Here is a 105,458-nt window from a genome sequence, read left to right as displayed (position 1 = left end):
ATGCAACATGCTGCTCTGCCATCCCATGCACCCTCGTTGGAATGCCAAGGATGGCCGATCATCGTTACCTGAGAGTTAATCTGCCAAAGTAGTGCGAGACTCAGGACTCACGACTGGGTAGCCAGAAGAGGATAATCGCGGCGAGGGTGATGGCGCCCGTGAAGGTGTGGGCGAAGCGATCGTAGCGGGTGGATGTGGCGCCAGTCCTTGAGCCTGCTGAACATGATCTCAATCTTATGGCGTTGGCGGTAGAGCTGTCCTGAGCCTAAAGTTTCGGTCGTGGCTTTTGTCGGCACTTTTCATATCCGCCGCGCTGCCCCATTATGCTGCTTCGCTCTCAGCAAACCGCGGCCCTCAATGGATTCGATCCTTTTCCCGACACCAGACAATCCCGCTCCGGACAACCGCACCGAGGGCTATTTCGAGACCCATGACGGGCTGAAGCTGCGCTACGCCGTCTTCCGTTGTGCCCAGCCGGTCGCCAAGGGAACGGTCGTCATTCTTCAGGGGCGCAACGAGTTCATCGAGAAATATTTCGAGACGATCCGCGATCTGAACGCGAAAGGCCTGTGGGTTGCCACCTTCGACCTACGCGGCCAAGGTGGCTCGACACGGCTGCATCGTGACGGCAAACGCGGCCACGTCCGGCGCTTCTCCGACTACGAGCGCGACCTGGACACCTTCCTCAAGCAGATCGTCCTGCCGGATACACGCCTGCCCTTCTATCTCCTGGGGCATTCCACCGGCGCCCTGATTGCGCTCTCGGCCGCGCCGCGATTGACGAGCCGCATCGAGCGCATGGTGCTGTTGGCTCCCTTTGTCGGCCTCACGGGACAGGCCTTCTCGCTGAACGCCATCAGCTGGCTTTCCGGCAGCGCCTGCAGGACCGGTCTCGGCACCATGCAATTCACCAAGAAATTCAAGGAAGTGCCGTTTTCGGAAAATCCCCTGACGACGGACGAGCGACGCTATAGACGCAACGAAGCGATCTACAAGGCTCATCCGGAGCTCGGGCTGGGGCCGCCGACCGCCCGCTGGCTGCACGAAGCGATCCTCACCATCCGCGGCGCCTCCACTCCGGACCATCTGTTTTCGATCACCATCCCGACGGTGCTGATCGCGCCGACGCGCGACGGGGTGGTGCCCTATGCAGACCAGGAAAGGCTGTCGCGCTATTTCCGCGCGGCGCAGCTGGTGCCTGTGCCAGGCGCCAAGCATGAGGTGCTGCAGGAAAGGGACAGCTATCGCGCGGCAGCCCTTGCCGCCATCCACGCCTTCATCCCCGGCAGCGATGCTGAAGCCAGCACTGAGGTCGTCGGAGCCGGCGCTTAAGCTTAAATTTGCGATGCCGCTTGTCAGCGAGACAGGATCGCCATTGCCTGTTCATGCACGGCGCGGCTGCCCGCGGCGATGACCGATCCGCCCATTTCGGGGCGACCGCCGTCCCAGGTGGTGATGATGCCGCCCGCCTGCTCGATCACAGGGATGATTCCGCCGACATCATAGGGCTTCAGCACCGTTTCCACCACGAGATCGACGTGGCCGGCAGCCAGCAGCGCATAGGCGTAGCAATCGGTGCCGTATCGGAAGAGCCTGACCTGGCTTTCGATCTCGCGATATTTCGCCACCTCGTCGCCGACGAACAGATGTGGAGAGGTGGTAAACAGGATCGCCTTCGACAGGTCGCCGCAATCGCGCACCTTGAGCGTCCTCTCCCCATCCGGCCCGACATAGCTCGAGCTCTTGCCGTCGGCGAAATAGCGCTCGCCGGTAAATGGCTGGTCGATCAGGCCCATGATCGCTCGGCCGTTCCTGTGCAGGCCGATCAGCGTGCCCCAGACGGGTACCCCGGATATGAAGGCGCGCGTGCCGTCGATCGGATCGATCACCCAGACATATTCGCGGTCGAGACCGACATTGCCGTGTTCTTCGCCGAGAATGCCGTGGTCGGGAAATTCCGCCTCGATGAGCGCCCGGATCGCCGCCTCTGCGGCACGATCGCCCTCGGTGACGGGATCGAAGCCGCCGGCCTCCTTGTTGACCACGTCGAGCCCCGAGCGGAAGCGTGGCAGCGTCTCGGCCTTGGCCGCTTCGGCGAGCCGATGAAAGAACGAGCGGTCAGGAAGCATGGTCGATCCGATCCTTGGTTTGGACGCGATGTCATAGCCTAAAAGCCAACAGCTGCAAATGGATAAGGCAGGAAACCGGCAGTTGCCTAAATTTGATGCAATGCAAAAAGATGCTTGACATTTGTGCAACGCAATAATAGTGTTTCCCTACAGTCTTCTGACTGTAAATACCCTCCTTGGGTGTTTCCTCCCTAGACTTAGCCGCGCCGCAGGCGCGGTTCTTTTTTTGGGGATCCGGTCAACCGGCTGCCTGCAAAGCTTTTCCGAAACCCGTCTTGCCTGAATTCCCCACCGTTCTATGATTCAGCGGTGTGGTGGGGATGATGTCAATGCGATTCGTGATAGCGGCCTTGTATGCCTGCGGCTGCGTCGACCTGTCGGAACCTCCCGGCTGGGTCGCGGCCGACGACTATATCAACACCGCGGTCGAGTGCCGCCAAACCGCCGATCCGGGCGCCTGCGAGAGAATACGCACGGCCTGGGACAGGAATTATACTGATGCCCTGTCCGGCTCCTACGACGCCCAGCGCACGATTTCCTTTTGCCTCAGCACAGGCTGCGAGCAGGCGATCCGCGAGGACCGCACCCTTGGCTGCGCCTGGCGGTTGGTCATATCGGGATCGGGCCATCCGGAAGCCGGCGAAACCGACACGGCGGACCGAGCGCATTTCTGCGGCCCCGACATGCTGGACCAGCAGGCCCGGACGGAGGCACAAGCGCAATCGGAAACTTTGCTGAAGATGCTGCGAAAAACCAGCTGATCGCTATTCGGCAGCGAGCGCCGTGTCGCCCGCGAATTTATCGACATAATCCGCCATCTGCCGCATGAACGAGGTCATCGCAGCCCTGACGGCGTTGAAATCCGGGCTCTTCTGCAGCGTGATCTCGTCGATATAGAGCGCGCGGTTAACCTCGATCTGCAAGGCATGCAGCCCTCGCGAGGGTCGCCCGTAATGCTCGGTAATGAAGCCGCCGGCATAGGGCTTGTTGCGCACGGCGGCAAAGCCCATTTCCTCGAGTATCTGCATGGCGGCGCGCGAAAGCTCGGCGGAGGCGCTGGTGCCGTAGCGGTCGCCGATGATGAAATCCGGGCGGACATGGCTGCCGGCGATGCGGATATTGCCGGGCATGGAGTGGCAGTCGATCAAAACGCCGAAACCGAACTTCACATGGGTCGCGGCGATCAGCCGCCGCAAGGCGGCATGATAGGGCTTGTAGATCGTCTCGATGCGCTTCAGCGCATCCTCGACCGGCACGCGGCGCGCATAGATTTCCATGTTTTCGGCAACGATGCGCGGAATGGTGCCGAGCCCGCCGGCAACCCGGATCGAGTTGATATTGGCATAGGGCGGCAGCGGCCCGTCGAACATGCGGGGATCGAGTTCATAGGGCTCGCGGTTCACGTCGATATAGGCGCGAGGAAAATTGGCAACCAGAAGCGGCGCCCCGAGGTCGCAGGCGGCCGAAAACAGCTCGTCTACATAGTGATCCTCCGAGCGGCGGATCGACATGCCCTGAAGACGGGACTGGGCGATGAAATCGGGGGGATAGATGCGGCCGCTATGCGGAGAGTTGTAGACAAAGGGAATTGACTGCGAAACGGGCTCCAATATCTCGAATATTTCGAAATCGCGCATTTCTGCAGGCATCAGACGTCTTTACCATGTCAACAAGTTGTGCACTGCCCATGTTGCCAGTTGCTTGCGCGCAAGTCCATACTAACATCAACTGAAATGATGGCCGTCGACATTGCTATTCATCGCTTCTTTACGGGCGACGGATAAGGTTAACGGCTGAATAGCCATGAGAGATGACATTGATTGACGGTCCTGTAATGACTCAGAAGATACTTCTTGCCGAAGATGACAACGACATGCGTCGCTTCCTCGTGAAAGCGCTTGAAAAGGCGGGCTACAAGGTCTCGTCCTTCGACAACGGCGCCAGCGCCTACGACCGTCTTCGCGAAGAGCCCTTCTCGCTGCTTTTGACCGATATCGTCATGCCCGAGATGGACGGCATCGAGCTGGCGCGCCGCGCCACCGAGCTCGATCCTGACCTTAAGGTCATGTTCATCACCGGCTTTGCCGCCGTTGCGCTGAACCCTGATTCGAAGGCACCGAAGGATGCAAAGGTCCTTTCCAAGCCTTTCCACCTGCGCGAACTGGTCGACGAGGTCAACAAACTCCTTGCCGCATAAGGCATTCCGGCGGCGCGTCACAAAACTTCAAAAAAGCCTATTGACGGCTCAAAGGGTTTTGTGATCTATGCGCCGCCATCGGATGGGCGTGTAGCTCAGCGGGAGAGCACTACGTTGACATCGTAGGGGTCACAGGTTCAATCCCTGTCACGCCCACCATCCGATCCCCTTGACCCATAAGGGACTTTCGCCAAGCCGCCGATTGGTGAGTTTAAGTCTTCAAAGCATTGCCTCTCCTCAAGCCTTCTGAGGGCTTTATTTTGTGCACGTAATCTACTTGGGACGTGCCGCTGTTGCCCTCCGGTAATGAGGCAAATTTATCGAGATAAGAAACCTCTTCGCCTGCTATCCCGCGCTGTACCTTTCTCCACTCGCAGCGTACGTTTCCAGCGGCTAAACCGATCCAGGGCGCATGGAAGACGCTACCGTTTATCGCTGGCGGAGATTTGAGGGGAAGACTCGCATGCTGAGACTTGTTCGGGCATTGATCGCGATTGGGGCAATCGTGGCCCTGGGGATCGTTCTCTGGTTTGCGACCAGGCCGCCGCCGCTGGTGGTCCAGGGAGAAGTTTCCGCGAATCGCGTCGATCTCAGCCCCCGCGTGTCCGGACGTGTTGCCAAGCTCAACGCCGATGTCGGGGATAATGTCACGGCGGGCTCGGTGATCGCTGAATTGGAAAGCCCGCAACTGGTCGCAAGCCTGCAAATGGCGAAAGCCGCACTTGCCGTCTCCGAGGCCGACCTCATCAGAGTCAACAGCACCCGTCCGGAGACAATCGAGGCTCGAAAGGCGGAGTTGGCCGCCGCCGATGCCGACGTCACCCTTTATCAGGAGAATTCGGCGCGCCAGGCAAAGCTCGTCACCTCGGGCTCATCGACGCAATCGATGGTCGACGAAGCGACCCGCAACCTCGAATCTGCAATCCGCAAGCGGGAATCGGCACAGGCCGCTTTGGATCTTGCTGTCGCCGGATCGAGCAAGGAAGAAAAGGCGCTCGCCGCCACCCAGGTCGAGCAGGCAAAGGCCTCGCTGGCGCAGACGCAAACGGATGTCGGCGAATTAACCATCCACACGCCGATCGATGGGCAAGTGACGACGCGCGTGGCCGAGCTTGGGGAAAATTTCAGTGCCGGCGCACCCCTCTTCTCCCTGATCGACATCAACCACCCTTGGTTCACCTTCAACCTGCGTGAGGATCTGCTCAAGGGACTTGCGATCGGCGACCGGTTCGAGGTGACGGTGCCTGCCCTCGATAACAGCAGGATCGAGGTGCGGGTCACCGTCATCAATGCGCAGGGGCAGTACGCCACATGGCGCGCGACCCGGGCGACCGGCGATTTCGATCTGCGCACTTTCGAAGTCCGCGCCGAACCGACCAGCCCGGTCAAGGGACTGCGCCCGGGAATGAGCGCGATCGCACTCTGGCCCAAGGCGGGGTCGTGACGTGCTCGGAAAGGGAGCGATCAGACCCGGCTTTGCTCTCGTCTTTCGGCGGGAGATCGATCATTTTCGCCGCCGCCCCTTCCTGCTTTTCCTGTCTACTCTTATGCCGCTGATATTGATGGGGCTTTTGGCAACCGTCTTCCACGAAGGCCTGGCAACCCGGTTGCCGATCGCCGTCCTCGACCTTGATGGCTCGGATCTTTCAAGAACCGTCATCCGCACCGTGGATGCCACGCCGGACACCGCCGTTGCCGTCCGGGTTGCCGATCTGGCCGAGGGCCGACATCTCATCCTGTCGGGAAAGGTGCACGGTCTGCTGTACCTTCCTCTCAATCTTGAGCGGGATACCCTCGCCGGCCGGCGTCCCGAGGTCGTTTTTTTCTATAACACCCAGACCCTGACGCCCGGCAACTTGACGCTTCGGGGGGTCAGCGCTGCCGTGCCGAGCGTGGCGGCGGCAATCCGGCTGGCGTTGCGAACCGAGAAGGGCGAGCCTGTCGACATCGCGCAGACAGACCTGCAGCCGATTCCGGTCCAGGTCCATCCGCTCTTCAATCCGACCCTCAACTACGCCTATTTTCTTCTTGCAGCCCTCTTACCGTCGGTCCTTCAGGTGGCCGTCATCACCACCATGGCCTATTGCGTCGGCCTTGATGTCGACCGGCCCTATCGTCTGCGGGTCCTTCGCAGGCTCGGAGGCGGCCTGTGGCGCGCGCTGTTCGGGAAGATCCTGCCTTATACGATCCTGTTTCTATTCGTGCTCGGCCTTTCCGATATCGTTCTTTTTTCCGTTCTCGAGATGCCGCTCAGAGGCGACAGGCTGCTTCTCGTTTGCGGCGGCATTCTCTTTGTGCTCGCCTGCCAGTTTCTGGGCACACTTTTTGCGCTTATCCTGCGCCCGACGGCAACAGCCATCAGCATCGGAGCCCTGTTCGCCGCCCCGGCATTCGGCTTCATGGGCATCGGCTTTCCCAGGCTTGGCATGAATTTCTTCGCCTATCACTGGGGCCAACTGCTGCCGGGGACCTGGTATCTGATGGTGCGCGTCGACCAGACCGTCCGGGGCACACCCGTCGACCTGTCGCTCCAGCCGCTGCTGTCCCTCCTCGCGCTGATGCTGATCCTGCTCCTCCTTGTGTTTCTCCGACTGACAGTCCTCGGCTTGCGCACCGATAGGATGCACGCAAGCAGACGACTAAGAAGGGAGGGCGGGACATGAGCGGCCTTCTCGCGGTCTATCGCATCGAACTGGAGCGCATCTTCAAGCTGCGGCCCGCCTTCTCGGTCCTGGTGATCGCCGTTCTCATCTATTCGGTCTTCTATCCCCAGCCCTATCGAAACGAGGCCTTGCGGAACGTACCGATCGCGCTCGTGGACCGCGACGATACCGACAGCAGCCGGGAGCTTGCGCGCCGATTGGAAGCGTCTTCGGATATCACAATCGCGGCTACCTTTCCGGACGAGGTTTCGGCCGAGCGCGCGATTTTCGCGAGGAACCTATTCGGGCTTGTCGTCATCCCAAAATATTTCGAGCGGGACCTGCTGCACGGTCGCGCGTCGCCGATCGCTCTTTATGCCGACGCCAGCTATTTCCTGGTCTATCAGCGCATCTCCGGCGCGGTGACAGCGGTTGCCCGAACCATGGGTGCCGAAATCGAGACCGCTCGCCTGATCGCCGCCCATGTGGATCCGGTGATTGCAGAGGCCGCCCCGGATCCGCTCCCTCTGACGGCGGTCACCCTCTTCAATCCTCAAGGCGGTTATGCGACCTATATTCTTCCCGCTGCCCTGGTGCTCATCCTGCAGCAGACCCTGCTGATCGGCGTCGGCCTGCTCGAGACGCATCCAAACCCGAAGCTGGAGGCATTGTCGCAGCAGCAGGCTGGTCCCTATGACAGGATATTGGGCAAATTGCTCGCCTATCTGACGATCGAGATATTCGCCGCCTCCTTCTACCTGATTGCCCTGCCCTATCTCTACGGCATTCCGAGGCTCGGATCGCCCGTCGCGATCGCGATCTTTGCCCTACCCTTCATCATCGCCGTATCGTCGCTTGGCATGGTCATCGCCAGGCTGTTGCGAAACCCGCTGGCGGTCCAGTTGCTGACGGCCGCTGTCGGCATACCGTTTCTGTTCCTTGCGGGATTTTCCTGGCCGGCGGAAGCAATCCCGAACTGGCTGAAAGACATAGCCCTCGTGCTGCCCAGCACTTCCGCGATTTTTGGGATGGTCGGTGTTGCGCAGTTGGGCGCGACCATCGCCGAGGTATCTCAGCAATTCCTCACGCTGTGGATATTGGCGGTCGTCTACACCGTTCTTGCGTTTTTTCTCGAAGCTCGAAGTCCCGCAAGCGCCTGAAGATGCGAGACGTGCCGCACCGGGCCCTCAACGCCCCGCAATTTTGCATGCCTGCATTGTCCATGACACTATTGTGACAATGCGATGACGCGCCTACATGCAGCGGCAGAAAAAAAGAAAAACAAGTGAGTTCGAAAATGCAAAACAAAAGAAACGCCATCAAAGGCGGCTTCATGCGCTTCCTCTTGTCGGCCAATTTTGTCGCCCGACGTCGCCGCAGATCAGAAGTCAAAACCCCCGCCATCCATCCTTCCGTATTGGACGGATTCTTCGGTTAATCGACAAGCGAAGGCTCAAGGCCGTAGCGCGCCTCGAGCCGATAGCCAGCCCGCTCCGACTCAATGCGGGCGGCCAGTCACCGGCTCTGCGCCGGAACCTTCCGTCACTGTTCGAATACATGCCCCCAGAACCAATTGGCCGGGTAGGAATGAACCCCCCGATCGACGAAGCTGTATCGATAGAGACAGCTGCGAAGTGCTAGAATATGCCACGTGTCGTAGGGGTATGGCGATCCGCGCTGCGGCAGGCTTGCCTCGCGATCGCAATAGGCTAGAACCCTGTTATAGTGGTTGAGAAGCCTGGGATCGGAATCGACGCGAACGCCGCCATAATAGGTTTCGTAGTTCGACGGCGCTTCCGCCGCTGAAATACATGCAAGGCTGAGTGCTATTCCTGCTGCCATCAACAATTTCATCGGACCCACCTCGAGCTATGGTTTAATCACGGAAATCGGGCGCATCGGCTTTTGTTCTCGCCCCGGATCGACTTTTCCGTCTCACCTTAAAGCGCATTTGCAACAAAGCTTTGCCGCAACCCTGCTGTAAAATATCATCACAGACGAATCGGAAGTTAGGAGCAGAATCGCCATGGGCAAGGTCAGCCGGATTTCATGTGCCCTCGCGGCATTTTTCTTAGTTGCGAGCGGCGCGATGGCGCAGAATTTTCCCGGTCCTCCCGGCCTTATCGCCCTGCCTGGCAAATGCTCGAAGCTGGTCGTCGGCAAGCTCGACGCGTCGAAAGGATGCAAGGGCGAATTGGCGACCGTGACCGGCCCTGACGGGACCGTGACCTTTATTTTCACGTCTGAAGGCAAAATGCTCGGCTTCGGTGGTGACGGACGAACCGTACGACCGACGACGCCCGGAAACGCGCGCCTGACGCTGAATATGGTCTCGACGGGTGTCGGTACGAAGATGACGGGCCAGGTCGAGGCATCAGGCTTCTGCACCTTCGGCAACCCCTATTCGGGCAAACCGACCACGATCGAATGCACGGCAAAATCCAAGGATTCCGCCTTCACGGGCAGTTTCAAGACGAATGGCAAAGCGCCGCCGGCAAATACCAAAGCTCCGAGCAAGAAATAACTCGAATGGCGCCGTAACGAGAGCCATGGCGGCGAGCTTGCCCATCTTTCGGTAGCTTGTCCGTTTCCCCTTAACGCCCGATCACAGGACAGCCGCGGACATTTGCAAAGTAGATGCGATCGGGACCGTGGTGGGTAAAGCCTTCCACGACAACGCGGCGCGGGTCGACATCGATGACATGCGGGCGGTGAAAGCCCATGTCACGGGCCTCGTCTTCGGCGTCATCGAGATTGCAGGCATGCGCATGGCGCGGCGGTGGCGGCGGGCCACCGTCGTCGTCATCGTATCCTTGTTGCGGCGGATAGCCGGGCGGCGGGCCGGTCTCCATGTCATAGTCCTGCGCTAGCGCCAGATGCGGGACGCTGACGACGCCAACGAAAAGCGCCAGCGCCACGGTGGTCAGACGGGAGATCATGTCTTCCTCCTGTATTTCCCCTTCCCCCTGCGTTACCGGCCCCTGTCTTGCCCGGCCCCTCATGTTCCTCAGGCGGATCTCGATGCACGGCGCAGCCGGACAAGAGCGATCAAGGAGCGATCATGGAACGCCCTTCGCAAACGGCTTGCCGGGTTGAAGGTTCCTCTTAAGGAGGGGCTTTGGGAAGTGTCAGGACATTATGAAACCCCGGGGCAGGCTCAGGACAGCGCTGCCACAACCCAGGGACTATGAAGCTGCAGTAGCCGCTTCGTCAGCAATTGTCGCCGTCCAGCTCGTAGGTCATCCCGACGATGCTGCCGTCACGCTCGTGAACCAGCTTCGGCGCATAGACCGGCTCGCAGTCCGGTGCCGCTGCCGCCGCCGGATCGATGGAGCCCGTCACCGTGCTGATGTCCACCTCGGGCGTTTGCGTTGAATAATCGATGACGCCCTCGAGCGCCGCCCATACTGGAGCTGCTGCAGCCATCAATAGCGCTGCTGCCGCTACGCATCTGAATGCCATCCGCCTATGCATGTTCGCCTCCAGCAGTAAAACCGCTGCCTATCAACTGTATTCGAGGCTCATTTGTTCCGCGCTTCAAGTAATGAATCCGGGCTTTTTGGGCGTAGCTCGTCGGCTATTCTATGCATTTTATGCAATTCTGAAATAATATAGGTCAGTATGTAGATTCGGCCTACGCCGACTGGCCAACGCCCAAAGGATGGATTCTTGATTAGACTCGTCCGAATCTGGAAAACTCTAACGAATAATGATTAGGCCCGACTAACCCGCGCCGGATGATCTGCGCTCAAATAACGGGCTCAGCCCTGCAAAATTGCCGTTGTGGAAAAACCTGCTTGACGAGGCTCATCGGCCTCCCTACGCCTCGAAGACACGCGTTCGCGCAAGGAGATGACCAGTGCCAATCCTCGTCTACATCGCGCATTTCGTTGGTGGCGTATTCCTGGCAAACGGTATTCCGCATTTTGTATCCGGCGTCTGCGGCAGACCGTTTCGCACGCCTTTCGTGCGCGTGCATGGCGGGGACGTCAGCTCGCCGACCATGAATGTCATCTGGGGCTGGCTGAACCTTTTGGTCGCCTACCTGCTCTTCATCGACGTCGGCCCGCTTTACCTGGGTTCGCTGGTCGATACTGTCGCCAGCGGTGCGGGCATGCTGCTGACCGGCATTGTGCTCTCAAGGATATTTGCAGGGGAACGGGCAATCTGAACGGTGGCCACGCGGCGGTTTTAATGATGCGCTTGCCGCCACAGGCGGTTGTGAACCTGCGCGCCGGCAATGGCGATCGCCAGTTCCATCGCCCTGTCCATGTCATTCTGGCTGGGTACGCTGCCTTCTAGCACGATCGTCGTTTCGACAACGGTCACGGTAATGTCGCTCGCGTCGATATCCTCGGCATACGCGAGAGCGCTCGCAATCGCGGATTTCAGCGCCGCGTGGCGATGGCCGAAATTTCCCTGCTCGAAACCGGAACCGCCGGAGAACGGCAGCTTGAACACCATGTCGATCGTCCCTTGCTGCGACGAATGGGTAACGCATGGGGATGTCTTTGGTTCGACCGGCTTTAGCGCGAGCGAATGTCCTTCTTGGTGGCGGCATTCGCATCAGCCGGCGCTTCCTTGGAAAGGTCGACACCTGTCACATGGGCCGGCACGTGAATATCGTCATGCGTGGCCGGCGGCAGCGTCAGGTCGACATTATGCGGCGGCAGTACCTGAGCGTGCCGCAAGGCGTTTGGCCGCGCTCGTTTGGAGCTCTTGGCCGGCGTCGGCGGCTTCTCCGAAGGATGGCGGAAATGGGGTGTCATGATAAAATCTCCTGGGTCTCGGATGACAGCACGGAGGTGCCCTGCATGTGTTTCGAACGTCGTTCGTTGCGTTTGGTTCCCGTAAAATTTGCACAGCAGTTGGAAGGAAGCGTGAAATCAATCAAAGGTTGCGCCCTACACCCTTGACGTCGCGGGCAACATCACTACTTTTAGGATGTCCTGCGGCCCCTGACATTGGCAGGACGAAAAACATTGGTGCCGGGCCCCTCTGGCGAGAGTTTGAACGGCGCTCTCGCGATGTCGGTACCGCCTGCAGATGAGCCGGCGGATTTTCTTTCGATGACAAACCCAACCATGCCTCGCCCGCATGCTGTTTTCGGCATGGCGCGCCTTTTTGCCTACCGGCATATGATCCTCAGAGCCGGAGGCCGGTCATGAAGCAGCCGATCACCCATCACAGCGCGCTCGGCTATTTCAAATGGGCCTTTATCGTCACTGCTGCGGGCCTCGTGCTCGGCGGCGTGCTCGGCTGGAACATGACGAATACGCTCGGCGGCGTAGCCACCGCCTTCTTCATCTGTGCGGTTCTGGCCGTTCTGGAGATTTCGCTCTCCTTCGACAACGCCATCGTCAATGCCAACAAGCTCAAGGAAATGACGCCTGTCTGGCAGAAGCGTTTCCTGACCTGGGGCATCGTCATTGCTGTCTTTGGCATGCGCATCGTCTTCCCGCTGGCGATCGTCGCCGTGGCGGCCCATATCGACCCCATAGAGGCGCTGAACCTGGCGGCAAGGCAGCCGGATAAATATGCCGAGATCATGCACGGCGCGCACCTGCCGATCGCGGCTTTCGGCGGCACCTTCCTGATGATGGTCGGCCTCACCTATTTCTTCAACCACGAGAAAGATGTCCACTGGATCGTGTTCCTCGAAAAGGCGATGTCGCGCTTTGCGACCATCAAGGGCATCGAGATCGCCTTCGTGCTGATTCTTGTGCTGATCTTTTCCTCGCAGTTGAAGGATGCTGGTGAAGCCACGACCTTCATCTATTCCGCCATCTATGGTCTCATCACTTTTCTGCTGCTGGAGGTGCTCGCGGGTTTTCTCGATGCTTCGCAGCGCGCGATGAGCGAGGCGGCAAAGGGCGGACTGGGCGCATTCCTCTACCTTGAAGTGCTGGATGCGAGCTTCTCCTTCGACGGCGTCATTGGCGCCTTCGCGCTGACGCAGAACCTTTTCATCATCGCCATCGGTCTCGGTATCGGCGCCATGTACGTGCGCTCGATGACGATCATGCTGGTGGAGAAGGGAACACTGATGCACTACCGCTATCTCGAGCACGGTGCCTTCTACGCGATCATCGCCCTTTCGTTCATCATGTATCTGCAGACGCTGGTACACATACCCGAGGTGATCACCGGGCTTGGCGGCGCCGGCCTGATCGGCATCTCGCTCTGGTCGTCCATCCGCTTCAACAGGAAAAACGGCATCGTCCATGAGCATTCAGGACGAAATGAAAAAGTAAGAGCCGGGTGAAAAACCGGAATCTCGGCGGCGGCCGAAAGTCCGCCGCCTTCGCTTTGCCCCTCCCCGCGCCGTGCCAAGCATCGGCAACCGCCTTGCTTTCTTTCGCTGCATTGCACACTATCCCATCCGGGAACAGCAACAGCCGCACAACGATGCGCGCCGGGCGAAGAGAAAAATGTCGATCAAAGCAAGCATTTATCACCTGACGCATTACAAATACGACAATCCGGTCATTCTCGGGCCTCAGATCATTCGTCTGAAGCCCGCATCACACTCCAAGACGAGGGTGCTCAGCCATTCGCTGAAGGTCACGCCCTCCAATCATTTCGTCAATTTGCAGCAGGACCCCTACGGCAATTATCTCGCCCGCTACGTCTTTCCCGAGCCGGTCACAGAGTTGAAGATCGAGGTCGATCTCGTCGCCGACATGACGGTCTACAATCCGTTCGACTTCTTCGTCGAGGAGGAAGCGACCAAGTGGCCCTTCGACTACCCCGAAACGATCCGCGAGGACCTGTCGATCTATCTCACGCCGGAAGAGCCCGGCCCGCTGCTTGCCGCCTTCCTTGAAACGATCGACCGTTCGAAGCAGAAGACCGTGGACATGGTCGTCGGCCTGAATGCCCGCCTGCAGCATGAGATCGGCTATGTCATCCGCATGGAGGCCGGCGTGCAAACGCCTGAGGAGACCTTGCAGATTGCCAAGGGCTCCTGTCGCGACACAAGCTGGCTGCTGGTGCAGATCCTGCGGCATCTCGGCCTCGCCGCCCGCTTCGTCTCCGGCTATCTCATCCAGCTCACCCCCGATCTCAAGGCGCTCGACGGCCCCTCCGGCACTGAATACGACTTCACCGACCTGCATGCGTGGTGCGAGGTCTACCTGCCCGGCGCAGGCTGGATCGGCCTTGACCCCACCTCGGGCCTCTTGACCGGCGAAAGCCATATCCCGCTCGCCGCCACGCCGCATTTTCGCAATGCAGCACCGATTTCCGGCGGCTACATCGGCAAGGCTGATACAGAATTCGACTTCGACATGAAGGTTGCCCGCGTCGCCGAGCATCCGCGCATCACCAAGCCCTTCTCGGACGAAAGCTGGGAAGCGCTGAACGCGCTCGGCGAGGAAGTCGACCGCGTTTTGAAAGAAGAGGACGTGCGCCTCACCATGGGCGGCGAACCGACCTTCGTGTCGATCGACGACTTCGAGTCTGAGGAATGGAACACCGGAGCCGTCGGCCCGACCAAGCGCGACAAAGCTGACAACCTGATCCGCCGTCTGCGCGAGCGCTTCGCTCCCGGCGGCTTCCTGCACTACGGCCAGGGCAAGTGGTATCCGGGCGAAAGCCTGCCACGCTGGACCTTCTCGCTCTATTGGCGCAGGGACGGCAAGCCGGTCTGGCAAAATCCTGATCTGATCGCGCTGGAAGGGGCACAGACGGGTGCGACATCCGAAGATGCGGAAAGGCTGTTGACCGCGGTCGCAAGCGAACTTGCAATTGCCCCCGACATGGTGCAGCCGGCCTACGAAGATCCGGCTGAATGGATCGTCAAGGAAGGCAGCCTTCCGGAAAACGTCGATCCCTCCAACTCGAAACTGAAGGACCCGGAAGAGCGCAGCCGCATCGCCCGCGTCTTCGAACGCGGCCTGACGGTTCCAACGGGCTATGTCCTGCCTGTACAGGCATGGAACGCGCGTGCGAACGGCCAGCGCTGGGTCAGCGAAAAATGGCGCACCCGTCGCGGCCGCATCTTCCTTGTGCCCGGCGACAGCCCGGTCGGTTTCCGCCTGCCGCTCGGCACCCTGCCCTACGTGCCGCCGGCGCGATATCCCTATATCCACACCGCCGACCCCTCGATCCCGCGCCAGCCATTGCCCGATGTCTTCGTGCCCACCGGCCGCGCCATGCCGGAAGCGTCCTTCCAGACGGATGACAGCGCGCAAGGCCGCGTCGAACAGACGATCGGCGAAATCGGCGGCGCTGTGCGCACTGCACTCTCCGTCGAACCGCGGGATGGCCGCCTTTGCGTTTTCATGCCGCCGGTCGAACGGATCGAGGACTATCTGGAACTGCTGGCTGCTGCCGAGAACGCCGCCGCCGCCATCGGGCTGCCGATCCACATCGAGGGCTATCCGCCGCCGCAGGATGAACGCATCAACGTCATCCGCGTCGCGCCCGACCCCGGCGTCATCGAGGTCAATATCCACCCCGCGGCAAGGTGGGGCGAGTGCGTCGACATCACGACTGTGATCTACGACGAAGCCCGCAAGACACGGCTCGGTGCCGACAAGTTCATGATAGACGGCCGCCACACCGGCACCGGCGGTGGAAACCACGTGGTCGTCGGCGGCCAGAACCCCAATGACAGCCCCTTCCTGCGCCGCCCGGACCTGTTGAAGAGCCTGGTGCTGCACTGGCAGCGCCATCCTTCGCTGTCCTACCTCTTCTCGGGCCTCTTCATCGGCCCGACCAGCCAGGCGCCGCGCATCGACGAGGCCCGCCACGACAGCCTTTACGAGCTGGAAATCGCCATGGCCCAGGTGCCGGCACCGGGCCATATCCAGCCCCTGCCCTGGCTGGTCGATCGCCTGTTCCGCAACATCCTCACCGACGTGACCGGCAACACCCATCGCGCCGAGATCTGCATCGACAAGCTGTTTTCGCCCGACGGCCCGACCGGCCGTCTCGGCCTCGTCGAGTTTCGCGGCTTCGAAATGCCCCCGAATGCCCGCATGAGCCTTGCCCAGCAACTCCTGGTGCGCGCGCTGATCGCCCGCCTCTGGCGCAACCCCATCGACGGCAAGTTCGTCCGCTGGGGCACGACCCTGCACGACCGTTTCATGCTGCCGCACTATATCTGGCAGGATTTCCTCGACGTGCTGGCCGACCTGAAGCAGAACGGTTTCGACCTGCGCTCAGAATGGTTCGAGGCCCAGCTCGAATTCCGCTTCCCCTTCTGCGGCGAGGTCGAATACGAGGGCAACAAGCTGGAACTGCGCCAGGCCTTGGAGCCGTGGCACGTCATGGGCGAGGAAGGGGCGGTCGGCGGAACGGTTCGCTATGTCGACAGCTCCGTCGAGCGGCTGCAGCTGCGCCTGGAAACCAACAATCCCTCGCGCTACGCCGTCACCTGCAACGGCCGTCGCGTCCCGCTGACACCGACCGGAGCCTCCGGCGTCTCGGTTGCCGGCGTCCGCTTCAAGGCCTGGCACCCGGCCTCCGGCCTGCATCCGGTGCTGCCGGTTAACACCCCGCTGACATTTGACATTTATGATACGTGGTCCAATCGTTCGATCGGCGGCTGCATCTACCATGTTGCCCATCCCGGCGGCCGGAACTATGAGACGTTCCCCGTCAATGGTAATGAAGCGGAAGCGCGCCGCCTTGCGCGATTCGAGCCTTGGGGGCACACGGCCGGCGGTTATATCCTGCGGTCCGAGCAGGCATCGCCGGAATTCCCGCTGACGCTTGATCTGCGACGTCCGCCGGGAATTTGAACCAGAGATAGAGATGAGCAAGAAACCGGCGACTGATTTGCGGGACGATGTGGAGGCTGAAGCCGGCGGCGCTCCGGCCTTTGCCTATTGCCCCCTGCCGGGTGTCGCAGACGAAATGGTGGACAACAACAACGCCGTCCGCCCCGTCTGGCAGAACCTGCTTGCCGCCCTTTCGCGCATGCCGGAAAAAGAGCTGCATGACCGCTTCGCCCGCGCCGACCGCTATTTGCGCGATGCCGGCGTCTTCTATCGCGCCTATGGCGCCAAGGGCGCCAGCGAGCGCAGCTGGCCGATCTCGCATATCCCCGTCCTGATCGACGAGCGCGAATGGCAGACGCTTTCCGAAGGTCTCGTCCAGCGCGCCGATCTCCTGGAGCAGATCATTGCCGACATCTACGGCGAGGGTCGGCTGGTCCAGGAAGGTTTCATTCCGCCGGCGCTGATCGCCTCCAATCCCGAATTCCTGAGACCGCTGGTCGGCGTGAAGCCGGCAGGCGGGCATTATCTGCATTTCCTTGCTTTCGAGGTCGGCCGCGGGCCTGATGGAAACTGGTGGGTGCTCGCCGACCGGTCCCAGGCTCCCTCCGGAGCCGGCTTTGCGCTTGAGACGCGAGTCGCGACCACCCGCGCATTTTCAGACATCTATGCCGAAACCCGCGTTCACCGTCTTGCGTCCTTTTTCGGCGCCTTCCGCAACACGCTGCAGAACATGAAGGAAGGCGGCGACGGCCGTATCGCCGTCCTCTCCCCCGGTCCGGCCAACGAGACCTATTACGAACACGCCTATATCGCCCGCTATCTCGGCCTCATGTTGCTGGAGGGCGAAGACCTTACCGTCGTCAACGACAAGGTGATGGTGCGAACCGTTGCAGGCTTGAAGCCCATCAGCGTTCTCTGGCGCCGCATGGACGCCGCCTATGCCGATCCGCTGGAGCTGGATCAGCATTCGCATATCGGCACCCCAGGCATGGTGCAGGCACTGCGTGCCCAGTCGGTGACAATCGTCAATGCGCTGGGCTCGGGCATTCTCGAGACAAGGGCACTGCTGGCCTTCATGCCGACCATCTGTCGGGAACTCCTCGGAGAGGAACTCAAGCTACCCTCGATCGCGACATGGTGGTGCGGGCAGGAAAGCGAGCGCAGCCAGGTCGCGCGCAATATCGAAAAAATGGTGATCGGCCCGGCCTATTCCCGCCTGCCTTTCTTCGACGACAACGGCCAGTCCGTGCTTGGCTCGACGCTACGCTCCACCGCCAAGGAATCGATTGCAGACTGGCTGCAGACGGATGGCCATAAGCTCGTCGGCCAGGAGGTCGTCACCTTGTCGACGACGCCGGCCTGGGTCGGCGGCAAGCTCGTGCCGCGGCCGATGAGCCTGCGCGTTTTTGCCGCCCGCACCGAAAAGGGCTGGCAGATCATGCCGGGCGGCTTTGCTCGCATCGGCAGCGGCGCCGACGTTGCCGCAATCGCCATGCAGTCGGGCGGTTCGGCAGCGGATGTCTGGATCGTCAGCGACAAGCCGGTTGAGCGTCACACCCTGCTGCCCGCCGAAGAAAGCTTCACCCGCAATATGCCGGGAAGCCTGCCCAGCCGCTCGGCCGACAATCTCTTCTGGCTCGGCCGCTATATCGAACGCGCCGAGGGTGCGTTGCGCATCCTTCGCGCGTGGCATGGCCGCTTTGCCGAATCCGCGGATCCGAGCGAACCGCTGCTTGCCGATGTTTCAGAGTATCTCGCAGCCGTCGATATCGACACGGAGGAGGCAGTCCCGGAAAGCCTGCTGCGCAACATCGACAGCGCCGTCTATTCGGCAAGCAATATCCGCGATCGATTCTCCCCCGACGGCTGGCTGGCGCTGAACGATCTCGCCAAGACGGCCCGCCGCTTCCGGGAAACGGTCAGCCCCGGCGACGATGCCAGCCATGCGATGACGATCCTCCTGCGCAAGCTTGCGGGCTTTGCCGGCCTCGTCCACGAAAACATGTACCGCTTCACCGGCTGGCGCTTCCTGTCGATCGGCCGCTATATCGAGCGTGGACTGCACATGACGCGGCTGCTCGGCCGCATGTCGGGACCGGAAGCGCCCGATGGCGCGCTCGACATGCTGCTGGAGATCGGCGACAGCGTCATGACCCACCGTCGCCGCTACAACGTCAATACAGCGCGCCTGACCGTGACAGACCTTCTCGCCCTCGATCCGCTCAACCCACGCTCGATCCTCTTCCAGATGAACGAGATCCACCGGGAGGTGGAGCAACTGCCAAAGGCTTTCGTCAACGGCCAGATGTCGCCCTTCTTCCGCGAGGCGATGCGCCTGCATTCGGGCCTCGCCGTCATGACACCCGAAGCGATGAATGAAGAGGTCTATCGCCGGCTGGAACAAGAGCTGGAACGCTTCTCCGATCTCCTGGCACAGACCTATCTCGGATAGAACATGCTCTACGATCTCTCGCTCCACATGGGCTACCTCTACGACGTCCCGGCCTCGGGCGCGCGCCACATCCTGCGCTTGCTGCCCCTGTCTCTGTCGGAACGCCAGCGGCTGATCGCCGGATCGCTGACGATCTCGCCGCAGCCGGAGGAGCGGGCCAGTTTCTTCGATTTCTTCCAGCACCCGACGACCTCGATCCTGTTGCGCAGCGCGCATGAGAAGCTCGACATCCGCATGCAGGCCCGCGTGCAGGTAGAAAGCCAGCCGGTCACCGCGGACTTTTCGCCGATACTGAAGAAGCTTCCGGAAGAGATTGCCGACTACTGGTCGCTCGACGCCTCCTCGCCGCATCATTTCCTCGGCACCAGCCCGCGCCTGCCCGAAACGCCCGAGATATCAGACTACGCCCGGCAATGGGCTTCGACAAATCTCACCGTGATGCAGATCGCCCACGCCATCTGTTCGCAAGTCCACAAGGATTTCGTCTACGACGCCAAGGCGACCACGGTCGATACCACGCCGAAGGAGGCCTTCCGCATCAAGCGCGGCGTCTGCCAGGATTTCGTGCATGTAATGATCATCGCGCTGAGAAGTCTCGGCATTCCGGCCGGCTATGTCAGCGGCTTCCTGCGGACCATCCCCCCACCGGGCAAGGCGCGGCTGGAAGGTGCTGACGCAATGCATGCCTGGGTGCGCATCTGGTGTGGCGAGATGGCGGGCTGGATCGAGCTCGATCCCACCAACAACATCCCCGCTGGCACCGACCACATCGTCGTTGCCTACGGCCGCGACTATTCCGATGTCGCCCCCGTCATCGGCATCCTCAAGAGCTACGGCAATCACAAGACGATACAGGCCGTGGATGTCATTCCGCTGAAATAGTCATCCCAAAACTGGAAAATATCGGCTGATCGCTACAAGTTGAGCGATTTTTGAAACCGGGAACTTACGGCTTTCCGGCAATGGTGCCCCCGGGTTCTAGGTCTTTTTCGGGGTGAGCATGATGGGCACCAAATTCAGTCGGCATGTGAGCCGCTTCCTACGCGATCGCGGTGGTAATTTCGCAATAATGACGGCGGTTGCCGTTCCTGTTCTCGCAGGAAGCGCCGGCGTAGCCATCGACGTATCCAATATGATGATGTCTCGGAGCGAGCTTCAGCAGGCGACCGACGCAGCGGCCCTTGCGGCGGCGACAGCAATGGTCAATGGCACCAGTTCGGCTGACGGACAAACGCTGGCGTCGAATTTCGTAAGCGGGCAGATGGCAAACTATCTGAGCAGCTCGGCAGGTTTGACCACGAACGCTCAGGTTACACAGACGACGACATCCAATGGGACGAACTATTCCGTTGTCGTCAACGCATCCTATTCGATGCCTGTGACGGGGATGACCCATCTGCTCGGCTTCAATACGATGAATATTTCGGCTTCCAGCTCATCGACCAGCGGGACTGCGATGTCTCCGAGCGCGCAGAGCGCGCTCTCGATGTATCTGGTGCTGGACCGCTCCGGATCGATGGCAGACCCGACGGATACGGTGAATGCCGAACAGCCGACGACAACCACGACGACCTGCACAAAGACCAAAAATGGGCAGTGCACTCAGACGAAGACGACGACATCGACCAACTACTACACGAAGATCGAATCGCTGAAGATCGCCGTCGGAAATCTCGCGGCGCAGCTGCAGAAGGCAGATCCCAATCTGCAGTACGTCCGCACGGGCGCCGACTCCTATAACAACAAGGCCGATGCCGCCTCGCCTCTTGCCTGGGGCGAGAGTGCCGCTCTGGCATACGTCAACAAGCTGTCGGCAAGCGGCACCACAGATTCCAGCGGCGCCTTTGCCAACGCCTACAACGCGCTGGTAGCGGCCAGCGAAAACCAGGCGCACATGAGCAAGAACGGCCAGGTTCCGACCAAGTATATTGTTTTCATGACGGACGGCGACAACAACCAGGCAAATGCTGATACGAACACCAAGATCAGTTGCGACGCCGCCCGCAAGGCAGGCATAAAGGTCTACACGATCGCCTTCATGGCGCCGGCAAACGGACAGGCATTGCTGAAATATTGCGCCACGACGGCGGCTGATTATTTCACGCCGCAGAATGCGAGCGATCTGTTCTCGGCTTTCCAGTCCATCGGCCAGCAGGCGTCCAAACAACTGACCTTGCTGACCAAATAACGAAAACAGTTCCCAAGAAATTGCTACCAAATAAGAAGCCGCTTCGGAACAATCCGGAGCGGCTTTTCGTTATTCGTCGATCCGCGGATAAAATCGGGAAAACCAATCGAAATCAAGTTCTTTTAGACAATGCGAGAAGCTATAGGCCAAATTTTGCATTTGCTCCGATCCCATATTGCAACTGCAGCATAAGGGTGCATAAACTGGCTGCTGAAATGTGAATGGCAAAACGATTTGATCAGATATAACCTTCTGAAAATAAAATCAAAATTGGCGAGAGACCCCATGAACACCCCGACCAAGGCCACACTCCCTACCCCGGCCCCTCGCAGTTCCCGCCCGGAAATTCTTGCGGAAGAAATCATTGAACGCCTGACATACCGTATCGGCAAGGATGCCAAGGTCGCAAAGCCCCATGACTGGCTGACCGCCACGATCCTCGTCATTCGTGACCGCATCATCGACAAGTGGATGGATTCGACGCGCAAGACCTATGCGACAGGTGCAAAGCGCGTTTACTACCTATCCCTCGAATTCCTCATCGGGCGCCTGATGCGCGACGCCGTTTCCAACCTCGGCCTGATGGAAGAGATCAGTGGCGCGCTCACTTCGCTCGGCGTCGATATCAACGTGATTGCCGGGCTGGAGCCGGACGCGGCACTCGGCAACGGTGGCCTTGGCCGTCTCGCCGCCTGTTTCATGGAGTCGATGGCGACGGTCGACGTGCCTGCCTACGGCTACGGCATCCGCTACGTCCATGGCCTCTTCCGCCAGCAGATGGCTGACGGCTGGCAGGTCGAGCTGCCGGAAACCTGGCTCGCCCATGGCAACCCTTGGGAATTCGAGCGCCGCGAAAGCGCCTATGAAATCGGCTTCGGCGGCTCCGTCGAGTTCGTCACCGGCCATGACGATCAGCCGCGCTACGTCTGGAAGCCGGCTGAGCGCGTTATCGCGGCCGCCTTCGACACGCCCGTAGTCGGCTGGCGCGGCAATCGCGTCAATACGCTGCGTCTCTGGTCGGCACAGCCAATCGACCCGATCCTGCTTGCCGCCTTCAACGCTGGCGATCACATCGGCGCGCTGCGCGAAAGCAACAAGGCAGAAAGCCTGACCCGCGTTCTCTATCCGGCCGATGCGACCCCTGCCGGCCAGGAACTGCGCCTGCGCCAGGAGTTCTTCTTCTCCTCCGCTTCGCTGCAGGACATCCTCCGCCGTCATCTGCAGCAGTATGACGACCTGACCTCGCTGCCCGACAAGGTCGCGATCCAGCTCAACGATACCCATCCGGCAATCTCGGTCATCGAGCTGATGCGTCTGCTCTGCGACGTTCACGGCATCGAGTTCGATGCCGCATGGGACCTGACCCGCCGCACCTTCTCCTACACCAACCACACGCTTCTGCCGGAAGCGCTCGAAAGCTGGCCCGTCCCGCTGCTGGAGCGCATGCTGCCGCGCCATGTGCAGATCATCTACGCGATCAACGCCAAGGTCCTGGTCGAGGCGCGCAAGGAGCGCAACTTCAACGACACCGAGGTCCGCTCGATCTCCCTGATCGACGAAGGTGGCGATCGCCGGGTGCGCATGGGCAACCTCGCCTTCGTCGGCTCGCACTCGATCAACGGCGTCTCCGCCCTGCACACCGACCTGATGAAGGTCACGGTCTTTGCCGACCTGCACCGCCTCTATCCCGATCGTATCAACAACAAGACGAACGGGATTACGCCGCGCCGCTGGCTGATGCAGTGCAACCCCGGCCTGACCGGCCTGATCCGCGAGACGATCGGCGACGATTTCCTCGATGATGCGGAAAAGCTGAAACCGCTCGACGCCTTTGCCCGCGACAGCGCCTTCCAGCAGAAGTTCGCGGCCGTCAAGCGCGACAACAAGGTGCGGCTCTCCAACCTCGTCGCACAGCGCATGGGCATCAAGCTCGATCCCAACGCGATGTTCGACATCCAGATCAAGCGTATCCACGAATACAAGCGCCAGCTTCTCAACATCATCGAGACTGTCGCGCTCTACGATCAGATCCGCTCGCGGCCCGAGCTGGACTGGCAGCCGCGCGTAAAGCTGTTCGCCGGCAAGGCGGCACCGAGCTACCACAACGCCAAGCTGATCATCAAACTGATCAACGACGTTGCCCGCGTGATCAACAACGACCCGTCGGTACGCGGCCTGCTGAAGGTGGTCTTCGTTCCGAACTACAATGTCTCGCTTGCCGAGGTTATGGTTCCGGCCGCCGATCTCTCCGAGCAGATTTCGACTGCCGGCATGGAAGCGTCAGGCACCGGCAACATGAAGTTTGCGCTGAACGGCGCGCTGACGATCGGCACGCTCGACGGCGCCAATGTCGAGATGCGTGACAATGTCGGCGCTGACAATATCGTCATCTTCGGCATGACGGCAGATGAAGTCGCGAAGGCCCGCAGCGACGGCCATGATCCTCGCAAGGTCATCGAGCAATCCCGCGAGCTTGCCCAGGCACTCGCCGCCATCAGCTCCGGCGTGTTCTCGCCCGACGACCGCAACCGCTTTACCGGCCTGATCGAGGGTATCTATGCCCACGACTGGTTCATGGTTGCGGCCGATTTCGATGCCTATGCGGCAGCTCAGCGCGACGTCGATGCGCTTTGGGCCAAGCCGTCGGAATGGTATTCGAAGACGATCTGCAACACGGCCCGCATGGGCTGGTTCTCTTCCGACCGTACGATCCGGCAATATGCCGATGAAATCTGGAGAGCGGGATGAAAAAGCAGAAGCCCGCCGGCGAAACAGACGTTTCCGAGAACATTTCGACAGAAGAGATCGCAAGCGTTCTCGCCGGCAGGCATTCCGATCCTTTTTCCATACTCGGCGTGCATCCCGCAAATGGCGGTTACATCGCGCGCTGCTTCATTCCCGGAGCGGAAGCGGTAACCGCCATGGCGCTGGACGGCTCGCCCCTCGGCGAGCTGGAGAGCCTTGATCCGGAAGGGTTCTTCGCTGGCAAGGTCTCCCTGTCGAAGCTTCAGCCGGTGCGCTACCGCGCCCGGCGTGGCGACGCGGAATGGGCGGTGACCGATCCCTACAGCTTCGGCCCGGTCCTTGGGCCCATGGACGACTATTACGCCCGGCAGGGATCGCATCTGCGGCTGTTCGACAAGATGGGCGCCCATCCCTTGAAGCACGAAGGCGTTCAGGGTTTCCATTTTGCGGTCTGGGCGCCGAACGCGCAGCGCGTTTCCGTCGTTGGCGACTTCAACAATTGGGACGGCCGGCGCCACGCCATGCGCTTCCGCTCCGATTCCGGCATATGGGAAATCTTCGCGCCGGATGTTCCGGCAGGCGTCACCTACAAGTTCGAGATCAGGGGCAAGGACGGCGTCGTGCTTCCCCTGAAGGCCGATCCCTTCGCCCGGCGCAGCGAATTGCGGCCGAAGAATGCTTCGGTTACGACCGGGGAATTGACGCAGGTATGGGAAGACGAGGCTCACCGCAAGCACTGGTCGCAGGTCGACCAGCGTCGTCAGCCGATTTCGATCTACGAAGTCCACGCCGCCTCCTGGCAGCGCCACGACGACGGCTCGATGCTGTCATGGGACGAGCTGGCTGCGCGGCTCATCCCCTACTGCACTGATATGGGCTTCACCCATATCGAGTTCATGCCGATCACGGAACATCCATACGATCCCTCTTGGGGTTACCAGACGACCGGTCTCTATGCACCGACGGCACGCTTTGGCGAACCTGAGGGCTTTGCCCGCTTCGTCAACGGCTGCCACAAGGTCGGCATCGGCGTCATCCTCGACTGGGTGCCGGCGCATTTCCCGACCGACGAGCATGGGCTCCGTTGGTTCGACGGCACGGCGCTCTACGAGCATGCCGATCCGCGCAAAGGCTTCCATCCGGACTGGAACACCGCGATCTACAATTTCGGCCGCACGGAAGTTGTGTCCTACCTGATGAACAATGCCCTCTACTGGGCGGAAAAGTTCCATCTCGACGGTCTGCGCGTCGATGCTGTGGCCTCGATGCTCTACCTCGACTATTCGCGCAAGCACGGCGAATGGATCCCGAACGAATATGGCGGCAACGAAAACCTCGAGGCCGTCCGCTTCCTGCAGGAAGTCAACACCCGCTTCTATGGCAACAACACGGGCGTCATGACCATTGCCGAAGAATCCACGTCCTGGCCGAAAGTTTCCGCACCGGTCCACGAAGGTGGGTTGGGCTTCGGCTTCAAGTGGAACATGGGCTTCATGCACGACACGCTGAGCTATCTCGCCCGTGAGCCCGTCTATCGCAAGTACCACCACAACGAGCTGACCTTCGGCCTGATCTACGCTTTCTCGGAAAATTTCGTCCTGCCGCTCTCCCATGACGAGGTCGTGCACGGCAAGGGATCGTTGATCGCCAAGATGTCCGGCGACGACTGGCAAAAGTTTGCGAACCTGCGCGCCTACTACGCCTATATGTGGGGCTATCCCGGCAAGAAGCTGCTCTTCATGGGCCAGGAATTTGCCCAGTGGAGCGAGTGGAACGAGGCAAGTTCGCTGGACTGGAACCTGCTGCAATACCGCATGCACGAAGGCATGCGCCGCCTCGTGCGCGACCTGAACTTCACTTACCGCAGCAAGCCTGCCATGCACGCCAGGGATTGCGAAGGCGACGGCTTCGAGTGGCTTGTCGTCGATGACGATCAGAACTCGGTTTTCGCATGGCTGCGCAAGGCGCCGGGCGAGAAGCCGGTGGCCGTCATCACCAATTTTACGCCCGTCTATCGGGAGAACTATGCTCTGCGCCTGCCGGCCGCCGGCCGCTGGCGCGAGATCTTGAATACCGATGCCGACATCTATGGCGGCAGCGGCAAAGGCAACGGCGGACGTGTGCAGGCCGTCAGCGCAGGCGGAGATATAATGGCGAACATAACGCTGCCGCCCCTGGCGACTATCATGCTGGAGCCGGAATTCTAAGACCAATCAGGGGAGGATGAAATGGTAGAAAAACGTATCCAACCGCTCGCCCGCGATGCGATGGCCTATGTTCTTGCCGGCGGTCGTGGCAGCCGCTTGAAGGAACTCACAGACAAGCGCGCCAAGCCCGCCGTCTACTTCGGTGGCAAGGCCCGCATCATCGACTTCGCCCTCTCCAACGCCCTCAACTCGGGCATCCGCCGCATCGGTGTCGCGACGCAGTACAAGGCGCATTCGCTGATCCGCCACATGCAGCGCGGCTGGAACTTCTTCCGCCCGGAACGAAACGAGAGCTTCGACATCCTGCCCGCCTCCCAGCGCGTCTCCGAGACGCAATGGTATGAAGGCACCGCGGATGCGGTCTATCAGAACATCGACATCATCGAGCCCTATGGTCCCGAATACATGGTCATCCTCGCCGGCGACCACGTCTACAAGATGGACTACGAGTGGATGCTGCAGCAGCACGTCGATTCCGGCGCCGACGTCACCATCGGCTGCCTGGAAGTGCCGCGCATGGAAGCGGTAGGCTTCGGTGTCGTCCACGTCGATGAAAACGACCGAATCATCGATTTCGTCGAAAAGCCCGCCGACCCGCCGGCCATCCCCGGAAAGCCGGATAGCGCATTTGCCTCGATGGGCATCTACGTCTTCCACACCAAGTTCCTCATCGAGGAACTGCGTCGTGATGCAGCCGACCCGAATTCCAGCCGCGACTTCGGCAAGGACATCATTCCTTACATCGTCAAGAACGGCAAAGCCGTCGCCCACCGCTTCGCGCAATCCTGCGTCCGCTCGGATTTCGAACGCGAGCCCTACTGGCGCGACGTCGGCACGGTCGATGCCTACTGGCAGGCCAATATCGACCTGACGGCGATCGTTCCGGAACTCGACATCTACGACAAGTCCTGGCCGATCTGGACCTATGCCGAAATCAACCCGCCGGCCAAGTTCGTCCATGACGACGAAGACCGCCGCGGCTCGGCGATCTCCTCGCTTGTGGCCGGCGATTGCATCATTTCGGGCGCCAGCCTCTACAACAGCCTGCTGTTTACCGGCGTGCGCGCTAACTCCTACTCGAAGCTGGAGGGAGCGGTCATCCTGCCGAGCGTCAAGATCGGCCGGCGCGCCCAGCTCAAGAATGTGGTGATCGATCACGGCGTGACCATTCCCGAAGGGCTGATCGTCGGGGAAGATCCCGATCTCGACGCCAAGCGCTTCCGCCGCACCGAAAACGGCATATGCCTGATTACGCAGACGATGATAGACAAGCTCGATATTTGAAGAAGAAACGAACTGGATATTCTTAAATGAAAGTTCTTTCGGTTTCGTCCGAAGTCTTCCCTTTGATCAAGACAGGGGGCCTGGCCGATGTGGTCGGCGCCCTGCCAGTTGCGCTAAACCCCCACGGCGTCGAGACGAAGACGCTGGTTCCGGGCTATCCCGCTGTCATGAACGCGATCCGGCATCCGGTCCCGCGGCTCACCTTCGACGATCTTCTCGGCGAGGAAGCGACGGTTCTCGAAGTCGAACATGATGGTGCTTCTATCCTCGTGCTCGATTCCCCTGCTTATTACAGCCGCAGGGGCGGTCCCTATGTCGACCCGGCTGGCAAGGATTACCCGGACAACTGGCGCCGCTTTGCAGCGCTGTCGCTCGCCGGTTCGGAAATCGCCGCGGGCCGCATGCCGGGCTGGCGCCCCGATCTCGTCCACGCCCATGACTGGCAGTCCGCCTTGGTGCCGGTCTACATGCGCTACTATCCGACGCCGGAACTGCCGAGCGTTCTGACCATCCACAATATTGCGTTCCAGGGCCAGTTCGGGTCCGATATTTTCCCTGGCCTCAGGCTGCCGGCGCACGCCTTCTCGATGGAAGGCGTCGAATATTACGGCGATGTCGGTTTCCTCAAGGGCGGGCTACAGACCGCTCACGCCATCACGACAGTCAGCCCCTCCTATGCCGAAGAAATTTTGACGCCCGAATTCGGCATGGGCCTCGAAGGGGTGATCGCCAGCCGTATCAACAGTCTTCACGGCATAGTGAACGGCATCGACGCGGACATCTGGAATCCCGAAACCGACGCCATGATCGCCCGCAACTTCGGTCTGGCGACGCTGAAGAACCGTGATGAAAACCGCAAGGCTATCGCCGAGCATTTCAGCCTCGATGAGGATGATGGGCCGATCTTCTGTGTCGTCAGCCGCCTGACCTGGCAGAAGGGCATGGACCTGGTGGCCGACACGGTGGACGAAATCGTTTCTCTGGGCGGCAAGCTCGCCATTCTCGGCGCCGGCGATGCGGCCCTCGAAGGTGCGCTTCTGGCCGCCGCCGGCAGCCATCGCGGCCGGGTTGGCGTTGCGGTCGGCTATAACGAGCCGATGTCGCATCTGATGCAAGCCGGTTGCGACGCGATCATCATCCCGTCGCGCTTCGAGCCCTGCGGATTGACCCAGCTCTACGGCCTGCGTTACGGCTGCATTCCGATCGTCGCGCGCACCGGCGGCCTGAACGACACCATCATCAACGCCAACCATGCGGCACTCTCGGCGAAAGTGGCAACCGGCCTCCAGTTTTCTCCTGTCACCTCCGACGGACTTTTGCAGGCAATACGACGCGCCATCCACCTTTTCCACGACCGAAAACTCTGGACGCAGATGCAAAAGCAGGGCATGAAATCCGACGTGTCCTGGGGAAAGAGCGCGGAGCGCTACGCTGCCCTTTATTCCAGCCTCGTCTCGAAAGGCATGTAATCCGATGATCAAAACGGTTCCGACCAAACCCTACCAGGACCAGAAACCGGGCACGTCCGGGCTTCGCAAGAAGGTCCCGGTCTTCCAGCAGCCCAATTATGCTGAAAACTTCATCCAGTCGATCTTCGATTCGGTTGACGGATACCAGGGCAAGTGCCTGGTCATCGGTGGCGACGGACGCTACTACAACAGAGAAGTCATCCAGAAGGCCATCAAGATGGCCGCCGCCAACGGCTTCGGCAAGGTGATGGTCGGCAAGGGCGGTATCCTTTCGACGCCCGCAGCCTCGAACGTCATCCGCAAGTACAAGGCCTTCGGCGGCATCATCCTTTCGGCCAGCCACAATCCTGGCGGCCCGACGGAAGATTTCGGCATCAAGTACAATATCGGTAACGGCGGCCCCGCTCCGGAAAAGATCACCGACGCGATCTTCGAGCGCTCCAAGACAATCGATAGCTACAAGATCGCCGATTTCCCGGACATCAATCTCGATCGCATCGCCCGCGAAGACATCGGCGGCATGATCGTGTCGGTTATCGACCCGGTCGAGGACTATGCCGCTCTCATGGAAGAACTGTTCGATTTCGGCGCGATCCGCAATCTGATCAGCCTCGGCTTCCGCCTCGCCTTCGACGCGATGAGCGCCGTCACCGGACCTTACGCCAAGGAAATCTTCGAAAAGCGCCTCGGCGCCCCTGACGGCTCCGTTCGCAATTTCCTGCCGCTGCCCGATTTCGGCGGCCATCACCCGGATCCCAATCTGGTCTACTGCAAGGACCTCTATGACGAGATGATGAGCGGCGACGATGCGCCCGATTTCGGCGCCGCATCCGACGGCGACGGCGACCGCAACCTCATCATCGGCAAGGGCATCTACGTCACCCCGTCGGACAGCCTGGCGATCCTTGCCGCCAACGCCAACCTGGCGCCCGGCTATTCGCACGGCATTGCCGGTATCGCCCGCTCCATGCCGACATCAGGCGCAGCCGACCGCGTCGCCGAAAAGCGCGGCATCGGCATGTATGAAACGCCGACCGGCTGGAAGTTCTTCGGCAACCTGCTCGACGCCGGCATGGCGACGATCTGTGGCGAGGAAAGTTCCGGCACCGGCTCGAACCACGTTCGCGAAAAGGACGGTCTCTGGGCCGTGCTGCTCTGGCTGAACATCCTTGCCGTGCGCGGCGAAAGCGTGATCGATATCGTCACCCAGCATTGGGCGACCTATGGCCGCAACTACTATTCCCGCCACGACTATGAAGGCGTCGACACCGATGCCGCCAATGGCCTGATCCAGGCGCTGCGCGACAAGCTCGCCACCCTGCCCGGCAGCAAGTTCGGCGACCTCACCGTTTCCGCCGCCGACGATTTTGCCTACCACGACCCGGTCGACAAATCCGTCAGCCAGCATCAGGGCATCCGTATCCTCTTCGAAGGCGGCTCCCGCGTCGTCTTCCGTCTGTCGGGCACCGGCACGACGGGCGCCACGCTGCGCGTCTATATCGAGCGCTACGAACCCGATCCGACCCGCCATAACATCGAGACCCAGGAAGCGCTGGCCGACCTCATCGCTGCCGCCCAGGATATCGCCGATATCAAGGGCCGCACCGGTCGCCCCGCCCCGACGGTTATTACGTGATCGATTACCCCTTCTCCCCTCGGGGAGAAGGCGCCCCGAAGGGTTCGGACGAGGGGGCCGCGCGCTTCTATCTATCCTTCGCTTGCCGCTCAGGATACGCATTGCTTCGCTCTCCGTCCCCCATCTGCCCTGCCGGGCATCTTCTCCCCGCTGGGGAGAAGCGACAAGACGATACCGCCCTGCCCCTCTCAGCCGCCGGTGATCAATGCAACAGGAATCCTTGAACCCCTCCCTTGGCGCAAGGCTTCTTGCCAATGGCACCGAGTTCTCCGTCTTTTCCAAACACGCCGAGAAAATTGAGCTTTGCCTCTTCGACGCCGAAGGCCAGGCGGAGACCAAGCGCCTGCCGATGCCCCGCGAAGGCGACATCCATCGGCTTTTCGTCAAGGGCGCCAAGGAAGGCACCCGCTACGGCTTTCGCGCCTACGGCACCTATGACCCCGACCAGGGCCTGTGGTTCGACCCCTCGAAACTCCTCGTCGATCCCTACGCCGTCACCCTCGACCGGCCCTTCCGCCACGATATCAGGCTGACGCAATTCGGCGCGGAAACGCAGGATCTCGTGCCGCGGGCAATCGTCACCGCTCCCCTGCCACCGGTCGCCAAGCGACCGACCGTCAAGCCGGGCGGCCTTGTCTACGAAGTCGCCGTCAAGCCCTTTACGATCCTGCGGCAGGACATTCCGGAAGCGCAGCGCGGCACTGTGTCGGCCCTCGCCCACCCATCCATCATCGCGCATCTGAAGCGTATCGGCGTCGACGTGGTCGAGCTGATGCCGATCCCGGCCTGGATCGACGAACGACACCTGCCGCCGCTCGGTCTCAGCAATGGCTGGGGCTACAATCCCGTCGCCTTCATGGCGCTCGACCCGCGCATCGTCCCCGGCGGCATCAGGGAACTGCGCGAAACGGTCGCCGCACTGCATGCCGAAGGCATCGCTGTCATCCTCGATCTCGTCTTCAACCACACCGGCGAAAGTGACCGCCAGGGCGCGACGCTGTCGCTGCGGGGCCTCGACAACCTCTCGGCCTATCGCCACGTTCCCGGCCAGCCCGGCACGCTTGTCAATGACACCGGCACCGGCAACACCGTCGATTGCGACGATCCCTATATCCGCCGGCTGATCATCGACAGTCTGCGCCATTTCGTGCTCCAGGCCGGCGTCGACGGCTTCCGCTTTGATCTGGCGCCCATCATCGGCCGCACCGACCGCGGCTTCGAGGCCGAGGGCGAGACGCTGCGGGCCATGCTGGCCGACGACGTGCTCGGCGACCGGCTGCTGATCGCCGAGCCCTGGGACATCGGCCCGGGCGGCTATCAGCTCGGCAACTTCCCGGCTCCCTTCCTCGAATGGAACGATCGCGCCCGCGACGACATGCGCCTCTACTGGCGCGGCGATGATTGGAAGACCGGCAGCCTCGCCACCATCCTCGCCGGCTCATCCAACATCTTCGGCCGCGATGGCCGCACGCATACCCGCAGCGTCAATTTCCTCGCCGCCCATGATGGCTTCACGCTGATGGACCTCGTTTCGAACACGAACAAGCACAACGAGGCGAACGGCGAGAACAATCGCGACGGCCACAACGAAAACTATTCCTGGAACAACGGCGTCGAGGGCGCGACCGACGATCCCGAGGTCGTCGCCGCCCGCCGGCGCGATGTCGCCGCCCTTCTGGCGACGCTCTTCGCTTCGCGCGGCACGGTCATGCTGACGGCGGGCGACGAAGGCGGCCGCAGCCAGCATGGCAACAACAACGCCTATTGCCAGGACAATGAAATCACCTGGATGGATTGGTCTAAGCTCGATGAGGAACTGATCGCGCAGACCGCCTTCCTGTCCGCGCTGCGCAGGCGTTTTGCAGTCTTCGCGGAGACGGCATTCTTCACCGGCAACGGCGATATCCTCTGGCTGTCCACGGATGGTGAGGCGATGACCGTCTCGCAATGGGAAACGCCCTCGCTACCGGCCTTCGGCATGGTTCTCCAGACGCTCGACAACGAGACCGGCAAAAAAGTCCGACTTGCCGTGTTGATCAACCGAGCCCGCGCCGAGCAGGTCTTTGCCATTCACCGGCAGCAGGATAGCCGATGGAAATTGTTGACGGCGGAGGGTGAAACCGAAGTCGACGGCGGGCACGCTATCCCCCCACGTTCCGTCCATTTCCTCCTGGGCACTTGATTCATCCTATTGTCTTTTCAAATAGGTATCGCTTACACCTGATGCGCGCAGAAGGCGCCAATGCCTGATGGCGAAGGGAATTCCATGCCAAGCGAGATATCACTCTCGGACGTCAGAACCATCGTGGGAACGGAGGTCGGCGTCTCCGACTGGATCATGGTCGATCAAACGATGATCAACGCTTTCGCGGATGCGACCGACGACCACCAGTTCATCCATGTCGATCCTGAACGTGCCAAGGAAACCGTCTTCGGCGGCACCATCGCACACGGCTTTCTGACTCTCTCGCTGTTGTCGGCAATGAACTTCAACTGCGTTCCGAAAATTCGCGAGCAGACGATGGGCGTGAACTACGGCTTCGACAAGATCCGTTTCATGTCGCCGGTCAAGGCGGGAACGCGCGTGCGCGGCGGCTTCAAGCTGGCCGAGGCAAGGCTACGCGGCGCCGGAATGATGATGCTGACCTATGAAGTCACGGTCGAAATCGAAAACGAGCGCAAACCAGCCCTGACCGCAACGTGGATCACGATCACCCAGTTCGACCCGAAGGACAGGCCCGAAGATTTTTGAGATTTGGAAGAAGCAATTCCATCAAAACTGCGCAGGGTTTTGCGCCAGGAATTGCGTCACGCCAAAGAAATAGGATATTTCCGCGATCCAGAGAAAAGCGGAAATGCCGGAGTGGGCAGACCGGTCACTTGTGGGGCGACCGGTCAGTGCAATCAGGCCGCCTGGCCCAGGAAAGCAGACGTCGGAACCTGCAAGGCGTGTGCGACACGCTTCAGCTTGGCAGGATCGGCATCGTGGCCTTCTTCGATTTCGGTGATTTCCGAATTTGCGAGACCCGTAGTAACCGCGAGATCTTCAATGCTGTAGCCAGCAGTTTCGCGGGCAGCCTTAACTTTGGTTCCGACCTCGGCAACAGCAACTGCGCCTTCAACGGAGGAATCGAAATCATTGAGTGAAATGGACATAAACGTCTCCTTCTCTGCATGACGTCCGGCATTAATATGCCGGTAACTTTTTATTGCTGCATTGCAATAATAACAAGCGGAAAGAATTTGTGATTGGCAGCGCGTTTCGACAAGTGCTGCGCCTTTCGATCACAATATCGTCAACTCACCCAACGACACGTGGGAATCACTGTGGTTACGATCGATCGTCGCGCACGATAGAGGGACACGCGGATTTGGCAAGGGAGATACGGTGCATTGATTGTATTCCTTGATTTCGAAGCCTCGTCCCTGAGCAAGAAAAGCGTTCCGGTCGAGGTCGCCTCGGTTTTTGAGGACGGCAGCTCCCGTTCTTTCCTGATCAAGCCCGCACCCGACTGGACGGACTGGTCGCCCGACGCCGAAAAAATTCACCGCATTTCCCGAGAACTCCTTCTGGCCGAGGGCGCGCCCGTCGAAGAGGTTGCCAAGGAGATGATCGGTGTCCTTTCCGGACACGCGCTTTATGCCAGCGCCCCTTCCTGGGATGGAAAGTGGCTGAGCGTCTTGTTGCGTTCCGCGGGGTTTCCAAGGCACGCCCTCAGGCTCGCCAAGTCCGACGAGGCGTTTCTGGCGGCAGCGCGCGAGGCTATGGGAGAAACCGTCTCCGAAGCCGAGATATCAGCGTTTGTCGAGACGATCAAAAGACAGACCGAGCCGTCACCGCCCGCGCATCGCGCATTACCCGACGCCATGCTCGAACTCCAGCGCTGGCAGATTATCCGGACGCAGGCAGCCGCAGCCAAACGGTCATCCTGATGCCGTATGGTGGCGTCCGTATTGCTCGAACCATCGCGACAAACACAACCATCGCATGAATCATTCAAGTTTAGCTCGCAAAAGCAATCTATTTCAACTTTTTCGAGTTTGCTTTGGCCGAATACACGCTTAAACGATTACCTATTCGAATTTTTTTCTATTCGAATGACAAAAAATGGCAGGAATCAGCGTTAAGGGTATGTATCCGGGATGCAAGGCGCGTCTCGGACGAACACCACAAAGAGGAAATTATGAAAAAGCTATTTATCGTTACTCTCACTTCAATAGCTGCCTTGACCGCAGTTGTTTCCACAGCCGACGCGGCCCAGGGATGCGGCGCCGGATTTCACCGCGGCCCCTACGGCCACTGCCGTCCGAACGCTCCCGGTCCGGTCGTCGTCGTGCCCGGCGGCCCGCGTGTCGGCGTTTATTATCATGGACGTGGCTACTGGGATGGCAATCGCTACTGGATGCACCGCGAGCGGTGGCACGGCGGCTGGCGTTATCGCTGAGACGCAGCTTCGCTGGGCCGGTCAATCGACCGGCCCAGTCGCTAAATTGGCATAAGCTTCTAGCTCAGGAAATTAGAGCGCGGCATCCCCGGCGGCCTCGGCCAGCAGGCCGAAGGCATAAGGGGCAAAGGACCGCCAGCATTCGACGCGGAAGGTCTCGGTATCGATACGCAGGATCACCACTTCCACCTTGCCGAACAACGTGCGCGAACATGCGCCGACCGGGAAGACATCGAGGCTGAGGTCCTGCGGGCATCCGGCCGAAAGCGTCGCCTCGGCGCCCGGACCGGAGACGAACACGGCCGTATTGCGATGGGAAACGTCGGTCGCCGCATGCAACGCGGAAGAAGCAGCCGCGAGCGCTACCAGATCCTCCCCGCTTTCATCGATGACCAGCCATTCGTCCGGGCCGAGCCAGAGCGCCGAGCGGCTTCCGGCATGGCCTGATGTCTTCGGCTTCGTCGGCAGATCCAGCCGCAGGGCGGATGAGAGTGCCGAAACGGAATCGGCGGGCGCCCTCAGCGAAATCCGGCTGGCAGGTGCCGCCGGCGTCAGGTGAACCGAGGAGGAACCGCCCTGGCGGCCGGCAAGCGGCGGTCTGCGGGTTGCAAGCTCAGCCATTGATCCGGCCCCCTTCCTTGTCAAAGAACACCATGTCCGCCACCTCGACGGAGATGGTCTTGTCAGGCATCGGCACATAGAGCGTCTTGCCCATGCGCTCCCTTCCGCCGGCGACCAGCGCAAAGGCGATAGAACGGCCGAGATTTTCCGACCAGTAGGCTGAGGTGACGTGGCCAAGCATGGTCATCGGCTTCGGCTCGTTGGGATCGGCAACGATCTGCGCTCCTTCTTCCAGCACCACTTTCGGATCCTTGGTCATGAGGCCGACGAGCTGCTTGCGGCCATCCTTGACGAGATCCGGCCGCTTCAGGCCGCGAATGCCGACGAAATCGGTCTTCTTCTTCGAGACCGCCCAGGAAAGCCCGGCATCGTCGGGCGTGACCGTTCCGTCCGTATCCTGGCCGACGATGATATAGCCCTTCTCGGCACGCAGGATGTGCATCGTCTCCGTGCCGTAGGCGCAGGCGCCCAGCGGCTCGGCCCGCGCCCAGACGGCCTCCCATACGGCCTGGCCGTAATCGGCCGGCACGTTGATTTCGTAGCCGACTTCGCCGGTGAAGGAGACGCGGAAGAGCCGGGTCGGCACGCCGCAGATCTTGCCTTCCGCAACGCTCATATGCGGGAAGGCCTCATTCGAAAGATCGATGCCCTCGACCAGCGGCTCGACGATCTCGCGTGCCTTCGGACCCTGCACGGCGATGACCGCCCACTGCTCGGTCGTAGACGTCAGCCAGACCTTCAGATGCGGGAATTCGGTCTGCAGATAGTCTTCCATGTGATTGAGCACGCGCGGCGCGCCACCGGTCGTCGTCGTGACATGGAAGCGATCCTCGGCCAGGCGACCAACGACGCCGTCGTCATAGACGAAGCCGTCTTCGCGCAGCATGATGCCATAGCGGCAGCGGCCGGGCTTCAGCGTATCCCAAGCATTGGTATAGATCAGGTTCAGGAATTCGGCGGCATCCGGCCCGACGACCTCGATCTTGCCGAGCGTCGAGGCATCGAAGACACCGGCGATATCGCGCACCGTCTTGCACTCGCGGTTTACCGCATGATGCATGGTCTCACCGGCCCTCGGATAGAACCAGGCGCGCTTCCAGTTGCCGACATCCTCAAAGATCGCGCCATGCGCCTCTTCCCACGGGTGGATCGCCGTCTTGCGGGCCGGATCGAAATGATCGCCGCGCGAATGCGAGATCAGCGTGCCGTAGGTAACGGGCGTATAGGGTGCGCGGAAAGTCGTGAGACCAACCTGCGGGATATCGCGGCCGAGCATTTCGGCGGCGATCGCCAAGCCATGCATGTTCGAGAGCTTGCCCTGATCGGATGCCATGCCGTTGGTGGTGAAGCGCTTGATATGCTCGATCGAGTGCATGCCTTCGCGCACCGCAAGGCGGATATCCTTGGCGCAGACATCATGCTGGAAGTCGACGAAAGCCTTGGCGCTTGTCTCCGGCCCGGCCCCTTCGGCAGCGCCGATCATGCCGCCGGTCCATTCGAAGGCGGTTTCGGCGTTGAGGCCGATCTTGCCGTCGCCGGCAGCTCCCGTCGCCCGCGCCATCAGTTCGCCGGCAGCCAGCGATTCCTCGATTGCAGCCTGCAGCCCATCCGTGCCGTTGCAGGCGCCGACGGAAAGGCAGTCCTGCACATAGGTGCCCGGCAGGAAGCGCTGCTTGTCTGCCTCGAACTTGAGCTTGCCGCGCGACTGCGAGAACAGATGCACCGACGGCGTCCAGCCGGCGGAGACCAGCAGCGCATCGACGGCGATCTTGCGCGACGAGCTGCTGCCGTTTCGGGCAACCGTCATCGACGAGATGCGCAGATTGCCCGAGGTGTTGATGACGGAATAGCCCGACAATACCTCGATGCCGAGTGCGCGGGCCTGCGTGACGACGGCTTCGCCCGGACGCGGGCGGCAATCGATGATGGCGGCAATCGAAACGCCTGATTTCTTGAGGTCGAAAGCGGCCTCATAGGCGGAATCATGCGCAGTATAGACGCCGACCTTGGCGCCGACGGCGACGCCGTAGTGATTGAGATAGGTGCGCGCGGCCGAAGCCAGCATGATGCCCGGACGATCGTTGTTCGGGAAAACCATGTGGCGCTCGATCGCGCCGGTCGCCAGGATGACGCGCTTGGCGCGGACCTGCCAGAGGCGCTCGCGCGGCAGATCCTTGGACGGCCGGGCGATATGGTCCGTGACCCGTTCGGCAAGGCCGATGAAATTGTGGTTGTAGTAGCCGAAGGCAGTGGTGCGGGTCAGCACCTTGACGTTTGGCATCGCCTGCAGCTTGGCAACAGTCGCCTGCGCCCAGTCGTAACCGTCCGTCCCGTCGACCTTTACCGAGATGTCGAAACGCAGCGCGCCGCCGGCTTCCGCCTGCTCGTCGCAGAGGATGACCTTGGCGCCAGCTTCGGCCGCGGCAAGGGCAGCCGACAGGCCGGAAATGCCGGCACCGACGACGAGCACGTCGCAATGGGCATAGCGGCTGGCATAGTGATCCGGATCTTCCTCGGTCGGCGCGACGCCGAGACCGGCAGCCCGGCGAATGAAGGGCTCGTAGAGCGACTTCCAGGCGCTCTTCGGCCACATGAAGGTCTTGTAGTAGAAGCCTGCCGCGAAGAAGGGCGACAGCAGATTGTTGACGCTCCCGACATCGAAGGCGAGCGACGGCCAGCGGTTCTGCGAACTCGCCACCATGCCGTCGAACACTTCTTGCACGCTGGCGCGCACGTTCGGCTGGCGTCGGGCGGTGTCGCGCGAGATGTCGAGCAGCGCATTCGGCTCCTCAGGCCCGGCGGAAAGAATGCCGCGCGGGCGATGATACTTGAAGGAGCGTCCGAGCAGGTGCACGCCGTTGGCAAGCAGCGCTGACGCGACCGTGTCGCCTTCCAGCGCGTGATAGGTCTTGTTGTCGAAGGTGAAACGCGCGGTGCGGGCGGGCGTCAGGCGGCCCTTGCCGGCGATGCGATTGGCGCCGCTCATCGTGCGTCTCCTTCCGTCGCTTCATAGGTTTCGACGGTGGCGCTCGTGGCCGGGGCCGGATGCAGATCCGGCTTCGGCTCCCCTGCCTTGTAGGTCATCAGGAACTTGTCGCTGACGGTATCGCGGGCCGCATTGAAGAAGCGGCCGCAGCCATGAATATGGCGCCAGCGCTCGAAGATGAGGCCCTTCGGATTGTCGCGCAGGAAGAAATATTCCTCGAATTCCTCGTCCGAAATCGCAGCAATATTCGCCGGCCGCACGATATGCGCATCGCCGGCATTGCGGAATTCGAGCTCCGAGCGCTCTTCCTGACAGTAGGGGCAGTGGATCAGAAGCATTGATAACCTCGTGTCAGTGCGCGACGGCGGCAGCAGCGGCTTCGTCGATGAGCCGTCCGGAACGGAAGCGATCGAGCGTCAGCCCGGCGTTGAACTTGTGCGGCTCGTCTCGCGCGATCAGATGCGCGAAGAGATTGGCCGAGCCGGGCGTCGCCTTGAAGCCGCCCGTTCCCCAGCCGCAATTGACGTAGAGACCCGGAACCGGCGTCTTCGACTGGATCGCCGAACGATCCGGCGTGTTGTCGACGATGCCGCCCCAGGAGCGCATCATCTTGACGCGGCGGAACATCGGGAAGAGCTCGCAAATGGCGTCGAGCGTATGCGTGATGATCTGCAGGCCGCCGGTCTGGCTGTAGGAATTGTACTGGTCGGTGCCGGCGCCGATGACAAGCTCGCCCTTGTCGGACTGCGAGATATAGGCATGCACCGTGTTCGACATGACGACGCAGGGGAAGATCGGCTTCAGCGGCTCAGACACCAGCGCCTGCAGCGGGCTCGACTGCAGCGGCACGCGAACGTCGGCCATCTTCATGACCGTCGTCGTGTGGCCGGCGGCCGATACGCCGATCTTCTTGGCACCGATGAAGCCGCGGGACGTTTCGACGCCCATGACACGCCCGTCGGGACCGCGGCGGATGCCGGTCACTTCGCAATTCTGGATGATGTGAACACCGCGATCGGATGCAGCGCGAGCATAACCCCAGGCGACCGCGTCATGGCGGGCCGTACCGCCGCGCCGCTGCAGGGCAGCGCCGTTGATCGGATAGCGGGCGGTGCTGGAAATATCGAGCGGCGGGCAGAAGGCCTTTGCCTGCTCGGGCGTCAGCCATTCATTGTCGATGCCGTAGAGCCGGTTGGCATGGATATGCCGCTTGAACGACTGCCGGTCATGGATGTTGTGCGAGAGCATCATCACGCCGCGTGGCGAATACATGACGTTGTAGTTGAGATCCTGCGACAGGTTCTCCCACAGCTTCATGGAATGCTCGTAGATATGCATGCTCTCTTCGTAGAGATAGTTCGAGCGGATGATCGTCGTGTTGCGGCCGGTATTGCCGCCGCCGAGCCAGCCCTTCTCGATGACGGCGACATTGGTGATGCCGTGCTCCTTGGCAAGGTAATAGGCCGCACCAAGGCCATGGCCGCCGGCGCCGACGATGATAACGTCGTATTCCTTGCGCGGCTCGGGCGAGGTCCACTGCGCCTCCCAACCCTTGTGAGCCCGCAACGCCTCGCGTGCCACGGCAAAAACCGAATATTTCCGCATTCGCCCTCAACTCCTTCAGGCAGAGCCCTTCCGATGGGCCATACAAATCGCAAATCGAAAACCGACACAACGGTTCTTTTGCGACGCAATCGGACTCGGCTTTCGACACGGGCAAAAGAATGTCGTCGTGGCTAATAACTTGCCGCGGGCCGAATGCCTTCCTCATCAGAAAAACCGGCCGCAGAGACGACCCTACCCCACCCGGGACTTTTGTCTGATGGCACAAAACTGCGGCTCAGCCGTTTCTTAAGTGAAAGGAAATGGTGAATGACATGAAAAAACTTGCAATCATTGCCCTCACTTTGGCAACCGGCCTTGCCGGCGTAGCGCCTGTCTATGCTGCGCCCGCGATGCCGACGATTCACGAACAGACCGGCGATAACCCTGACGTTGTAAAGGTCGATGACCATTGGCATCACCATCATCACCACAACAACAATGCCGGCGCGATAATCGGTGGCCTTGCCGCCGGCGCCATCATCGGCGGCGCGGTCGCCAACCAGCACCGCTACTACTACGACGAGTATCCGCGCGATCGCTACTATCGTTACCACCGCCACTATTATGATAATCGCTATTATGACAATCGTTACTACGAAGACGGCGATTATTGATCGATAGCGGTTGATGCACGCACGGGACGGCGGAAACCGGCGCCGTCCCTTTACATTTGGGGAGCAGGCCCCGCCGAGCTGCCCAGCAAATGATGGCTTGATCCACCTCGCGATCGTATAATCCGCGCTTATTCGCATCAAAACCTCGCCACGACGTCATGCTCGCGCAATGTTGCCTCTCCACAAGCGTGGAGCGAGGTGGCGAGATGCGTGTCCTATTGGTAGAAGACGAGCCGGAGCTTGCTGCCGCACTCTCCGCGGCACTTCGAAACTATGATCTGGTTGTCGATCACCTCTCCACGATCAGCGATGCCGAAGAGGCCTTGCGGCTCCCGCGAGGTTATGACGCGCTGCTGCTCGACAGGAGCCTTCCGGATGGCGACGGGCTGACGCTGGTCAAGCTCGCCCGCGAGATTGGCAAGGGCGGCGTTCCCGTCATCTTGCTGACCGCAAGAAGCGAATTGCACGACAGGATCGAAGGGCTCGATGAGGGCGCGGACGACTATATCGCCAAGCCCTTTGCCGTCGAGGAGCTGATGGCACGCCTGAGGGCGGTGCTGCGGCGGCCGGGAACGCTGGATGCGAAGCCGCTGCGGATGGGAGAATTGCGCTTCGACCTTCTCAATCGGGAAGCACGGATCGGCGAAAGCCTGATCGAGATGCCGCGCCGGGAACTGCTGGTTCTCGAAGCATTGATGCGACGCGCCGGCCGTACCGTCGAACGGTCGAGCCTCGAGGAAGCCGTCTACGGCCTTGGCGACGACATCCAGTCCAACGCGCTCGATGCCCATGTATCTCGCCTGCGACGGCGGCTTGAGGCGGCCGCGGCCGGAGTCGAGATCCACACGATCCGCGGCATCGGCTATCTCATCCGCCAAACGCGCGCGTGACGATGCGCTTCCGCTCTTTGAAATGGCGCCTGATCCGCCGTCTTTTCCTGCTGCAGGCGGCAACCTGTCTTTCCCTGGGCATCCTCTTTGTCTTCGGCCTGTGGGGCAGCGGCTTTACCGGCCTGTCGGCGCCGGACGAAGATTCGATTACCGCCGTTGCCGCCTCCATCGCGTGGCAGGAAGATGGAAGCATGCGCCTGATCGAAACCGCGGGCCTGGAAAGGGAACGCAAGCAGGCACCCGGTTTCTGGGCCCTCGTCCGCGACCGGGATGGACGAACCCTTCGTGAAGGCCCCGTGCCGGCGCCATTCCTCGAAATCGGCGCGCTTGGCCCCATAGTCGCCGAGGCGCGGTTCAACAGTGACATAAGCGACCCCGCGGCGATGGCCGCGCGCCTGAAGACCGTTGCCAGCCCGCACGGCCCGCTTACCATCATCGTTGGTCGGCAAGGCATATTGCCACCCGCAAAGCTTCTGCTGACGCTTGCCGCCTTTGCATCAGGCGCAGTCATCCCGGCCATCGTGCTGACTGGCCTGATAACGCTGGCCGTCACGCCTTTCGTCGCCCGAGGCGTTCACAGAAGCCTTGAAGCCGTTGCACGTGCCGCCGAACGTATCAATGCCGAGGATCGCGGTTACCGGCTGCCGCTTGAAACCGTACCGTCGGAAATCGCACCCCTGGTGCTGACCGTAAACGACACCCTGGCGCGGCTCGACGACGCCTATCACCGCCAGAAACGCTTCATGCTGGCGGCAGCGCACGAACTTCGAACTCCGATCGCCATCCTCCAGGCGCGGCTCGCGACAATGGAGAAGACCGCCGCCACGGAGCGGCTTGCCGAAGACATCTCGCGGCTTGCTACCCTTGCAGAACAGCTTCTCGACCTTCAGCGGCTGAACAGCAATGCCAGGGAATCGCAAATGGTCGACCTTTGCGCCCTGGTGCGACGGCAGGCGATCGAGCTTGCTCCCCTGATCATCGCTGCCGGCTATACCGCCGATTTCCAGATGCCTTCGTCACCTCTTCCGATCGTCGGCGATGCCGCATCCATCGAGAGAGCCGTCGCCAATCTGGTGCAGAATGCCGTTCAGCACGGCGGCCGCAGCGGCGTTATTACGATCCTCGTCAAACATCCCGCCGATATTTCGATCAGCGACGAAGGAGATGGAATTCCCCAAGCCGACAGGGAGAGGATCTTCGAACCCTTTCAGCGGATAGGAAGCCCAACCGAGGGCGTAGGGCTCGGCCTGCATCTGGTGAAGGACATCGTCGAATTCCACGGCGGCCGGATCTGGGTGGGAGACGCGCCGGGCGGCGGCGCAAGCTTCAACATCGCCTTTCCGCCCGCAGCCTCGGACACCTGAATTTCATCGCGAGGGTCGGGGGGACGTAATGCTCCCATAATGCGGACCCGTCAGGACTGCGTGAGGCACCCCTGCCGATCGCAACCCGGAGACCGAAATGCCCCTGCCGTCCCTGCCCGCCTTCTTTGCAAACCTCATCCGCGCGCCGCGCACGATCGGCGCGATCGCGCCATCCGGTCCCTATCTGGCGCGTTTGATCACGAGTGAAATCACGCCCGGCTCCGGCCGTATTCTGGAACTCGGTCCGGGAACGGGCGTGTTCACGCAGACGCTGCTCGACAAGGGCGTGGGGCCTGCGGACCTGACGCTCGTTGAGATCGAGAAGCCGTTCGTCTCCTTGCTACGACGGCGGTTTCCCGGTGTTACCGTGCTTCAGCGCGACGCCGGGCATCTTCCTGACCTGAAGAAAGACAGCTATGCCGCCGTAGTCAGCGGCCTCCCTTTCCGCAACATGCCGAAGGATACGATATTTGCGATCCTCAGCGAGGCCCTGTCCTTGCTGCACGGGGACGGCAGTTTCTACCAATTCACCTATGGCGCCGCCTGTTCGGTGCCCGCTGACGTGATGGACAGGCTGGGGCTGGAATCAGAAAGGCTCGGTCGCGTTCGGCTGAATTTGCCGCCGGCCAGCGTTTTCAAACTGTCCAGGAAACCCTCCTGATCATGGCCGACCTCCCCGCATTCGCGCAATCCCTCGTCTCCTGCGGGCTGGCTGGCGCCTTCCTCGTCGCCTCGATCGAAAAATTGCTGCCCGTAATTCCATCCATCGGCCTCTACCTCATACTCGGCATCCTGTCGGATGGTCGACCGGCGGCTTTCCTCGCCCTGATCCTCGTTACCGCCATGGGTTCGACAATCGGTTCCCTGTGCTGGTTTGGAATCGCCCGCGCAGCCGGGACATACGGATGGCACGAGCGCAGACATCGCCTTCTCGAGCGATATGCCCGATCAGCGCGGCCGGTCACAGGCTTGGCGGGCACGACCGTGGCGGGCGTCATCGCCGTACAGCTCCTGCCTGTCGCAAGGGCCTATACGGGTCTGCTCTACGGTAGCTCAAGCGTCGGCGTGACCAGATTCGCGCTCTCGACCTTTGCCGGTTGCTGCGTCTGGAACGGCGTACTAACCTCCGTTGGGCGGATCATTGGCACCCTGTAAATTCCGTTCCAATCAGGATGTTTGGGGCAGAAAGGCCAAATGCCTCCGTTTTTCCGCCCTAAAACCCCAGGTTCCGGCTGGACTTTGACAAGGTGATCTGTTATCTCGCCCTACCAATCGCAAGGTCATGGGCCTAGCGAACACTATTTTATTGCCCCCGGAAATTGCTGATTTCCGCCGGCTGACAACCAAAACCAAAGGAACGGGATTTCACGTGCAGGTACTTGTCCGCGATAACAATGTTGACCAGGCTCTCCGCGCTCTGAAGAAGAAGATGCAGCGCGAAGGCATTTTCCGCGAAATGAAGATGCGCGATTACTACGAGAAGCCCTCGCAGAAGCGCGCTCGCGAAAAGGCAGAAGCTGTTCGTCGCGTTCGTAAGCTGGCACGCAAGCGTGCACAGCGCGAAGGTGTTGTCGCGCGTTAATTGTCGTTATTTCGACGTTTTCAGATGCACTTGTCTGGCGGGGGCGAATCGTTCGCCGCCGCCTTTTTGATTTGTCTCTGATAATGTATATCAGACGAAACTGATATGACGTATGGGGAAAGCGAACCCGATAATGGCAGTCACGAATATCCAAGCGACCGTTTCTTCGAAACCGTTTAATTCTCTTTCGAAGAGGCGCTTTGCCTCCTTGCCGATCATGGCGCTTCTTGGTGCCATTTGTCTTGCAGGCTGCCAGACGAACAACGCCGACACCGTCATCCGAATCGACAAGGCGCAAGGGTCTCAGGAAAACATCGCTTCGCTGACCTCGGTCATCAATGCCAATCCTCAGGATCCGGAAGGCTATAACGTCCGCGGCTCCGCCTATGGACGCGCCGGTGAATTCAGCCGTTCGCTCGCAGACTTCAACCAGGCGATCCAGCTGAATCCGAAATTCTACCAGGCCTACGCCAACCGCGCGCTGGTCTACCGCAACATGGGCAAGCAGCCCGAGGCGGTTGCAGACTACAACATGGCCCTGCAGATCAATCCGAACTACGACGTCGCCTATATCGGTCGCGGCAACATCTATCGCAGCGCAGGCCGCGACGACGACGCCTTCAACGATTTCTCCAAGGCGATCCAGCTCGGCACCACGGATGGGCGCGCCTATCACGGCCGCGGCCTGATCTACCAGAAGCGCAACCAACAGGATAAGGCGATCGAGGACTTCTCGAAGGCCATCTCGCTGGCTCCTAATTCTCCGGAGCCCTATAACGGCCGTGGCACGTCCTACGTGGCGCTGAACGACGACGACAACGCCTTCGCCGACTTCAACCACGCCATCGAGCTCAACGACAAGATTGCCGAATCCTGGGCAAACCAGGCGCTCATTTACGAGCGCAAGGGTGACAAGGCCAAGGCGGCCCGCTCCTATCAGCATGCAATCAATCTTGACCCGAGCTACCAGCCGGCCAAGGATGGCCTGGCACGCGTTCGCACCAGCTGATTGAGATTCGCCGCCTGCGTTCCGTAGGCGGCGCCTGATTTTCAGGTGCCGCGATATCGGCGGCGCTCTCCCCAACAGCGCCGCTCGTCAAACATGACGCGCAAAGGACGCTGAAAAGCATGCCCTCTTCTCAAAAAATCATCGTTATCGGCGCCGGCATCATCGGTGCCTCCATCGCATGGCATCTTGCAAGACGCGGCGCCTCCGTCACCGTCATCGCCAAGAAACCGGGCGGCGAGGCGACGCCGAATTCCTTTGCCTGGATCAACGCAAGCTGGGGCAATCCGGAATTCTATTTCCGTTTCCGCAGCCATGCGATGACGGAATGGAAGAGACTTGCCGAGGAACTGCCGGGGCTGCCGCTCAACTGGTGCGGCGGTCTCTGCTGGGATCTGCCCCCGGATCAGCTGGAAACCTATGCCACCGAGCATGGCGGCTGGGGATATGGCGTCAGGCGCGTGACCCAAGAAGAGAGCGCCGTCATCGAGCCCGGCATTACTGAACTGCCCGACCTTGCCCTGCATATTGCCGAGGAAGGGGCCGTCGAGCCGGTCGCGGCTGCGAGGCTGATGCTTGCCGATGCCTTCCGCTATGGCACGACCTTCCTGCAGGATGTCGAAGTCGAACGACTGCTGATGGAAAATGGCAGGATCGTCGGGATAGAGACCTCGCACGGCAGGCTTTCCGCCGATCATGTCGTTCTCGCGGCCGGCGCCGGCACATCAGGGCTTGCGGCATCCGTCGGTGTGGATGTGCCGCTGGAAACACCGCCCGGCCTCATCGTCCATTCCCGACCCCATACGACGCTGCTCAATGGCCTGGTTATCGCCCCGCAGCTGCATATGCGCCAGACGGCTGAAGGACGCATCATCGCCGGAAGCGACTTCGGCGGCAGTGATCCCGGCGATGAACCGCAAAAGGTGGCCGACGCGCTCTTTGCCAAGGTGAAGGCGATGCTGCGCGATGCGGACGGTCTCGAGCTTGATTTCTTCACGGTGGGCTACCGCCCGACGCCGAAGGACGGCTTTCCGATCATCGGGCCTTCAGATGCCGTCGCCGGCCTCTATCTGACCGTGATGCATTCGGGGATTACGCTCGCAGCGCTGGTCGGCCAGCTGGCGGCCGACGAGGTCCTCGGCGAAAGACGCGACAGCCTGCTTGCGCCATTCCGGCTCTCCCGTTTCTCAGCCGCCTGAGCGTCTGCAACGAGGTCCGTGTCTCTTACCTTCCGGCGACATATCCGCAACATCCCCCGTCAAATCGCGGTGGTCTCTTTTCGCATGTTGCAACGCAATTTATCGAGCCCTAACATGCTGTTGGATAGCTTGCTGTCTGTGGGTAATGGGGGCGTTCGACATGATGGCGAAAACCAGTCCGACTGTTGACGTGAATGATGGAGGCCGGAAGGCAAGCGGCTGATCGCATTCATGGGCAAGAAGTTAAGACTGTTTCCGAGGGCAACAATAGGCGCCTATCTCATCGCAATCGCATTGGCGATCGCGTTGCCTATTCTGGCGTTCGTGGCCCTGCTGCTTGTCCAGCTGGAGGACAGCCAGCGTGACGTTCTTCGCCGCGACACGGTCCAGGATGCCATTGCAATTGCCCGCAGCATCGATCGGCAGCTGCAGGACATGTCGACGACGCTTCGGCTGCTCGCGACCTCCCCCGAACTGGAGCGAGGCGATCTGGCAGCCTTTCATGATCGGACGCTGACCGCACTCGGCTCTGATTCGATGTTCGTTCTTCTTGTTGACTCAGACGGCCAGCAGCTGCTCAACACCCGCCGGTCCTATGGCACACCGCTGAAGAAGATGTCGAACATACCCGCGCTCAAGCACGCGCTCGATTCGCGAAGGACCGAGGTTTCGGATGTCTTCCTGGGCTCGACCAGCGGCGCATATGTCTTCAACGTGACCATGCCGCTTGCGACATCGCCCTCCGGCGCTGCCCTGATCATGACGCAGAATGCCGAGGAGTTGGGTCGGCTGCTGACAACCGACGGAATGGCGCCCGGCTGGTCGGCGGCGGTGCTCGACGGCACCGGACACGTCGTTGCCTCCATTGGAGCCGACCATCTTGCAGCCGGGACGCTCTTCAAGAAGGATATACTGCCGGCGCTGGGACTGAGCAGCGGCATCTATCAGAATGACTATACCATGCCGCGGGACCTGCTTGGCTACGCCCAGGTGCCTGGATGGGCGTGGAAGACGGTCGTGTGGGGGCCGATTGCATCGGTCCAGGACTCCATCGCCAACATCTGGCGTTTCCTGGTCTATGGCGGCATCCTGCTGCTTCTCATTGCGCTGATTGCCGTTTACGCCCTCGCCCGCCAGGTCCGCACGACAATTCAGGATATTGCCGACATGGCCAACCGGATGGGCCGTGGCGAGATCGTCGCTCCGATCGAAACCAGCGTCGTCGAGGCCAACCAGGTGGCCGTCGCGCTCTCCAATGCGTCGTTCGACCGCAGCGAGACCGAGGATCGGCTTCACCTCGTCATGCATGAACTCGTCCACCGCACGAAGAACCTGCTGGCGCTGGCCCAGGCGATGATGCGCCAGCTTGCCAAGCAGACGGACAGCGTCGACACATTCCAGAAGGCCGTGGCCGACCGCCTGGACGGCCTTGCGCGCTCGATCGAAATTCTGACGAGCGAGCAATGGTCGGGCGTCTCGCTCCGCCGCGTCATCAATCTTCACCTTGCGAACTTCCTGCAGGACCCGCAGCAGCTTCAGGTCGAGGGACATGATATCCTGCTGAGGCCAGAAGCCGTGCAGAACCTCGGACTGACCCTTCACGAACTGGCGACCAATTCCGTGAAATACGGTGCGCTCTCGGCCCCCGAGGGCCGCATCCGCATCAGCTGGACCGACGTCGAAGAGGGCGCTGCGCCGATGATCCGCTTCAGCTGGGAGGAGATGAACGGTCCGACGGTCAAGACACCCCTGCACACCGGTTTCGGCACGACGATCATCAAGACGCACGCGGCCGCCGCCTTCGGCGGCATGGTCCAGGTCGACTTCCTGCCGGAAGGCCTGCTCTGGGTATTGATGGCGCAGCGCAGCGCTGTTGAGCAGAAAGCCGGGACTCATAGCTGACACGCAGAGAGAGACTGGATGGCGACAGCTGGCTACGCCAGCTCAATGCACTGGGAATCCGTTTCGGACGATCGGTCGTTTGCCCCAAACAGCAGCCGTGCTTGTTCCACCGGCATCGGCCTTCCGAGCAGATATCCCTGAACCTCGGAGCAACGGCGTTCGCTCAGGAATTCGAGCTGGTCGGCTCGCTCTACGCCTTCTGCGGTCACCGTCATATCGAGCGCACGGCCGAGATCGATGATGGTGCGCAGGATGATGTCTGCCGCTTCATCGGGATTGTCGGGGTTCAGCTTGCCAAGGAAGCCGCGATCAATCTTGATCTTGTCGATCGGAAACGCGTTCAGATAGCCGAGGCTTGAATAGCCGCTGCCGAAATCGTCGAGAGCGATGCGCACGCCGAGCGACTTCCAGAGTTCCAGCTGCGCGCGCGTCCCGGCTTCATCATCGATGAAGACGGATTCGGTGATTTCCAGCTCCAGCCGGTGCGGCGCAAGGCCGGTGCGCAGCAGCGTATCGCTGAGGATCAGCGAGAACCGGCCGTTGCGGACCTGCAGAGGCGACACATTGACGGCAACGTGCAACTCGCCCGGCCAGCGTGCCGCTTCCGTGCAGGCCGTCCGCAGCACCCACTCGCCAAGGGCCTCGATCAGGCCGTATTCCTCCATGAGCGGAATGAATACGCCCGGGGACACCAGCCCGCGCGTCGGGTGATGCCAACGGACCAGGGCTTCGAAACCAACGAGATGCGGCATCGCAGTGCTGAACTGCGGTTGGTAGTAGAGTTCGAATTCGCCTTCGCGCAATGCGTTGCGCAGGTCTTCCAGCAGGTTCAAGCGCTCCAGCATGCCGGCCCGCATGCCCGGATCGAAGAACATATGGGCGCTGCACTTCATCTTCTTGACTTCGTACATCGCCAGATCGGCGTCGGCGATGACGGTGCCGAGATCGGCGTCCTTACCCGCGCGGACGGCAATTCCGACGCTCGTTCCCGTCGTCAGAACCACGTCCCCATATTCGACCGGTTGGGCCAGTTCGGCAATGATGGCGTCGGCGGTCGCGGCAAGCTCGGCTGGGACAAGGGCGCGCTCGAAAATGATGACGAATTCGTCGCCGCCGAGCCGGACCACGGCGTCGCCTTCCGACACCATCTTGCTCAGGCGTTCCGCCACGACCTTGAGAACGAAATCGCCGCAATCGTGGCCATAGGTGTCGTTGACGAATTTGAAGCCGTTGAGATCGACGAGAAAGACGGCCATCTGCTCGAGCGAGCCCTCGCGCAAGCGGCTCTGCAGGTCGCCGATCAGATTGAGCAGATAGGCGCGATTGAACAGGCCGGTGAGCGGATCCTGGAACGCCAGGGTATGGAGTTCCCGCTCCCGTTCGCGCAGGCGGGCCTCTGTCGACGCCTGCTCGCTGATGTCGATCCGCCGCGACATGGTCGCCCCGGTATTCGAGCGGGAGCGCGTATAGATATAGGTCTTGGAGCTGATCTTCTGGATCTCGCGCTGACGCGCGACCAGAACTTCGGCCATCTGCTTGCGCTTGGCGAGATAAGCTTCCGGATCGTTGCGCGCCAGCGGATCGTCGATGATCCCGGCATCGAGATCCATCCGGTAGAGGTCGAGATGGTTCCGGCCCAGCAATTGCGAGGGTTCGGGGTAATGCGGGAAAACCCGGTGATAGGCATTGTTGGTGAAAACGATGCCGTCATTGGCGTCGTAGAACGAAATCGCCTCTTCGCTCTCCTCCAGAGCTTCGAGCACCATCTGCGACAAGCGCCGCTCGTGAAAGGCGACGATGGCACCGGCGCAGAAGCGCGTAAGCCGGCTGCAGCGGAGCAGGCTCTCCGGGCTCACAAGGCCGCTTCCGGCAAGGATGACGCCACCCACCACGCGGGCTCCGCTGACAAGCGGCTGGGCAAGGATCGGCGATCCGTTGGCGGCCTGGCTGATCGGAAATTCGACGCCCTCGATCAACCAATCGGTGTTTGGGAGTGCCGTGCCCGCGGGCAAATTGAGATCACCGACCTGCGCTACCTCGCGCACCGTCTTGCCGTTGCGCGCCACCACATAGCCGCAAAGGGCCAAAGGCCCGGCCACGCTTTCACATGCGGCGTGAAATGCCAAAAAAATGTCCTGCTCTGACTCCGCTTCGTGCAGATTGGCGACAGCGCCGACAAATTCTTCAAATTTCGTCGATCCCTGCATTTTCAAAATCATCACGTAAAAGAATTTGGAGTTTGGGGACCATTTTGGCCCCAATAGCTTAAGGGACCAATAATCGCCCCTCTAAGCTGTTACAGCACTGTGCACACAATGCGTCTCGCTTAACCCTTTCTTATGATACTTTTAAGAAGCGGAAGGGGGCCATGGGAGATTGTCCTCGCTTTGTCGCGCTAATGCTTCGCGTTCGACCTTGCTTCAATTCAACTGCTCGAAGATTCGGAACCGCGATCACGGTCCTGCTTAGAGCGCCCTATCAAAGTGAGGAATAGGCCATGACGAGACAGCTTCTGTTCGTCCAGGGCGGCGGCGAAAACGCGCATGACGAATGGGACAGCAAACTGGTCGCAAACCTCGAGCAGGAGCTTGGGCCTGACTACGAGATTCGCTATCCGCGCATGCCGGACGAAGATAATCCCGAATTTGCGCGCTGGAGTGCAGCACTCCACAAGGAGTTGGACAAACTGGATAGAGGAGCCATTCTGGTCGGCCATTCGATCGGCGCCACCATCCTTGTCCATAGCCTTGCAGCCGAACCGCCGAAGCAGTCACCGGCCGGCATTTTCCTGGTCTCGATGCCGTTCATCGGCGAGGGAGGTTGGCCGAGCGAGGATATCAAGCCCGAACCGGACCTCGGCGCGAAGCTGCCCGCTCAATCGCCCGTCTATCTTTATCAGGGCGACGCGGATGAGATCGTTCCCGCCGGGCATGTCGACCTGATCGCGAAAGCGATCCCGCAGGCCGCGGTGCGCAAGCTCCCAGGACGCGACCATCAGTTGAACAACGACATGTCCGAAGTCGCAGCCGACATCCGTGAATTGATCGGGCGGAAACCGCAACGGGAATGATTCCGCAGAATCGACCTCGACGGCCGAAACCGGGAAACCTCGCCCTTCGTCGCCTCGCCGTTACTCGTTCATCGCCTTGACGATGTCCTCGGTCATCTTCTTGGCGTCTCCCAACAGCATCATCGTGCCGTCCTTGTAGAACAGCGTGTTGTCGATGCCGGCATAGCCGGAGCCGAGCGAGCGCTTGACGAAGAGGCAGGTCTTGGCCCTGTCGACGTCGAGGATCGGCATGCCGTAGATCGGCGAGGTCTTGTCGTCGCGTGCCGCCGGATTGGTGACGTCGTTGGCGCCGATGACATAGGCGACATCGGCCTGGGCGAATTCCGAATTGATGTCTTCCAGCTCGAAGACCTCGTCATAGGGAACATTGGCTTCGGCGAGCAGCACGTTCATGTGGCCCGGCATGCGGCCGGCGACAGGATGGATGGCATATTTTACCTCGACGCCATGCGCCTTCAGCCTGTCGGCCATTTCTCTCAGTGCATGCTGCGCCTGCGCGACCGCCATGCCGTAACCCGGCACGATGATCACCTTCGAGGCATTCGCCATCAGATAGGCCGCGTCCTCGGCCGAGCCGAGCTTCACGGTCCGGTCGATATCGTCGGCAGCGCCGGACGAAACCTCGCCGCCGAAGCCGCCGAGGATGACCGAGATGAAGGAGCGGTTCATGCCCTTGCACATGATGTAGGACAGGATCGCACCCGACGAGCCGACGAGCGCGCCGGTCACGATCAGCGCCAGATTGCCGAGCGTGAAGCCGATGCCGGCTGCCGCCCATCCCGAATAGGAATTGAGCATCGACACGACGACGGGCATATCCGCGCCGCCGATCGGCACGATCAGCAGAACGCCGAGCGCAAGCGCTAGGGCAACGATGGCCCAGAAGGCGAAATGGCTCTCGGTAACGGCAAGCACAATGATGAAGAGGACGATCAATGCCAGCAGGGCGGCATTGATGACGTGCCGCGCCGGCAGCATGATCGGCTTGCCCGACATGCGCCCGTCAAGCTTCAGGAAGGCGATGATCGAGCCGGTGAAGGTCAGTGCGCCGATCGCCACGCCAAGCGCCATTTCGATGCGCGCTTCGGTATGGATCTGGCCGATTTCGCCGATGCCGAAGGAGGACGGCGTATAGAGCGCGGCCGCAGCCACCAGCACGGCGGCAAGGCCGACCAGCGAGTGAAAGGCGGCGACCAGCTGCGGCATAGAGGTCATCGGAATGACGCGGGCGATATAGGCCCCTGCCCCGCCGCCGATCGCGATGCCGAGGACGATCAGCACGAGACCGCCGAAGGAGGGTGTCGCCAGCGCCAGCGTGGTGAGGATGGCGATCGTCATACCGGCCATGCCGTAGAGATTGCCCTTGCGGCTGGTGGAGGGATGCGAAAGGCCGCGCAGCGCCAGAATGAAGAGGACGCCCGACACGAGATAGAGGAAGGCTGCAATATTGCTCAGCATGCCGGGCTCACTTGTCTTTCTTCTTGTACATCGCCAGCATTCGCTGGGTCACAAGAAAGCCGCCGAAGATATTGACGGACACCAGGACCAGCGCGACGAAGCCGAAGCCCGTCGCAAGCCCGCTTGCCGATATCCCGACCGCGAGTAGCGCGCCGACCACAATGACGGATGAAATAGCATTGGTGACGGCCATCAGCGGCGTATGCAGCGCCGGCGTGACCGACCAGACGACGTAATAGCCGACGAAGATCGACAGCACGAAGATCGCAAGTTCGAAGACGAGCGGATCGATGACGCCACCGGTGGCAGCGCTCGCCACATCAGGCGCATGGGCTGCGGCCGTAGTGACTGCCGTGACGGCCTCATTCAGCTGCTGCAGCGCCTGCTCCATTTCCTGGGTCGCCATCACAGAACTCCCTTCTTGGCATTTGCCTGATCCGGATCGATGAAGCCCGGATGCACGACCACGCCGTCATGGGTCAGCATCGTCGCCTTGATCAGCTCGTCGTCGAGATTGAGGCCGAGCGTCTTCGTCTCCTTGTTGACCATGGTCTCCAGGAAAGTGACGAGGTTCTTGGCGTAGAGCAGCGAGGCGCTGGCGGGCACCCGGCCCGGCATATTGGCAAACCCGATGACCTTGACGCCCTCGACTTCGGCAATCCCGCCTGCCTGCGCCCCCTCGATATTGCCACCGCGCTCGACCGCCAGATCGACGGCAACAGCGCCCGGCCGCATGGATTTCAGCATGTCGCGCGACACCAGCCGCGGCGCCGGCCGACCAGGGATCAGTGCCGTCGTGATGACGATGTCCTGCTTGGAAATATGCTCGGCAACGAGCGCCGCCTGCTTGGCCTGATAATCTTTCGACATTTCCTTGGCGTAGCCGCCGGCAGTTTCCGCTGCCTTGAACTCCTCGTCCTCGACGGCGATGAACTTGGCGCCGAGCGAGGCGACCTGCTCCTTGGCCGCCGGGCGAACGTCTGTCGCGGAAACCACGGCGCCGAGGCGCCGGGCCGTCGCAATTGCCTGCAGGCCGGCAACGCCAGCGCCCATGACGAAGACCTTGGCGGCGGGCACCGTTCCTGCCGCCGTCATCATCATCGGCATGGCGCGGTCATAGGCTTCAGCCGCCTCGATCACGGCCTGGTAGCCGGCCAGATTGGCCTGCGACGACAGAACGTCCATCGACTGCGCGCGCGTGATGCGCGGCATGAGCTCCATGGCAAAGGCAATGAGCCCGGCCCGGGCCATATCGGCAAGCGCTGCATGATTGCCGTAGGGGTCCATGATGGCGATGACGATCGCGCCGCTTTTATAGCCGGCGATCTCGGCCGTCGTCGGACGACGGACCTTCAGAACGACATCGGCACCAGCTGCATCGGCAACCGAGCCTATGCGCGCGCCGACCGTTTCATATTCGCCATCGGGGATGCGTGACAGAAGACCGGCACCGGCCTCGACCACGATATCGAGGCCGAGCGCCTTCATCTTCTTCACTGTCTCTACGGACGCCGCAACACGCGTCTCATCCGCGGCAGTCTCCTTTGCCACAAAGACAAGATTGCCCAACTACATCTCCTTGCGTCAGACGAACCACTTCGGAGCATGCCCGTAATGGCCTGCGAATTTTTTGGGAAAGGCTGCGGAAGACGGGAGGCCGGTCAGCGCAGCAGGAAGGCGCCGATAACGACGAGGATGATGAAGACGAGAAGACCGCCGAGGAAACCGCCGCCGCCGAAGAAACCGGCAGCCATGCCCAGAAGCAGCGCCGCAATGATCATCGATCCATATTTGGCGCCGCTAATGAACAGACCATAGGTCTTTTCGTGCTCTCGGTAATCCATTGGAGCACCGGTTTCGACAGGTCCGGAATGATGTTCAGCCATAGACGATCTCCCCTTGAACGGTCCGCTGCAATCGACCTTCAAACGGCCTCCCAGCAGAACCCATATCCCTAAATCGCCCCAGGTTGCGGCCAGCGTTACGGATTGGGAAAGACGTCCCGAGCCCCTCGTAACACCCGCTGCAAAGCAGGGCAATTTCCTCAATTGAGGCCTTACACAAAGCGGGGAAAAATGCAATCCACGACAATGCCGCAGGCGTGCGGCCAAAGGTTTGATCCGGGATCAGCGCCCCGGATCAAACATTGTTCAACCCAGCCGGCGTTCAGGCTCCATCTGGCCACGAGCAGCATGGCGTGCCGTCGGAAGAATGGTCAGTGGCGCCGGACCCAGGTTGGTGTCGCGCGAGAACATCATCCGCCGTTCATAGGGTTCCGAGACGAAGAACGGGAAACGCTTGTAGAGGTTCTGCCTGACATCTCTTGTCCGCGTTGCCATTAGCGTCAGATCGATATTGTACTTGCCGACATTGCTCTTCGCCGGAACGATGGTATCGGCATAGAAGACGCGGCGATAGAAAGACGCGTGCTGCGGGCTGACCAATTGCAGGACGCGGTCGGCATCGAAATAGTCGGCAGCCATCGAGGCAATTCTCAGCGTCAGATAGGGAAGCGAAGGCATTTCACCGATGATTTCCGGATCGGCCGCAAAACGGACGGGATCAATCAGGCTCATGCCCGCATCCAGGAACTGATCGATCTCAGCCGGATAAATGTCGCGGGTCGAACTGACGCGATGCTCGGGCGTGACATGATGGATGCGAACGGTGCTGATCAACCGCTCGTAGAAGTAGACGCCAAAGACATAAGCGTGATCATCGAAATCGCTGTCATCGATCAGCTTTGAGCCTGAGAGCGGCAGGATGTCCGCCATCTTGTAGGCGCGGTAACGAATGCGGCCAACCTCTTCCAGGTCCTCGCTGCTTTCAACACGCCGATATTCGACGCGATCCAAAATCTGAAGAAGCTTTTTTGAGAAGCTGTTGTGAAAGATATCCGAGAGCATGATCCACATATCCATGTTAACGGATCATTAATGCTTCAGGGCTAGGCCCTTCGCAAGATTTGAATAAAACTTGAATAATAAGAATTATATTAAGGTTAACAGGGCTACTCCCGCGCGATTTTTTTGTCGCCCGCGGATCAGAATAATCAACTTGAAACAGAGATTCGGGCCACTAACGGCCGATGCGCATCCGGGTGTCCGTTCGTCGTCGAGGCCTCCGGCCCGAACGAACGGCTCGAAAATCTCACATTAGGCGACGTTCTTGCCGCTACGCACGGATTGCTTTGCAGATTGCTTCTTGGCAAGGCCGTCGACCATTTCGAGGATGCTCTCGGTGGAAACGGGCGTAGAGAAGACGTAGCCCTGAATGTAGTCGGCGCACTGATGCTTGTTTATCAGCATCAACTGATCGCGTGTCTCGACACCTTCCACGACGATTTCCAGGGACAGCTCGCGCGAGAGATTGACGATGCCGCGCAGCAGCTTGAAGCGCCGCGTATCCTCGACGATGTCGTTGACGAAGGACCGGTCGATCTTGACGATGTCGATCGGCAGCGAGTCCAGATAGCTGAGGCTGGAGAAACCCGTGCCGAAATCGTCGATCGCGATCGTGATGCCACGAGAGCGCAGATCGGACAGGATGGCGCGAACTGTCGAGAACTCGTCGACGAGGCAGCTTTCCGTTACCTCGATGTGGAGCCGCGAGGCCGTAAGGCCCGAGGTTGCCAGCGCATCGGCAACGACTGCGATGATGTCGGTGTTTCGCAGATCCTGTGCGGAAAGGTTGACCGACACGGATAGCGGCGCCGGCCAGCTCGCACAATCGCGGCAGGCCTGGTTGATCATGTATTTCGTGATGCCGGCAACGATCCCCATCTCTTCGGCGATCTGCACGAAGACGTTCGGCGGGATCGAACCCTTTTCCGGATGCACCCAGCGCACCAGCGCTTCGCAGCAATCGATCTTCGTGCCATCGGGCGTAAACATCGGCTGGTAGACGGCGTGCAGCTTGCCGGTCTCGATCGCCAGTCGCAGATCGTCCTTGAGCTTCTGCCGGTCGAGATAGCGGGCGTCCATTTCCTGTTCGAAGGCCGAGCAGCCACCCTTCATCCGCGACTTCGCCTCGAAGAGCGCGAGATCAGCCTTGATCTGCCATTCCTCGGGACGGAATTCGCGGCTGTCGATGGTGACATAGCCGCTGCTGAAGGAAACGCGGAACGTGTTGTCGTCCACCTCATAGGCGCCGGCCATGGCAGCATGCAGGCTCCGAATCCGGCCGTCGAGATCCGCAGCATCGTCCTCGTTCGGGAAGAACAGGACGAACTGGTCGCCGACGAGCCGGGCGACGAGCGCGGTTGAGCCTGCCTCTTCCTTCAGCCGTCCTGCGATCTTCACCAGAACGCGGTCGCCCACCACGTGACCCTTCATGTCATTGACATGCTTGAAGTCGTCGACGTCGATGACCATGATCCCGATCTTGCCGGGCCGCCTGCGGGCAGACAGGTTCTCCTTGACGAGATCGACGAAATATTCCCGGTTCGGCAGGCCCGTCAGCGGATCGAACCGCACCATGTGCATGATCTTGCGCTCGGCGCGAATGCGGCCCGTGACGTCCTCGAAAATAAGGATGACGACGCCATCGTCACGGCGGCTTGCCGAAAATTCAAGGAAGAGATCTTCGTTGAACTGGATCAGTGTGCGCGACAGCGATCCGTCGACCAGCTGCGCCAGCTGCCGCTGGATGAGGCTCGGCAGCGAACCGTCGATGAACGCATTGCGCACGCCGTAGCGCAGCACGACATCGAGCTCGCAATCCTTGAGCTGATCCTGGTTGGTCAGATGCAGAAGCTCGCAGGCCTTGCGGTTGACGACGAGGATGCGGTTGTCGGCATCCAGCATGAACAGGCCGTGCGTCATATTGTTGAGCGCGGTATCGAACCGGTCGGCAATCAGCGATATCTCGCGCGAGGCAATGACGTTCTTGTAGAGGAATTCGCGCACGCCATTGGCCATGGAACGCGTCGTCAACACGAACGGAATAAGCGTCAGCGACAGGATAACCATATAGGGGTCCCTGAGCAGCAGGAACCCGAGGCTGATCGGCAGCGACGCTGAAATTGTCTGGAGATTGACCGCCTTGGGTGACCCATAATTGCGGCCGACAACCGAAACCATCGAGGCAAGCGTGACCGCGATACACGCGATCTCCGCAAAAAAGTCCTGCAGCACGAGGATGGCGTAACCGCTGCCAATACCAAGCAGCGTCGTCGTCGAAACGCCGCCATAGAGGTAGAGCCTCTCCCAGCGGGCAATGTCCTCACGTGTCAGCTTGGACTTGTCCGTCGCATCGAACCGCTGAAACCAATAGACGCGAAAGATGCAGACCGCGACAAAGAGGGCCGAGAGATAGAGATAGAAATTGGCGCCGGATTTTGCGTACACGACGAGATAGGTCAGGACCTGAACGGTCATGCCCGTGAACAACGTGTTGCGATTTCCAAAGAGCGAACTCACGAACGACAGATAAACATCCGTCGGTACCGCGTTCGGGCTTTGAGGCTTCATCCAGAGTCCCCCTTATGCGGCAGGCACGGTAATTCAAACCATTTAAAAATTGATTGCGCAATTAAGAGCGATTTGGTCGAATTTTCCAAGTATATCACCCATTTGGTCCCAAATTGAGTGAATTTTTGCACCCCCTTATTGTGTTTACGTTACAGTAACTCTACTTCCGATTACAATAATGACTCGCCGGTTGCAAAGGGATAGATATTCGACGTCTCAGAACAACCCATCGTCCCCGCCACTTTTCTTCAAACCCCGTCATTTTTCCAAATCCGCCCTGCCCCAAACCAGCACACCGACGCCCCTGTCGGCGATTTTGATTTACGCCCTCTCCTGTTAGGACCAGATGATGTATGCCTTGCCTCGCCTACACATGATTTCCCTCCTCTTGGTCGCAGGGCTGGCAGGATGCCAGACCGCAAAGCCAATCTCGATGAGCGTCTCTGTCGTGCCGACAGCAAAAGGCGTGCAATATGGCGACGCCTTGGCGCCACAGCGCGCTGCCGGAGAGGACATTCCGCCGCTCAAAGGACAAAAGATCGTAACAGTGCGCACCTACGGAATTGTAGCCAAATCGGATGGGCAATTCACCAGCCAAACCGAACTGGAAGGCATTGATTGCGCTTTGGAAAGCGAAGGATATCGTGCCTCAATCAAAACGCCGGCTGAAATCAAGGTCCCGGACTACGGCTATGCTTCACGCCCCGTATCCGTCCACTGTCAGGCACCTGGCTACAAGACCGGTTTCGCGAGCGTTCAGCCCTATGACAAGACATCCGCAGAACGGCTCGATGCGGCGAGCAACAACGGTCTCGTCAGCATTGTCGCCGTCGCGTTGATCGACGCGGCGACAGACAAGAAAAAGCATGATTACAGCTATCGCCCTGTCAGTGTGACCATGAACAGGATCGGGTGCGAAAAGGAAAAATCGGGTTGTCGCTAACAGGGATCGAATGTCGATCCAGCAACGCTGATGCAGGGTGAATCGTAAACATGCTCGGATACATGCGCGCTTGAACGCCTAGAGCTTCCCCGCGCGCTGCTGGATCATCATGAAGGTATCGAACGTGTATTCCGACAGCTGCATCCAGAGATAGGCGTCCTTCTTATAGGCCACCTGATCCTCGTAGATCCTCTTGAAGTAGTCATTGGACTTCGAGAGGTCGGCATAGATGCCCATGGAGGCCTGGAAACAGGCTTCCATGATCTCCTGGCTGAAGGGACGGAGCGTTGCGCCGTCCTGCACGATCTGCTTCAGCGCCTGCGGATTCCTCACATCGTATTTCGCCAGCATATTCGTGTTGGCGAAGGCGCAGGCATCGCTGAGGATCGTCTGGTAATTCTTCGGCAGGCCGTTCCATTTTTCCAGGTTGAAGAAGGCGTGGACGACGGCTCCGCCCTCCCACCAGCCGGGATAATAGTAGAACTTCGCGACCTTCTGGAACCCGAGTTTCAGGTCGTCATAAGGGCCGACCCATTCCGCGGCATCGATCGTTCCCTTGTCGAGCGCCGCATAGACGTCGCCGATGGCGATCTGCTGCTGCGGCACGACGCCAACTTTCTGCATCACGCTGCCGGCAAGCCCGGCGATGCGCATCTTCAGGCCCTTCAGATCGTCCAGCGTATTGATTTCCTTGCGGAACCAGCCGCCCATCTGGGCGCCGGTATTGCCCGCCGGCAGACCGTACATGCCCTGCGTGGCAAAGAATTCGTTCATCAGCTTGTTGCCGTCGCCCTGATAGAACCAGCCATTCGACAGACGGGCATTCAATCCGAACGGGATGGCGGTGCCGATCGCGTAGGTCGGATCCTTGTTCCAGAAATAATAGGAGCAGGTATGGGCCGCATCGACGGTCCCGGCGCTGACGGCATCCACCGCCTGAAGCGCAGGAACGATTTCGCCGGCTTCGTAGGTCTGTATGGTAAAATTGCCGCCCGTCGCATCCGAGACATGATTGGCGATGTCCTCGATACCGCCATAAAGCGTATCGAGGGTCTTCGGAAAGGAAGACGTCATCTTCCAGGTGATCTTGGGATTTTCCTGCGCGATGGCCGGAGCTGCCAGAACGGAAGAAGACGCAGCGCCCGCGCCTATAAGGCCGGCCCTTCTGATGAACGAACGGCGATCCATCAAAAACCTCCCGTATAGCTGGTATCGCTGGCATAGCGGTCTGTCCGGGCACCCCGGCGGCGGCAGGAGCTAACCATGTCGCGCATTTTCTTTCAAGCTCTGCTCCCACCAATCTTTTTGGCCATCATGCTGCTGCAATCGATACGACATGTAGTGCAGGTAGGAACCGTTGCGATCGCAACCTTTCCGGGTCGCCGAAATATGGCGCGCGCCGTGAATTGCGTTGTGATAGACACCATATTCATTCTGCGCTCTCACACGAACGCACAATTTTGGCATTTTTACTGGAGCCATTCATGACAAAGCCGATCATCGCCATTCCTGCCGACATCAGGGCGATCGACGGGGCAACCTGGCATGCGGTGCAGCAGCAATATGTGAACGCCGCACTCAAGGCGTCCGGGCTGATGGCCCTGATCGTGCCGGCCATGGAAGAAGGCTATGATATCGATGCCATTCTAGATCGGGTCGACGGCGTGCTGATATCAGGTTCGGCCAGCAACGTTCACCCTTCGCTTTACGGCAGGCAAGCAACTGAGGCCGATGGCCCGTTTGACCCCGCACGCGACGCGACGTCCCTGCCCTTGATCCGGCGGGCGATCGATCGCGCCATCCCGCTTCTGGCAATCTGTCGCGGCATACAGGAACTGAATGTCGCGCTCGGCGGCTCTCTCGACAGCGAGATCCAGGATCTCCCTGGCCGCTCCGACCACCGTAGGCCTGAAGGCACGGATCGCGATGCGCTCTATGCCATTCGCCAGAGCGTCTTCGTAAAGGAAGGCTCCTGCATCGCCAATTTCATCGGCGCCGGTGAGGTGCGCGTCAACACCCTTCACCGCCAGGCGATTGCCGAAACGGCGCCGCGGCTGCAAGTGGAGGCTGTTGCGGAAGACGGCACCGTCGAGGCCGTCTCCGTCATCGACGCCAAAGCCTTCGCCGTCGGCGTACAATGGCATCCGGAATACTGGGCGGAGACCGATATCGCCTCCAACCGGCTGTTCAGCGCCTTTGGCGATGCCGTGCGCGACTACGCGGCTGGAAAGATGCAGGCGATGCCGGTAAAGGCGATCGCCTGATCGCGTTGCCCAAGAGCAATTCCAGTAAAAGTGTGATGCGGTTTTGCATCCGGAATTGCGTCAAATCAAAGGGATAGAGCATTTCCGCGGTTGGAAGAAAAGCGGAGATGCCCTAAATGCCTCAGCGCTTCTGCGGCGTCTCCGGCACCGGCGTGACCGCGGTGCCCTTGGCAAACCACTGGATGATGTTCTCCGACACGAGGTCGGCCATGGCGTTGCGTGTCGGCACGGATGCGGAAGCGACGTGCGGCAACAGAACCGCATTCGGCAGCTCCATCAGAGCCGCCGGCACGTGCGGTTCCTCGTAAAAGACATCGAGCCCGGCTGCGCCAAGCGTCCCATCCCTCAAGGCCGCAATCAGCGCCTCTTCATCGACCGACCAACCACGACCGACATTGATCATGACGCCCTCCGGACCGAGAGCAGCCAGGATCTCGGCATCGATCACCTTATGCGTCTGCGGCGTCTTCGGAACGATAGCAATGATTGTGTCGACCGCCTTGGCCATGTCGAGCAGCGTCGGGAAATAGTCATATGCAACGTCAGCATTGCGCGTGCGCGTGTGATAGGAGATTTTCACCTTGAAGGGTTCCAGCCGCTTGGCGATCTCCTGGCCGATGCGGCCAAGGCCGTACATGCCGACATGCCGGCCGTTCAGCGAGAACGGCGACAGCGGAAACGATCCTTCCTTCACCCAGCGCCCATCGCGCAGCCATTTCTCCGCAAGCGGCAATTGCCGCACCGTGTTGAGCAGCAGGCCAACGGCGGTATCGGCGACTTCGTCATTGAGCACGTCGGGCGTATTCGTCACGACAATGCCCTTCGATGCGGCATGCCCGACATCGACACCGTCATAGCCGACGCCGAAATTGGCGATTACCTCAAGATTGGGAAGAGCATCCATCCAGGCGGCGTTGACGCTGCCGGCCACCGCAATCCCGCGAATACGCTTGGCTGTCTCGGCATCGATCTGCGGCCGTTCGCCCTTCTCGACCGCCACGATATCGAAACGATCACGCAGCCTTTCGAGGACGCGTGGATGGATCTTCCCCGGAACGAGGACGGAAATACGGGCTTCGGACATGATTTTTCCTTTAAGGACCAGGACTTTAAGTGCGCGGACGGTAAGGGCTCGTCGACTGGCGGATGCGCATCTCGGGCTTGATGAGATGGATACCGTCAGGTTCGTGGCTGCCTTCCAGCCTATCAAGAAGCGCGCGCGCTGCAAGCCTTCCGACCTCCGCCTGACCGTTCCAGACGGTCGTCAACGCCGGGGTGGCGATCGCGGCTTCTTCCAGGTCATCGTAGCCGGTGACGGAAATATCCTTACCCGGTACGAGACCGGCGCGGGCAATGCCGTTCATCAGGCCGATGGCGACGAGATCGTTCCAGCAGACGGCGGCGGTCGGCTTCTGCGGCAGGGAGAGGAAATGCACCGCAGCCTCGAAACCGCCCTGCTTGGACCGCGGTCCGGGAATGCGCAGGTCCGGATTGACCTCGATATTCGCCTTGCGCAGCGCGTTGACATAGCCCTGGTAACGGTCACGGCCGGTCGATGTCTGGTCGGTGCCGCCGATCATAGCAATCGAGCGATGTCCGAGGCCGATCAAGTGATTGGTGGCAAGCGAGATGCCATAGCTGTCGTCGCCGCGAAAGGTCGGGAAATCCATGCCTTCCATCGAACGTGCAACCAGGATGGCTGGCATGCCGTTGTCCTCGGCGATCTGCATGTCCTCTATCGGCGTGCCGATGGCCGGCGACATGATGACCCCGTCGCCGCCGAGCTGCAGCAGGGTCTCGATGAAGGTCCGCTGCTTTTCGACTGAATCGTAATGGTTGGAGAGAATGAAAGTGTGCCGGCTACGATCCAGCTCGCTCTCGATCGCCTTCAGGATTTCCCCGTAGAACGGGTTCATGATGTCGTGCACAACAACGCCGATAATCCCCGAACGCGATGTGCGCAGGCTCGCCGCACGGCGATTGTAGATATAGCCGAGATTGCGCGCCTGATCCTTGATCTTGTCGCGCGTGGTCGCCGCGACAAGCGGACTGTCGCGCAATGCCAGAGATACGGTCGCCGTGGAAATGCCAAGCGTTTCGGCAATTGTCGAAAGCTTTATCTTTTGAGCCACGTCGCCCCTCCCCCGTGTAACCCAAACAATCGATGCCGGCTGTTTCGATTCCGGCATTTAAAAAAATTTAAATAAAAGCTTGAACCAAGGAGCGCAATTAGAATCTTTAAATGATTTCAAATTTCTTCATCATCGAAATCTTCGCCGGCCTGGAGGTTGCCGTCGATCGACTTCAGGAGACGAACGAGAGTACGGATTTCCTTCTCGGAAAAACCATGGGTGGCGAGCGCGTCGCATGCGGCAGCAGATGTCTCGATCTGTGCGACGCTGTTTCGACCATTTTCGGTAAGGTAAACCTTCGTCAGGCGCGCATCCTCGGTATCGGCACGACGCTCGACAAAGCCCTGTGCCTCCATGCGACCGATCGTGCGGGTCATGGTCGGCGCCTTGACACCGAGCTTCTGGGCAAGCGCGCCGGCAGGCAGGCCATCCTGTTCGGCAAGCGCAAGGACGACGCCGTCCTGCCCGGCATAGAGGCCGCTCTCCGTCAGGCTGCGCGTCAGCGCCGTGCGCATGGACCGCGCCGCCTGGATCAGAGCCGGCGAAAGGTCAGCCAGCGAATATTCGCTCTGATCCTTCTTCTTTCCCGCCTTGCCCTTCTTTCCGTCCTTGTGCTTCTTGCCCATCTTTGTTTCCGTTGATCTTTCGGTCGATACATCGCCGCGCTATGAGATTGCGCAGGAGATTGACATAAACAAGGGGCACAGCTTCAGATGGCGCAGCCTTCGCTTAGTTTCGAAGACAATGATCCGGCTTTATCCCGCAAGGACAGGTCGGCGTGGATTGCCGTGCTGCCCCTTGGCGCCCACGAACAGCATGGCCCCCACCTGCCCTTCGAGACCGATACGCTGATAGCATCAGGCATCGTCGAGCGCCTGAAAGCTGCGCTTCCCGGCGATCTGCCCGTTACCTTCCTGCCCGTCGAATCTATCGGCTACTCCATAGAACATATGGATGTTGAAGGAACGAAGACATTTCAGCCCGAGGAAGCAATTTATCGCTGGCTAACCATCGCCGAGCGTATGAACGACCTCGGCATCCGCAAATTCGTCATGCTCAACGCCCATGGCGGCAACTCGCCGCTCCTGACCGTCGTAGCAACCGAAGCCCGAGTCCGCTTCGACATGCTGGCGGTCGCGACGAGCTGGACGCGCTTCGGCGTGCCGGAAGGGTTGATACCCCCCGACAACAAGGCGATCGACATCCACGGCGGCGATATCGAGACGTCGGTGATGCTCGCGCTCTGCCCCGACAGGGTCGACATGGCGAAGGCAGGCAACTTCCCCTCCCGCCAGACGGATTTCGCCAGGCGCTTCATGCACCTGCGCGCCTACGGCCCCCACGCCTTCGGCTGGAAAATGTCCGACCTCAACCCCGACGGCGTCGCCGGCAATGCCGCTGCGGCAACGGCCGAGAAGGGCGAGCGGCTGATTGCCCATGCGGTAAAGGGGCTGGTGGAGCTGCTCCAGGATGTGGACGCGTTCGATGTGGACGTACTTCGCACGCCAACGAAATGATGTGATCTTATAACATACACAAAGCCTTTGAACTGCCGCGCTCAACTCCTTATATGGAGGCGACGAATTTCCAGCCCCAATTCCAGCCCTTTGGGTACATTCCACATTTCGAGGCTCCCATGACCGAAACAGCCACGCAAAAGCCGATCCCCGTCACCGTTCTCACCGGATATCTCGGCGCCGGCAAGACGACGCTTTTGAACCGCATCCTGTCTGAGAACCACGGCAAGAAATACGCCGTGATCGTCAACGAGTTCGGCGAGATCGGCATCGACAACGACTTGATCGTCGAGTCGGACGAAGAAATCTACGAAATGAACAATGGCTGCGTCTGCTGCACCGTGCGCGGCGACCTCATTCGTGTCGTCGAAGGCCTCATGCGCCGTCCGGGCCGCTTCGACGGCATCATCGTCGAAACGACGGGCCTTGCCGACCCGGTTCCCGTCGCCCAGACCTTCTTCATGGATGACGACGTCCGCACCAAGACCGAGCTCGACGCCGTCGTCGCCCTCGTCGATGCCAAGCATCTGCCGCTGCGCCTGAAGGACAGCCGCGAGGCCGAAGACCAGATCGCCTTTGCCGACGTCGTCGTCATCAACAAGACCGACCTCGTTTCGCCGGAAGAACTGGCGCAGATCGAGGATGTCGTGCGCGCCATCAACCCGGCCGCCCGCGTCTACAAGACCAGCCGCTCGGGCGTCGACCTTGCCCGCGTGCTGAACCAGGGCGCCTTCAATCTGGAACGCGCGCTGGAAAACGATCCGCATTTCCTCGACGCCAGGCATGACGATCACGTCTGCGGCCCGGATTGCGATCACGATCACCACCATCACGATCATGACCACCATCATCATGATCACGACCATCACCACCATGATCATGACCACCATCACCACGATCATGGCGCCATGTCGCCGATCCATGACGTGACTGTCCAGTCGGTCTCGCTGCGCGGCGGCGAGATGAACGCGGATCGCTTCTTCCCCTGGATCCAGAAGGTGACGCAGACGGACGGCCCGAACATTCTTCGCCTCAAAGGCATCATTGCCTTCAAGGACGATCCGGAACGCTATGTCGTCCAGGGCGTCCACATGATCATCGAGGGCGACCATCAGCGCCCGTGGAAGGACGGCGAAAAGCATGAGAGCCGCCTCGTCTTCATCGGCCGGGAGCTCGACCGTGAAAAGCTGGAAAAGAGCTTTAAGGCTTGCGAGGCGTCTGCCTAATGCCGACAGTCGCGCCGCTTGATATCGACGGCCACGTTCTGGCCGTCGAATTTTTGAGGGACACCCCATTCTTCGCAGCCGCATCGGGAACCATCCACCGCCTGCAAGGCGGCGAGAAGGTGTCCGAAGCCCATAAGGGCATGCTGAGCTGCATCCGCGATCCCCACAGCGACAGCCTGATTTCGGGCGGCGAGGATGGCAAGGTGGTGCGCACCACGGCCGACGGCGAGGTGACCACGCTTGCCGAAGTGCCGCGCAAATGGATCACCCAGCTTGCCGCCGGCCCGCAGGGAGCGGTCGCCTACGCCTATAGCAAAAGCACTTTCGTTCGTCTCGCCGATGGCACGACCAAGGAATTCGCCGAGGAGCGCACGGTTGAAGGCCTCGCCTTTGCGCCGAAGGGCCTGCGCATCGCGGTTGCCCGCTATAACGGCGTCTCGCTTCATTGGGTCGGCATGAGCGCAGCTCCCGTCGATCTCGAATGGAAGGGCGCCCATACCGGCGTCACCTTCTCCCCCGACGGCCAGTTCCTTGTCACGACCATGCAGGAGAACGCATTGCATGGCTGGAAAATGGATACCAAGCCGAATGCCGAGGCGCGCCACATGCGCATGACCGGCTATCCTGCCAAGGTGAAGTCGCTCTCCTGGTCCGCCAAGGGCAAGTGGCTCGCCTCATCAGGCGCGCCGGCCGCAATCGTCTGGCCTTTCCAGGGCAAGGACGGTCCGATGGGCAAGGCGCCGCTGGAACTCGGCACCCGCGCCAACATCATGGCGACTTCGGTGAAATTCCACCCGGCCGAAGATATCCTCGCCATCGGCTTCGTCGACGGCATGGTTCTCGCCGTCCGTATTGCTGACGGCAAGGAGGCGCTGCTGCGCCGTCCCGGCAAGGGCGCGATCACCTCGATGAGCTGGAACAAATCCGGCAAGCAGCTCGCCTTTGCTTCCGAGGCAGGGGATTGCGGCGTTATCGATATTTCGGCCTGAGGAGAGAGAATGGCACAGGAGGCTGCGACAGCAGGCATCGAGAACACCGACATCGCGGCGCATGCCGGCGGCGAGATCGCGTCTGCCGACCTCGTCTGGGACCAATTGCGCATCGAAGCCGCCGATCTTGCCAACCGCGAACGCCTGCTTCGCCCCTTGCTCCGCGAACAGATCATTACGGCGCCGGTCGGTGCTGACATGCTGGCCGGCGTCCTCGCCGCGCGCCTCTCCGTCGCGGGCATGGGCAGCGCCGATCTGCTCGATCTCTTTCGGGAGGTGCTGACGCGCAATCCGGAAATCATCGTCGGCACCGAGGCCGATCTGGTGGCCGTCCGCACCCGCGATCCCGCCTGCACGACCTATCTGCATGCCTTCCTCAATCTCAAGGGCTTTCATGCCCTGCAGACCCACCGCATAGCCCATGCCTTGTGGGTCGAAGGCAGGGTGGAGATGGCAAGCTGGCTTTCCAATCTCGCCTCGTTGGTTTTCGGCCCGGACATCCATCCGGCGGCATCGCTCGGATCAGGAATCATGCTCGACCATGGATCGGGCATCGTGATCGGCGAAACCGCCGTCATCGAAGACGAGGTTTCTATCCTACAGAACGTCACGCTTGGCGGCACAGGCAAGGAAACCGGTGACCGCCATCCGAAGATTCGCCGCGGCGTCATGATCGGCGCCGGTGCGAAAATCCTCGGCAATATCGAGATCGGCGCCTTCAGCAAGGTGGCCGCCGGCAGCGTCGTGGTCAAACCCGTCCCGGCCCACTGCACCGTTGCCGGCGTTCCGGCAGCGGTCGTGCGCATCCATCGCGCCGACGAAATTCCCGCCGAGACGATGGATCAGAATATCTGACCCCCGAATAACTGAATCGAAGACGTGCCAAATCTCCGCGCCCGGGAGTTTTCGGGCCGCGGCTTGACCTCCTGATGGGAAGAGGCAGGCAGCGGTATCAGATAGTAGTATAGGTGTCAGGCTTTGCTGCCTGTCTCCGATTGCGGTCCGATCGTCCTGTGCCATCTGGGTCGGAGACTTGTCATCCCCTTCCGAACGATGGCATCCGGATCATGGGTTCTGACAGCCCATGATCATCTCGCCGCAACCATCACCGAACGCCGGAATTCCTGAACTGGAAACGCAAAAACCGGTTCGCGACCCCGGCCCCTTGCTCGATGACGGGGTTAGTATGGGTGAGGTGTTGGCGAGTGTGGAAAATCGGTCACGCGATTTTATGATAGCGGATTGATTTTGCTCACGAAAATCCTTTGACCGAAGCATCAACTTGCCACAGGTGTTGGACCTCCGTGGGAGCCCCTCATCGCCTCGCTATCGCTCCGGCACTTCTCCCCAGGGGGAAAGAGGCAAGTCGCAGCGCCTTGCCAAACCTTAAGGTCAGGAGTGCTGTCGGTGCCGCATATGTCTTCTCCCCTTGGGGAGAAGGTCCCGGCAGGGGGATGAGGGGTTCCCGCGGCAGCCACAATCAACCGAAGAAATTTACGCAGGAATTTACCGTAACGTACTTCCAAGCATTGGCGACTTATGGGCCGATGTGCCGGGGCTGCCGGTCGCGTGCAAACCCCTATGCGTCCGCAGCCGTGAAAATCTCCGCGTCGTGACGGACGGTATGTCCGGCGACAGTCGCATCGCCCTGCTCTGAAATCCGAATTTCCATCATGGAGGATAGTCCAGTGCAATCCAATTCCGTTCTAGCCTTGCTCCTGGCCGCCGGCATCGGCCTTGCGGCCGGCATTGCCACTGCTCAGGAAGGTCCCGAGGCGGACAATCCGATGCCTAAGAAGATCATCGGCCAAACCACGCCGAAGGAATCCGATTCCGTCTCTTCGCTCGCCGTGATCAATTCGGATGGCGCAACGCTGGAGGGTGACAAGCTCACGCTGACAGGTGTTTCGAACAATTCGATCGTCTTTGCCGATCGTCCAGTGAGGGCCGCCGGCCATGTCACGACCGCGGAACTCGTGAAGGCGTGGAACGAGGGTCCCGACAGTCTTTCGAAGGATCCGCCAAATGCAACGATCTCTGTTCTCGGCAGTGACAGTTCCGATGTCGCCGATGCCGTCGTCACATTGAAGTCGCCGAAGCTCGAAGGCACGAATTTGACATTCGATGTCGCGGTCCTCGAAGGTAGCATCGCCGGCAAAAGTGGCCCGGCGGCACTGTTCATTGACCACTGGCATGGTCACGGTGCCTGGTATGGCGTCGGCCTAGCAACGGGCGCCGCCCTCGGTCTTGGAGCGGCTGCAGCAGTCGCAGGGGCGCCCGTCTATGCGGCCCCGGCCTACGCACCGCCCCCTTATTACTACCCTCCCTATGGCGAGCCCTACTATTACCACCGCCCGCCGTATCACTGCGGATACTACCCCTATCCGCCCTGCTATTGAGCAAGGCCGGCGCGCGGGCCGACGCATTCCGGGGCAGGAACGCTCCTGCCCGCGAGGCGGGAGCTTTCAGCCGCGACGCGCCGCTTCGATTGCCGCGACGTCGATCTTCTGCATCTTCATCATCGCGTCGAAGGCGCGCTTGGCCTCAGCGCCGCCCGCCGCGATCGCTTCCATCAGGACGCGCGGCGTGATCTGCCACGATACGCCCCACCTGTCCTTGCACCAGCCGCAGTCGCTTTCCTGGCCGCCGTTGCCGACAATGGCGTTCCAGTAGCGGTCGGTCTCTTCCTGATCCTCGGTTGAGATCTGAAAGGAGAAGGCTTCGTTGTGCTTGAACACGGGACCGCCGTTGAGGCCGATGCAAGGAATGCCGGCAACGGTGAATTCGACAACCAGCACATCTCCCTGCTTGCCATCAGGATAATCGCCCGGTGCGCGAATGACGGCGCCCACCGCGCTGTCGGGAAAAGTCTCCGCGTAAAAGCGGGCGGCAGCTTCGGCATCCCTGTCGTACCACACGCAGATCGTGTTCTTTGCCATTGCATGATCCTTTCGCTCTTCATTTCCGCATCCTCCCTGACCTAGAGGGCATGTCCTCTTTCTCCAGTCTCTATCTGCCATTTCAGGTACCGCGCGATTGAGGAACATGCCTTCCGCAAACCGATGTCGGAAAAATAACCCGAATCGGCCATTATCCGCCGATGGGGCGCCCAATTCCGCGCCCATAGGTCTCGGGACATCATGGAAACGTCGCTCTATCTGCCGGTCAAACAATTCCTGGAAAGCGCCGGCTACGTGGTCAAGGGCGAGATCGGCGGCTGCGACATCGTCGGCTTGAGCGAGGGCGAGCCGCCGCTGCTGGTCGTCTGCGAACTCAAGCTCAGCTTCAATCTCGAACTGCTGCTGCAGGCGGTCGATCGCGCAGCCGCAAGCGACGAGGTGTGGATCGCAGCCCGCATGTCAGCCAAAGGCAAGGGCCGCGAGAGCGACAAACGTTTTCGCGATCTCTGCCGGCGCCTCGGCCTCGGCATGCTCGGCGTTTCCGATGCCGGCGATGTCTCAATCATCGTCAGCCCCTGCTCGATCCTGCCGCGCAAGAACATCAAGCGCCGCACACGACTGGTGAACGAACACAAGCGCCGGCGCGGCGACCCGGCTTTGGGCGGCAGCACGAAGGTTCCGGTCATGACCGCCTACCGGCAGCAGGCGCTCGCCTGTGCCGCGGCTCTGAGCCAAGGTCCACTGCGGCCAAAGGATATTAAGCCAGTGGCCCCGGATGCAGGGAAGATCATGCTCGGCAATGTCTATGGCTGGTTCGAGCGCGTCGAGAAGGGTGTCTATGCCCTGACCGAAGCAGGGATCGCCGCCCTGCAACGCTGGCCACAGGAAAGCCTTGCGACCCCTGCCCCGCAGGAGGCCCTCGCCCCTCATTTGGCCGAAGCGGCCGAGTAGCGCTGGCTGCGGAATATTTCCTCGGTAAATCGCCCTCGTAGCGCGGCATTTTGAAGCACGCCTGAGCCCATTTTGGAAGGCGCGGCGGCACCGGATACTAATACGGCAATAACATCAGCAACGTATAACTTGTTGAAAATAATCAAGTTTGTGCGCAGCAAAACAGACGTTCACGGAACTGTCATATACCGTTGCTAGCCGGTCATTGTTTCCTTCCGCCTCGGCTGCCCAAGCGACTTTCTCCCTGCCGGGCGATGACGATCACTCGAAGAGGAATATTGATATGGCTGGAATTTCACGTCGTGCAGCACTCGCCGCCGGCAGCGCCCTCACCCTGATTTCGCTCTGTTCCGCCGCGGTCGCCCAGACCGCTGCCCCCACCACCGCCGCTCCGACCGCTACCAATACCGCGACCCCGATCAAGCATCTGGTCGTCATCTTCCAGGAAAACGTCTCCTTTGACCACTATTTCGCGACCTACCCCAAGGCTGCGAATGTCGCCGGCGAACCCGAGTTCACGGCAGCGGCAAACACGCCGAGCGATATCAACACGCTCGCCAATGCCGGCCTGGTCGACAACAACCCGAACAAGACCAACACGGGCAACGGCGCCGATGCTGCCGCTCCCTTCCGTCTCGATCGCACCCAGGCTGCCACCCAGTCGCAGAACCACGGCTACACTGCCGAACAGGCTGCCTATAACAACTTTGCCATGGACCTCTTCCCGGCCAATACCGGTCACGGCACCAAGGGCGCTGCCGGCGCTTTCGGCACCAAGGGCCAGGTCATGGGTTACTATGACGGCAACACCGTCACTGCGCTCTGGAACTACGCCCAGCATTTCGCGCTGAACGACAATTCCTTCTCGACCAATTTCGGCCCCTCGACGCCCGGCGCGCTGAATCTGATCTCCGGCCAGACCAACGGCGCCATCCTGCCGCCCGGCTACACGCTGGAAACCGACGGCACCTATTCCAAGGGCCGCATCGTGCCCGATGGCAATGGCGGCTGGACCGCGATCAGCGACTTCGACCCGACCGGCGACGCCTGCTCCGCCGGGCAGACCGCGCTGATGTACGGCAAGAACATCGGCGACCTCCTGAACGCCCGCAACGTCACCTGGGGCTTCTTCGAAGGCGGCTTCGACCTGACGCTGAAGAATGCCGACGGCACCACGGGCTGCAAGCGCGCCTCGACCTCCGACGTGACAAAGGTCAACAGCGCCGACTACATCCCGCACCACCAGCCGTTCCAGTACTACGCCTCGACTGCGAACCCGCTGCACGTGCGTCCGTCCTCGGTCGCTGCAATCGGCACCAGCAATGATGGCGGCGCCAACCACCAGTACGACACCAACGACTTCTTTGCCGCGCTGAAGAACGGCAATATGCCCGCCGTCAGCTTCATGAAGGCCCCGGCCTATCAGGATGGCCATGCCGGCTATTCCGACCCGCTCGACGAGCAGGAATTCGTGACTGAGGTCGTCAATGCCGTCTCCGACGCTCCGGAATGGAAGGACACCGCTGTTGTTATCCTCTACGACGACTCCGACGGCTGGTATGACCACGCTCACGCTGTCGTCAATCCGTCCAAGCTCGGCGTCAAGGGTTATGACGTGCTGAACGGCGATGCCTGCGGCACCGGCACTCCGCTTCCGGGCGTCACGGGCGCTCCGGCACAGGGCCGTTGCGGCTACGGCACGCGCCAGCCGCTGCTCGTCGTCTCGCCCTACTCCAAGGTCAACTATGTCGACCACACCCTGACCGACCAGACCTCCGTCGATCGCTTCATCGAAGACAACTGGCTTGGCGGCCAGCGCCTCGGCGGCGGCTCCTTCGACGCCATCTCGGGCACGCTGAACAACATGTTCGACTGGTCGAAGGGCGATACGCAGAAGCTAGTTCTCGATCCGAAGACCGGCAAGCCGGGCGCCTGAGCCAAAGAGGGGGAAGGACGATGATCGTCAAACTCAACCGCCGTCTCCTTCCCCTGCTGGCGCTCGCCGGCGTTTCGCTGGTCGGTGCGACGATCGGCATGGCGAGCGAAGAACTGAAGCCGGTGGCAACCACTGCCGCCGACTATCCAAACGAGGGTACGCTGAGCGCCGTCGCGCAGCTCGGCAAGGCGATGTTCTATGACCACGCCCTATCGGGCAACGGCCAGATGTCCTGCGCCACCTGCCACGATCCGGCCAATCACTACGCGCCATCAAATGCGCTCCCCGTCCAGATGGGCGGCCCCAATCTCGACAAGCCCGGCCTGCGCGCGACGCCCAGCCTCGCCTACAAGATGACGACGCCTTCCTTCTCCGTCGGCGCCGAAAGTGCCGCCGACGAGGCTGCCGAGGCCGCCCCGATGCAGGAGGCGTCAGGCGTTTCGCTGGCAAACGCCCCGGCAATCGTCGCCGGCCCGATGACCGGTCAGGCCGTTGTCAAGGCTGACTCCAACGCCCCTGACGTGGTGCCCCAAGGCGGCATGTTCTGGGACGGCCGCGTCGATTCGCTGGAAGATCAGGCCCTGCAGCCGATGATCTCGCCCTTCGAAATGGCCAATACCGACGAGAATGCCGTTTATGCCAAGCTGAAGGCGGGCTATGGCAAGCAGATCGAGGCACTCTTCGGCAAGAATGTGCTCGACGACCACGACATGGCGATCTCGGAGGCCGGCTTTGCGCTCGCCCGCTACCAGATCGAAGAGACGTCCTTCCACCCCTATTCCAGCAAATATGACGCCTATCTGCGCGGCCAGGTCCAATTATCCGATGCCGAGATGCGTGGTTTGAAACTGTTCGAGGACCCGAACAAGGGCAATTGCAGTTCCTGCCACCTCGACCAGATGGTCGGCACCGAGATGCCTGACTTCACCGACTTCGAATTCGAAGGCCTCGGGGTGCCGCGCAATGCGGCGATCCCGGCCAATGCTGATGCGCATTACTTCGACCTCGGCATCTGCGGCCCGCTGCGCAACGACAGCTATTCCGCCCAGACCGCCAATTGCGGTCTCTTCAAGACGCCGACCCTGCGCAATGTCGCGACCCGCCACGTCTTCTTCCACAACGGCGTCTACAACAATCTGGAAGACGTCGTGCGCTTCTACGTCAAGCGCGACACCAATCCCGAGACCATCTATCCCAAGAGCTCGGACGGGCAAGTGCAGAAATACAATGACGTGCCGCCGCAATATCAGGCCAATATGGACGTGATCGACGCGCCGATGAACCGCAAGCCTGGCCAGCAACCGGCGCTGAACGACGCGGAAATCGCTGATGTCGTCACGTTCCTGAAGACGCTGACGGACGGCTACGACCCGTCCAAAGAAACGCAGAAGGCCGCGAAGTGAGGGGCGAAGCTCCCGTTCTCCTCTTGGGGAGAAGACGCAAGAGGCATCCGCCTGCTCCCCATCCACACTTGTACGTCGACTCCAAAAAAACAAACCGCGATCCTCACCAGGTGGGGATCGCGGCCAGTTTGCCATGGCCGCTCCTCCCGGCCCGGCGCTCGATCGGTTGCGTGCGGCGTCACGAAGAGCGCACGGCGTCCCGATCGATCGGAAGCTCGAAGCTCACATCTTTCCGCTCGTAGCCGAAGCCGGCAAGCAGTGCGACCGCAGCGGCAACGATGACGGCGACGAGAACAAGCGCGAAGGCATAGTCTCCGTTCCAGTGGGCGGCGAGCCCTGCCTGCATCGTCGCATTGCCTGAGGCCAGAAGGTTTCCGAGCTGATAGGCCACGCCGGGGAAGGTGCCGCGCACCTCGTCGGGGGAGAGCTCGTTGAGGTGAGCCGGCACGACGCCCCAGGCGCCCTGGACGAAGAACTGCATGAGGAAGGCACCGATCGCGAGCATCACCGGGCCGGAACCATAGGCCCAGAGGGGTGCGATCGGGATGGCGATCAATGACGCAATCACGATCGCCCTGCGCCGCCCGATCCGCTGCGACAGGCTGCCGAAGAACAGGCCGCCGATGATCGCGCCGATATTATAGACAATGGCGATGGCACCGACCGTATGGGTCGAATAGGCACGCTGCGTCTGCAGGAAGGTCGGATAGATGTCCTGCGTGCCGTGGCTGAAGAAATTGAAGGCCGTCATCAGGATCACCGCCCAGATGAACAGCGGCAGATTATCCTTCACCACTGAGAAGAAGGGCTGGCGCTTGCGATGCTGGTTGGCAAGGAAGGACGACGCTGCGGCGGATGTAAAACACCAGCAGCGCCGGCAAGACACCGATCATGAACATGCCGCGCCACCCGATGACCGGAAATAGGAAGAAGTAGACCAGCGAGGCGAGCAGATAGCCGCAGGGATAGCCCGCCTGCAGAACGCCGGAGACAATGCCGCGCGTGCGATCGGGAATGCTTTCCAGCGCCAGCGACGCGCCGACACCCCACTCGCCGCCCATCGCAATACCGTAGAGCACACGAAGCACGATCAGCATCGTCAGGCTGGTGGAAAAGCCCGAGAGAAACTCAAACAGCGAATAGAGGAGCACGTTGACCATCAGCGTCACACGCCGTCCGTACCTGTCGGCCGAGAGGCCAAAGATGAGCGCGCCGATCGGGCGCATGGCAAGGGTCAGGAAGATCGCCGTGGAAACAGCGGTAACGTCGGTGTGAAACTCTTCGGCAATCGCCTTCAGAATGAAGACCAGGATGAAGAAATCGAAGGCGTCGAGCGTCCAGCCGAGGAAGCTTGCGAGGACAGTATTGCGTTGTTGAGGCGTCAGGGAACGAATGTCGTCGAGCGCGAACATCAGAAACTCCATTCCGAGGCCGGCGGCTTGACGGGCAATATCCGGAAGTCGCCGAAATGAACAGACCGGCAGGCAGCCGGGCTCCTTCGTGTCCCGCGATGCATGTCCTTGAAGGGAAGAAACGGCAGGTGGGGCGAGAATTAAAAAGCAGCGTGGTCTAAATGCATGGGGCGGCCAAAAGGTTCCGGCTGCGTTAGGTCGCCGGCAGCCCGCAGGCCGGGATATCTGGCAAGATCGGATCGATCGCGGTCATTTCGTTCCCGGCGAACCTGCATGGACAATGCGGCCAGAGCGGCGCATCGTGAGGCGCCGCATTCAGGAGCTGTTTTCACCAGGATAAACGATCTCGCCGAATGCGCTGCCTCGTACGCAATCCCACTGAGATCGGCCGATAGGCCCCGACCATCACTCGCATAAAACCATCATCCGCATAAGCAACAACTTAAAGGAGATGCAATATGAGCGAAGGAATTCAGAGCAAGGTTGTCCTCATCACCGGTGGCGGAACTGGCCTCGGGGCCGAGACGGCTCGCCATCTGGCCGCCAGGGGCGCACGCGTCGCCGTGGCGGGCAGGCGCAAGGAAAAGCTCGATGAAGTGGTTGCCGAAATCGCCAAGGCGGGCGGCGAGGCGCGAGCCTATCAGCTCGACGTGGTCGACAAGAAAGAGGTCAAGGCCGTCGTCGACGCTGTCATCGCTGGCTTCGGCAAGCTTGACGTCCTGATCAACAATGCCGGCCTGATGCCGATCCGCCCGATGGCGGAAGTGAATACCGACGAGTGGGATGCGATGATCGACGTCAATATCAAGGGCACCTTGTATGGGATTGCCGCCGTCCTGCCGATATTCCTGGAGAAGGAAAGCGGCCATATCATCAATCTGAGTTCGGTTGCCGGGGTCAAGGTGTTCGCGCCGGGCGGCACGGTCTATTCCGGCACCAAATTCGCCGTGCGGGCGATCTCCGAGGGATTGCGCCAGGAAGTCGGGGGCAAGGTGCGCGTCACGTCGATCGAGCCGGGTGCGGTCGAAAGCGACCTCAAATTCTCCACCACAGGCACAGCAGCGTCGACGGTTCAGGATTTTTACAAGATCGCGATCCCGGCGAATGCGGTCGCGCGGGCGATCGCTTACGCGATCGAGCAGCCGGCCGATGTCGATATCAACGAAATCGTCCTGCGCCCCACGGTCCAGGAATTCTGATCACGCTATTATAGAGCCAGAAACCCAAAAACGGCTGCTCCCCTTTTGCGCAAAGGGAGCAGCCGGCCGGTCACGCCGCCCCGCGGACCGGAGGCCGCACGAGTTGGCGGCCGCTGGCAACGAGCAGTCCGACGGCTCCTTGGAGCCAGCCATCCTTAAGCTCAAGCGCCAGGAAGCGATGACGTTCGAACGGGCCGGGCATGACGAGATGCTTGGCCTTTTCGGCAAAGAAGCCGAAGCGCTCATAGTAAGACGCATCGCCGACGAGGAGGATCGCACCATGATCGCGCTTCTTCGCCTCGAGAATTGCGGCCCGCATCAGCGCGGAGCCGATACCTTTTCCTTCATGGGCCGGATCGACCGCAAGCGGGCCAAGCAGCAGCGCATCGACCGGCTGGGTGTCGTGATCGACGCCGGCTTCCACGTTCCAAAGGCGCACCGTGCCGATGACATGGCCATTGCGGTCGCGTGCGACGAGAGCGAGGCCCTCGGCCGGAACACGATTGCGACGGAGCTTTTCCGACGACTTCTTGGTGCGGCCAGCGCCCATGGCGTGGTCGAGCAGGTTTTCGCGAGCAACAACGTCGCTGGAGTTTTCCAGGTCGATGGTGAATGTGGAGGGCGCAAAGAATGCGCGTACAGAATCAAGAACAGCGGCCATTTTGGCCTCCCGTACCCAATACCGTTATGAGCGGTGATGAAGGAAAATTGTGAGGTTGCCGCCCCGGTTGGTTCCGGGGCTGGCGAGAGCGACCTTGTTAGATGATGTACGCCTTCAGCGGATCGAAACCGTTGAAAGCGACAGCCGAGTAGGTCGTCGTATAGGCGCCGGTGCCTTCGATCAGAACTTCGTCGCCGATCGTAAGCGTGAGCGGCAGCGGATAGAGATTCTTTTCGTAGAGCACGTCGGCAGAATCGCAGGTCGGACCGGCGATGACGCAGGGCTCCATCTCGTCGCCGTCGCGCGCGGTGCGGATCGGGTAACGGATGGCTTCGTCCATGGTTTCTGCCAGGCCGCCGAACTTGCCGATGTCGAGGAAGACCCAGCGAGCATCGTCATTGTCCGACTTCTTCGAGATCAGGACGACTTCAGCCTTGATCACGCCTGCATTGCCGACCATGCCTCGGCCCGGCTCGATGATCGTCTGCGGGATCTGGTTGCCGAAATGGGCGCGCAGAGCAGCATAGATCGACTTGCCGTAGGCTTCGGCGGACGGAACGTCGCGCAGATACTTGGTCGGGAAGCCGCCGCCCATGTTGACCATCTGCAGGTGGATGCCCTGCTTGGCCAGCTGAACGAAGACGCGCTTGGCATCAGCAAGAGCCGAATCCCAGGCGTCGACCTTGGTCATCTGCGAACCGACATGGAACGAGACGCCGTAGGACTGCAGGCCGAGCTGATGAGCGTAGACGAGAACGTCGACGGCCATCTGCGGCACGCAGCCGAACTTGCGCGACAGCGGCCATTCGGCACCTTCGCCATCCGTAAGCACGCGGCAGAAAACGCGGGCGCCGGGAGCGGCACGGGCGATCTTCTCGACTTCCTCGTGGCTGTCGACCGCAAAGAGGCTGACACCGTGCGCATGGGCGCGGGCGATGTCGCGTTCCTTCTTGATCGTGTTGCCGAAGGAGATACGAGCAGCGGTCGCACCGGCTTCGAGCGCCATTTCGATTTCAGCGACGGACGCGCAATCGAAATTGGAGCCCATGCTGGCGAGCAGCTTCAGGACCTCAGGAGCCGGGTTTGCCTTGACCGCGTAGTAGATCGCGCTGTCCGGCATTGCGTGACGGAAAGCATGGAAATTGTCGCGGATTACGTCGAGGTCAACCACGAGGCAGGGACCGTCGGGGCGTCGGGTTGCGAGAAAGTCGCGGATGCGCTGAGTGGTCATATCAATTCCCTCTTCCAATTCCAGAGCTCCGGTAAAAAACCGGAGGACAAAGGGCATACGAGAACCGCTCAGGAACCAGCCGGTGGAGACCCCGGATCCCTAGCAGCGCTCGATGCGCAGATGATGAACCAACGCCGCGAAAGCGGTATAGGTTCGGCTTTGTCTGCCATGGATTGGAGGGAATATCCCTGCCGCACTTCCGGCAATGAAGGTGTGCCTCTTCAGTAACCCCCGCTGATGGAAAGCAGGGAGAGAACAAAAAGGCCCGCACCGTCGTTGCTTCAGGCGTCCTCGCATTTTCCGGTTGGCCGGAATAGCGACTGGAGGGGTTAATTCCAGGTACCTTACCGATTTCCTCACCAATTCGAGGGTTCGGCGGACACCCATGGGCACGTGCGACTTTGGGCTAAGCGGGAGATAAGAATATTCGCCGTCATAATCAAGAAGTTTTTTGATCGAAGCCTCAAAAAATAAATTGAACAAATTTCGCCGTTTTGTTCAATATTCAGAAACAGATACGGAGAGGCACTTCATGGACACCCTGACGCGCATTCGCGCCTTTATCGACGTGGTGGAAGCGGAGGGCTTTTCCGCAGCGGCACGCAAGACCGGCCGGTCGAAGGCCCTGCTCTCCAAATATGTCCGTGAGCTGGAGGACGAACTCGGTGCTCTCCTCCTCAACCGCACCACTCGGCAGTTTTCGCTGACTGAGGCAGGGCACACCTATTTCCGCACGGCTTCCGACATTTTGAAGGAGATCGACAACCTCGCCGACCTCGTGCGCGAGAGCAACCAGCAGCTCAAGGGTCGCTTGCGAATCTCGGTGCCCCGCACCTTCGTCGACGCCGATGTCGGGCAATCACTGATAGACTTCGCGAAAGAGAACCCGAACCTTGCGCTCGAAATCTCCGCCGACGACCGCTTCGTCGATCTGATCGAGGAAGGCTTCGATGTCGCGATCCGCGTCACCAAGCTGGAGGACTCGGGCATGATCGCGCGAAAAATCTCCGATTTCCGCACACACGTCTGCGTGACCAAGGAATTTCTCGAGCGCTATCCGAACCTCGTTCATCCGAACGATCTGGCGAATGTGCCCTTCATCATCGACACCAACAACAGGTCACAGAACAGCATCCGATTCTACAATCCGGACAGCAGCTCCTTCAATGTTACGATCAGCGGTCCGATCGAGGTCAACAGCCCGCATGCAACGCTCAGGGCAGCTCTCGCGGGCATCGGCGTTGCCATGGTCCCCGATTTCATCGGCCGCAAGGAGATCGAAAGCGGCGCGCTGCTCACCCTCTTCAACGACTATATCCCGACCGATCGCGGCATCTACGCCGTCTATCCTCACCGGCGCTATCTGCCGGCCAAGGTGCGCATCTTCGTCGACTACCTGTATAACTGGTTCCGCAAGCAGAGTTGAATTGATGTCTCGCCTTGCTGCGCCCTTCCGGGTGCATCGCAGCAAACGGTCCCAATTCTGTCTCATTTCCCGCCCAAAAAACGGGTCGATTCAAGGCTGGCGGTGCATATGGTTCGCATGAAAAAATCCACCCTCATCCTGGCCGGAAGCCTCTGCCTCGCGCCCGCTGCTGCGTTCGCCCATCCGCATATTTTCGTGGAGGCCCGGCTTGAGGTCGCGGCCAGTCCTGATGGCACGATCAAGGAGCTGCGCAACGTCTGGCGATTCGACGAGGTCTTCTCCTCGTCCGTGCTGATGGACTTCGACAAGAACACCAATTTGAAGCTCGACCCCGATGAGTTGAAGGAAGTCGGCAAGACCGTCCGCGATTCGCTGGTCGACTACGATTACTACGTCAACATGTCGGTCAACGGGAAGGTCATCAAGGTGAACAAGCCCGATGTCATCAATGTCGACTATAAGGACGGCCAGCTTCTGATGTTCTTCGCGGTCAAGCCGGCGGAGACCATGTCGATGAAGGGCAACCGCCTTTCCTTCGGCATTTACGACCCGACCCTCTATACATCCATCGATTTCCCGACCGACGGCGATCTTGTGACGATAGGCGATGCCTTCAAGGGCTGCACGCAGAAGGTGGTGCGGCCTGACCCGGATCAGGTGATCGCCGAAAACAAGACATCGCTGACGGATGCCTTCTTCAACGACCCGACCGGGACGACCATGTCGAAGCTCTTTGCAACACGGATCGATCTTCAATGCTGAAACGTCGTCATGCGGCCTTGCTGCCATCAGCGATCGTTGCCCTGCTTGCGGCCTGCAGCCTTGCGCATGCCACGGGTTCGCCGTTGGGTATCGGCACGGCGGAACCCAGCTTCCAGCCTATCGGCGGCCCCCTCGCCCCGATCTTCCTCTACATCAATTACGAACAGCAGGCCTTCTACCGCGCCCTGACCCTTTCGATCGAGGGCATGCGCCGTGACCCCAGGGAACTCTGGACGCTGATCGGCCTCTCCTTCGCCTACGGCATCTTTCATGCCGCCGGCCCCGGCCACGGCAAGGCGGTCATCTCGTCCTACATGGTGGCAAACGAGATCGAGCTGAAGCGCGGCATCGTGATCTCGTTCATCTCTGCTTTCCTGCAGGGGCTGGTCGCCGTGCTGGTGGTCGCCGCAGCCTATTTCGTGCTGCGCGGCTCCGGCATCACCATGACGCAGGCGACCAACACGATGGAAATCACCAGTTTCGTCATGGTGATCCTCTTTGGTGGCTGGCTGCTCTATCGCAAGCTCCGCTCGATGATCCGTGAAGCACCGCGCCGCGAATCGGTGCAGTTCGCAACATCGGCAGGACCGGTGAGCCTATCGCTGTTCGACGGAGCGCCGGACACACGCCGCAGCAATCAGATGTTCCGCGCAAGCGCGACCGCCCAGTCCAGCACGCAATATGTCTGCGACGCGCCAGAGCATGGCGCGTCAGCGGACGAGATATGCGCCACCTGCGGCCGCATGCATCTTCCCGATCCGTCCCTGCTGAAGGGTGAGAATTTCAGCGTTCGCGAAGCATGGTCGGCGATCGTGACAGTCGGCCTGCGCCCCTGCTCCGGCGCGCTGCTCGTCATGACCTTCTCGATGCTGAACAGCCTGATGCTCGGCGGCATTCTTTCCGTCATCGCCATGTCCGTCGGCACGGCGCTGACCGTTTCGTTGCTGGCGATCTTTGCGGTTGCCACCAAGGGCACGGCGATGCGGCTTGCCGGACCCGGGTCGATGCTCGCCACTTGGGTCGGAAATGCGATCGAGATACTGGGCGCGCTGCTCGTTATCGCGACCGGCGTCCTTCTGCTCGGCGCGTCGCTCCAAACCTAGTCTTGAGACCGGATCCTGGCCGTTACCGGTGGCGCCGCTGATACTGGGCGCGCAGCCAGAACACCAGGAAGAAGGCAAGGATGATGCAGATGCCGGCTCCCGCCGCGAGCCAGGGCGAAATCTCGCCGAGAGACAGAACGATCGTCGGCATCAGGTAGAGCACGGCCCCGGCGACAAGCAGAATGATGGCGGCGGCTATCGCCGACGAACGGTTGCTGCTTCCGGTCAAGAGACGAAATCCTTCGCCAACTCGGCACGAATGTCTTCCAGGCGCAGCTTCTGCCGACCCTCGCCATCAAAATTGTCGGGCGAAAGCCAGGCTTCGAAGGCTGCATTCAGCAGCGGCCATTCACTGTCGATCATCGAGAACCACGCGGTATCGCGGTTGGCGCCGCGAGAAATCACATGCTGCCGGAACACGCCCTCGAAGGTGAAGCCGTAGCGCCGCGCCGTCGTCTTGCTCGGCTCGTTCTCGTTGTGGCATTTCCACTCGTAGCGCCGGTAGCCGAGATCTTCGAAGACGTGCTTGGCCATCAGGTGGTGCACTTCCGTCGAAAGCGGCGAGCGCTTCATCGCGGGTCCGTGCGCCACCGAGCCCACTTCGACGACGCCGTTCTTCGGATCCGGGCGCATGTAGCTCGCCATGCCGACGATCTTGCCGCTGGCATTGTCGCGGAAGACAAGCGTCACGAAACTGGAAGCGACCCTTGCCTTCTGCAGCCATTGATCCAGCTCTTCGGCAGTCGCATAGTCTTCATTGGGGAAATATTTGAGCAGCGAATTGATCTCGGCAGCACCACCCAGCGCCTCCCAGAGACCCGCAAGGTGCTTCTCGCTGTCGTAGGGCTCGATCGTGACGTAACGGCCCTTCAGCGTCACCGGCTGCGGAGCAGGGCATCCCTTGAAATTTGCTAGATCGCGCATCGCGTTCCCCCAATGTCTGGAGAATTGGATTAGGCCAGCCGCCCGGGAAAGGCAACCAGCCTCAACGTCACGATGACAATCAGGCTTTCGCCGTCGTCACTGTCGCATCGATATGATCGACCAGGGCATCGGCAAGGCCGAGACGTCCGGCGAGAAGATCGAGATAGCCGCGCTCCGCCCGCGTATCAGGCTCGATAGCCAGTCGGGAGGCGGTGTAGATCTCGACACGCTGCTCCTCCGTCGTGGCCGCCGCGACAATGGCATCGATATCGACCGGATTGGCGAGCTCCCGGCCGATGAAGGCCTCCGCCTCGGCCCCAAGTCCTGCCTGCCCGATCTTGCCGAGGATCTGCCGGCGCTCGGCTTCATCGATATGACCGTCTGCCCGCGCCGCAGCGATCATCGCGCGCACCAGCGTCAGGGCAAAATCATTGCTCGCAATGGCGGGCGTGGTGCTGAACCCGGAATCGGAGGGCGGGGGCAGGAGTTGCGGCTGCTTTTGCGTTTCCGGCTGCGATTGCGGTTCTTCGCCGGCTTTGTAATTCCTGTATGCCTGATAGCCGAGGCCGGCGATGGCTGCGAGCCCGCCCAGCGTCAATGCATTGGTCGCAATACTCCTGCCGGTCTTGGTGCCAAGGAGCACGCCGGCAATGGCGCTTGTGGCAAGCGGATTGTCCCGTGCCAGATTGACGGCCTCGGTGGCCTTGTCGCGCACGGTCCCCTGCATGCCGGGCACCTGGGCTCCGAGAAACTGGTCCAGAAGCTTGCGAGCATCGATCATTCGTCATCCTCCCATCGGTTGCGCTAAATCCGAAGTAGGAAGGCCAGCGGTTAAATTCAAACCCGCTTAAAAACAAAGGCGCCCACGAACGATGGGCGCCTTGCTGTTATTTCGAAACCTGTAAACCTCAGGCCTTGAGCGCAGCAGCCTCGGCGGCGAGCTTGGTGATGCCGGCCCAGTCGCCGGCCTCAACCAGCTCCTTCGGCGCCACCCAGGAGCCGCCGACGCAGATGATGTTCGGCAGCGACAGATAGTCGCGTGCATTCTTCAGCGAAATGCCGCCGGTCGGGCAGAACAGCGTGCCTGCCAGCGGCGAGGACAGAGCCTTGAGATAGGCAGCGCCGCCGGCCTGCTCGGCGGGGAAGAATTTCAACACCTTGTAGCCCTCTTCGCGCAGCGCCATGACTTCGCTGGCGGTCGCAGCGCCCGGAAGCAGCGGCACATGCGAATCGCGCGCGACGTCCAGCAGTTCCTGCGTCGTGCCGGGGCTGACGATGAACTTGGAGCCTGCCTCGACAGCCGCTTCCCACTGGGCTGCATTGAGGATCGTGCCGGCGCCGACTTCGGCACCTTCGACTTCGTCGGCAACGGCGCGCACGGCATCGAGCGCTCCAGCAGTGCGCAGCGTGATCTCGATGGCCTTCAGGCCGCCGGCCACCAGCGCGCGCGCCAGCGGCACCGCCGACTTGGCATCTTCCACGATGAGAACCGGAACGACCGGCTGCAATTTCAGAATGGAAAGAAGCTTTTCGGTTTTCTCGCCCATGGTTTGCTGGCTCCTGAAACGATTGAAATTCAGAGTTCGATAACCCCCTCACACGGTCTTGTCGAGACAAAAGCTGATGACAGCAGACATCGGGTAGGAAATGCCAAAAACTTCGGCTAGTGTTATCGTTACGGATGCGAGGCGGAGCATTTCCATGGCAAAAGAGATCGAGCGCAAATTTCTGGTTCGCGACGATCGTTGGCGGAATTCTGTTTCCGAAGTCAAACACTTCCGGCAGGCCTACATCGCATCTATGGAGGACCGCAGTGTCAGGGTGCGGCTAGCCAACGAAGAGGTCGCGACCATCACCATCAAACTTGGCCGATCGCTGACGCGCGACGAGTTCGAGTACGACATCGCCGCTACTGACGCCAAGGAGTTGATGTGCGCCGCAATCGGCCTCGTCATTGAGAAAAAGCGTCATCTGGTACCCTACAAGGGTTTCACCTGGGAGGTCGACGTCTTCATGGGCGCGCATGAGGGCCTGATCATTGCCGAAGTGGAAATGAAATCCGAAGACGACAATCCCGAGCTTCCCGACTGGCTTGGCCAGGAGGTGACAGGTGAATATCGCTACTCGAACCAGGCGCTTGCCACGCAATACGGTCAAAACGACTATGAGCTTTAGAATTGAGCCGGGGGAAGCATTCACCCTCGCATTCCGGAACGCGGCGGCATCGCAGCTGCAGCATGCAATAACGACATTGGAAGAACGTCCGGACGGATCGCATGAAGCTGTCCATGCCTTCCGAAAGAACCTGAAGCGGGTGCGCTCGCTCTATCGTCTCGTCGCCCGGGCCGCTCCCGATTTCCGCAAGCGCGAGAATGAAAGGCTGCGCGATGCAGCCAAGGAGCTCTCCGCAATCCGCGATGCGACCGCCCTGATCGGAACAGCAAAATATCTCAGGGACAATGCCCGCGGCCCGGAAGAGGCGGAAGCGCTGGGCCGGATCGTCGCCGCATTGAAGACGCGCCGGGACTGGCTGGCCGAGGCGGAAAGCGGACTTGATCAGAAATTGCTGCATACGGCCGATATCCTGCGCGAGGCGATTGCAGCACTCGACGACGTTTCCTTCGACGACAGTCATCACAAGGTCGCCCGCATGCTTGCCAAGAGCTGGCGCAAGACGATGCGCCGGGCGCAGGCTGCCATCGGGGACTGCCACGGCGAGGCGTCCGCCGAGGCCTTTCACGAGTTGCGAAAGCGGACGCAGGACTATCGCCAGTACCAGGCCCTGCTGCACCATGCCTGGCCGAGCGCAATGAAGGCCAAGCGCACCGCTGGCAAGCAACTGGCCGATCTTCTCGGCCACGTCCACGACCTCGACGTCCTCTCTGGCTTGGTGGAAGCCGAACCGCAGCTCTTCTCCCGCAACGACGATCTTGCGCATCTGCTCGACGCCATCATTGCCCGCCAGCAGGAAACGCGCCGGCAGGCGCTGCTGCAGGCCGAGGCTGTCTTCGCGGACGATCCGGAGGCGGAATCCGAGCGCATCGAACTGCTCTGGGTGCTCGTCGGAAATTGATCTTCATGACCCCTTGACCTCAACTTATGTTGAGGTCTTAGCCTCTGCAATCGTGATGGACAACCACATTGCCGAGGACAAGATGACTGCAAACATTGCCCCGATGCCGCCTATATTGGGGGTTTACGAAACCCACCTCACCGTCTCCAGCCTGAAAACATCGATCAGTTTCTACCAGGAGGTCGTGGGCCTTGAACTGGCGGCGCGCTTCGAGGAGCGGCGCATCGCCTTCTTCTGGGTGGGAGGCAAGAAGACTGGCATGCTCGGCCTTTGGGAAACCGGAAGCGGGCCATTGCAGATGCGGCTCCACATCGCGTTGCACATGAGGAAAGACGACATTCTCCTTGCCCCGGCCCTCCTGAAAGCCCGCGGCGTCCAGCCTCTCGGTTTCCATGGCGAACCGGTGAGCGAGCCGATCGTCATCGGCTGGGTGCCGGCGCTGTCGCTCTATTTCAAGGACCCGGACGGGCATTCGATCGAACTCATCTGCGTTCTCGACGACGAGCCGGATGCGGCGTTCGGAATGCAGCCCTGGTCGACGTGGCGAGAGCGTCGAGGAATCACCGGTCAGCGGGTGTCTTTTCAGCGCGGGCTTTTGAAGAGAGCAAGCGCCAGGTCTGCGACATGATCGTGGACAGACCTGCGGTCGACGCCGGGAGAATCCGAAAAGAATTGCGGTTGTTCCTTGAGCCCCTTCTCCGTGGGCTCGGGAAGAAAGATATAGTGGCCGGCTCCGCTTATGGTTTCCAACTGAGCCCTGTCGATACGATCGCAAAGCCATTGCGAGCATTGTTTCACCGGCGCGATTTTATCCGATCCACCGGTTGCCACGAGGACCGGGCGATCTATTCGCCCAAGGCTTTCCTCATCGAAGCAGAGCACGGACCGGCCCGGCGCAAGCGGGAGAAAGGCCTTGAAGCGATCATCCCGATAAGAATGCGACACACGCGCCCAGGAGTCGCGAAATACCGTGCTGCTTTCGAGCAAAGCCGGAATCTCGTCCGCGACTGTAGGAAACTCCAGTGGGCCACGATTGGAGCCACGAAATGGATTGGCAGGATCGAACTGCGAAAACTTCGCTATCGCACCGGCAAGCAGGAGCGTGGTATAGGCTCCTGCCGAAAAGCCGCCCGTAAATATCCGGTCCATATCCACCTGCACTTGCAGCGCCTGCAGCCAATCCTGTGAATCAAGCAGCACGCTCAAATCCCTCGCCCGCTCCCACAGGCAAAGAAAACCCTCCGCGCGATAGGGCTCTGCCCCGGTATGCCCATGGTGGTTGACCGCAAGAACGACAAACCCGTTATCGGCCAGGTGATGGGCGAGCCACGCAAGGTTGCTCGCCGAACCACCGCTTCCATGCGACAGAAGGACCAGCGGATAGGGTTGCTCGGTTCGGTCGATCGCAGCATCGCGGGCAACGCACGGATTTGAAAACCATCCCTCCCTGGCGGGCTCGTCTTTCGGCGGTTCGCCCGCCGCCGGATACCAGGCCGCCCAGCCGAGCGGCCGCGGACCGGTCCCCTCCCAGTTGGGGCGATCCCCGTCGAATGCTGTTCCTTTTCGAAAACCAATCACTGTCACGACTATTTCCTCGGCAATGCGGCCGAGGCTAGCATGAGTCGGCCCGCGTGATGGAAGCCCCGTCGCCAAGCCCGCCACGGGCACATCGAGAAATCCCGATTGCACGAAAGGCTGACAAGCTGTATTTCCGGGCCCATGACAGACATCTTCAGTTCACCGGCGTCCACGACGAGCCCTTTTCTCGTCGCAGCCCTTTATCATTTCGTGTCCGTGCCGCGCTTCGAAAACCTGCGCGAGCCGTTGCAGGCGCTGTGCGACGAAAACGGCGTAAAGGGCACCTTGCTTCTGGCCCATGAGGGCATCAATGGCACGATTGCCGGTACGGATGCGGCCATCGGCACTCTCCTTTCCTTCCTGCGCGCCCAGCCGGAATTCGCCGGCCTTGAACACAAGGAAAGCCGGGCCTCGAAGATGCCCTTCGTGCGCATGAAGGTGAAGCTGAAGAAAGAGATCGTCACCATGGGCGTCGAGGACATCGACCCCAACAAGGTGGTCGGCACCTATGTCGCGGCCAAGGATTGGAACGCGCTGATTTCCGATCCCGACACGATCGTCATCGACACCCGCAACGATTACGAAACGGCAATCGGCGTCTTCAAGGGCGCGGTCGACCCGAAGACCAAGACATTCCGCGAATTTCCGGAATGGGTGAAGCAGAATCCCGGCCTGCACAACAAGCCGAAGATCGCCATGTACTGCACCGGCGGCATCCGCTGCGAAAAGGCGACGGCCTTCATGAAGGAGCAGGGTTTCGACGAGGTCTATCACCTCAAGGGCGGCATCCTGAAATATCTGGAAGAAGTGCCAGCGGAAGAAAGCCTCTGGGAGGGCGCCTGCTTCGTCTTCGACGAGCGCGTCTCCGTCGAGCACGGCCTGAAGGAAGGCAATCACAAGCTCTGCCACGCCTGCCGCAACCCGATCACGGCGGAAGAGATAACCTCGCCCTATTACGAGGAAGGCGTCTCCTGCAGCAATTGCTATCACGAGCGCTCCGACGAAGACCGCCACCGTTTCCGCGAACGCCAGAAGCAGGTGGCACTGGCAAAGAAGCGCGGCGAGCGGCATATCGGCAGCTGAGGCTGACGCAGTCCGCAGCTAACCGGCTCGCTCCTCGATTGCGCGGCGGAACCGCTCAAGGCTGGTCCTCAGCACGCCATCCTGCGCCGCCTCGTCCACCAATGCCGCTTGCGCTTCGTCAGTCTTGCCGGCAAGCGGCAGCCGCAGAAATGCTTCCTCGACAATATGCAGCGACATCGTGCTGAGGACATCGGTGAGTAGCGCCAGCACCAGATCGCCGCGATGCGAGGCATGGGCGAACATAAGGGGCTTGAACGGCACCTCATCGCGCGACACCAGCCAGTCAAGCGCATTCTTGAAGCCGCCGGGAATGCCATGGGCATATTCGGGACAGGACACGATCAATCCGTCCGCCGCCCGGATTTTCTCCGCCATCGCGATGACATCAGCAGGCGTCCGCTCTCCCTCATCGTCCGGATTGAAGATCGGTAGATCGCCGATTAGATCGCAGATCTCGATCGAAATGCTCTCGGGCGCATGATCGCGCAGCGCCTCCAACAGCCGGCGGCTCGTAGAGACGCGGCGCTGGCTACCGCAAAGGGCATAGAGGAAGAGGCTACGATCGGACATGGACCCTGTTTAGTCGGGGATGCCGAGTCGCACCATCGCTTTCCCGAGGCTCACGAAACAACGCGAGCCTCTTTGCGGGAAAAGGAAGGGCGGTTCTCACCCCGCCCTATGGTTCCCCTTCGGAAACTGGCTTGCCAGTTCGCGATACCATTTGCCGCTCTTCTTCACCGTGCGGACCTGCGTCTGGTAGTCGACATGGACGAGGCCGAAGCGCATGCGATAGCCTTCGGCCCATTCGAAATTGTCCATCAGGCTCCAGGCGAAATAGCCGCGCAGGGGGAAACCGTCCTTGATCAGGTCGGAGACGATGCCGAGATGCTCGACGTAATAGTCGAGGCGCGGCTGATCATCGACCTCTCCTTTGACGACGCCCATATTGTAGGCAGCGCCATTCTCGGTGATGTAGCCTTCCGGCAGATCGTAGCGGCGATAGAGGTCTTCGACGAGCAGCTTGAGGCCCGGCGCATAGATCTCCCAGCCGATATCGGTCTTGACGTCGCTGGCCGGCGGCGCTTCCTTGGTCCAGGGGAAATCGCCTGACTTGGAGGCGTCGTCATAGACGCGGTCCGGCTTGTAATAGTTCAGGCCCCACCAATCGAGCTTCTGGTTGATGATCTTCAGGTCGCCCTCTTCGACGACGGGCATGCGGTCGCCCAGCGCTTCGAGAAACTCCTTCGGATATTCACCCTTGAAAACAGGATCGAAGAAGGCGCCGTTGTGGAACTGATGCGCCCGCTCGACCGCTGCCTTGTCGGCCTCGCTGTCCGAGCCTGCGATGATCGACGAAGCATTGAGCACCAGCCCGACCGGAACCTTCGGCGCTTCCGCCCGGATCGCCTCGACGCCGAGGCCATGAGCCAGATTGACGTGATGCATGGCATAAAGCGCGGCCTGCATATTGCGCTCGCCCGGCGCATGCAGACCCCAGAGATGGCCAAGCCAGACGATGCACCAGGGCTCGTTGAAGGTCGCAACGGAATCAAGTCGGTCGCCGAGGCGCGCCATAACGGTCTTCGCATAACGCTGGTAGGCATAGGCCGTCGAGCGCGCCGTCCAGCCGCCCTCGCCGGCGAGCATCAGCGGCAGATCCCAGTGATAGAGCGTCGCAAAGGTCTTGATGCCGCGCGCCTTGCAGCCGTCGACCAGCCGGTCGTAAAAGTCGAGGCCCTTTTCGTTCACGGGGCCGGTGCCTTCAGGGATGATGCGCGGCCAGGCGATCGAGAAGCGATATGCTTCGACGCCCATCTCCTTGATCAGGTCGAGATCCTGTTCCAGCCGGTTATAGTGATCGCACGCAACGTCGCCATTGTCACGGTTATGGACACGTCCGGGCATGTTGCAGAAGGCGTCCCAGATGGACGGCTTGCGGCCATCGGCCTTGGACGCGCCCTCGATCTGGAAGGCGGCAGTCGCCACACCGAATGTGAAATCGCCCGGAAAACGATCGGCAAAGCTCTTTGGATCAATCATCTCGAGTCCCATCCTTGTTTGCACCCTGAGGCCAGATTTTGGGCAATGGTGTAGTCAAGCCAACCGCGATTGTACAGTATGGAAACGGCAAAACTGTAACGTTGCAGTAGATAGTTGTTTTTATATGAGGATTACGGCGGACAACCGATCGCGGCCTTCGACTTTGCCGGGGCGAAGGCTATAGTGCACCATCCGGATTCACGAAAGTTTGGTTCATGAAACGCGTTCCCACCGCCAACTGGTCAGAGAGTTTTCACTACAGCTTCCGCGACTGCCTCTATCCCTCCTCGCTGGAGGCCGTTTGCGTGACTGTGTCGCAAGCGTCCAGGATAAAGGTCCTGGGATCGCGGCATTCCTTCAACGGCATCGTCGACGGCGACGTGGCGCTGTCGCTGGCAGAAGTCCCGATCGATCCTGTCATCGAAGCGGATGGCAAGCACGTCACCGTCGGCGCGCATTCCACCTATGGCGAACTCGCCCTCTTCCTGCATGAGCATGGTCTCGCGATCCACAATCTCGCATCCCTGCCCCATATCTCGATCGCCGGCGCGATCGCCACAGCCACGCATGGTTCCGGTATCAGCAACGGCAATCTCGCCACCGCAATCTCAGGCATCGAATTCGTGACCGGCGATGGCAGTATCGTGAAAGCGAAGCGCGGCGATCCGGATTTCTCCGGCATGGTGGTGCATCTCGGCGCGCTCGGCGTCGTCACCCGCGTGACGCTGGATGTCCGGCCGGAATTCCAGGTAGCACAAACGGTTTACGAAGGTCTTGCCTGGGACAGCCTGCTGGCCAATCTCGACGGGATCATGGGTGCGGCATACAGCGTCAGCGTCTTCACGCAATGGGCCGAAAAGGCAGGCGCCATCTGGTTGAAGAGCACCGCACCGTCGGACGATCTGCCTGCAATGCTTCATGGCGCTCACCGCTCGACCGAGAAGCGTCACCCGATCATCGGGCTTGATCCGCGCAACGCCACCGATCAGCTGAGCGAATACGGCCGCTGGTCGGACCGGCTGCCGCATTTCAAGATGGGCTTCACACCCAGCAACGGTGAAGAGATACAGTCCGAATTCCATGTTCCGAGAGAGAAAGGAGCAGTGGCAATCGAGGCTCTGCTGTCGATCCGGGACAAATTTGCCCATCTGGTACAGGTCGTAGAATTCCGCACCACCGCCGCCGATGAACTATGGCTCAGCCCGCAATACCAACGCGACACCCTATCGATCCATTTTACCTGGATCAAAGATCAGGAGGCGGTAAACGTCGCTGTCGGCCATGTCGAACAGGCGCTGTCGCCTTTCGATGCACTGCCGCACTGGGGAAAGGTCTTCACGCTCGGCAACATCGGCGCGCGCTACGAAAAGCTCGCCGATTTCGCGCGGCTGCGTGACCGCATGGATCCGCAGCGCAAATTCTCCAACCCGTGGCTGGAGAAGGTCGTCTTCGGGGCGTCCTAGTCTCGGCTCTACATGAATTGCTGACAAAGGGCTGATCGCTTGGGTCGAGCTGCAACCTCTCCGCTCGTCATCCTTGTCCTTGTGACATGGATCCAGCCGGCCCAAGTCCTTGGGTCGAAGAGGGTCTTCTCACGGCGCAGACGCGCCGTGGCTGGATTCCCGTGACAAGAACAGGAATGACGGAGGAAGATAGGGCGGGGACAGGCGGCCAACTTTCAGATCAGCACAAGGACGAATTCACGGCAGTTTCAAAAGCCTAAAGCCAGAATGGGAACGGATTTGCATCCGTTCCCATTTCCATTTTCATACCTCAAAGGTAGCCAGGGGAGGCTTCAGACCTTAACCCAGGCCCCATTGCGCTTCGAGGACGCCACGCAGGCCTCGACGAAGGCGACGCCCTTCACGCCGTCATCGACGGTGGGGTAGACGACAGCCGGATCGACGGCCTTGCCCTTCTTGGCGGCGTTGATGGCGCGTGCGGCTTCCGTATAGATCGTCGCAAAGGCTTCGAGATAGCCTTCCGGATGACCTGACGGAACGCGGCTGACGCGGGCGGCGGCGGCACCCGATCCGGCGCCATTGCGGGTGATCAGCCGCTTCGGCTCGCCGAACGGCGTGAACCAGAGGTAATTTGGGTCAGCCTGGACCCATTCGAGGCCGCCCTTGGTGCCATAGACGCGAACCTTAAGGCCGTTCTCATGGCCGGGCGCCACCTGGCTGCACCAGAGCAGACCCTTAGCCGGCTTTTCAGAACCCTTCGGCTTGAAGCGCAGCATGACATGGGCATTGTCGTCGAGACGGCGGCCTTCGACGAAGCTGTCCAGATCGGCGGCAAGGCTGTGGAGTTCCAGGCCGGAAACGAAGGCGCCGAGATTATAGGCATGGGTGCCGATATCGCCGGTCGAGCCGCCGACGCCCGATTGCGCTGGATCGGTGCGCCAGACGGCCTGTTTTGCGCCGGTCTGCTCGACGGCTTCCGTCAGCCAATCCTGCGGATACTCCGCCTGCACCAGCCGGATATCGCCAAGCTCGCCATTGGCGACCATTTCGCGGGCCTGACGGACCATGGGATAGCCGGTGTAATTATGCGTCAGGATGAAGAGCGCACCGCTTTCATCGGCGATCTTCTTCAGCTTCTTGGCATCGGCAAGATTGGAGGTCAGCGGCTTGTCGCAGATGACATGGATGCCGCGGCGCAGGAATTCCTTGGCAGCATCATAATGCACGTGGTTCGGCGTAACGATGGAAACAGCCTCGATGCCGTTCTTCAGCTTCGCCTCGCGGATCGCCATCTCGCGATAGCTGGAATAGGTGCGATCGGGAGCGAGCCCGAGGTCGCGACCGGACTGCATCGCCTTCTCGGCCGTGGACGACAGCGCGCCGGCGATGAGCTCATACTGGTCGTCGATGCGTGCAGCAATGCGGTGCACCGCACCGATGAACGCGCCGGCCCCGCCGCCGACCATGCCGAGCCGGATGCGCGGCTCGCGCGCTTCTTCCGATGATCCTTCGATTGTCATTCTATCCTCCTCGAAAATATACTTGCTGGAAACAGGGCCCTCTCTGCCCAGCCGGGCATCTCCCCCACAAGGGGGAGAAGACTCGTGGCTTGCATTCGGCCCATTTGAAGCGCCGACGATGCGGCAACTTAGCCCCTCCCCCTTGTGGGGAGGGGTTGGGGAGGGGTCTTCTTAGAGCCCCAGCATCCGCCGGTTGGCCGCCTGATCCGTTCCGCCGGCCGCGAAATCGTCGAAGGCCTTTTCGGTGACGCGGATGATGTGTGCCTTGACGAATTCGGCACCTTCACGGGCACCGTCTTCCGGATGCTTCAGCGCGCATTCCCATTCGACCACGGCCCAGCCATCGAAATTATTCGCCGTCATCTTCGAGAAGACCGCGCCGAAATCGACCTGGCCATCACCCAGAGAGCGGAAGCGGCCGGCGCGCTCGACCCAGCCCTGATAGCCGCCATAGACGCCCTGCCGGCCGGTCGGGTTGAATTCCGCGTCCTTGACGTGGAACATCTTGATCCGGTCCTTGTAGATGTCGATGTTGTCGAGATAGTCGAGGCACTGCAGCACATAGTGAGAGGGGTCGTAGAGCATGTTGGCGCGCGGATGGTTCTTCACGCGCTCCAGGAACATCTCGAAGGTGATCCCGTCATGCAGGTCTTCGCCGGGATGAATTTCGTAGCAGACATCCACGCCGTTTTCGTCGGCATGATTGAGGATCGGCGTCCAGCGCTTGGCAAGCTCTTCGAAGGCGGTCTCGACGAGACCGGCCGGACGTTGCGGCCAGGGATAGATAAAGGGCCAGGCGAGCGCGCCGGAGAAGGTCGCATGCGCCTTGATGCCGAGGTGCTTGGAGGCTGTGATCGCCATCTTCACCTGCTCGACGGCCCATTCCTGCCGTGCCTTCGGATTGCCGCGCACTTCCGGCGCCGCAAAGCCGTCGAAGGCCTCGTCATAGGCCGGATGCACGGCAACGAGTTGGCCCTGCAGATGGGTGGAAAGCTCGGTCACTTCGACGCCGTTCTCGCGTGCCTTGCCGGCGAATTCGTCGCAATAGTCCTTGGAGCTGGCCGCCTTCTTGAGGTCGATCAGCTGGCTCGCCCAGGTCGGAACCTGCACGCCGACATAGCCGGCATCAGCCGCCCATTTGGTGATGGCGTCCCATGAGTTGAACGGGGCCGCATCGCCTGCGAATTGTCCGAGAAAGAGGCCGGGGCCCTTGATCGTTTTCATGTCAATTCCTCCCTGAATGACGAACGTAAACGTTTCCGATAGAGTTCTACCACGCAATTTGCTGTCGGCAAGTCGATTTCGGCCAAACAGCCAATCTGCCCCTGAGGGCGGAAATCAAAGGTGCCCGACTTAATCACGGCATGCCTGTGGCCGCAAGATGTACGTACCGCATTTCTCGCCTTCCCCTGCCCCTCTCGCGGCCGAACCGAAGCCTGACAACCGGGTCGGAACTCGTTTCGATGGACTTCCCGCCATGCCGTGATACTCTTTCCGGACCAGGAGGTTGGCGCATGACGCGGCGACTGGCAGCAATCTTGGATGCCGATGTTGTCGGCTTCTCCCGGCTGATGGGTTTCGACGAAGCCGGAACCTTTGCGACGTTGAGAGCCCACAATACCGAACTCATCGTGCCCGCAATCACCGAAAACCACGGGCGCGTCGTGAAATTTGTCGGCGACGGCACACTCGCGGAATTCGCCAGCGTCATCGACGCGCTGAAATGCGCGATGGACCTCCAAAGAGCACTGCATTTGCGCAACGAGAGCGTCGAGCCTGAGCGACGAATGCTCTGGCGCATCGGCGTCCATATCGGCGACATTCTGGCCGAAGGTGACGACATCTTCGGCGACGGCGTCAGCATCGCCGCGAAGCTGCAGCGGCTCGCGCCGCCGGGCGGGGTCTGCGTATCCCAGCAGGTTCGCGATCAGATCGGCTCGAAACTGGAATTCCACGCGACCGACTTCGGCAACCGCAGGCTCCACGATACCGACCATCCGGTGCGCATCTGGTGCTGGTCTCCACAGGGAGAGGAAATCGTCGCCTGCATGCTGTCCAATGCTCCGCTGCCGGTCCAGGACCGGCCGTCGATTGCGGTCCTGCCCTTTGTGAACAGATCGAACGTGGAAGGACAGGAACACTTTTCGGACGGCTTTACCGACGAGTTGATCGCAACGCTTGCCCATTGCCGCTGGCTGCTTGTGGCTGCCCGCAATTCGTCCTTCAGCTACAAGGGACGGTCGATCGATGCGCGAAAGGTCGCGGAAGACCTCGGCGTGAAATATGTGCTGGAAGGCAGCGTCAGGCGATCGGAGAGCAAGATCCGCATTACGGCGCAGCTGCTGAGCGGCAGCGACGGCACCCTGCTGTGGGCGGAACGCTACGATCGCACTCTGGCCGATATTTTCGACGTGCAGGACGAGATCGCCTCCGAGATCACCGGAACGATCGAGCCGGAACTCGGCGCGATCGAATTCGCAGCGCTTCGCGGGCGCTCGATCGTCGACATGACCGCCTGGGAGATCTACCTGAAGGGCCTGTGGCACCTCTACAAGTTCACGCGCGAGGAGCTGGAGATCGCCAAGGACCTGTTCGAGCAGGCAATCGGCATCGATCCCACATTTGCGCAGGCTCACGCACGATTGGCCTATGTCCATATTCAGCTTGGCTGGTACGGGCCGCTTGACGAACGGGCGGATCACATATGCGATGCGATCGATCTGGCCGAGCGCGCGATCGCGGTGGACCAGAAGGAACCGGCCGCGCATCTGGCCCTTGGCCGGGCGCTTGCGCTTGACGGCGCGATCGAAGCCGGGATCGCCCATCTTCGCACCGCGATAAAACTGGATCACAGCTTCGCCCAGGCGCACTTCGCGCTGGGTCAGGCCATGTGCTACGCCGAGCGGCCTGAAGAGGGCATACCTGAAATCAGGGAGGCGTTTCGGCTGAGCCCGCGTGACCCGCATATGTGGACTTTCCATAACATGCTCGCGCTCGCGCATTATCAACTGAACAGCATGGACGAGGCGGCCGAGGCGGCGCGCGCATCGCTGCGTTCTCCGAATGTCACATTCTGGCCGGCACTCGTCCTGACGGCGATCCTGGGCCGGCAGGGAAAGATCGACGAGGCCCGAGAGACGATTGCAAGGCTACAGCGTTTCCGCCCCGGAATGACCCTCGCGCAGGCGCGGGCGGAATTCTTCTTCGGCGATCACCCCGTGATGACGGAGGCCTTCGTCGACCAGTTCGTTGCGGACCTCGCAAAGGCCGGCCTGCAGGGATAGCCGCAAACAGAAAACGCCCGTCCTTTCGGACGGGCGCCTTGGAATGCAGACGGATCAGAACGGTGAATCCGGGAAGTAGAAGTCCTTGGCATTATCCTTTGTGACGAGCGTCGCATCGAGGATGTAGTTGCCGCGAACCGGAACCTGATCATAGAGCGAAGCAGCGGTCAGCTGCATTGCCGTGCCGACCATTGCCGGCGGATAGAGAACGTCGACCGGGATCAGCTTGTCGCCGTCCATGACCTTCTTGACCATGTCTTTCGAGCCGGCGCCGGCGACGACATACTTGATGTCGGTCCGCTTGGCCTGATCGATCGCCTGCAGCACGCCGACGGCCATGTCGTCGTCCTGGCACCAGACCACATCAATCTTCGGATACTTGGTCAGGTAGTCTTGCATGACCTTGAAGGCGTCGTCGCGGTTCCAGTTGCCGTACTGGCGATCGAGAACCTTGACGTTGGAGCCGGCAATGCCCTTGTCGAAGCCGTCCTGGCGCTGCTGGTCGATCGGGATCGGCAGACCGCGGATGACGACGACCTGTGCGTCCGGCGTGTTGTCCTTGATGTACTTGCCGGCGACTTCGCCGAGCGCCGGATTGTTGCCGGCCACATAGAGGTCACGAACGGAGTTGTCGTTGTTGCTCGGCGCACGGTCGACGAGTGCCACGAACTTGCCCTTGTCCTTGACTTCCTTGATCGCGTTGACGAGCGGATCCGGATCGGACGGCAGGATGACCAGCGCGTCGATGCCCTGGGTTTCCAGGTCCTGAACGGCGTTTGCCTGGCTCGCCGCATCCGGCGAGGTCTTGACGATGACGTTCAGACCCGGATGCTCAGCCATCAAGAGCTTGGCGACGCGATTGGCATGAAACACGACGCCCGATGTCCAGCCGTGGTCTGCAGCCGGAATGGACACGCCGATCGTGAACTTCTTGTCTTCGGCGTGAGCGGCGCCGGCAAGCGTTACCGCCGCCACCGCCAGACCTAACATAAGTTTGCGCATACTACTCTCCTCCCAAAAAACGTCAGGGACTTCTCCATATCCAGACCGCGCCGCCCCGATAGCCCGGCCAATTTCAATCAAGCCAATTCAGTCAAGCCAATTCAGTCAGGCCAATTCAGTCAGGCCCGGTTAAACTCAGCTTTTGCGCACCAGCGAGCGCTGAACCAGCATGGCTATGATGATGATCGCGCCCTGGATCGCCCCGATCAGGTATTCGCTGATGAAATTCGAAAGCAGCATGATATTGCCGACGAGTTCGAGGATGAAGGCGCCGCAGATCGTGCCCCAGACACGGCCGGCCCCACCCTTGAGCGCCGTGCCGCCGACGACGACGGCGGTAATCGCCTGCAGCTCCCACAGGATGCCCGTCGTCGCCGAGGTCGACCCCAGGCGCGGCACGTAGAGCAGGACGGCGATCGCGACACAGAGGCCCTGGATCACGAAGGCGATCGTCCGCACGCGGTTGACGGCGATGCCGGAATAGCGCGCCACATCGCTGTTCGACCCGACAGCAACGACATGGCGGCCATAGCGGGTGCGGTAGAGAATGAAGGCGGCAACGGCGGTCACAGCCAGAATCACGACGATCGGGATCGGTACGCCGGCGATGCTGCCGAAATAGGCCGGACGATAGAGATTCTGGATTTCCGAGGAACGCAAGGTGATCGCCCCGCCCTGCGACAACCATGTCGTCAAGCCGCGAAAGATGCCCATCGTGCCAAGCGTCGCGATAAAAGGCTCGATCCGGCCCACCGTGGTGATCAGCCCGTTCGCAAGCCCGCAGAGCGAACCCGCGACAACGGTGAAGACAACAGCGGCGACCAGCATCATGACCGGATTTTGAATGACGCCGGAATTGATGAGAAGGATCATCAGGCTGGCGACGAAGGCCACCATGGAGCCGACGGAGAGATCGAGATCACCGGCCGAGATCACGAAGGTAGCGCCGACGGCAATGATCGCGATGAAAGCGCAGCGCGTGGCGACATTGGCAAGATTGGTGATGCCGATGAAATTCGGGTTGACCAGCGCTCCCACAATGAGGAGCAGAGCCAGGGCCGCAAAGGGCGCCACGGCACGCAGGTCGACATCCCGCCAGGATCTCCGTCGGATTTCCCTGGTCTCCTCGCTCGCACTCATTTCCAAAACCAACCTCCCGTCCCAAATTTGCTGGGATTCTTGACCCAATGCGCCGCCGTTTAGCGGTACGCGTCGCTCAACCTCAGGCCGCCTGCTTTTTCAGGCCTGCGGCATAACGCATGATTTCCTGTTCGGAGATTTCTTCTCCCTCGAGCACGCCGACGATCCGCCCCTCCCGCATCACGGCCACCCGCGTGCAAAGCCCGATGATCTCGGGCATTTCCGAAGACACGACGATGATCGACCGGCCATCGCGCGCCAGCGCCGAAATGAAATGATAGATCTGCTGCTTCGTGCCGACATCGATGCCGCGCGTCGGCTCATCGATGATGATAATGTCGGGCTCGGTCTCCATGACCTTGGCGAGAAGCAGCTTCTGCTGGTTTCCGCCCGACATGCGGCCCGCAACGATATTGCTGTCGCGAACGCGGATATCGAAGCGGCGCTTGGCCTTTGAAAGCGCCGCCGCCTCGCTGCCGGGACTGAGATAGCCGTGACGGGAATGCTGGCCGAGCGACTGCAGCGTCAGATTGGTCATCATGTTGGAGCGCAACAGCAGGCCCTTCGACTTGCGATCCTTGGTCATGTAGGCAAGGCCGCATTTGTTGGCCGCATGGACGTCACCTGACGGCACCGACGTCCCCTTGATGAACACCTCGCCGGCAGCGCGTGTCCTGAGGCCCGCGATCGCTTCCATGAGCTCGGTGCGGCCGGAGCCGATCATGCCGGAAAAGCCGATGATCTCGCCCTTGCGCACTTCGAAGCTCGCATCCTGGACATAACCCGTCGAAACACCGTCGACGCGAAGGACGACCTCTTCATCGACATTGGGCTCGGCCTTAGCCGGATAGAGGCTGGAAAGCTCGCGCCCGACCATAAGCTGGGCAATCGACTCCCCGTCCAGCATGGAAGTAGGCGCTGTCTTGACCCACTGCCCGTCGCGAAGGACCGTGACCCGATCCGTCAACTCCATCACCTCGTCCAGCTTGTGCGAGACGAAGACGAAACTCGTGCCCTGATCGCGCAGCTTGCGCACCTGCTTGAAGAGCATCTTGGTTTCTTCGCGCGACAGCACCGCCGTCGGCTCGTCCATGAAGACGACACGCGCGTCGCGGCTGATCGCCTTGGCGATTTCCACCATCTGCTTGTCGGCAATCGAAAGCGTGCTGATCAAGGCATTCTCATCGACATGCGAACCGAGCATGTCGAGAATCTTGCGCGCCTGCCCCCGCATGTATTTGCGATCGAGCACGCCGAACCGGGTGACTTCCCGCCCCAGAAACAGGCTCTCGGTCACGGTCAGATGTTCGGCGAGATTGAATTCCTGATGGATAATGACGATGCCCATCGCCTCCGCCGCGCCATTGGGCGGCAGAACCACCGGCTTGCCGTCGAGAATGATTTCGCCGGAGCTTGGCTGCTCGAAGCCGGAGAGCACCTTGACCAGGGTCGATTTTCCGGCACCATTCTCGCCCATCAGCGCATGGATTTCGCCGGCCCTGAGGTCGAAATTGACACTGAAAAGAACCTGCACGCCGCTGAAGGATTTGCAGATGCGCCGAGCCGACAGCACCACTGGCGCAGCGTCCACAGTCTCCACGGTCATGATGTCCTCCCCTGCGGCTCCCATCCGCTTCGAGACCATATGTAAACCTTTACATACCTCATGTAAAGGTTTACATCATTGATATACACAGATCCTGCGGAACCCGCCTTTGACCTGCCGGTCAGTCTGTGTAGTGTGCGGCGAGACAGCCAAGGCAGAGCGCAGTGTCGAATTCCACGCCCGCAACAATCGAAGACGTCGCTCGGATCGCCGAGGTTTCCATCGCGACCGTCTCGCGGGCTATCCACACGCCGGAAAAAGTCGCCAATTCCACTCGGCTGAAGGTCAACCAGGCGATTGCGATCACGGGATATACGACAAACGCCATGGCGCGCAGCCTCAGGCTCGGTCGCTCCAACATGATCCTCGTCGTCGCGCCCGATATCGGCGACCCCAACTTTTCCAATATTCTGGTGGGTCTCGAGAACGAGGCGCGTGCCCATGGCTACGGCATCCTGATCGGCCATACGCAGAACGACGCCCAGCGCGGCCTGGAATATCTGAAATTTTTCAATTCCAACCAGGCGGCCGGCCTGATCCTCTTCACTGGCATCCTGCCCTTCGGCCATCAGACGATGACCGCCCGCCTTCCGCCGAGCGTCGGCGTCTTCGAGCCCGTCTTCAACGGCGGCATACCCTATGTCGGCGTCGACGATATGGAGGGCGCCCGCAAGGCGGTCGACCTGCTGCTTGCCGAAGGCCACCGCAAGATCGCCTTCATCGGCGACAGCCGCACCCGCCTCGCCTATAGCCGCCGCCGCCAGGGATACGATGCCGGGCTGAACGCATCAGGTGTGCCGATGAATATGCGCATCGTGCTCGAAGGCGATGGCACGATCGAAAGCGGCAGGCACGCGGTCGAGCAGCTTTTCATGCGCGACACGCTGCCGACCGCCTTCATGTGCGTCAACGACCAGACGGCCATCGGCGTTATGATCGGCCTCGGCGCCCGCGGCTACGACATCCCCCGCGATTTCTCCGTGACCGGCTTCGACGACGTCCCCCAGGCCGTATTCATGTCCCCGCCGCTGACCACCATCCGCCAGCCCCGCACAATGATTGGCAAACACGCAATGGCCCTGCTGCTGGAACTGCTCTCTGACGGCCGCCCGGCCGAGACGGAAATTCTGCTTAGGCCGGATCTGGTGGTGCGGAACTCGGTCTCTGCGCCGGCGAAGGGGTGGGAGAAGCGGTAAGACCACGGACAGCGAGTAAGGCGATTACCGACAGGCGCCGATAGCCCGGCAATCTAACGCGCCGGCATAGCGTCCCATTTCTTCCTAAGCTCATCCTCAAGCGCGTCCAAGGCGCCGAAATCTTCGCCAAGTGCATCATAAGCGAGGCTCGATACGGCGGCCAAGGCGGCATATTGCCCGTCGAACTTTCCTATCTCTGCAATGATCCCCACGGCCTCATTCGCGGCTATCTTTCGGCCTTCTATGATACGGGCAGCGAATTCAACCAGTCGATCGACAAGTGGATGTTCAAAGTCTTGAGTCAGCAAGAACAGCAATTCGCGCTGCCTCTCGCGACTTAGCTCCGTTCGCCGAGAACGAGGCGGACACACGATTTCGTAAAAGATACAAAAGACGGCATTCACGGATATGGAGCGCGCTTCCTCAATGAGAGCGGCAGCGGCAGCCAAATTCGAATATGGAAATCGGCAGTCTATCGAATCTGCGAAAGCCTGCTCGCGCTTGACATTATCCACCTTTAGTTCTCCACCGGCCACGGGAAACAGACGTCGTAACGCCGGCTACAAATTGACACTCACTGGTCTGCAGCGGAGAGCACTACTTCCTTTTCGCCGCCGCTCCGGTGGGGACCAAAAACATCAGCAAATGGTATGCCCAAAAAACTGTTATCCTGGGAAGGGGTCGGAAAACAGATTTCCGGCCCCTCTCGACCTATTATCCCGGTCGCTCTTTACTGGCGACCGGCGGTCACGCCGCCGTCGACGGGAAGCACTGTGCCGGTGATCCATGAGGCTTGATCGGATGCGAGGAAGAGGATCGCATCGGCGACATCCTTCGCCTGACCATTGCGACCGAGCGGATGGAAGGCGTCGAACGTCGGAAGCACCTGCTTCACCTGCTCGGCGGACATGAAGGTATTGTAGACGGGCGTTTCAACGACCGCCGGTGCGACGGCATTGATACGGATCTTATAGGGCGCAAGTTCGATGGCGAGATTGCGCACCATGGCATGGACACCGGCATTTGCGGCTGAATAGGCGGCCGACGGCGTGGCGCCAATCGCCTGGATCGCCCACATCGAACCGGTCTGGACGATTGCGCCGCCTCTGTCCTTCATCGCCTTGGCGGCGGCCTGTGCGGTGAAGAACTTCCCCTTGAGGATCGTATCGAGATACCAGTCGTAATCGGCCTCGGTCAGTTCGATGAATGGCTTCGGATTGAAGACACCGGCATTGTTGACGAGAATGTCCAGCTTGCCGAAGCGAGAGACGGCGGCATCGACAAGCGCCTGGCCCGTCGCGGGATTGGCGATGTCGCCGGCCGAAACGATGACCTTCCTGCCTGTCGGATCGATTTCGCGCGCCGCCCCTTCGAGCTTGGCCGCGTCGCGGCCATTAATGGCGACCATCGCGCCTTCCGCCACGAATCGCGCCGCTGTTTCCCGACCGATACCCGAGCCGCCACCAGTAATGGCAACCACTTTTCCTTCAAAACGCATTGTGGGCTCCTTTGTTTATCTATCGATAGATAGATTGCGAAGACCTGTTTACCGATTGCGTTTCGCTTTGGCAATCTCTATCTATCGAAAGATAGAGAGGTGATTCAATGAGTGACATTGCAAATGCAATTCTGGATGCGGCGGAACGGCGGATCAGGGAGGCTGGCTACAGCGGCTTCAGCTTTCGGGAAATCGCAGCCGACGTCGGGGTGAAGAGCTCCAGCGTTCATTATCATTTTCCGACAAAGGAGCGGTTGGCGGCAGCCGTTGCGCGTCGCTACACGGATCGTTTCGCAGAGGCGGTTTCCGAAGCCGGCAAGGCCGGTCTGGCTCCGGCCGAATCCTGGCACCGCGTGTTTCGCAAGGCATTGGTGGAGGACGGCCGAATGTGCCTGTGCGGCGCGCTTGCCGCCGCAGCGAAAGACCTGCCGGAGGAAGTGCTTGCCGAGGCGAAGCGCTTTTTCCAGCGAGGTGTCGAGACGCTCGTCAATGCCGGTCTGTCGCAACGCGAGGCCATGAAGCTGTTGGCCAATCTGGAAGGCGCGATGCTTGTCGCCAATGCGCTTGGGGAGACCGCTATTTTCGACGAGGTCGCAGGCTGATCGGCCCGGACACGTCCCATATACCGAGGCCGGTCGGGCAGGCCGCCTTAAGTTAAAAAAAGAGCCGGGAAGCTCTCGCTCCCCGGCTCTCTTCAAAAGTCAAACCCGTAATCAAACGTAGCGGTTGACGACGTTTTCCAGCAGTTCCTGCTTGCCGGACTTCGGCTGCGGGTTGATGTCCCTGCTTTCGACCCAGTGGGCGATCTCGTCGAGCGAGTATTCGCCGCGCAGCAGCTTCTGGCTTTCGGCAGAATCCCAGCCGGCGTAGCGGTCTGCGAGCGGCTGCGACAAGGCCTTGTCCTCAATCATCTTTGCGGCAGCCTTCAGGCCGCGGGCGCAGCAATCCATCCCGCCGATATGGCCGATCAAAAGGTCTGCCGGATCGAGCGACTGGCGACGCAGCTTGGCGTCGAAGTTGGTGCCGCCGTTCTTGAAGCCGCCGCCTGCCAGAACGTGGTAGTAAGCCAGCGCCATTTCCGGAACGTTGTTCGGGAACTGGTCGGT

Annotated in this window: 94 protein-coding genes, 1 tRNA gene and 3 pseudogenes; 55 read left to right on the top strand and 43 right to left on the bottom strand. The window is 60.6% G+C overall.

Going from position 1 to position 105,458, the window contains the following annotated elements; all coding sequences use genetic code 11:
- Positions 1–100 precede the first annotated feature (100 nt).
- Positions 101–263, bottom strand: a pseudogene (locus EV561_RS38015) (transposase); the annotation flags it as partial.
- 94 nt (positions 264–357) lie between these two features.
- On the opposite strand from EV561_RS38015, the gene EV561_RS28390 reads away from it, so the two are divergent.
- Positions 358–1,332 (top strand): alpha/beta hydrolase, encoded by a 975-nt coding sequence (locus tag EV561_RS28390; RefSeq protein ID WP_132526784.1) that lies wholly within the window; start codon positions 358–360, stop codon positions 1,330–1,332.
- Between the two features lie 23 nt (positions 1,333–1,355).
- Here EV561_RS28390 and hisN read toward each other — a convergent pair whose 3' ends face one another.
- On the bottom strand, positions 1,356–2,129 hold the full coding sequence (hisN, locus tag EV561_RS28385; RefSeq protein ID WP_132526783.1) for a histidinol-phosphatase: 774 nt from the start codon (positions 2,127–2,129) through the stop codon (positions 1,356–1,358).
- Positions 2,130–2,458: 329 nt separating this feature from the next.
- Here hisN and EV561_RS28380 point away from each other — a divergent pair, with 329 nt between their 5' ends.
- A complete protein-coding gene (locus EV561_RS28380; RefSeq protein WP_132526781.1) occupies positions 2,459–2,890 on the top strand; it encodes a hypothetical protein in 432 nt (143 codons plus the stop codon).
- Positions 2,891–2,893: 3 nt separating this feature from the next.
- Here EV561_RS28380 and EV561_RS28375 read toward each other — a convergent pair whose 3' ends face one another.
- The gene (locus EV561_RS28375) at positions 2,894–3,778 is read right to left on the bottom strand and encodes an N-formylglutamate amidohydrolase (protein WP_132526779.1); all 885 of its coding nucleotides are present in this window, start codon (positions 3,776–3,778) and stop codon (positions 2,894–2,896) included.
- A gap of 185 nt (positions 3,779–3,963) precedes the next feature.
- Between EV561_RS28375 and cpdR1 the strand changes: the two genes are divergently transcribed.
- From cpdR1 to EV561_RS28350, 5 genes are all read left to right on the top strand, one after another.
- A complete protein-coding gene (cpdR1, locus tag EV561_RS28370; protein ID WP_111162680.1) occupies positions 3,964–4,326 on the top strand; it encodes a response regulator CpdR1 in 363 nt (120 codons plus the stop codon).
- Between the two features lie 84 nt (positions 4,327–4,410).
- A tRNA-Val gene (locus tag EV561_RS28365) sits at positions 4,411–4,485 on the top strand.
- Between the two features lie 304 nt (positions 4,486–4,789).
- Complete coding sequence (locus EV561_RS28360; protein WP_132526777.1) at positions 4,790–5,770, top strand: HlyD family secretion protein; 981 nt, start codon at positions 4,790–4,792, stop codon at positions 5,768–5,770.
- Between the two features lies 1 nt (position 5,771).
- Positions 5,772–6,989 carry an ABC transporter permease gene (locus EV561_RS28355; protein WP_132526775.1) on the top strand — a complete coding sequence of 406 codons (1,218 nt, stop codon included), beginning with the start codon at positions 5,772–5,774 and terminating at the stop codon, positions 6,987–6,989.
- On the top strand, positions 6,986–8,128 hold the full coding sequence (locus EV561_RS28350; RefSeq protein WP_132526773.1) for an ABC transporter permease: 1,143 nt from the start codon (positions 6,986–6,988) through the stop codon (positions 8,126–8,128). Before EV561_RS28355 ends, EV561_RS28350 begins: the two co-directional genes overlap by 4 nt.
- A gap of 382 nt (positions 8,129–8,510) precedes the next feature.
- Here EV561_RS28350 and EV561_RS28345 read toward each other — a convergent pair whose 3' ends face one another.
- Positions 8,511–8,822 (bottom strand): hypothetical protein, encoded by a 312-nt coding sequence (locus EV561_RS28345; protein ID WP_132526771.1) that lies wholly within the window; start codon positions 8,820–8,822, stop codon positions 8,511–8,513.
- Positions 8,823–8,994: 172 nt separating this feature from the next.
- On the opposite strand from EV561_RS28345, the gene EV561_RS28340 reads away from it, so the two are divergent.
- Positions 8,995–9,492, top strand: a complete 498-nt coding sequence (locus EV561_RS28340; protein WP_132526769.1) for a hypothetical protein — start codon at positions 8,995–8,997, stop codon at positions 9,490–9,492.
- 70 nt (positions 9,493–9,562) lie between these two features.
- On the opposite strand, the gene EV561_RS28335 is transcribed toward EV561_RS28340, so the two are convergent.
- Both EV561_RS28335 and EV561_RS28330 read right to left on the bottom strand, forming a co-directional pair.
- Positions 9,563–9,907 (bottom strand): hypothetical protein, encoded by a 345-nt coding sequence (locus tag EV561_RS28335; RefSeq protein ID WP_132526767.1) that lies wholly within the window; start codon positions 9,905–9,907, stop codon positions 9,563–9,565.
- A gap of 271 nt (positions 9,908–10,178) precedes the next feature.
- Complete coding sequence (locus tag EV561_RS28330; RefSeq protein WP_132526765.1) at positions 10,179–10,394, bottom strand: hypothetical protein; 216 nt, start codon at positions 10,392–10,394, stop codon at positions 10,179–10,181.
- A 433-nt stretch (positions 10,395–10,827) separates the two neighbouring features.
- On the opposite strand from EV561_RS28330, the gene EV561_RS28325 reads away from it, so the two are divergent.
- The gene (locus EV561_RS28325) at positions 10,828–11,139 is read left to right on the top strand and encodes a hypothetical protein (protein ID WP_132526763.1); all 312 of its coding nucleotides are present in this window, start codon (positions 10,828–10,830) and stop codon (positions 11,137–11,139) included.
- Between the two features lie 20 nt (positions 11,140–11,159).
- On the opposite strand, the gene EV561_RS28320 is transcribed toward EV561_RS28325, so the two are convergent.
- Both EV561_RS28320 and EV561_RS28315 read right to left on the bottom strand, forming a co-directional pair.
- Positions 11,160–11,432, bottom strand: coding sequence for a BON domain-containing protein (locus EV561_RS28320; RefSeq protein ID WP_132526761.1), 273 nt, complete (start codon positions 11,430–11,432; stop codon positions 11,160–11,162).
- A gap of 62 nt (positions 11,433–11,494) precedes the next feature.
- Positions 11,495–11,737 carry a hypothetical protein gene (locus EV561_RS28315; RefSeq protein WP_132526759.1) on the bottom strand — a complete coding sequence of 81 codons (243 nt, stop codon included), beginning with the start codon at positions 11,735–11,737 and terminating at the stop codon, positions 11,495–11,497.
- Between the two features lie 395 nt (positions 11,738–12,132).
- On the opposite strand from EV561_RS28315, the gene EV561_RS28310 reads away from it, so the two are divergent.
- From EV561_RS28310 to EV561_RS28255, 12 genes are all read left to right on the top strand, one after another.
- Positions 12,133–13,233, top strand: a complete 1,101-nt coding sequence (locus EV561_RS28310) for a DUF475 domain-containing protein (RefSeq protein WP_132526757.1) — start codon at positions 12,133–12,135, stop codon at positions 13,231–13,233.
- A gap of 166 nt (positions 13,234–13,399) precedes the next feature.
- A complete protein-coding gene (locus tag EV561_RS28305) occupies positions 13,400–16,717 on the top strand; it encodes a transglutaminase family protein (protein WP_132526755.1) in 3,318 nt (1,105 codons plus the stop codon).
- A 13-nt stretch (positions 16,718–16,730) separates the two neighbouring features.
- A complete protein-coding gene (locus tag EV561_RS28300; protein ID WP_132526753.1) occupies positions 16,731–19,148 on the top strand; it encodes a circularly permuted type 2 ATP-grasp protein in 2,418 nt (805 codons plus the stop codon).
- A 3-nt stretch (positions 19,149–19,151) separates the two neighbouring features.
- The gene (locus EV561_RS28295) at positions 19,152–20,030 is read left to right on the top strand and encodes a transglutaminase family protein (RefSeq protein ID WP_132526751.1); all 879 of its coding nucleotides are present in this window, start codon (positions 19,152–19,154) and stop codon (positions 20,028–20,030) included.
- A 118-nt stretch (positions 20,031–20,148) separates the two neighbouring features.
- Positions 20,149–21,336, top strand: a complete 1,188-nt coding sequence (locus tag EV561_RS28290) for a TadE/TadG family type IV pilus assembly protein (RefSeq protein WP_348633761.1) — start codon at positions 20,149–20,151, stop codon at positions 21,334–21,336.
- A 285-nt stretch (positions 21,337–21,621) separates the two neighbouring features.
- Entirely contained in the window at positions 21,622–24,084 is a 2,463-nt protein-coding gene (locus tag EV561_RS28285) for a glycogen/starch/alpha-glucan phosphorylase (protein WP_132526749.1), read from the top strand.
- Positions 24,081–26,288 carry a 1,4-alpha-glucan branching protein GlgB gene (gene glgB / locus EV561_RS28280; RefSeq protein WP_132526747.1) on the top strand — a complete coding sequence of 736 codons (2,208 nt, stop codon included), beginning with the start codon at positions 24,081–24,083 and terminating at the stop codon, positions 26,286–26,288. The genes EV561_RS28285 and glgB overlap by 4 nt, the downstream gene beginning before the upstream one ends.
- A gap of 21 nt (positions 26,289–26,309) precedes the next feature.
- Complete coding sequence (gene glgC / locus EV561_RS28275) at positions 26,310–27,572, top strand: glucose-1-phosphate adenylyltransferase (protein ID WP_132526745.1); 1,263 nt, start codon at positions 26,310–26,312, stop codon at positions 27,570–27,572.
- 26 nt (positions 27,573–27,598) lie between these two features.
- Positions 27,599–29,041, top strand: a complete 1,443-nt coding sequence (glgA, locus tag EV561_RS28270; RefSeq protein WP_132526743.1) for a glycogen synthase GlgA — start codon at positions 27,599–27,601, stop codon at positions 29,039–29,041.
- A gap of 4 nt (positions 29,042–29,045) precedes the next feature.
- A complete protein-coding gene (locus EV561_RS28265) occupies positions 29,046–30,677 on the top strand; it encodes an alpha-D-glucose phosphate-specific phosphoglucomutase (protein ID WP_132526741.1) in 1,632 nt (543 codons plus the stop codon).
- Between the two features lie 220 nt (positions 30,678–30,897).
- A complete protein-coding gene (gene glgX, locus EV561_RS28260; RefSeq protein WP_245512997.1) occupies positions 30,898–32,859 on the top strand; it encodes a glycogen debranching protein GlgX in 1,962 nt (653 codons plus the stop codon).
- Between the two features lie 84 nt (positions 32,860–32,943).
- Positions 32,944–33,429: a MaoC family dehydratase gene (locus tag EV561_RS28255; RefSeq protein ID WP_132526790.1), complete on the top strand. Its 486-nt coding sequence runs from the start codon at positions 32,944–32,946 to the stop codon at positions 33,427–33,429.
- Positions 33,430–33,581: 152 nt separating this feature from the next.
- Here the strand turns inward: EV561_RS28255 and EV561_RS28250 are convergent, their stop codons facing one another.
- On the bottom strand, positions 33,582–33,833 hold the full coding sequence (locus EV561_RS28250) for a helix-turn-helix transcriptional regulator (RefSeq protein ID WP_132526737.1): 252 nt from the start codon (positions 33,831–33,833) through the stop codon (positions 33,582–33,584).
- 237 nt (positions 33,834–34,070) lie between these two features.
- On the opposite strand from EV561_RS28250, the gene EV561_RS28245 reads away from it, so the two are divergent.
- Together EV561_RS28245 and EV561_RS28240 are read left to right on the top strand one after the other, a co-directional pair.
- A complete protein-coding gene (locus EV561_RS28245) occupies positions 34,071–34,610 on the top strand; it encodes a transcriptional regulator (protein ID WP_132526735.1) in 540 nt (179 codons plus the stop codon).
- Positions 34,611–34,861: 251 nt separating this feature from the next.
- Positions 34,862–35,122: a hypothetical protein gene (locus EV561_RS28240; RefSeq protein ID WP_132526733.1), complete on the top strand. Its 261-nt coding sequence runs from the start codon at positions 34,862–34,864 to the stop codon at positions 35,120–35,122.
- Positions 35,123–35,194: 72 nt separating this feature from the next.
- On the opposite strand, the gene EV561_RS28235 is transcribed toward EV561_RS28240, so the two are convergent.
- Genes EV561_RS28235 through EV561_RS28220 form a run of 4 tightly spaced genes read right to left on the bottom strand, consistent with a single transcriptional unit; the run spans position 35,195 to position 40,334 of the window.
- Positions 35,195–35,743: a sarcosine oxidase subunit gamma gene (locus EV561_RS28235; RefSeq protein WP_132526731.1), complete on the bottom strand. Its 549-nt coding sequence runs from the start codon at positions 35,741–35,743 to the stop codon at positions 35,195–35,197.
- Positions 35,736–38,729 carry a sarcosine oxidase subunit alpha gene (locus EV561_RS28230; protein WP_132526729.1) on the bottom strand — a complete coding sequence of 998 codons (2,994 nt, stop codon included), beginning with the start codon at positions 38,727–38,729 and terminating at the stop codon, positions 35,736–35,738. The genes EV561_RS28235 and EV561_RS28230 overlap by 8 nt, the downstream gene beginning before the upstream one ends.
- Positions 38,726–39,067 (bottom strand): sarcosine oxidase subunit delta, encoded by a 342-nt coding sequence (locus EV561_RS28225; RefSeq protein ID WP_132526727.1) that lies wholly within the window; start codon positions 39,065–39,067, stop codon positions 38,726–38,728. Before EV561_RS28225 ends, EV561_RS28230 begins: the two co-directional genes overlap by 4 nt.
- 13 nt (positions 39,068–39,080) lie before the next feature.
- Complete coding sequence (locus EV561_RS28220; RefSeq protein ID WP_132526725.1) at positions 39,081–40,334, bottom strand: sarcosine oxidase subunit beta family protein; 1,254 nt, start codon at positions 40,332–40,334, stop codon at positions 39,081–39,083.
- A 272-nt stretch (positions 40,335–40,606) separates the two neighbouring features.
- Here EV561_RS28220 and EV561_RS28215 point away from each other — a divergent pair, with 272 nt between their 5' ends.
- From EV561_RS28215 to EV561_RS28175, 9 genes are all read left to right on the top strand, one after another.
- Entirely contained in the window at positions 40,607–40,948 is a 342-nt protein-coding gene (locus EV561_RS28215) for a hypothetical protein (protein ID WP_132526723.1), read from the top strand.
- A gap of 206 nt (positions 40,949–41,154) precedes the next feature.
- Positions 41,155–41,838, top strand: coding sequence for a response regulator transcription factor (locus EV561_RS28210; protein WP_132526721.1), 684 nt, complete (start codon positions 41,155–41,157; stop codon positions 41,836–41,838).
- A gap of 2 nt (positions 41,839–41,840) precedes the next feature.
- A complete protein-coding gene (locus EV561_RS28205; protein WP_132526719.1) occupies positions 41,841–43,202 on the top strand; it encodes a HAMP domain-containing sensor histidine kinase in 1,362 nt (453 codons plus the stop codon).
- 97 nt (positions 43,203–43,299) lie between these two features.
- Positions 43,300–43,863 carry a methyltransferase domain-containing protein gene (locus tag EV561_RS28200; protein WP_132526717.1) on the top strand — a complete coding sequence of 188 codons (564 nt, stop codon included), beginning with the start codon at positions 43,300–43,302 and terminating at the stop codon, positions 43,861–43,863.
- A 2-nt stretch (positions 43,864–43,865) separates the two neighbouring features.
- On the top strand, positions 43,866–44,357 hold the full coding sequence (locus EV561_RS28195) for a VTT domain-containing protein (protein ID WP_132526715.1): 492 nt from the start codon (positions 43,866–43,868) through the stop codon (positions 44,355–44,357).
- A gap of 214 nt (positions 44,358–44,571) precedes the next feature.
- A complete protein-coding gene (gene rpsU / locus EV561_RS28190) occupies positions 44,572–44,784 on the top strand; it encodes a 30S ribosomal protein S21 (protein ID WP_018072771.1) in 213 nt (70 codons plus the stop codon).
- A gap of 217 nt (positions 44,785–45,001) precedes the next feature.
- Positions 45,002–45,793: a tetratricopeptide repeat protein gene (locus tag EV561_RS28185; RefSeq protein ID WP_245513001.1), complete on the top strand. Its 792-nt coding sequence runs from the start codon at positions 45,002–45,004 to the stop codon at positions 45,791–45,793.
- Between the two features lie 119 nt (positions 45,794–45,912).
- Positions 45,913–46,989, top strand: a complete 1,077-nt coding sequence (locus EV561_RS28180; RefSeq protein ID WP_132526712.1) for an FAD-binding oxidoreductase — start codon at positions 45,913–45,915, stop codon at positions 46,987–46,989.
- A 231-nt stretch (positions 46,990–47,220) separates the two neighbouring features.
- Complete coding sequence (locus tag EV561_RS28175; RefSeq protein ID WP_132526710.1) at positions 47,221–48,891, top strand: sensor histidine kinase; 1,671 nt, start codon at positions 47,221–47,223, stop codon at positions 48,889–48,891.
- A 32-nt stretch (positions 48,892–48,923) separates the two neighbouring features.
- Here EV561_RS28175 and EV561_RS28170 read toward each other — a convergent pair whose 3' ends face one another.
- Positions 48,924–51,017 (bottom strand): GGDEF and EAL domain-containing protein, encoded by a 2,094-nt coding sequence (locus tag EV561_RS28170; RefSeq protein ID WP_245512995.1) that lies wholly within the window; start codon positions 51,015–51,017, stop codon positions 48,924–48,926.
- 371 nt (positions 51,018–51,388) lie between these two features.
- On the opposite strand from EV561_RS28170, the gene EV561_RS28165 reads away from it, so the two are divergent.
- On the top strand, positions 51,389–51,961 hold the full coding sequence (locus tag EV561_RS28165) for an alpha/beta fold hydrolase (protein WP_132526706.1): 573 nt from the start codon (positions 51,389–51,391) through the stop codon (positions 51,959–51,961).
- Between the two features lie 60 nt (positions 51,962–52,021).
- Here EV561_RS28165 and EV561_RS28160 read toward each other — a convergent pair whose 3' ends face one another.
- From EV561_RS28160 to EV561_RS28135, 6 genes are all read right to left on the bottom strand, one after another.
- The gene (locus tag EV561_RS28160) at positions 52,022–53,416 is read right to left on the bottom strand and encodes an NAD(P)(+) transhydrogenase (Re/Si-specific) subunit beta (protein ID WP_132526788.1); all 1,395 of its coding nucleotides are present in this window, start codon (positions 53,414–53,416) and stop codon (positions 52,022–52,024) included.
- Positions 53,417–53,426: 10 nt separating this feature from the next.
- The gene (locus EV561_RS28155) at positions 53,427–53,825 is read right to left on the bottom strand and encodes a proton-translocating transhydrogenase family protein (protein WP_132526704.1); all 399 of its coding nucleotides are present in this window, start codon (positions 53,823–53,825) and stop codon (positions 53,427–53,429) included.
- The gene (locus tag EV561_RS28150; protein ID WP_132526702.1) at positions 53,825–54,988 is read right to left on the bottom strand and encodes a Re/Si-specific NAD(P)(+) transhydrogenase subunit alpha; all 1,164 of its coding nucleotides are present in this window, start codon (positions 54,986–54,988) and stop codon (positions 53,825–53,827) included. The genes EV561_RS28155 and EV561_RS28150 overlap by 1 nt, the downstream gene beginning before the upstream one ends.
- A 92-nt stretch (positions 54,989–55,080) precedes the next feature.
- Positions 55,081–55,305: an aa3-type cytochrome c oxidase subunit IV gene (locus EV561_RS28145; RefSeq protein ID WP_132526700.1), complete on the bottom strand. Its 225-nt coding sequence runs from the start codon at positions 55,303–55,305 to the stop codon at positions 55,081–55,083.
- A 264-nt stretch (positions 55,306–55,569) separates the two neighbouring features.
- Positions 55,570–56,325, bottom strand: a complete 756-nt coding sequence (locus EV561_RS28140; protein ID WP_132526698.1) for a hypothetical protein — start codon at positions 56,323–56,325, stop codon at positions 55,570–55,572.
- A 249-nt stretch (positions 56,326–56,574) separates the two neighbouring features.
- A complete protein-coding gene (locus EV561_RS28135) occupies positions 56,575–58,890 on the bottom strand; it encodes an EAL domain-containing protein (RefSeq protein ID WP_132526696.1) in 2,316 nt (771 codons plus the stop codon).
- Positions 58,891–59,323: 433 nt separating this feature from the next.
- Here EV561_RS28135 and EV561_RS28130 point away from each other — a divergent pair, with 433 nt between their 5' ends.
- On the top strand, positions 59,324–59,833 hold the full coding sequence (locus EV561_RS28130; RefSeq protein WP_132526694.1) for a hypothetical protein: 510 nt from the start codon (positions 59,324–59,326) through the stop codon (positions 59,831–59,833).
- 78 nt (positions 59,834–59,911) lie between these two features.
- On the opposite strand, the gene EV561_RS28125 is transcribed toward EV561_RS28130, so the two are convergent.
- Positions 59,912–61,021 carry a TRAP transporter substrate-binding protein gene (locus tag EV561_RS28125; RefSeq protein ID WP_132526692.1) on the bottom strand — a complete coding sequence of 370 codons (1,110 nt, stop codon included), beginning with the start codon at positions 61,019–61,021 and terminating at the stop codon, positions 59,912–59,914.
- A gap of 296 nt (positions 61,022–61,317) precedes the next feature.
- Between EV561_RS28125 and EV561_RS28120 the strand changes: the two genes are divergently transcribed.
- Positions 61,318–62,097 (top strand): gamma-glutamyl-gamma-aminobutyrate hydrolase family protein, encoded by a 780-nt coding sequence (locus EV561_RS28120; protein ID WP_132526690.1) that lies wholly within the window; start codon positions 61,318–61,320, stop codon positions 62,095–62,097.
- A gap of 121 nt (positions 62,098–62,218) precedes the next feature.
- Here EV561_RS28120 and EV561_RS28115 read toward each other — a convergent pair whose 3' ends face one another.
- The 3 genes from EV561_RS28115 to EV561_RS28105 all read right to left on the bottom strand — a co-directional run bounded on the left by EV561_RS28115 (position 62,219) and on the right by EV561_RS28105 (position 64,855).
- Positions 62,219–63,181 carry a 2-hydroxyacid dehydrogenase gene (locus tag EV561_RS28115; protein WP_132526689.1) on the bottom strand — a complete coding sequence of 321 codons (963 nt, stop codon included), beginning with the start codon at positions 63,179–63,181 and terminating at the stop codon, positions 62,219–62,221.
- Positions 63,182–63,206: 25 nt separating this feature from the next.
- Positions 63,207–64,229 (bottom strand): LacI family DNA-binding transcriptional regulator, encoded by a 1,023-nt coding sequence (locus tag EV561_RS28110; protein ID WP_132526687.1) that lies wholly within the window; start codon positions 64,227–64,229, stop codon positions 63,207–63,209.
- A gap of 116 nt (positions 64,230–64,345) precedes the next feature.
- Entirely contained in the window at positions 64,346–64,855 is a 510-nt protein-coding gene (locus EV561_RS28105) for a MarR family winged helix-turn-helix transcriptional regulator (protein ID WP_132526685.1), read from the bottom strand.
- Between the two features lie 87 nt (positions 64,856–64,942).
- On the opposite strand from EV561_RS28105, the gene EV561_RS28100 reads away from it, so the two are divergent.
- From EV561_RS28100 to EV561_RS37635, 5 genes are all read left to right on the top strand, one after another.
- The gene (locus EV561_RS28100) at positions 64,943–65,746 is read left to right on the top strand and encodes a creatininase family protein (RefSeq protein WP_132526683.1); all 804 of its coding nucleotides are present in this window, start codon (positions 64,943–64,945) and stop codon (positions 65,744–65,746) included.
- A 119-nt stretch (positions 65,747–65,865) separates the two neighbouring features.
- Positions 65,866–66,972: a GTP-binding protein gene (locus tag EV561_RS28095; RefSeq protein ID WP_132526681.1), complete on the top strand. Its 1,107-nt coding sequence runs from the start codon at positions 65,866–65,868 to the stop codon at positions 66,970–66,972.
- Positions 66,972–67,961: a WD40 repeat domain-containing protein gene (locus EV561_RS28090; RefSeq protein ID WP_132526679.1), complete on the top strand. Its 990-nt coding sequence runs from the start codon at positions 66,972–66,974 to the stop codon at positions 67,959–67,961. Before EV561_RS28095 ends, EV561_RS28090 begins: the two co-directional genes overlap by 1 nt.
- 9 nt (positions 67,962–67,970) lie before the next feature.
- On the top strand, positions 67,971–68,816 hold the full coding sequence (cysE, locus tag EV561_RS28085; RefSeq protein ID WP_132526677.1) for a serine O-acetyltransferase: 846 nt from the start codon (positions 67,971–67,973) through the stop codon (positions 68,814–68,816).
- Between the two features lie 833 nt (positions 68,817–69,649).
- Positions 69,650–70,360 carry a hypothetical protein gene (locus EV561_RS37635; protein ID WP_207910604.1) on the top strand — a complete coding sequence of 237 codons (711 nt, stop codon included), beginning with the start codon at positions 69,650–69,652 and terminating at the stop codon, positions 70,358–70,360.
- A gap of 66 nt (positions 70,361–70,426) precedes the next feature.
- Here the strand turns inward: EV561_RS37635 and EV561_RS28075 are convergent, their stop codons facing one another.
- Positions 70,427–70,900 (bottom strand): VOC family protein, encoded by a 474-nt coding sequence (locus EV561_RS28075; protein ID WP_132526675.1) that lies wholly within the window; start codon positions 70,898–70,900, stop codon positions 70,427–70,429.
- 201 nt (positions 70,901–71,101) lie between these two features.
- Here EV561_RS28075 and EV561_RS28070 point away from each other — a divergent pair, with 201 nt between their 5' ends.
- The 3 genes from EV561_RS28070 to EV561_RS28060 all read left to right on the top strand — a co-directional run bounded on the left by EV561_RS28070 (position 71,102) and on the right by EV561_RS28060 (position 75,151).
- A complete protein-coding gene (locus EV561_RS28070) occupies positions 71,102–71,812 on the top strand; it encodes a DUF2161 family putative PD-(D/E)XK-type phosphodiesterase (protein ID WP_132526673.1) in 711 nt (236 codons plus the stop codon).
- Between the two features lie 283 nt (positions 71,813–72,095).
- Positions 72,096–73,748 carry an alkaline phosphatase family protein gene (locus EV561_RS28065; RefSeq protein ID WP_132526671.1) on the top strand — a complete coding sequence of 551 codons (1,653 nt, stop codon included), beginning with the start codon at positions 72,096–72,098 and terminating at the stop codon, positions 73,746–73,748.
- A gap of 20 nt (positions 73,749–73,768) precedes the next feature.
- On the top strand, positions 73,769–75,151 hold the full coding sequence (locus EV561_RS28060) for a cytochrome c peroxidase (protein ID WP_132526669.1): 1,383 nt from the start codon (positions 73,769–73,771) through the stop codon (positions 75,149–75,151).
- Between the two features lie 178 nt (positions 75,152–75,329).
- Here the strand turns inward: EV561_RS28060 and EV561_RS28055 are convergent.
- A pseudogene (locus EV561_RS28055) lies at positions 75,330–76,563 on the bottom strand (MFS transporter).
- A gap of 458 nt (positions 76,564–77,021) precedes the next feature.
- On the opposite strand from EV561_RS28055, the gene EV561_RS28050 reads away from it, so the two are divergent.
- Positions 77,022–77,762 (top strand): SDR family oxidoreductase, encoded by a 741-nt coding sequence (locus EV561_RS28050; RefSeq protein WP_132526667.1) that lies wholly within the window; start codon positions 77,022–77,024, stop codon positions 77,760–77,762.
- A 70-nt stretch (positions 77,763–77,832) separates the two neighbouring features.
- Here EV561_RS28050 and EV561_RS28045 read toward each other — a convergent pair whose 3' ends face one another.
- Together EV561_RS28045 and odc2 are read right to left on the bottom strand one after the other, a co-directional pair.
- A complete protein-coding gene (locus tag EV561_RS28045) occupies positions 77,833–78,423 on the bottom strand; it encodes an N-acetyltransferase (protein ID WP_132526665.1) in 591 nt (196 codons plus the stop codon).
- A gap of 97 nt (positions 78,424–78,520) precedes the next feature.
- Complete coding sequence (gene odc2, locus EV561_RS28040; RefSeq protein ID WP_132526663.1) at positions 78,521–79,654, bottom strand: ornithine/lysine decarboxylase; 1,134 nt, start codon at positions 79,652–79,654, stop codon at positions 78,521–78,523.
- Between the two features lie 532 nt (positions 79,655–80,186).
- Here odc2 and EV561_RS28035 point away from each other — a divergent pair.
- The 3 genes from EV561_RS28035 (at position 80,187) to EV561_RS28025 (ending at position 82,945) form a co-directional block, all read left to right on the top strand.
- A complete protein-coding gene (locus EV561_RS28035) occupies positions 80,187–81,080 on the top strand; it encodes a LysR family transcriptional regulator (protein WP_132526661.1) in 894 nt (297 codons plus the stop codon).
- 117 nt (positions 81,081–81,197) lie between these two features.
- On the top strand, positions 81,198–81,842 hold the full coding sequence (locus EV561_RS28030) for a DUF1007 family protein (RefSeq protein WP_132526659.1): 645 nt from the start codon (positions 81,198–81,200) through the stop codon (positions 81,840–81,842).
- Positions 81,836–82,945 (top strand): nickel/cobalt transporter, encoded by a 1,110-nt coding sequence (locus EV561_RS28025; RefSeq protein WP_132526657.1) that lies wholly within the window; start codon positions 81,836–81,838, stop codon positions 82,943–82,945. Before EV561_RS28030 ends, EV561_RS28025 begins: the two co-directional genes overlap by 7 nt.
- Before the next feature lie 22 nt (positions 82,946–82,967).
- Here the strand turns inward: EV561_RS28025 and EV561_RS28020 are convergent, their stop codons facing one another.
- The 4 genes from EV561_RS28020 to EV561_RS28005 form a co-directional block, all read right to left on the bottom strand.
- Entirely contained in the window at positions 82,968–83,174 is a 207-nt protein-coding gene (locus tag EV561_RS28020) for a hypothetical protein (protein ID WP_132526655.1), read from the bottom strand.
- Complete coding sequence (locus tag EV561_RS28015; RefSeq protein ID WP_132526653.1) at positions 83,171–83,869, bottom strand: GNAT family protein; 699 nt, start codon at positions 83,867–83,869, stop codon at positions 83,171–83,173. Before EV561_RS28015 ends, EV561_RS28020 begins: the two co-directional genes overlap by 4 nt.
- Positions 83,870–83,948: 79 nt before the next feature.
- Positions 83,949–84,650 (bottom strand): tellurite resistance TerB family protein, encoded by a 702-nt coding sequence (locus EV561_RS28010; RefSeq protein ID WP_132526651.1) that lies wholly within the window; start codon positions 84,648–84,650, stop codon positions 83,949–83,951.
- Positions 84,651–84,777: 127 nt separating this feature from the next.
- Positions 84,778–85,416: a 2-dehydro-3-deoxy-phosphogluconate aldolase gene (locus tag EV561_RS28005; protein ID WP_132526649.1), complete on the bottom strand. Its 639-nt coding sequence runs from the start codon at positions 85,414–85,416 to the stop codon at positions 84,778–84,780.
- 154 nt (positions 85,417–85,570) lie between these two features.
- Between EV561_RS28005 and EV561_RS28000 the strand changes: the two genes are divergently transcribed.
- The 3 genes from EV561_RS28000 to EV561_RS27990 all read left to right on the top strand — a co-directional run bounded on the left by EV561_RS28000 (position 85,571) and on the right by EV561_RS27990 (position 87,570).
- On the top strand, positions 85,571–86,044 hold the full coding sequence (locus tag EV561_RS28000; RefSeq protein WP_132526647.1) for a CYTH domain-containing protein: 474 nt from the start codon (positions 85,571–85,573) through the stop codon (positions 86,042–86,044).
- On the top strand, positions 86,034–86,942 hold the full coding sequence (locus tag EV561_RS27995; protein ID WP_132526645.1) for a CHAD domain-containing protein: 909 nt from the start codon (positions 86,034–86,036) through the stop codon (positions 86,940–86,942). The genes EV561_RS28000 and EV561_RS27995 overlap by 11 nt, the downstream gene beginning before the upstream one ends.
- Positions 86,943–87,024: 82 nt before the next feature.
- Complete coding sequence (locus tag EV561_RS27990) at positions 87,025–87,570, top strand: VOC family protein (RefSeq protein ID WP_132526643.1); 546 nt, start codon at positions 87,025–87,027, stop codon at positions 87,568–87,570.
- On the opposite strand, the gene EV561_RS27985 is transcribed toward EV561_RS27990, so the two are convergent.
- A complete protein-coding gene (locus EV561_RS27985; RefSeq protein WP_245512993.1) occupies positions 87,525–88,526 on the bottom strand; it encodes an alpha/beta hydrolase in 1,002 nt (333 codons plus the stop codon). The genes EV561_RS27990 and EV561_RS27985 overlap by 46 nt on opposite strands.
- 135 nt (positions 88,527–88,661) lie before the next feature.
- Here EV561_RS27985 and EV561_RS27980 point away from each other — a divergent pair, with 135 nt between their 5' ends.
- Positions 88,662–89,603, top strand: a complete 942-nt coding sequence (locus EV561_RS27980; RefSeq protein WP_132526641.1) for a rhodanese-related sulfurtransferase — start codon at positions 88,662–88,664, stop codon at positions 89,601–89,603.
- An 18-nt stretch (positions 89,604–89,621) separates the two neighbouring features.
- Here EV561_RS27980 and EV561_RS27975 read toward each other — a convergent pair whose 3' ends face one another.
- Together EV561_RS27975 and EV561_RS27970 are read right to left on the bottom strand one after the other, a co-directional pair.
- Positions 89,622–90,173, bottom strand: a complete 552-nt coding sequence (locus EV561_RS27975; protein WP_132526639.1) for an NADPH-dependent FMN reductase — start codon at positions 90,171–90,173, stop codon at positions 89,622–89,624.
- Positions 90,174–90,269: 96 nt separating this feature from the next.
- The gene (locus EV561_RS27970; protein ID WP_132526637.1) at positions 90,270–91,643 is read right to left on the bottom strand and encodes a GH1 family beta-glucosidase; all 1,374 of its coding nucleotides are present in this window, start codon (positions 91,641–91,643) and stop codon (positions 90,270–90,272) included.
- A gap of 215 nt (positions 91,644–91,858) precedes the next feature.
- Between EV561_RS27970 and EV561_RS27965 the strand changes: the two genes are divergently transcribed.
- Positions 91,859–93,106, top strand: coding sequence for a D-arabinono-1,4-lactone oxidase (locus EV561_RS27965; protein ID WP_132526635.1), 1,248 nt, complete (start codon positions 91,859–91,861; stop codon positions 93,104–93,106).
- Between the two features lie 332 nt (positions 93,107–93,438).
- On the opposite strand, the gene EV561_RS27960 is transcribed toward EV561_RS27965, so the two are convergent.
- Both EV561_RS27960 and EV561_RS27955 read right to left on the bottom strand, forming a co-directional pair.
- Complete coding sequence (locus EV561_RS27960) at positions 93,439–94,626, bottom strand: Gfo/Idh/MocA family oxidoreductase (protein ID WP_132526633.1); 1,188 nt, start codon at positions 94,624–94,626, stop codon at positions 93,439–93,441.
- A 171-nt stretch (positions 94,627–94,797) separates the two neighbouring features.
- The gene (locus tag EV561_RS27955) at positions 94,798–95,850 is read right to left on the bottom strand and encodes a sugar phosphate isomerase/epimerase (protein ID WP_132526631.1); all 1,053 of its coding nucleotides are present in this window, start codon (positions 95,848–95,850) and stop codon (positions 94,798–94,800) included.
- A 290-nt stretch (positions 95,851–96,140) separates the two neighbouring features.
- Here EV561_RS27955 and EV561_RS27950 point away from each other — a divergent pair, with 290 nt between their 5' ends.
- Entirely contained in the window at positions 96,141–97,910 is a 1,770-nt protein-coding gene (locus EV561_RS27950) for a tetratricopeptide repeat protein (RefSeq protein ID WP_132526629.1), read from the top strand.
- A gap of 54 nt (positions 97,911–97,964) precedes the next feature.
- Here the strand turns inward: EV561_RS27950 and EV561_RS27945 are convergent, their stop codons facing one another.
- From EV561_RS27945 to EV561_RS27935, 3 genes are all read right to left on the bottom strand, one after another.
- Positions 97,965–98,912 carry a substrate-binding domain-containing protein gene (locus EV561_RS27945; protein ID WP_132526627.1) on the bottom strand — a complete coding sequence of 316 codons (948 nt, stop codon included), beginning with the start codon at positions 98,910–98,912 and terminating at the stop codon, positions 97,965–97,967.
- Positions 98,913–99,047: 135 nt separating this feature from the next.
- Positions 99,048–100,052, bottom strand: coding sequence for an ABC transporter permease (locus EV561_RS27940; protein ID WP_132526625.1), 1,005 nt, complete (start codon positions 100,050–100,052; stop codon positions 99,048–99,050).
- 82 nt (positions 100,053–100,134) lie between these two features.
- Positions 100,135–101,658 (bottom strand): sugar ABC transporter ATP-binding protein, encoded by a 1,524-nt coding sequence (locus EV561_RS27935; protein ID WP_132526623.1) that lies wholly within the window; start codon positions 101,656–101,658, stop codon positions 100,135–100,137.
- A gap of 164 nt (positions 101,659–101,822) precedes the next feature.
- On the opposite strand from EV561_RS27935, the gene EV561_RS27930 reads away from it, so the two are divergent.
- On the top strand, positions 101,823–102,854 hold the full coding sequence (locus tag EV561_RS27930; RefSeq protein ID WP_132526621.1) for a LacI family DNA-binding transcriptional regulator: 1,032 nt from the start codon (positions 101,823–101,825) through the stop codon (positions 102,852–102,854).
- Positions 102,855–102,907: 53 nt separating this feature from the next.
- On the opposite strand, the gene EV561_RS27925 is transcribed toward EV561_RS27930, so the two are convergent.
- The gene (locus EV561_RS27925) at positions 102,908–103,369 is read right to left on the bottom strand and encodes a hypothetical protein (protein ID WP_132526619.1); all 462 of its coding nucleotides are present in this window, start codon (positions 103,367–103,369) and stop codon (positions 102,908–102,910) included.
- A 215-nt stretch (positions 103,370–103,584) separates the two neighbouring features.
- Positions 103,585–104,352: an SDR family NAD(P)-dependent oxidoreductase gene (locus EV561_RS27920; protein WP_132526617.1), complete on the bottom strand. Its 768-nt coding sequence runs from the start codon at positions 104,350–104,352 to the stop codon at positions 103,585–103,587.
- Between the two features lie 107 nt (positions 104,353–104,459).
- On the opposite strand from EV561_RS27920, the gene EV561_RS27915 reads away from it, so the two are divergent.
- Positions 104,460–104,954 carry a TetR/AcrR family transcriptional regulator gene (locus EV561_RS27915; protein WP_132526615.1) on the top strand — a complete coding sequence of 165 codons (495 nt, stop codon included), beginning with the start codon at positions 104,460–104,462 and terminating at the stop codon, positions 104,952–104,954.
- Between the two features lie 111 nt (positions 104,955–105,065).
- Here EV561_RS27915 and EV561_RS27910 read toward each other — a convergent pair.
- Positions 105,066–105,458 (bottom strand): annotated as a pseudogene (locus tag EV561_RS27910) (xylose isomerase); the annotation flags it as partial.

It is taken from the genome of Rhizobium sp. BK376, from assembly GCF_004341625.1.
Lineage (GTDB): Bacteria > Pseudomonadota > Alphaproteobacteria > Rhizobiales > Rhizobiaceae > Rhizobium.
The sequence above is the reverse complement of the archived record's forward strand: the minus strand, read 5'-3'. Positions and strand labels throughout refer to the sequence as shown.

What these genes read in the sequence shown, in the direction of transcription:
- EV561_RS28215 (WP_132526723.1), top strand. Translation starts at nt 40,607, where the DNA reads ATGAAAAAACTTGCAATCATTGCCCTCACTTTGGCAACCGGCCTTGCC.
- EV561_RS27995 (WP_132526645.1), top strand. Translation starts at nt 86,034, where the DNA reads ATGAGCTTTAGAATTGAGCCGGGGGAAGCATTCACCCTCGCATTCCGG.
- EV561_RS28035 (WP_132526661.1), top strand. Translation starts at nt 80,187, where the DNA reads ATGGACACCCTGACGCGCATTCGCGCCTTTATCGACGTGGTGGAAGCG.
- EV561_RS28285 (WP_132526749.1), top strand. Translation starts at nt 21,622, where the DNA reads ATGAACACCCCGACCAAGGCCACACTCCCTACCCCGGCCCCTCGCAGT.
- EV561_RS27915 (WP_132526615.1), top strand. Translation starts at nt 104,460, where the DNA reads ATGAGTGACATTGCAAATGCAATTCTGGATGCGGCGGAACGGCGGATC.
- odc2 (WP_132526663.1), bottom strand. Translation starts at nt 79,654, where the DNA reads ATGACCACTCAGCGCATCCGCGACTTTCTCGCAACCCGACGCCCCGAC.
- EV561_RS28210 (WP_132526721.1), top strand. Translation starts at nt 41,155, where the DNA reads ATGCGTGTCCTATTGGTAGAAGACGAGCCGGAGCTTGCTGCCGCACTC.
- EV561_RS28340 (WP_132526769.1), top strand. Translation starts at nt 8,995, where the DNA reads ATGGGCAAGGTCAGCCGGATTTCATGTGCCCTCGCGGCATTTTTCTTA.
- EV561_RS27920 (WP_132526617.1), bottom strand. Translation starts at nt 104,352, where the DNA reads ATGCGTTTTGAAGGAAAAGTGGTTGCCATTACTGGTGGCGGCTCGGGT.
- EV561_RS28290 (WP_348633761.1), top strand. Translation starts at nt 20,149, where the DNA reads ATGATGGGCACCAAATTCAGTCGGCATGTGAGCCGCTTCCTACGCGAT.
- EV561_RS28145 (WP_132526700.1), bottom strand. Translation starts at nt 55,305, where the DNA reads ATGGCTGAACATCATTCCGGACCTGTCGAAACCGGTGCTCCAATGGAT.
- EV561_RS28310 (WP_132526757.1), top strand. Translation starts at nt 12,133, where the DNA reads ATGAAGCAGCCGATCACCCATCACAGCGCGCTCGGCTATTTCAAATGG.
- EV561_RS28175 (WP_132526710.1), top strand. Translation starts at nt 47,221, where the DNA reads ATGGGCAAGAAGTTAAGACTGTTTCCGAGGGCAACAATAGGCGCCTAT.
- glgA (WP_132526743.1), top strand. Translation starts at nt 27,599, where the DNA reads ATGAAAGTTCTTTCGGTTTCGTCCGAAGTCTTCCCTTTGATCAAGACA.
- EV561_RS28390 (WP_132526784.1), top strand. Translation starts at nt 358, where the DNA reads ATGGATTCGATCCTTTTCCCGACACCAGACAATCCCGCTCCGGACAAC.
- EV561_RS27940 (WP_132526625.1), bottom strand. Translation starts at nt 100,052, where the DNA reads ATGAGTGCGAGCGAGGAGACCAGGGAAATCCGACGGAGATCCTGGCGG.
- hisN (WP_132526783.1), bottom strand. Translation starts at nt 2,129, where the DNA reads ATGCTTCCTGACCGCTCGTTCTTTCATCGGCTCGCCGAAGCGGCCAAG.
- EV561_RS27945 (WP_132526627.1), bottom strand. Translation starts at nt 98,912, where the DNA reads ATGCGCAAACTTATGTTAGGTCTGGCGGTGGCGGCGGTAACGCTTGCC.
- EV561_RS28320 (WP_132526761.1), bottom strand. Translation starts at nt 11,432, where the DNA reads ATGGTGTTCAAGCTGCCGTTCTCCGGCGGTTCCGGTTTCGAGCAGGGA.
- EV561_RS28240 (WP_132526733.1), top strand. Translation starts at nt 34,862, where the DNA reads ATGAAAAAGCTATTTATCGTTACTCTCACTTCAATAGCTGCCTTGACC.
- EV561_RS28050 (WP_132526667.1), top strand. Translation starts at nt 77,022, where the DNA reads ATGAGCGAAGGAATTCAGAGCAAGGTTGTCCTCATCACCGGTGGCGGA.
- EV561_RS27975 (WP_132526639.1), bottom strand. Translation starts at nt 90,173, where the DNA reads ATGTCCGATCGTAGCCTCTTCCTCTATGCCCTTTGCGGTAGCCAGCGC.
- EV561_RS28360 (WP_132526777.1), top strand. Translation starts at nt 4,790, where the DNA reads ATGCTGAGACTTGTTCGGGCATTGATCGCGATTGGGGCAATCGTGGCC.
- EV561_RS28105 (WP_132526685.1), bottom strand. Translation starts at nt 64,855, where the DNA reads ATGGGCAAGAAGCACAAGGACGGAAAGAAGGGCAAGGCGGGAAAGAAG.
- cysE (WP_132526677.1), top strand. Translation starts at nt 67,971, where the DNA reads ATGGCACAGGAGGCTGCGACAGCAGGCATCGAGAACACCGACATCGCG.
- EV561_RS28235 (WP_132526731.1), bottom strand. Translation starts at nt 35,743, where the DNA reads ATGGCTGAGCTTGCAACCCGCAGACCGCCGCTTGCCGGCCGCCAGGGC.
- EV561_RS28005 (WP_132526649.1), bottom strand. Translation starts at nt 85,416, where the DNA reads ATGGGCGAGAAAACCGAAAAGCTTCTTTCCATTCTGAAATTGCAGCCG.
- EV561_RS28305 (WP_132526755.1), top strand. Translation starts at nt 13,400, where the DNA reads ATGTCGATCAAAGCAAGCATTTATCACCTGACGCATTACAAATACGAC.
- EV561_RS28115 (WP_132526689.1), bottom strand. Translation starts at nt 63,181, where the DNA reads ATGTCCGAAGCCCGTATTTCCGTCCTCGTTCCGGGGAAGATCCATCCA.
- EV561_RS27980 (WP_132526641.1), top strand. Translation starts at nt 88,662, where the DNA reads ATGACAGACATCTTCAGTTCACCGGCGTCCACGACGAGCCCTTTTCTC.
- EV561_RS28375 (WP_132526779.1), bottom strand. Translation starts at nt 3,778, where the DNA reads ATGCCTGCAGAAATGCGCGATTTCGAAATATTCGAGATATTGGAGCCC.
- EV561_RS28095 (WP_132526681.1), top strand. Translation starts at nt 65,866, where the DNA reads ATGACCGAAACAGCCACGCAAAAGCCGATCCCCGTCACCGTTCTCACC.
- EV561_RS28220 (WP_132526725.1), bottom strand. Translation starts at nt 40,334, where the DNA reads ATGCGGAAATATTCGGTTTTTGCCGTGGCACGCGAGGCGTTGCGGGCT.
- EV561_RS28330 (WP_132526765.1), bottom strand. Translation starts at nt 10,394, where the DNA reads ATGGCTGCAGCAGCTCCAGTATGGGCGGCGCTCGAGGGCGTCATCGAT.
- EV561_RS27970 (WP_132526637.1), bottom strand. Translation starts at nt 91,643, where the DNA reads ATGATTGATCCAAAGAGCTTTGCCGATCGTTTTCCGGGCGATTTCACA.
- EV561_RS28130 (WP_132526694.1), top strand. Translation starts at nt 59,324, where the DNA reads ATGAGCGTCTCTGTCGTGCCGACAGCAAAAGGCGTGCAATATGGCGAC.
- EV561_RS28025 (WP_132526657.1), top strand. Translation starts at nt 81,836, where the DNA reads ATGCTGAAACGTCGTCATGCGGCCTTGCTGCCATCAGCGATCGTTGCC.
- EV561_RS27955 (WP_132526631.1), bottom strand. Translation starts at nt 95,850, where the DNA reads ATGAAAACGATCAAGGGCCCCGGCCTCTTTCTCGGACAATTCGCAGGC.
- EV561_RS28100 (WP_132526683.1), top strand. Translation starts at nt 64,943, where the DNA reads ATGGCGCAGCCTTCGCTTAGTTTCGAAGACAATGATCCGGCTTTATCC.
- EV561_RS28300 (WP_132526753.1), top strand. Translation starts at nt 16,731, where the DNA reads ATGAGCAAGAAACCGGCGACTGATTTGCGGGACGATGTGGAGGCTGAA.
- EV561_RS28140 (WP_132526698.1), bottom strand. Translation starts at nt 56,325, where the DNA reads ATGCTCTCGGATATCTTTCACAACAGCTTCTCAAAAAAGCTTCTTCAG.
- EV561_RS27935 (WP_132526623.1), bottom strand. Translation starts at nt 101,658, where the DNA reads ATGACCGTGGAGACTGTGGACGCTGCGCCAGTGGTGCTGTCGGCTCGG.
- EV561_RS28250 (WP_132526737.1), bottom strand. Translation starts at nt 33,833, where the DNA reads ATGTCCATTTCACTCAATGATTTCGATTCCTCCGTTGAAGGCGCAGTT.
- EV561_RS28265 (WP_132526741.1), top strand. Translation starts at nt 29,046, where the DNA reads ATGATCAAAACGGTTCCGACCAAACCCTACCAGGACCAGAAACCGGGC.
- glgC (WP_132526745.1), top strand. Translation starts at nt 26,310, where the DNA reads ATGGTAGAAAAACGTATCCAACCGCTCGCCCGCGATGCGATGGCCTAT.
- EV561_RS28380 (WP_132526781.1), top strand. Translation starts at nt 2,459, where the DNA reads ATGCGATTCGTGATAGCGGCCTTGTATGCCTGCGGCTGCGTCGACCTG.
- EV561_RS28135 (WP_132526696.1), bottom strand. Translation starts at nt 58,890, where the DNA reads ATGAAGCCTCAAAGCCCGAACGCGGTACCGACGGATGTTTATCTGTCG.
- EV561_RS28060 (WP_132526669.1), top strand. Translation starts at nt 73,769, where the DNA reads ATGATCGTCAAACTCAACCGCCGTCTCCTTCCCCTGCTGGCGCTCGCC.
- EV561_RS28195 (WP_132526715.1), top strand. Translation starts at nt 43,866, where the DNA reads ATGGCCGACCTCCCCGCATTCGCGCAATCCCTCGTCTCCTGCGGGCTG.
- EV561_RS28030 (WP_132526659.1), top strand. Translation starts at nt 81,198, where the DNA reads ATGAAAAAATCCACCCTCATCCTGGCCGGAAGCCTCTGCCTCGCGCCC.
- EV561_RS28335 (WP_132526767.1), bottom strand. Translation starts at nt 9,907, where the DNA reads ATGATCTCCCGTCTGACCACCGTGGCGCTGGCGCTTTTCGTTGGCGTC.
- EV561_RS27950 (WP_132526629.1), top strand. Translation starts at nt 96,141, where the DNA reads ATGACGCGGCGACTGGCAGCAATCTTGGATGCCGATGTTGTCGGCTTC.
- EV561_RS28200 (WP_132526717.1), top strand. Translation starts at nt 43,300, where the DNA reads ATGCCCCTGCCGTCCCTGCCCGCCTTCTTTGCAAACCTCATCCGCGCG.
- EV561_RS28065 (WP_132526671.1), top strand. Translation starts at nt 72,096, where the DNA reads ATGGCTGGAATTTCACGTCGTGCAGCACTCGCCGCCGGCAGCGCCCTC.
- EV561_RS28165 (WP_132526706.1), top strand. Translation starts at nt 51,389, where the DNA reads ATGACGAGACAGCTTCTGTTCGTCCAGGGCGGCGGCGAAAACGCGCAT.
- EV561_RS28010 (WP_132526651.1), bottom strand. Translation starts at nt 84,650, where the DNA reads ATGATCGATGCTCGCAAGCTTCTGGACCAGTTTCTCGGAGCCCAGGTG.
- EV561_RS28350 (WP_132526773.1), top strand. Translation starts at nt 6,986, where the DNA reads ATGAGCGGCCTTCTCGCGGTCTATCGCATCGAACTGGAGCGCATCTTC.
- EV561_RS28205 (WP_132526719.1), top strand. Translation starts at nt 41,841, where the DNA reads ATGCGCTTCCGCTCTTTGAAATGGCGCCTGATCCGCCGTCTTTTCCTG.
- EV561_RS28075 (WP_132526675.1), bottom strand. Translation starts at nt 70,900, where the DNA reads ATGGCAAAGAACACGATCTGCGTGTGGTACGACAGGGATGCCGAAGCT.
- EV561_RS28185 (WP_245513001.1), top strand. Translation starts at nt 45,002, where the DNA reads ATGGCGCTTCTTGGTGCCATTTGTCTTGCAGGCTGCCAGACGAACAAC.
- EV561_RS28230 (WP_132526729.1), bottom strand. Translation starts at nt 38,729, where the DNA reads ATGAGCGGCGCCAATCGCATCGCCGGCAAGGGCCGCCTGACGCCCGCC.
- glgB (WP_132526747.1), top strand. Translation starts at nt 24,081, where the DNA reads ATGAAAAAGCAGAAGCCCGCCGGCGAAACAGACGTTTCCGAGAACATT.
- EV561_RS28070 (WP_132526673.1), top strand. Translation starts at nt 71,102, where the DNA reads ATGGAAACGTCGCTCTATCTGCCGGTCAAACAATTCCTGGAAAGCGCC.
- EV561_RS28090 (WP_132526679.1), top strand. Translation starts at nt 66,972, where the DNA reads ATGCCGACAGTCGCGCCGCTTGATATCGACGGCCACGTTCTGGCCGTC.
- EV561_RS28045 (WP_132526665.1), bottom strand. Translation starts at nt 78,423, where the DNA reads ATGGCCGCTGTTCTTGATTCTGTACGCGCATTCTTTGCGCCCTCCACA.
- EV561_RS28125 (WP_132526692.1), bottom strand. Translation starts at nt 61,021, where the DNA reads ATGGATCGCCGTTCGTTCATCAGAAGGGCCGGCCTTATAGGCGCGGGC.
- EV561_RS28345 (WP_132526771.1), bottom strand. Translation starts at nt 8,822, where the DNA reads ATGAAATTGTTGATGGCAGCAGGAATAGCACTCAGCCTTGCATGTATT.
- EV561_RS28315 (WP_132526759.1), bottom strand. Translation starts at nt 11,737, where the DNA reads ATGACACCCCATTTCCGCCATCCTTCGGAGAAGCCGCCGACGCCGGCC.
- EV561_RS28295 (WP_132526751.1), top strand. Translation starts at nt 19,152, where the DNA reads ATGCTCTACGATCTCTCGCTCCACATGGGCTACCTCTACGACGTCCCG.
- EV561_RS27990 (WP_132526643.1), top strand. Translation starts at nt 87,025, where the DNA reads ATGACTGCAAACATTGCCCCGATGCCGCCTATATTGGGGGTTTACGAA.
- EV561_RS28155 (WP_132526704.1), bottom strand. Translation starts at nt 53,825, where the DNA reads ATGGCGACCCAGGAAATGGAGCAGGCGCTGCAGCAGCTGAATGAGGCC.
- EV561_RS28000 (WP_132526647.1), top strand. Translation starts at nt 85,571, where the DNA reads ATGGCAAAAGAGATCGAGCGCAAATTTCTGGTTCGCGACGATCGTTGG.
- EV561_RS28255 (WP_132526790.1), top strand. Translation starts at nt 32,944, where the DNA reads ATGCCAAGCGAGATATCACTCTCGGACGTCAGAACCATCGTGGGAACG.
- EV561_RS28015 (WP_132526653.1), bottom strand. Translation starts at nt 83,869, where the DNA reads ATGCGCGATCTAGCAAATTTCAAGGGATGCCCTGCTCCGCAGCCGGTG.
- cpdR1 (WP_111162680.1), top strand. Translation starts at nt 3,964, where the DNA reads ATGACTCAGAAGATACTTCTTGCCGAAGATGACAACGACATGCGTCGC.
- EV561_RS27965 (WP_132526635.1), top strand. Translation starts at nt 91,859, where the DNA reads ATGAAACGCGTTCCCACCGCCAACTGGTCAGAGAGTTTTCACTACAGC.
- EV561_RS28120 (WP_132526690.1), top strand. Translation starts at nt 61,318, where the DNA reads ATGACAAAGCCGATCATCGCCATTCCTGCCGACATCAGGGCGATCGAC.
- EV561_RS27960 (WP_132526633.1), bottom strand. Translation starts at nt 94,626, where the DNA reads ATGACAATCGAAGGATCATCGGAAGAAGCGCGCGAGCCGCGCATCCGG.
- EV561_RS28180 (WP_132526712.1), top strand. Translation starts at nt 45,913, where the DNA reads ATGCCCTCTTCTCAAAAAATCATCGTTATCGGCGCCGGCATCATCGGT.
- EV561_RS28225 (WP_132526727.1), bottom strand. Translation starts at nt 39,067, where the DNA reads ATGCTTCTGATCCACTGCCCCTACTGTCAGGAAGAGCGCTCGGAGCTC.